Origin of the sequence: Paenibacillus sp. P22 (assembly GCF_000469945.2) — a bacterium.
Taxonomy (GTDB): domain Bacteria; phylum Bacillota; class Bacilli; order Paenibacillales; family Paenibacillaceae; genus Paenibacillus_O; species Paenibacillus_O humicus.
On record NZ_CBRA020000005.1, the window covers coordinates 1 to 89,833 of the forward strand.

General features: G+C 49.1%; 85 protein-coding genes, 1 tRNA gene, 2 pseudogenes and 1 riboswitch. Of the genes and pseudogenes, 73 read left to right on the forward strand and 15 right to left on the reverse strand.

Annotation, left to right across the window (positions count from 1 at the left end; genetic code table 11):
* The 4 genes from BN871_RS01380 to BN871_RS01395 form a co-directional block, all read right to left on the reverse strand.
* Positions 1 to 426: ATP-binding cassette domain-containing protein (locus BN871_RS01380; protein ID WP_232312743.1), on the reverse strand; the 426-nt coding region annotated here is incomplete at its 3' end.
* A gap of 13 nt (positions 427 to 439) precedes the next feature.
* Positions 440 to 1,222 carry an ABC transporter permease subunit gene (locus tag BN871_RS01385; RefSeq protein ID WP_048743925.1) on the reverse strand — a complete coding sequence of 261 codons (783 nt, stop codon included), beginning with the start codon at positions 1,220 to 1,222 and terminating at the stop codon, positions 440 to 442.
* Positions 1,223 to 1,238: 16 nt separating this feature from the next.
* Positions 1,239 to 2,300, reverse strand: a complete 1,062-nt coding sequence (locus tag BN871_RS01390; RefSeq protein ID WP_048743928.1) for an ABC transporter substrate-binding protein — start codon at positions 2,298 to 2,300, stop codon at positions 1,239 to 1,241.
* A 48-nt stretch (positions 2,301 to 2,348) separates the two neighbouring features.
* Positions 2,349 to 3,464 carry an iron-containing alcohol dehydrogenase family protein gene (locus tag BN871_RS01395; protein ID WP_048743930.1) on the reverse strand — a complete coding sequence of 372 codons (1,116 nt, stop codon included), beginning with the start codon at positions 3,462 to 3,464 and terminating at the stop codon, positions 2,349 to 2,351.
* A 468-nt stretch (positions 3,465 to 3,932) separates the two neighbouring features.
* Between BN871_RS01395 and BN871_RS01400 the strand changes: the two genes are divergently transcribed.
* Positions 3,933 to 4,019 (forward strand) — tRNA-Leu (locus tag BN871_RS01400).
* 2 nt (positions 4,020 to 4,021) lie between these two features.
* Here BN871_RS01400 and BN871_RS01405 read toward each other — a convergent pair.
* Both BN871_RS01405 and BN871_RS01410 read right to left on the reverse strand, forming a co-directional pair.
* The gene (locus BN871_RS01405) at positions 4,022 to 5,290 is read right to left on the reverse strand and encodes a site-specific integrase (RefSeq protein WP_083436177.1); all 1,269 of its coding nucleotides are present in this window, start codon (positions 5,288 to 5,290) and stop codon (positions 4,022 to 4,024) included.
* Between the two features lie 75 nt (positions 5,291 to 5,365).
* Positions 5,366 to 5,635: a helix-turn-helix domain-containing protein gene (locus BN871_RS01410; RefSeq protein ID WP_048743932.1), complete on the reverse strand. Its 270-nt coding sequence runs from the start codon at positions 5,633 to 5,635 to the stop codon at positions 5,366 to 5,368.
* A 902-nt stretch (positions 5,636 to 6,537) separates the two neighbouring features.
* Between BN871_RS01410 and BN871_RS01415 the strand changes: the two genes are divergently transcribed.
* The 32 genes and pseudogenes from BN871_RS01415 (at position 6,538) to BN871_RS01565 (ending at position 42,755) form a co-directional block, all read left to right on the forward strand.
* On the forward strand, positions 6,538 to 7,227 hold the full coding sequence (locus tag BN871_RS01415; protein WP_021877781.1) for a hypothetical protein: 690 nt from the start codon (positions 6,538 to 6,540) through the stop codon (positions 7,225 to 7,227).
* A gap of 18 nt (positions 7,228 to 7,245) precedes the next feature.
* Positions 7,246 to 8,043, forward strand: a complete 798-nt coding sequence (locus BN871_RS01420; protein ID WP_069202412.1) for a Shedu anti-phage system protein SduA domain-containing protein — start codon at positions 7,246 to 7,248, stop codon at positions 8,041 to 8,043.
* 245 nt (positions 8,044 to 8,288) lie between these two features.
* Positions 8,289 to 9,116: a ParA family protein gene (locus BN871_RS01425; RefSeq protein ID WP_021877783.1), complete on the forward strand. Its 828-nt coding sequence runs from the start codon at positions 8,289 to 8,291 to the stop codon at positions 9,114 to 9,116.
* Positions 9,064 to 10,008, forward strand: a complete 945-nt coding sequence (locus tag BN871_RS01430; protein ID WP_048743941.1) for a ParB/RepB/Spo0J family partition protein — start codon at positions 9,064 to 9,066, stop codon at positions 10,006 to 10,008. Before BN871_RS01425 ends, BN871_RS01430 begins: the two co-directional genes overlap by 53 nt.
* An 84-nt stretch (positions 10,009 to 10,092) precedes the next feature.
* Positions 10,093 to 10,263, forward strand: coding sequence for a hypothetical protein (locus BN871_RS27330; RefSeq protein WP_021877785.1), 171 nt, complete (start codon positions 10,093 to 10,095; stop codon positions 10,261 to 10,263).
* A gap of 2 nt (positions 10,264 to 10,265) precedes the next feature.
* Entirely contained in the window at positions 10,266 to 10,742 is a 477-nt protein-coding gene (locus BN871_RS01435) for a hypothetical protein (RefSeq protein ID WP_048743943.1), read from the forward strand.
* 183 nt (positions 10,743 to 10,925) lie between these two features.
* Positions 10,926 to 12,047: an SAF domain-containing protein gene (locus tag BN871_RS01440; RefSeq protein ID WP_021877787.1), complete on the forward strand. Its 1,122-nt coding sequence runs from the start codon at positions 10,926 to 10,928 to the stop codon at positions 12,045 to 12,047.
* 11 nt (positions 12,048 to 12,058) lie between these two features.
* Positions 12,059 to 12,766 carry a hypothetical protein gene (locus BN871_RS01445; protein WP_021877788.1) on the forward strand — a complete coding sequence of 236 codons (708 nt, stop codon included), beginning with the start codon at positions 12,059 to 12,061 and terminating at the stop codon, positions 12,764 to 12,766.
* 14 nt (positions 12,767 to 12,780) lie between these two features.
* A complete protein-coding gene (locus tag BN871_RS01450; RefSeq protein ID WP_048743945.1) occupies positions 12,781 to 13,620 on the forward strand; it encodes a hypothetical protein in 840 nt (279 codons plus the stop codon).
* The gene (locus BN871_RS01455; RefSeq protein WP_048743947.1) at positions 13,617 to 15,479 is read left to right on the forward strand and encodes a Flp pilus assembly complex ATPase component TadA; all 1,863 of its coding nucleotides are present in this window, start codon (positions 13,617 to 13,619) and stop codon (positions 15,477 to 15,479) included. The genes BN871_RS01450 and BN871_RS01455 overlap by 4 nt, the downstream gene beginning before the upstream one ends.
* Positions 15,476 to 17,545, forward strand: coding sequence for a hypothetical protein (locus tag BN871_RS01460; RefSeq protein ID WP_021877790.1), 2,070 nt, complete (start codon positions 15,476 to 15,478; stop codon positions 17,543 to 17,545). The genes BN871_RS01455 and BN871_RS01460 overlap by 4 nt, the downstream gene beginning before the upstream one ends.
* Before the next feature lie 73 nt (positions 17,546 to 17,618).
* Positions 17,619 to 18,098, forward strand: coding sequence for a hypothetical protein (locus BN871_RS01465; RefSeq protein ID WP_028598712.1), 480 nt, complete (start codon positions 17,619 to 17,621; stop codon positions 18,096 to 18,098).
* Positions 18,099 to 18,165: 67 nt separating this feature from the next.
* Positions 18,166 to 18,558, forward strand: a complete 393-nt coding sequence (locus BN871_RS01470) for a hypothetical protein (RefSeq protein ID WP_021877792.1) — start codon at positions 18,166 to 18,168, stop codon at positions 18,556 to 18,558.
* Positions 18,555 to 19,103 carry a hypothetical protein gene (locus BN871_RS01475; RefSeq protein WP_021877793.1) on the forward strand — a complete coding sequence of 183 codons (549 nt, stop codon included), beginning with the start codon at positions 18,555 to 18,557 and terminating at the stop codon, positions 19,101 to 19,103. The genes BN871_RS01470 and BN871_RS01475 overlap by 4 nt, the downstream gene beginning before the upstream one ends.
* Positions 19,090 to 20,073, forward strand: coding sequence for a hypothetical protein (locus tag BN871_RS01480; RefSeq protein ID WP_048743953.1), 984 nt, complete (start codon positions 19,090 to 19,092; stop codon positions 20,071 to 20,073). The genes BN871_RS01475 and BN871_RS01480 overlap by 14 nt, the downstream gene beginning before the upstream one ends.
* A 68-nt stretch (positions 20,074 to 20,141) precedes the next feature.
* Entirely contained in the window at positions 20,142 to 21,113 is a 972-nt protein-coding gene (locus BN871_RS01485) for a DUF916 domain-containing protein (RefSeq protein ID WP_021877796.1), read from the forward strand.
* A gap of 183 nt (positions 21,114 to 21,296) precedes the next feature.
* On the forward strand, positions 21,297 to 22,352 hold the full coding sequence (locus BN871_RS01490) for a copper amine oxidase N-terminal domain-containing protein (protein WP_232312745.1): 1,056 nt from the start codon (positions 21,297 to 21,299) through the stop codon (positions 22,350 to 22,352).
* Entirely contained in the window at positions 22,353 to 26,186 is a 3,834-nt protein-coding gene (locus BN871_RS01495; protein ID WP_232312747.1) for a DUF5704 domain-containing protein, read from the forward strand.
* Positions 26,187 to 26,216: 30 nt separating this feature from the next.
* Complete coding sequence (locus tag BN871_RS01500; protein WP_021877799.1) at positions 26,217 to 26,705, forward strand: hypothetical protein; 489 nt, start codon at positions 26,217 to 26,219, stop codon at positions 26,703 to 26,705.
* Between the two features lie 14 nt (positions 26,706 to 26,719).
* The gene (locus BN871_RS01505) at positions 26,720 to 26,986 is read left to right on the forward strand and encodes a helix-turn-helix domain-containing protein (protein WP_048743959.1); all 267 of its coding nucleotides are present in this window, start codon (positions 26,720 to 26,722) and stop codon (positions 26,984 to 26,986) included.
* 13 nt (positions 26,987 to 26,999) lie between these two features.
* The gene (locus BN871_RS01510; RefSeq protein WP_048743961.1) at positions 27,000 to 27,821 is read left to right on the forward strand and encodes a hypothetical protein; all 822 of its coding nucleotides are present in this window, start codon (positions 27,000 to 27,002) and stop codon (positions 27,819 to 27,821) included.
* Between the two features lie 29 nt (positions 27,822 to 27,850).
* Complete coding sequence (locus BN871_RS28750) at positions 27,851 to 28,189, forward strand: TnpV protein (protein WP_048743963.1); 339 nt, start codon at positions 27,851 to 27,853, stop codon at positions 28,187 to 28,189.
* A 1,232-nt stretch (positions 28,190 to 29,421) separates the two neighbouring features.
* Positions 29,422 to 34,239 (forward strand): annotated as a pseudogene (locus BN871_RS01520) (helicase-related protein); the annotation flags it as partial.
* 469 nt (positions 34,240 to 34,708) lie between these two features.
* Positions 34,709 to 35,656, forward strand: coding sequence for a DUF3991 and TOPRIM domain-containing protein (locus tag BN871_RS01525; RefSeq protein WP_048743965.1), 948 nt, complete (start codon positions 34,709 to 34,711; stop codon positions 35,654 to 35,656).
* A 246-nt stretch (positions 35,657 to 35,902) separates the two neighbouring features.
* Complete coding sequence (locus tag BN871_RS01530; protein ID WP_021877804.1) at positions 35,903 to 36,346, forward strand: plasmid mobilization protein; 444 nt, start codon at positions 35,903 to 35,905, stop codon at positions 36,344 to 36,346.
* Between the two features lie 14 nt (positions 36,347 to 36,360).
* A complete protein-coding gene (locus BN871_RS01535) occupies positions 36,361 to 37,752 on the forward strand; it encodes a relaxase/mobilization nuclease domain-containing protein (protein ID WP_021877805.1) in 1,392 nt (463 codons plus the stop codon).
* Positions 37,694 to 38,656 (forward strand): PcfB family protein, encoded by a 963-nt coding sequence (locus tag BN871_RS01540; protein WP_069202417.1) that lies wholly within the window; start codon positions 37,694 to 37,696, stop codon positions 38,654 to 38,656. Before BN871_RS01535 ends, BN871_RS01540 begins: the two co-directional genes overlap by 59 nt.
* Positions 38,653 to 39,555, forward strand: a complete 903-nt coding sequence (locus BN871_RS01545) for a hypothetical protein (protein WP_048743968.1) — start codon at positions 38,653 to 38,655, stop codon at positions 39,553 to 39,555. The genes BN871_RS01540 and BN871_RS01545 overlap by 4 nt, the downstream gene beginning before the upstream one ends.
* 40 nt (positions 39,556 to 39,595) lie before the next feature.
* Positions 39,596 to 39,787 (forward strand): hypothetical protein, encoded by a 192-nt coding sequence (locus tag BN871_RS01550; RefSeq protein ID WP_021877380.1) that lies wholly within the window; start codon positions 39,596 to 39,598, stop codon positions 39,785 to 39,787.
* A complete protein-coding gene (locus BN871_RS01555) occupies positions 39,774 to 41,543 on the forward strand; it encodes a VirD4-like conjugal transfer protein, CD1115 family (protein ID WP_048743973.1) in 1,770 nt (589 codons plus the stop codon). The genes BN871_RS01550 and BN871_RS01555 overlap by 14 nt, the downstream gene beginning before the upstream one ends.
* Entirely contained in the window at positions 41,543 to 41,848 is a 306-nt protein-coding gene (locus BN871_RS01560; RefSeq protein WP_043111276.1) for a hypothetical protein, read from the forward strand. The genes BN871_RS01555 and BN871_RS01560 overlap by 1 nt, the downstream gene beginning before the upstream one ends.
* A gap of 130 nt (positions 41,849 to 41,978) precedes the next feature.
* Complete coding sequence (locus tag BN871_RS01565; RefSeq protein WP_048744050.1) at positions 41,979 to 42,755, forward strand: hypothetical protein; 777 nt, start codon at positions 41,979 to 41,981, stop codon at positions 42,753 to 42,755.
* A gap of 21 nt (positions 42,756 to 42,776) precedes the next feature.
* Here BN871_RS01565 and BN871_RS01570 read toward each other — a convergent pair whose 3' ends face one another.
* Positions 42,777 to 43,112, reverse strand: a complete 336-nt coding sequence (locus tag BN871_RS01570) for a helix-turn-helix domain-containing protein (RefSeq protein WP_036684668.1) — start codon at positions 43,110 to 43,112, stop codon at positions 42,777 to 42,779.
* Positions 43,113 to 43,276: 164 nt separating this feature from the next.
* Between BN871_RS01570 and BN871_RS01575 the strand changes: the two genes are divergently transcribed.
* The 5 genes from BN871_RS01575 (at position 43,277) to BN871_RS01595 (ending at position 47,439) form a co-directional block, all read left to right on the forward strand.
* Entirely contained in the window at positions 43,277 to 43,462 is a 186-nt protein-coding gene (locus tag BN871_RS01575; protein ID WP_021877385.1) for a hypothetical protein, read from the forward strand.
* A 24-nt stretch (positions 43,463 to 43,486) separates the two neighbouring features.
* Positions 43,487 to 43,816: a hypothetical protein gene (locus BN871_RS26440; protein WP_021877386.1), complete on the forward strand. Its 330-nt coding sequence runs from the start codon at positions 43,487 to 43,489 to the stop codon at positions 43,814 to 43,816.
* A 148-nt stretch (positions 43,817 to 43,964) separates the two neighbouring features.
* A complete protein-coding gene (locus BN871_RS01585) occupies positions 43,965 to 44,207 on the forward strand; it encodes a PrgI family protein (protein ID WP_269745401.1) in 243 nt (80 codons plus the stop codon).
* On the forward strand, positions 44,200 to 46,530 hold the full coding sequence (locus BN871_RS01590) for a VirB4-like conjugal transfer ATPase, CD1110 family (RefSeq protein ID WP_021877388.1): 2,331 nt from the start codon (positions 44,200 to 44,202) through the stop codon (positions 46,528 to 46,530). The genes BN871_RS01585 and BN871_RS01590 overlap by 8 nt, the downstream gene beginning before the upstream one ends.
* Before the next feature lie 249 nt (positions 46,531 to 46,779).
* A complete protein-coding gene (locus BN871_RS01595; protein WP_374725868.1) occupies positions 46,780 to 47,439 on the forward strand; it encodes a recombinase family protein in 660 nt (219 codons plus the stop codon).
* Positions 47,440 to 47,455: 16 nt separating this feature from the next.
* On the opposite strand, the gene BN871_RS01600 is transcribed toward BN871_RS01595, so the two are convergent.
* Complete coding sequence (locus tag BN871_RS01600) at positions 47,456 to 49,132, reverse strand: multicopper oxidase family protein (protein ID WP_021877391.1); 1,677 nt, start codon at positions 49,130 to 49,132, stop codon at positions 47,456 to 47,458.
* Positions 49,133 to 49,387: 255 nt separating this feature from the next.
* Between BN871_RS01600 and BN871_RS30075 the strand changes: the two genes are divergently transcribed.
* The 16 genes from BN871_RS30075 to BN871_RS26450 all read left to right on the forward strand — a co-directional run bounded on the left by BN871_RS30075 (position 49,388) and on the right by BN871_RS26450 (position 63,211).
* Positions 49,388 to 49,561, forward strand: a complete 174-nt coding sequence (locus BN871_RS30075) for a DUF1259 domain-containing protein (RefSeq protein ID WP_083436178.1) — start codon at positions 49,388 to 49,390, stop codon at positions 49,559 to 49,561.
* A gap of 536 nt (positions 49,562 to 50,097) precedes the next feature.
* A complete protein-coding gene (locus BN871_RS01605; protein WP_232312751.1) occupies positions 50,098 to 51,267 on the forward strand; it encodes an MFS transporter in 1,170 nt (389 codons plus the stop codon).
* A 102-nt stretch (positions 51,268 to 51,369) separates the two neighbouring features.
* Positions 51,370 to 51,708 (forward strand): metal-sensitive transcriptional regulator, encoded by a 339-nt coding sequence (locus BN871_RS01610; RefSeq protein WP_048743981.1) that lies wholly within the window; start codon positions 51,370 to 51,372, stop codon positions 51,706 to 51,708.
* Between the two features lie 128 nt (positions 51,709 to 51,836).
* Complete coding sequence (locus tag BN871_RS01615) at positions 51,837 to 52,166, forward strand: metal-sensitive transcriptional regulator (RefSeq protein ID WP_048743983.1); 330 nt, start codon at positions 51,837 to 51,839, stop codon at positions 52,164 to 52,166.
* Between the two features lie 32 nt (positions 52,167 to 52,198).
* Positions 52,199 to 52,399: a cation transporter gene (locus BN871_RS01620; RefSeq protein ID WP_048743986.1), complete on the forward strand. Its 201-nt coding sequence runs from the start codon at positions 52,199 to 52,201 to the stop codon at positions 52,397 to 52,399.
* A 29-nt stretch (positions 52,400 to 52,428) separates the two neighbouring features.
* Positions 52,429 to 54,876, forward strand: a complete 2,448-nt coding sequence (locus BN871_RS01625) for a heavy metal translocating P-type ATPase (RefSeq protein ID WP_048743989.1) — start codon at positions 52,429 to 52,431, stop codon at positions 54,874 to 54,876.
* Positions 54,877 to 54,898: 22 nt separating this feature from the next.
* Positions 54,899 to 55,822 carry a hypothetical protein gene (locus BN871_RS01630; protein WP_021877399.1) on the forward strand — a complete coding sequence of 308 codons (924 nt, stop codon included), beginning with the start codon at positions 54,899 to 54,901 and terminating at the stop codon, positions 55,820 to 55,822.
* A 22-nt stretch (positions 55,823 to 55,844) separates the two neighbouring features.
* Positions 55,845 to 56,465 (forward strand): nitrite reductase, encoded by a 621-nt coding sequence (locus BN871_RS01635; RefSeq protein WP_153783394.1) that lies wholly within the window; start codon positions 55,845 to 55,847, stop codon positions 56,463 to 56,465.
* A gap of 14 nt (positions 56,466 to 56,479) precedes the next feature.
* Positions 56,480 to 56,737 (forward strand): glutaredoxin family protein, encoded by a 258-nt coding sequence (locus BN871_RS01640; RefSeq protein WP_021877401.1) that lies wholly within the window; start codon positions 56,480 to 56,482, stop codon positions 56,735 to 56,737.
* Between the two features lie 101 nt (positions 56,738 to 56,838).
* Positions 56,839 to 57,693 carry a class I SAM-dependent methyltransferase gene (locus tag BN871_RS01645; RefSeq protein ID WP_048743993.1) on the forward strand — a complete coding sequence of 285 codons (855 nt, stop codon included), beginning with the start codon at positions 56,839 to 56,841 and terminating at the stop codon, positions 57,691 to 57,693.
* Between the two features lie 41 nt (positions 57,694 to 57,734).
* A complete protein-coding gene (locus BN871_RS01650; protein WP_048743995.1) occupies positions 57,735 to 58,406 on the forward strand; it encodes a TVP38/TMEM64 family protein in 672 nt (223 codons plus the stop codon).
* 118 nt (positions 58,407 to 58,524) lie between these two features.
* The gene (locus BN871_RS01655) at positions 58,525 to 59,217 is read left to right on the forward strand and encodes a response regulator transcription factor (RefSeq protein WP_048743998.1); all 693 of its coding nucleotides are present in this window, start codon (positions 58,525 to 58,527) and stop codon (positions 59,215 to 59,217) included.
* On the forward strand, positions 59,214 to 60,284 hold the full coding sequence (locus tag BN871_RS01660) for a cell wall metabolism sensor histidine kinase WalK (RefSeq protein WP_048744001.1): 1,071 nt from the start codon (positions 59,214 to 59,216) through the stop codon (positions 60,282 to 60,284). Before BN871_RS01655 ends, BN871_RS01660 begins: the two co-directional genes overlap by 4 nt.
* 142 nt (positions 60,285 to 60,426) lie before the next feature.
* Positions 60,427 to 61,332, forward strand: a complete 906-nt coding sequence (locus tag BN871_RS01665) for a F510_1955 family glycosylhydrolase (RefSeq protein WP_374725869.1) — start codon at positions 60,427 to 60,429, stop codon at positions 61,330 to 61,332.
* A gap of 13 nt (positions 61,333 to 61,345) precedes the next feature.
* Positions 61,346 to 62,644 (forward strand): cell wall-binding repeat-containing protein, encoded by a 1,299-nt coding sequence (locus BN871_RS01670; RefSeq protein WP_048744006.1) that lies wholly within the window; start codon positions 61,346 to 61,348, stop codon positions 62,642 to 62,644.
* A gap of 237 nt (positions 62,645 to 62,881) precedes the next feature.
* The gene (locus BN871_RS26450; RefSeq protein WP_083436180.1) at positions 62,882 to 63,211 is read left to right on the forward strand and encodes a four-helix bundle copper-binding protein; all 330 of its coding nucleotides are present in this window, start codon (positions 62,882 to 62,884) and stop codon (positions 63,209 to 63,211) included.
* 1,011 nt (positions 63,212 to 64,222) lie between these two features.
* Here the strand turns inward: BN871_RS26450 and merA are convergent.
* The 7 genes from merA to BN871_RS01710 all read right to left on the reverse strand — a co-directional run bounded on the left by merA (position 64,223) and on the right by BN871_RS01710 (position 70,546).
* Positions 64,223 to 65,863, reverse strand: a complete 1,641-nt coding sequence (merA, locus tag BN871_RS01685; RefSeq protein WP_021877410.1) for a mercury(II) reductase — start codon at positions 65,861 to 65,863, stop codon at positions 64,223 to 64,225.
* 3 nt (positions 65,864 to 65,866) lie between these two features.
* A complete protein-coding gene (locus BN871_RS27335; RefSeq protein WP_021877411.1) occupies positions 65,867 to 66,127 on the reverse strand; it encodes a heavy-metal-associated domain-containing protein in 261 nt (86 codons plus the stop codon).
* A 170-nt stretch (positions 66,128 to 66,297) separates the two neighbouring features.
* Positions 66,298 to 66,558 carry an Uncharacterized mercuric resistance protein MerE gene (locus BN871_RS26455; RefSeq protein WP_021877412.1) on the reverse strand — a complete coding sequence of 87 codons (261 nt, stop codon included), beginning with the start codon at positions 66,556 to 66,558 and terminating at the stop codon, positions 66,298 to 66,300.
* Positions 66,555 to 66,968: an Hg(II)-responsive transcriptional regulator gene (gene merR, locus BN871_RS01690; protein WP_021877413.1), complete on the reverse strand. Its 414-nt coding sequence runs from the start codon at positions 66,966 to 66,968 to the stop codon at positions 66,555 to 66,557. The genes BN871_RS26455 and merR overlap by 4 nt, the downstream gene beginning before the upstream one ends.
* Positions 66,969 to 67,437: 469 nt before the next feature.
* The gene (locus BN871_RS01700; protein WP_021877415.1) at positions 67,438 to 68,061 is read right to left on the reverse strand and encodes a class I SAM-dependent methyltransferase; all 624 of its coding nucleotides are present in this window, start codon (positions 68,059 to 68,061) and stop codon (positions 67,438 to 67,440) included.
* Positions 68,062 to 68,067: 6 nt separating this feature from the next.
* Complete coding sequence (locus tag BN871_RS01705) at positions 68,068 to 70,185, reverse strand: heavy metal translocating P-type ATPase (RefSeq protein WP_021877416.1); 2,118 nt, start codon at positions 70,183 to 70,185, stop codon at positions 68,068 to 68,070.
* On the reverse strand, positions 70,175 to 70,546 hold the full coding sequence (locus BN871_RS01710) for a metalloregulator ArsR/SmtB family transcription factor (RefSeq protein ID WP_048744055.1): 372 nt from the start codon (positions 70,544 to 70,546) through the stop codon (positions 70,175 to 70,177). The genes BN871_RS01705 and BN871_RS01710 overlap by 11 nt, the downstream gene beginning before the upstream one ends.
* 217 nt (positions 70,547 to 70,763) lie before the next feature.
* Here BN871_RS01710 and BN871_RS26460 point away from each other — a divergent pair, with 217 nt between their 5' ends.
* The 19 genes and pseudogenes from BN871_RS26460 to BN871_RS01790 form a co-directional block, all read left to right on the forward strand.
* Complete coding sequence (locus tag BN871_RS26460) at positions 70,764 to 70,976, forward strand: hypothetical protein (protein ID WP_083436181.1); 213 nt, start codon at positions 70,764 to 70,766, stop codon at positions 70,974 to 70,976.
* A gap of 235 nt (positions 70,977 to 71,211) precedes the next feature.
* Positions 71,212 to 71,535 carry a metalloregulator ArsR/SmtB family transcription factor gene (locus BN871_RS01715; RefSeq protein ID WP_048744011.1) on the forward strand — a complete coding sequence of 108 codons (324 nt, stop codon included), beginning with the start codon at positions 71,212 to 71,214 and terminating at the stop codon, positions 71,533 to 71,535.
* Positions 71,536 to 71,550: 15 nt separating this feature from the next.
* The gene (locus BN871_RS01720) at positions 71,551 to 72,963 is read left to right on the forward strand and encodes an arsenic transporter (protein WP_021877420.1); all 1,413 of its coding nucleotides are present in this window, start codon (positions 71,551 to 71,553) and stop codon (positions 72,961 to 72,963) included.
* Positions 72,964 to 72,993: 30 nt separating this feature from the next.
* Positions 72,994 to 73,419, forward strand: a complete 426-nt coding sequence (gene arsC, locus BN871_RS01725; protein WP_048744013.1) for an arsenate reductase (thioredoxin) — start codon at positions 72,994 to 72,996, stop codon at positions 73,417 to 73,419.
* Positions 73,420 to 73,429: 10 nt separating this feature from the next.
* Positions 73,430 to 73,900 (forward strand): ArsI/CadI family heavy metal resistance metalloenzyme, encoded by a 471-nt coding sequence (locus BN871_RS01730; RefSeq protein WP_028598746.1) that lies wholly within the window; start codon positions 73,430 to 73,432, stop codon positions 73,898 to 73,900.
* Positions 73,901 to 73,903: 3 nt separating this feature from the next.
* Positions 73,904 to 74,347: a dual specificity protein phosphatase family protein gene (locus BN871_RS01735; protein ID WP_021877422.1), complete on the forward strand. Its 444-nt coding sequence runs from the start codon at positions 73,904 to 73,906 to the stop codon at positions 74,345 to 74,347.
* A 104-nt stretch (positions 74,348 to 74,451) separates the two neighbouring features.
* Positions 74,452 to 74,901, forward strand: a complete 450-nt coding sequence (locus BN871_RS01740) for a MarR family winged helix-turn-helix transcriptional regulator (protein WP_048744016.1) — start codon at positions 74,452 to 74,454, stop codon at positions 74,899 to 74,901.
* A 51-nt stretch (positions 74,902 to 74,952) separates the two neighbouring features.
* Positions 74,953 to 76,008, forward strand: coding sequence for an NAD(P)/FAD-dependent oxidoreductase (locus tag BN871_RS01745; protein WP_048744018.1), 1,056 nt, complete (start codon positions 74,953 to 74,955; stop codon positions 76,006 to 76,008).
* 247 nt (positions 76,009 to 76,255) lie between these two features.
* On the forward strand, positions 76,256 to 77,056 hold the full coding sequence (locus tag BN871_RS01750) for an arsenite methyltransferase (protein WP_021877425.1): 801 nt from the start codon (positions 76,256 to 76,258) through the stop codon (positions 77,054 to 77,056).
* A gap of 255 nt (positions 77,057 to 77,311) precedes the next feature.
* Positions 77,312 to 77,397, forward strand: a riboswitch (cyclic di-GMP riboswitch).
* Positions 77,398 to 77,481: 84 nt separating this feature from the next.
* Positions 77,482 to 78,186: a response regulator transcription factor gene (locus BN871_RS01755; protein ID WP_048744021.1), complete on the forward strand. Its 705-nt coding sequence runs from the start codon at positions 77,482 to 77,484 to the stop codon at positions 78,184 to 78,186.
* A gap of 444 nt (positions 78,187 to 78,630) precedes the next feature.
* Complete coding sequence (locus BN871_RS01760) at positions 78,631 to 79,092, forward strand: hypothetical protein (protein ID WP_021877427.1); 462 nt, start codon at positions 78,631 to 78,633, stop codon at positions 79,090 to 79,092.
* 872 nt (positions 79,093 to 79,964) lie between these two features.
* Positions 79,965 to 80,528 (forward strand): RNA polymerase sigma factor, encoded by a 564-nt coding sequence (locus tag BN871_RS01765; RefSeq protein ID WP_232312753.1) that lies wholly within the window; start codon positions 79,965 to 79,967, stop codon positions 80,526 to 80,528.
* Positions 80,529 to 80,647: 119 nt separating this feature from the next.
* Positions 80,648 to 81,055 (forward strand): DUF6075 family protein, encoded by a 408-nt coding sequence (locus tag BN871_RS26465; RefSeq protein WP_021877429.1) that lies wholly within the window; start codon positions 80,648 to 80,650, stop codon positions 81,053 to 81,055.
* 28 nt (positions 81,056 to 81,083) lie between these two features.
* Positions 81,084 to 83,093 (forward strand): C40 family peptidase, encoded by a 2,010-nt coding sequence (locus BN871_RS28145; protein ID WP_021877430.1) that lies wholly within the window; start codon positions 81,084 to 81,086, stop codon positions 83,091 to 83,093.
* A 592-nt stretch (positions 83,094 to 83,685) separates the two neighbouring features.
* Positions 83,686 to 84,599: pseudogene (locus BN871_RS28150) on the forward strand (ABC-three component system protein).
* Complete coding sequence (locus BN871_RS27340) at positions 84,596 to 85,099, forward strand: ABC-three component system middle component 2 (protein ID WP_069202419.1); 504 nt, start codon at positions 84,596 to 84,598, stop codon at positions 85,097 to 85,099. Before BN871_RS28150 ends, BN871_RS27340 begins: the two are co-directional and overlap by 4 nt.
* Positions 85,099 to 86,997 carry a hypothetical protein gene (locus BN871_RS01780; protein ID WP_048744030.1) on the forward strand — a complete coding sequence of 633 codons (1,899 nt, stop codon included), beginning with the start codon at positions 85,099 to 85,101 and terminating at the stop codon, positions 86,995 to 86,997. Before BN871_RS27340 ends, BN871_RS01780 begins: the two co-directional genes overlap by 1 nt.
* Positions 86,998 to 87,014: 17 nt before the next feature.
* Entirely contained in the window at positions 87,015 to 88,811 is a 1,797-nt protein-coding gene (locus BN871_RS28155) for a sacsin N-terminal ATP-binding-like domain-containing protein (RefSeq protein ID WP_198157990.1), read from the forward strand.
* The coding region (locus tag BN871_RS01790) for a hypothetical protein (protein ID WP_198157991.1) at positions 88,804 to 89,833 on the forward strand (1,030 nt) is incomplete at its 3' end. The genes BN871_RS28155 and BN871_RS01790, both read left to right, overlap by 8 nt.

Below are 89,833 nucleotides of genomic sequence, written 5' to 3' on the forward strand. Positions count from 1 at the left end.
GGCCAGAGCGACCCGCTGCCTCTGGCCGCCGGAGAGGACGGAGGGCCAATCGTTCTCGCGGGAAGCGAGCCCGACTTGGCGAAGGGCGTCCGCGGCCGTATCCCGGTCCGTGCCTGCCGCGAGCCTGACGTTGTCGAGCACGGACTTCCAGGGGAGCAGCCTTGCTTCCTGGAACAGGACGCGGGTATATTCCGGCGTGCCGGAGGCGTGCGCCTCTTCCCAGGCGATCTCTCCCCGCGAAGGCTGCTGAAGCCCCGCGACAAGCCGGAGCAGCGTGCTCTTGCCGCAGCCGCTCCTTCCGACGACCGCTACGAACTCGCCGGATCTCACCGACAGGTTCAGCTCCGACAGGACCGGCCTTCCGTCGAACGACATTCCGAGCCGGCGGAGCTCGAAGCCGATTCCTTTCTTTTCTGCATGGGCCAATCCGGCCGCCTCCTTAACGGGGAACATAGGTCGGGTTCCACTTCAGGAACCGTTTTTCAAGCCGCTTAGCGAGGCTGTCGGACAGCTTGCCGAGCAGGGCGTAGATGACGATGCTGAGCACAATGACGTCCAGCTGGAAAAATTCCCTGGCGTTCATGGCCATGTATCCGATGCCGGCATCCGCGGCGACCGTCTCCGCAACGATGAGGACGAGCCAGGTGATGCCCAGGGCGTATCTCACGCCGACGAGAATGGAGGGCAGCGCGCCCGGCAAGACGATGTGGGCGTACAAGGAGCGCCTGCTCATTCGGTAGACTTTGCCCATCTCGATCAGCCCGGGATCGACCGAGCGGATGCCGTGGAACGTATTGAGATAGACCGGGAAAAAGACGCCGAGCGATACGAGCGCAAGCTTGATCTCCTCGCCGATGCCGAACCAGATGATGAACAAGGGGAGGAGGGCGAACAGCGGGATGTTGCGGATCATCTGGATCGAGGAGTCCGTCGCCTTCTCCGCGGTCTTGGACAATCCGTTCATCAGTCCGAGGGCGAAGCCGATTCCGCCGCCGATGAGGAAGCCGAGCATGGCCCGCATCGCGCTGATGCCGAGATTGTGCAGAAGCACGCCGCTGCGGATCGTATCCGCCAGCGTTTCCGCCACGCGCAGAGGCTGAGGGAGGGTGCGCTCCGCAATCCAGCCCGCTGACGTGGACACCTGCCAGAGGGCAAGGATGAGGACGGGAAGCGTCCAGGGAAGGATGACGTCGCGCCGGCGCGGGGAGGCGGTACGGTTCATGGCTGCCAGGGCTCCTTTACTTGATTTCCGATGCGAACGCATCGCTGAAGAACGAGCTCACATCCACGTTGGCTTTCAAAAGGCCGACAGTCTGCAGCGCATCCGCCACATCCTGATTGGACGCGATCGCTTCCGGCGTGACCGGAAGCACCTTGGACGGACGCTGGGCCTCGCCTTCCTCCAGCGTCTTCAGCGCCGTCTCCGGATCCTGATGGGTGGCGGCGGCCGTAATTTCCGCCCATTTCTCCTTGTTCTGGCGCGTCCATTCCTGATAGCGGTTCAAGCGGTTCAAAAAGTCGGCGATCGCGGCATGCTTGCCCGGATCCGCGATCGCGGCCGGAGTCGCTTCGATCGGGAAATTGCCGGAGAGGATATCCTTCGCGCTGGCGAGAGTCGAAGCTCCGTTCTCATGAGCCGTAATGATGGAGTTCCCGTAGCTTGCCAGCGCGTCGACTTTGCCGCTGAGCAGGGCGCTGAGCCCGTCGGCGGTGGACAGCTCCACCGGCTGGATGTCGCTCCACGACAATCCGGCTTCCTGGAGAATCTTCAGCAGGAAATAATGAGCCGTCGTCGCTTTGACGAACGCGACTTTCTTTCCTTTGAGATCGGCCGGCTGCTTGAGCGGGGAGCCTTTGGGGACGACGACCTCCTGGTTCAGCGTATTGGAATTGCTGAGGGCGATGATCTTGAAGTTGCCGCCCCCGGCTGATTGGGAAGCGAAGATCGGCGGGATCTCGCTCGTCTGGGCGACATCGAGATGATCGGCCGCGATCGCTTCCAGCTGCAGGTTGCCTCCCTGGAACACGCTGAACTCGAGCTTGTACGGAGTGTCGTCGACACCTGCCGCCTTGAAGCCCTGCTCCAGGCTTGCCCAGCCCGTCTGTCCCACCCGCAGGGTGACCTTGCCCAGATCGGCCTGCGAGCCGGTTGAAGAAAGAGCGGCCGTTCCTGGAGAGGAGGTATTGCCGGCGGCAGCCGAGGAGCCGGAGCTGCTGCCCGAAGCAGCGCAGCCTGCCAAGGCTGCCGAGAGCAGGAGAATAGGGAGAAGCTTGATGGTGAGGTTGGACCGGTTGGCCATAAGGAATTCAATCCGCCTTTCGCGAAGAAGGAATGGGTGCCGCGCCGGTTACGAGCCGGTCATGAGATTGGCTGCGGCCGTTCTGCCGATGGCGTCCGCTCCGGCTATCGCCTGGGCGATACGGGCGGGCGAGGCGTCGAAAGCGAGCGCTGCCTTGGCTTCTTCCGGCAGCTGGATGCCGGAGGCGATGTCTTGATGCGCCTTGAGCCGGGAAGGCTTGAAGCCGAGATCCTCCAGCGTGACGGGAAGCCCGATCCGGCGGAACAGCGAGGCAAGCGACACCGCTTCGTCGGCTTTGCCCTCGAGAACGAGCTGCGACAGCAGGCCGAAGCCGACCTTTTCTCCATGCAGCGTGCCTTGCGTCTCGGGAAACCATGTCAGCCGGTCATGAATGGCATGCGCGATAGCCGCCCTGCGCCGGCCGCTGTGGATGCTTCCTGCCAGTCCCGCCAGCACGATGACGGCATCTATCGTTTGGCTGAAGGCTTCGTCGACCGGAGGAGACAGGACATCGGCTGCTTCATATACCTGAGCCGAGTGGGAGGTCAGCAGATCGAGGGCAAGGCGGGCAGCGTGAAGGCTCAGTTGAAGATCCAGGCCGGGCTGCTTGCCAGCCGGAGCATTCACGCCGTGCTCATGCCATTTCACGATCGTGTCGGCGATGCCGGATGCGAGATAACGGCGCGGGGCATGGGCGAGAACGCGGGCATCGGCCAGCACCAGCTCGGGAGAACGCGAGAGAGGCAGGTAGCCGGCGGCGCGTCCGGCATCGTCATAGAGCACGGTTAGAGCAGACCAGGCCGCGCATGTTGCGGCAACGGTCGGGATTGCCACGACCGGGAGGCCGAGCTTGTCTCCGACGGCCTTTGTCAGGTCAAGGACGGAGCCGCCGCCGATCCCGATCAGAAAGGAAGGATTGAGGCGCTCGGCCTCTAGAGAGCAGCGGTCGATCTTCTCCTGGGTGCAGTACCCTTTGAACGACAGCCTGGAGAAAGGGATATGGGCTTCGCCGAGGCGGGAGGCGAGCTGCGCGGATACGAGATCCCATGCGGTATTTCCGCTTATAATGACCGCAATTCGTCCCTCCCAGTCTTCCAGCAGCCCCTTCTGCTCCAGAAGGGCCGGTTCGTTTCGATACAATAAGGGAGCTTTGATAGCGATCATAGGCTAACCTCCGATTCTTTCTGCAAGGAATGTTTTGCTGCGGGTAACCGCAAAAAGAGGCTGAAGCGGCAGCGGTGCGTTGCTGCGAGCTTCAGCCTCCGGCGGTCCGGTCGGCTGGGGTATAAATCACAGTAAATAAGGTGGAATAGTGTTGATTAGAAGTATAGGAGCGGCAGGGCGCTGCTGTCAATTCATCCGGCGATAGAAAAGTCCGATTGAAAGCCAATAAAATTCAATCTAAAAATAGATGGGAAAGTATTGACATCAAATTGTTGCTCGTGTTATATTATTTCTTGTGATTCGCGGTCATGGCGGAATTGGCAGACGCGCTAGATTCAGGTACTTGTGCGAAAGCTGGTTGAGATTCCCCAAAACCCTTGTGGTTATGCGGTTTTACTGAAGTATTGGTTCCAAGTTCTCTCCTGTAGTTCTCTCCGTTTTCCGAGAGGCACATGAGGGTAAAAATGTGCGGTCATGGCGGAATTGGCAGACGCGCTGGCTTCAGGTGCCAGTGGTAGCAATACCGTGGAGGTTCGAGTCCTCTTGACCGCACCACCCTAACAATTAACGAGCTCTTGAATTTGTCCTTGTGACGATTCAGGAGCTTTTTGCATGATTGGGATTTGTAAAGTGTTGCTCATGACCTGTGCCGACGAAATCTTTGAACTGTAGTCAAGATGAGCATAAATGTTAGCCGTTGTGGAGTAATGGCTATGCCCAAGCCATTCTTGAATGTCCTTCATATTAACGCCATTTGCCAGCAATAAGCTGGCGCAGCTATGCCGAAGATCGTGAAAGCGAATCCTTCTCAAATTATGCTTCTCTAGCACAATCGGGAAGTGCTGCGTAATATACCCCGGTTTTATCAATTGCCCTAGCTTATCTACATAGATATAGTCTTTGTAGTCATTGGAGTACGAACTTTTGTAGAGCGCCTGATTTCGCTGCTGTTCCTCAAGTAATCGCAAAAGCAATTCCTGAAACGCCGGGACGAGGGGAAGGGTGCGACGACTGGATTTATTTTTGGCCCGGTCCTTTGCGATTGTGATTTGTTTGCCCTCATAGGAAACAGGAATGACGGTGTGCTGGATGGTAAGTGTCTGGTTCTGAAAGTTGATCGCCTGCCATTTGAGCCCTACAATCTCGCCGCGCCGTAAGCCATAGAAAGCGGCCAGTAGGACGGCAAGCTCGACTGGATCGCCTTTTACTGCCTCGAATAACTCCTGAAGCTCTTGATCGTTGTAGAAGCTTCCTACAAAATGGTTCTTTTTTGGGCGCTCAACTTTATCAGCCGGATTGGTTAAAATCATATCCATTTTAAGCGCGTGTTGCAGAGCTTGACGGATATAGGCATGAAAGTGTTGTACGGTACTTGTAGAAAGCTTGAACTCCTTTAACATGTGCTGGTAGAAATCATGCAAGTGTTTGGGTTGTATCTCCAGCAGTCGAAATCCTTTTTCACGAAAGTAAGGGACGATTCGGCCTTTGACCCCAAAGGTGTACGCGGCATGAGTAGTGACTTCGACTCGATGCTTCATCATTTCCAGCCATTCCAACATGAAATCGCTGAAAAGAACACCGGCTGGACTGTCCGCGTCTGGAGTGGCTTTCTTCTCAATCGGCGGCGTTATTTCCTCGACAATCGTTTCAGAAGGAATTTCAAAGCTCTTGCGTGCGTCTTGCAGCATGCTTTCTGCTTTCTTCTTGTTCCCCTTTGTCGGTAACCCTGTTGCAATCCATTTGGTTCTCCGCTTGCCCTCTTCGTCTTTGTAATTCAGAACGATATAATAATTCCCTTTCTTTTCTTGCAGATGGCCTGCTACCATCGTAATCCCTCCCAGGATAGCAGCCCGGCTTCCTACCATCGACACTTTAATGATAACAGGCATAGAAAGATTAGTTCAATGCTGTAAAGCGTCATAGTCGAGTGGAGTGCCGGGGGTCATGATTTCCCGTAAATAATGGATGATGCTCAGCTTCGGGATTCTGTAGAAGCGCCCGATGCGAAAGTGGGCGATGCGCCCTGATTGGAGTAATTTGCGGCCTGTCTTGGTACTAATGCCGCCTAACATGGTACACATTTGCTCGACATTTACGACATCAGGCATGGTCTGAAAAAGAAGTTGGTAAGGATCAGGTTCAAGAACTGGTTGATTTTGATTGTGTGGCATGGGCGAACTCCTTATTCAACATAATTCGATTGAGATGAGGTTCTGAAATATCCCTCTACTATCCGTTTCATTTTTTGGGGGAAATCGGACACTTCCGAGAAAAAATTTACTTTATTCGCTGAAAACAGAATGGGCGTGAGTATGGAGTTCATGTCTGTTGTGAAATTCTGGGGAATGTGCGGTGGTCAATAGAGGAAATGAAAACCTTTGTAAACCTGTGTTTGAAGGAGGACTCGCACCTGCGCGAATGCTATGAAATGATCAATGTCCTAAAACACTAGAACATATCTTATATTAAAGAGTTTTTCAAACATACGGAAAGGATGCAGTTACACACAATAATTTGCGGCAGCACCAAGCTCTATGAAGAGTTTGATGCTGCCGCTTTTATTTTCATAAATATTTTTTGAGAGAAGGGTCCGGTTTGGCTTCAAAAATGAAACGGATGGTAGAGGGGATACATCCCTCCACCGTTCTTTGACAATAACATAACCACTCATCCGGTACGTTCCCCGCATACCCGAAAGGGAAAGCCATTTTGCAGGTGCGCCACGACCATCCTTTATTTGGGGTGCGAGCGATCTTTACCTATGCAAAAATAAATGATGGTATCATTTTGGCGATAATCTATGCGGCGGGATAATGATACTTCCGTCTAGCCATAGTTATCGCAATGGGGGCGGCTTGCAGTGATCCTGGAAGGGGCGACAGCCTATGAGGACGGTTAACCGCCGTTCGCTGGATGAGTTTATTATCATTGAAAGTAACATATCTGTTATGTGTGATTTTAATTGATCGACGTGTTGAATAGGTTATTTTACGATGAAGGCTTTCCCGGATAAGCGTCAAAATATGATACAATATTATACATATCGTCCGTCCATATAACATGTTAAGGAGTCGTGTCGTTGAACAACTGGCTACCATTTATTATTGTCGTGTTAATTATTGTTATTGGTTTCGTCAAAACAGTTGCTACTCTTCGAACCACAGTAAAAAACGAAAACTTCGCTATCGAGTTTATGAATAATTATAGAGATTTTTGTTCGCCGTTGTTTCAAAACACATTCAACGGCGACAAATACCAATGGCTAAAAATGAAATCAACAAAGATGCAAACGTTAATGGGGTCATTCGGTATAGCATCGGTGTATAAACCACCCGGCGCGAATCATTATTTTAGGAACTATGAAATTATCGTAAACGGAATAAGTGGCATTAGAGAAAACTATTCAGAGATGGTTAATAGTTATAGTTTGGATTTGGAACGTCGAATATTGCAGGAAGTTATCAGTACGATAGACGATGTGTTGCTTACGTTTATAGGCGCCGCAGAAGGCTGGGTGAATGAAGCACAAAAGGAAGTGAAGAACCCGTTAATATGGCTTCGTGAAGGGGTCCGCTTTGTTGTTACAAGTCCAATATCTTTGATGTATTGGTCAGGATTAGTACGATATAGGATGTACAACACACTTTCAAATAACTATCCAGTCAAGCTGCTTTCCTTTCTTATTGGTGTGATAGGTCTAGTCAGTTCAATTGTTACGATTGTAACTGGATATACGCCATTTAGATCGATGATCGGTTTTTAATAGGGGTGAATCGTTAAAATGTCATTGTATTCGCGAGATTATACGAAACTTACCGAAGAAGAAAGAATTACATGGGAAGCGATGAAACAAGATGAAAAAATAGGCACAGGAAGATGGCGGAAAAGAAGTCGTTATAGAGAATATCCGAAGGCAGCGCGGCATTTCATGAGCTTATTTCCAAACAATTTTTTGGATGTCGAAGAACTGAGAGAAGAAGATAGATTGAACCATCTAACGGAAAAGTTCCTTGTTGAACTAGACAAGCCGGATGCCACCGAAGCTTCGATCATGAGGTTTATAAAACAGAACCAAGCGTATTTTATAATTGGTTCCATTCTCAAAGACCACAACTTCGGGCATCATGAAGCCTACGTTATACCGGAATTTTGGTTCGGCAATACATACCGCGTTGATTATCTGATAATTGGGAAGAGATCAGGCGGCTACGAATTTATTCTCGTTGAATTGGAACACCCCAAAAAAGACATTACCATTAAAGACGGCGAATTAGGTGCGGCGTTTCGTAAGGGGATTAAGCAAATTAACGAATGGAAACGATACCTTGAACCTAATTTTCCCACGCTTGAAGAATCGTTTAACAAATACAAACATCCGAACATGGAACTACCCCGCGAATTTCTTAAACTAGATAAAACGCGGATTCATTACACAGTTGTAGCGGGACGCCGCGAAGATTTTGATGAAAATACTTACTGGATTCAACGCAATATGAAGGATAACGATAAAATTAGTCTTCTTCACTTCGATAATTTATACGATAATGTTACCGAGATCATTGGACGATCAACGTATTAAGAAATATCCTTGTGGTCAAGTGACTTGGATTTGGGCGTGGGATGGGTAGATATGTTGAACGAAAGAGAATAGTTTCGCGATTTGTTTTTGATGCCAGATTGCTATATTCGATGAATGTCCAAGAGAATGCCTTCCACTTTCGGGGGCGTTCTCTTTTTATATAGATACTTTTCAAAAAAGCCGATTGTCTGAACTATTGAATGTTCAGTGCAGTCGGCTTTTTTGCGTGAAAGGAGAGTTGTTGGATGAGCAAAGTAATCGCTCTCGCCAATCAGAAAGGTGGCGTCGGCAAAACGACAACGGCGGTCAATCTCGGTATTGGCTTAGCGGCTGAAGGTAAGAAAGTTTTGCTGCTGGACGCGGATGCGCAGGGCAACCTGACGGATTCGTTAGGCTTCCATGAACCGGATAGTCTGTCCATTTCACTCGCCACAATGCTAGTGAAGGGCATGACGGAGGAGCCGTATGAACCGAGGGAAGGTATTTTGCACCATCACGAAGGTATCGACCTGATGCCGGGAAACATCGAATTATCGGCGGTCGAAGTGGCGCTCGTCAATACGATGAGCAGGGAAACGATTATGCGTTCGTACATCGATTCCGTAAAAGCAGATTACGATTATATCCTGATCGACTGTATGCCGAGCTTGGGCATGATGACGATCAACGCATTGGCAGCGGCGGATAGCGTCATCATCCCGGTACAGGCACACTATCTGCCCGCCAAAGGCATGACGCAGCTTTTGCAGACGGTTGCCCGCGTTCGGCGTCAAATTAATCCGAAGCTGGCTGTGGACGGTGTGCTGCTCACGATGGTAGACAGCCGAACCAATTTCGCCAAAGACATTTCTTTAGTTTTGCGTCGGGATTATGGGGATAAGCTGCGTGTATTCAATACAGAAATCCCCCTGTCCATCCGCGCGGCGGAAACAAGCGCCAAGGGTAAAAGCATTTACGCCCACGATCCGAACGGACAGGTTGCTAAAGCCTACGCTGCACTTACGAAGGAGGTGCAGGATATTGGCAGCGAAAGAAGATCGGCTCGCCAGCATAAAGCTGACCAAAGTCGATGATTTATTCTCGACAGAGGAAAGCCGCAACGATTCGCAACGGGAAAAGGTGATGGATATTCCATTGGCTGAAATTAGTGAATTTCCCGGTCATCCCTTTAAGGTAAGGGCGGATGAAGCGATGTTAGAAATGGCGGATAGTATCAAGCAGTATGGTGTCCTTGTTCCCGGCTTAGTTCGGCCAAAGGTAGGCGGTGGATACGAGATGGTATCCGGCCATCGTCGAAAGAAGGCAAGTGAATTGGCTGGTATGGAGACAATTCCATGTCTCGTTCGCGAGTTGGATGACGATCAGGCGACTATCATCATGGTGGATAGCAACCTGCAACGGGAGTATATTTCTCCGAGTGAAAAAGCTTTTGCCTACAAAATGAAATTGGAAGCAATGAACAGACAAGGACAACGAACAGATTTAACTCGTTCCCAAGTTGGGAACAAGTCTGCTGCAAAGAAATCAAGCGAGATATTAGCAGAACAGATGGGCGAAAGCAAAAACCAAATATTTAGATACGTTCGCCTAACCGAACTCACTCCTCACATTCTCGAAATGGTAGACGACAAACGGATTGCCTTTAATCCTGCCGTTGAGTTATCTTACTTGGCCGAGAAAGAACAGCAAGCCCTATTCGATACCATGCAGGCAGAGGACTGCACGCCTTCACTTGCACAGGCTCAGCGTATGAAAAAGATGAGTCAAGAAGGCAGGCTGAATACAGATGTCATTTACACCATACTAACGGAGGAAAAGCCGAATCAGAAAGAAAAAATGAGTATTCAGCGAGAACGAATCGACCGCTTTTTCCCACGAGACTTCTCGGAAAAACAAAAGGAAGACCTGATCGTGCAACTGCTGGAAAGCTGGTACAAAAGGCGGCAGAGGGAGCACGAACGGTAATTCCCCCGTTGCCGCCTTGTTCATGCACCCTCTCCCCTGACGGAGAGCTTTTTTTATGCCCATTTTCGGGGAGGAGATCATCCAATGGACTTTACGAAAGGAAAACGGCGTCAGTATGAACGTCTGATGAAAGAAAAGCCGGGTTTTGCGCGTAGTAGGCCATCTGAGGAGGAAGAAGCACAACTGCGCAAGCAGGCTCAGGAAGCCGAAGGCTGGCACAAGAAACGTGACCGCAAAAAGAACCGGGAGGGCTGACGATGGAGCAAGAGAAACGAATGGCCGGTGACTACGAAGTCTATCAAGCGCTACCCATTGGCAGGGTGGAGGTTGTTTTAGGCATCGACATCACGAATACCGAAAAGCCCTATTTGGTTTGCTACTGCTCGCAGAATAATTTGTTTGGTATCGATCAGTATTACGGTGCAGAAGGATATGAGGATTACCTAGTCGCAATGCAGGAATTTACCAAGCTATTGCAATGGGAAATCGAGAAACTCCAGACCGAGCGCGCTACGATCACGGAGCCGATGCCTCCCATTCAACCGGACCAATGCCTGCCCATCAAAAGTGACGATGATCTCGGCGGCAGAATTGTTGTGACCCGTTTGGATTGGTTGCGGCCGGAATTTCGCACGGCAGACCATCAGTTGATTTGGGTAACGGGAGGTTTCGGGGCTTCGGGGGAACTCACGTGGGCGGGCGGTCTATGCGGAAACCCTCTATTCCGGCGATGAATACCGCTATAACCGGGAAGACCTGATGGGGTTCCTGAAGCCGGAGCATACGCCCACATGGGCGGCCGAGAAGCTGGCACAACGACAAGCGGAGCAAGCCCCATCAAAGCCGCGTCCGCGAGGCGAAGCGCGTTAAGAGAAGCGCAAGGTATCTTCTATATAAATGAAAGGAGATCGTGAACGATGTCATGGACGTATCGACACCGCAAGACGCTCATCATGGGAGCCATTGCGATCAGCGTGGCGCTTCTGGTAGCAGCGGCCTTGTATATGCTGATGCAGCACACCGACCAGCAGCAAAAGCAGCAACAGATGAAAGAGGAGTATGAGCGGCAGATTCAGCAATTGAAAAAGGAGGAGCAGCAAAACAGCCGAAATGTCTGGACGACTGCAAAAACGATACCGGCAGGCGTCTCGCTCAAAGCGGATGACCTCAAGGCTGTTCCGATGCCCGTCAGTTTGGTTCCGCCGGGCGTAATCACCGACCGGGAAAGCATCATCGGCAAAAACGCCAAGATCGAGCTTGCATCAGGAATGCCGCTACTTTCCTCTTTATTGTACGAAGGACAGCCCATTCCGAAGGATTTGCGCATACAGGAGTTTCAGGTCATTCAGCTTCCCTCTAATCTCAAGCCTAACCAATATATAGACGTTCGCATCGGCTTTCCAACCGGCGAGGACTTTGTTCTTTTATCTAAAAAGAAGGTACAGGAGCTGTCCGGTACGGTTGTGTGGCTGGAACTGAATGAGATGGACATCCTCCAAACGTCCAGCGCAATTATTGATGCGTACTTGCAGGGAGCGCGGCTGTATGCCCTCCCGTACATCGAGCCGGGCTTACAGGAAGCGGCTGTGGTCAACTATCCGGCCAATCAGAAGGTATTGAACCTGATGGCGGTCGATCCCAATCTGCTCGAAACCGCAAAAATCGAACTTGCCCGCGCGCTGCGTCAAACGCTGGATGGCAATTTGAAGGCGGTCAGCGACTCGGACAAACTTCGCGTCACCAGCGGTAGTGTAACCGTGCAGCAGCAGTTGCAAAACGAACGGATGACGACGCGGCAGGGCAATGCCATGGGCGGAACACAGCCAGTAGGCACACCGCAGTCTGGAGAATCAGCAGTTTCGACGAATGGTCCGCAGCCTAGCGTGAGTGATGCTGCTGGTGCAGCAGCTACTCAATCTCCGAAAAATCAACAGACGCCCCCTCCTGCCGTTTCGCCGTCGCTGCCATCGGGTATGCCTCCTGCAACCGAAGCGCCTCCGGCAAGCGAAGATAAGTGGGAAAACATCTTCAATCAATGAGGAGTGCGGATATGAAAAAAATTGTTTTTATCGGCGTAGCGGACAAGACGCATGCTTTGTTGGTGCTTGGCCGCTTGCTTGTGGCCTTGGGGAATAAAGTGCTGTTGGTGGATTCCACCGTCACGCAGTCGATTCGGGGTTATCTGCCGCACGCCTATGCCAATAGCGCCGTTCAGGATTATGAAGGTATGGATGTGGCCTACGGCTATCTCACTCCCGAACAGCTTGAACGAGGCTTGGCACAGGCAGGGACGACACCGGCATACGACATCATGCTGGTGGACACTGACCATACGGAATTTGTTTTCCACCACAACCTGTCCCAGTTTGATAAGCGGGTGTGGTGCTGGGATGGAAGGCGGTTATCGCTGGAGAAAAACGAGGAGCTGATGCTTCGTCTCGGCTTACAGAACACGGAAGAGCCTATCTCGTTTTTCGAGTTGCTCTCCCCTGACATACCGGGAAAGTTGGCAGCGTGGCGAGCCGAAAAGCGGTTGCGGCATATCCAGTTGGAGGATACGGTGTTTCGCTTCCCTTTTGACGAACGCGATGCAGCCGTCGATTTGAACAATCAACACCACGGCCGCATCGACCTTCGCGGGCTGACCGGGGCGTTTCGCGAGATGCTGCTGACGATGCTGGAGCAGCTTGGCGATTGCGACCGCAAGACAGCGCGACGAGCCTGGGCAATCGCCCGTAAACGGGTGCGGGTGTGGTAGAAAGGAGAACGTTTATGGGAGCTACCGTTGTATTTTGGAGTCCTGTATCAGGTCAGGCCGGGACAACGACTAATCTGCTCGCCGCGGCGACGTGCATGGGTTTGGAATATTCGGCGCGATTGCTGTTGCTTGGGCATTTGCTAAGCAGTTACGCCGCTGTCGAACGAGCCTATTATCGACCTGCCGGAAGAGAGGACATGCATACCCCGGACACGGGAATTGATGCGCTCTTGCGTCTGCTGAAAAACCGCAAGCTGGAGCCTGTCATGCTGCGTGACTATGCCCATCCGTTACTGCGGGATCGCCTGGATATTTTGCCCGGCTCCATCAAGCAAGAGGATATCTTTATCGAAACGGCAAAGGAATGGCTCACACCGCTGCTTGCGGTTGCCCGCCGCGCTTACGATGTAGTGCTGTTGGATGGGGGGAGCGGCAGCGGGTCGGCTTGGGACGAAATGCTGCGGCAGCAGGCCGACGTATGGGTCGTCTGCCTGCCGCAAAACCGTCTCCTTCTAGAGCGATTTTTTCAATCGGCAGAAGCAGCGATGCTGCAAGGCCGAAGAACGCTGCTCGTGTTCGGACAGTACGACCCTTATTCGACGCTCACTTCTAAAAATCTCATGCGTCAATTCCGTATAGGACCGACCGTGTACCCTGTTGCACATAATACAGGCTGGATGGATGCGGCACAGCATGGCGAAGCGAATCCTTTCTGGTTTCGCAACAGAAAGATAGCAAGCGGTCATGAGAACCACCTGTTCGTGCAGCAGGTGCGACGATTGGCGCAGGCTGTGATAGAAAGCGCAGGCGCAAGGCAGCACCTTTTCGAAGGGAAGGAGGGCGACACGCCATGACGGCTTTGCTCAATGCCTTCATCCTGATCGCGCTCTTGTTGCTTTCAATCTTCTTCCTTTATTTGCGCCTGAGCCGACGATTGCCGGAACGGACGGACGACACATCGGTATATACGCTGGAAGCGATGACCACTTTCGTAAAAGCAACGCTACACGAGTTAACCAGCAGCAACCTAGCCGACTTCGGTTTGTCGGAGGAAGAATACCGCCGCCGAAAAAGCAAACGGGCGGAGCTGAAAAAGGCGCTGCGGGGCTGCACCTCCGGTGATCTGCGGGACAAGGAATACGTCAAGGAGATCATTGCCGACCTGCTCGTGCAGCGCTATGAGTTGGACGATGCGAATTTGAACCTCCTGCTGCCATTTCATCAGCCGGAGTCCCTCTCCGCGCAAGACCAGTTTGATATTCTGCTTTACACATATAAAAAGGAAGCCGGGCTTCATGCGCTCGACCGGCTCGTTCAAACCTATGAATGGGATCGGCAAAGACGAAACGAGGAAGGCCAGCTTGAAACGTACCGGATTACGGCGGAGGATATTCGTAGCGTCTTCGCCCGTGAAGCGCCGCGTTTGACGACGGACGATAAGCTCCAACTTGTCGTCCAGCGGATTTATCAGCATTACAAGGGATTCAGCGTCGTGGACGAGTTGCGCGACATGCGTGTGGACGGCGTATCCGGGGGCGTATCCGGTCTGCCGCCGCTCATGTGGGAGGGCGAATGGTCGCTGGAGGAGGACGCACAGCTTCAGTCGCTGCCCCGTTCGCATGACAGCATATGGCTGTTTTACAAGGGGAAGTCCATCCACCTGAGCTTCTTGTCCTTCGGCTCCGAGCAGGAACTGCGACGCGTTTGCCAGATCATCTACAAGCACAATTTTCCCGGCCAGTTGTCCGAGGCGAACGGATTTAAGGTCAATGAAATGGCAGACGGCTCCCGCGTCGTCGTGCTACGCCCCCGATTCAGTGAATCGTGGGCTTTTTTTGTGCGCAAATTCGACGTGCAAAGCGCGACACTAGAGCAGTTGATTCAGGACGAAGGCGCGGAATTGCCGATTGGCCTCATTCGTTACTTGGTATCGGGTGCGCGGATCACCGCGATTACCGGCGCGCAGGGCAGCGGCAAAACAACGCTGCTTATGGCGATGGTTCGTCATATTCCAGAAGTGCTGCCGATCCGGGTACAGGAAATGAGCTTTGAGCTTCAATTGCGCAAAATTTATCCAGAACGCAACATCGTCAGCCTGCGCGAAACCGAGACGATTTCCGGTCAACAGGGGCTGGACATCCAGAAGAAGACGGACGGCTCCGTCAATATTTTGGGAGAGGTAGCGACCGATCCGGTCGCCGCTTGGATGGTTCAGATGGCACAGGTGGCGTCATTATTCACCTTGTTCACGCATCACGCCAAAACCTTCCGTGACCTTGTGCTATCTCTCCGCAATTCCTTGTTGAAAACAAAGGTGTTTACGAACGAGCGTGTGGCAGAGCAGCAGGTCGTCAGCGTCGTCAACTTCGATATTCACCTTCGCCGCGACATGGACGGACGACGCTATATTGAGCGCATTACGGAATGCGTCCCAGTGCCGCAGGAGACGGCGTACCCGGAAGCCTTTCGCGGGAAAATGACAAAGGACGAACGGATGGCAGCCTTTATGGAAACGACGCTCGAATACTTCCGCCGCTCGACGGATCGCCCGCTGTACACCGCCCAAAATCTCGTCGAATACCGCGACGGTCGTTACGTTGCCGTTCATCCCCTGTCCGAGCAAAGTCGCTGCGAGATTGCGGAATACCTGAGCGGCCCCGATCAGGCCGTATTTGATGCGTTTCTGGCATCCCATTGGGGGGATGAGACATGATTCGGGAATGGCTCTCCCCTCTGCTTGGCATCGCAACCGTGCTCTTTTTTGCCGCTGTCGCGGCCTTCCTGTGGCTGTCCCGGCGTGATTCGGAGGTGGCGGCAGTCCGGCGCTACGAAGCGCTGCGTAAGCCGGGGCAAGCGCCTCGCAAGCAGGCGGTTTACAGTTTCATGCAGCGGCTATACAGCATTTGCGAGCAGATGCCGGTTTTAAGGATGTACTTGCAACACCTTCGCAGGCGATTGGTCATCCTGCGGCTCGGGGACGAATGGAAGCTGCGGCTTGAGGTGATGAAATCGGCGCTCTTGATGTGGCTTGTCCTGCTTTTGGCCGCGATTCCGCTTGTTTTGGCGGTGCGCGACCCTTACACGCTGGCGATGCTCGGCATTGGTCTTTGGGTCGGCCACGGCATCCTCTCGGATATGGGTGTTTATCGGCTCGAAATGAGGCTGCTGCGACAACTTCGTCTGTTTCTTGGGGATGTGAGACATCATTACCATCGTCACGGGATGGTGGATGAAGCCGTCTATGAATCGGCGGACAGCGCGCCGTATGAAATGGCGCTGCACGGGCAAGAGCTGTACGACATGCTGACGGACAGCGACACCGAAGATAAACTAGCGCAATATGTGGAGCATGCCCCAAATCGCTATTTGCAGGGCTTTGCGGGATTGTCGTATCTCATCAAGGAGCATGGCGATCAGCAAACGGAAAGCGGTTCGGTCTACCTCAAGGGACTGGAAAAGCTGTCCATCGAACTGAATCTGGAATTGCTGCGACGCGAGCGTCTCAGCTTCTTATTACAGGGGCTGACCGTTATCGCGCTGCTGCCGCTGCTATTTACCCGTCCGATTGAAGCCTGGGCCAGCCACTTTTTTCCGGCAATGGACACGTTCTACGCCAGCGCTTTCGGTTGGGCCGTCAAACTCTGTCTGCTTGTCGTCGTGTGGCTATGCTACGTGCTGCTGCGCAACCTGTCGGAGCTGGGTGCGACCGCAAGGCCCACCATCCGAAAAAGATGGGAACAACGGGTCTATGGCTGGCCGTGGATGCGCTGGCTAGCCCACAGGCTGGGGCCGGTTCCCGGCTCGCGAGAAGCGGAACGGATAACCCAACTGCTCAAGGATACAGCCTCTCCCTTACGTCTCGAATGGTTTTACGTGCAGCGGATCGTGGCCGGGTTCGCAGCCTTTTTGGCGATGCTGGGCTTGTTCGTGTCCTTGCATGCAGCGGAGCGGCATCAGGTGCTGTATGCACCAGTGAAGCTGGGAACACTTTTCGGGCAGTTGTCTCCGGAGGAGGAAACGAAGGCGCGGGAAGCCGCCGCGCAGGATCGCAGGATGCTCGATAAATTAAAGGAGGTGAGGCCGCGAAGCGAAAATAGCGTCATCAGCCTGCTGCGCAAGGACCCGGCTGCACAGGTCAAGGAGGATCAGCTTCGAGAGGCGGCGCGGCGCATCCTTGGCAAGCTGGAGAAGCTGAATCAGCCTTTTCTGGCGTGGTGGGAAGCGTTTTTGGCGTTCGCCGCAGGATGGGGCGGGTACACGCTGCCAGTTGGTATTCGACTGTTCCAGCGGCGTATGCGGCAGATGGAGATGAAACACGAGGTGGATCAGTTGCAGGCCGTGATTGCCATGCTGGCCGGGATGGAACGGATGTCGGTTGAACAGCTTCTGCTATGGATGGAGCAGTTCGCGCAGGTCTTCAAGGAGCCACTGCAATCCTGCCTTCTTCATTTTGAACAGGGTGAGGAGCAGGCGCTTGCGCAGCTCAAAGAAGATGCACCGTTTCTGCCTTTTGTTCGGATCGTGGAAAAGCTGGAAATGGCTTCGCAGCATTTGACGATCCGGCAGGCATTCGACGATCTCGAAGCAGAGCAGGGGTTTGCGCGAGAGCAGCGCAAGCAGGAGTATGAACAGTTAATTGAACAAAAGGCAGGCTGGGGCCGCTGGATCGGGTTTGCCCCCTTGATGACGCTGATATTCGGGTATTTGGTCATTCCGCTTGTCGTCGTCAGCCTGCATCAGATGACCGTGTACTACGATCAGCTTCAACGCATCCAGTAACCCATACAGACGCTTTCCTTCATCAGCGGGAAGGCGTTTTTTTTATCCCCCCAATCAAAGGAGAGAATTGTACATGTCCAATGCGCAGAAGGCACTTGTCATGGCAGCAGGAATTTTCCTTGCCATCGCACTCATTACACTGGCTGTCGTGCTGTTTATTTCCGCCCAGGATTCGACCAAGGCGGCTCAAAGCAATTTCAGCAATATCCAGACGGAACTTTCACAAACGGCGTTTACGGTGTATGACAATACGACGCTTTCAGGCAGTCAGGTTGTCAACGCGCTTCGCAAGTTCCGCGATCAGGACCAATTTGGCATCCAGATCGTTACCGGCAAAAACCCGACCGGTCAGTGGTACGGCAAGGTTGTCAATACCGGTGTGCCTCTGGATAGCGTCACCTACGGCGCAATCGTTGGAGCCGCACCCGGCCAGATTAGCCAGACCGTAGACGAAGCGGACATCAACTACGTTAATCCAAGCGGCAAGTTCCGCAGCACGCTGGTGCTGGACAGCAGCAATGTCATTCGCGGCATCATCTTCCGGCAGCAATAAGGTCGGATGAAGTTACGAAAGCGTCCGGCCCAGGCTGGACGCTTTCGTCATGAAGGAGGTGTAACGCATGAACTATGCGCCTAGAACGATGCTGGAGATGAGCGCAGCATTGCTCGTTTTCCTCATGGCCGCAGGAAGCGGTCTGATTTTGTTTCAGACCGGTGCCTCACTCAATTCGCTCGCCTATGTAACCGGCCAATCGCAGGATCGCAACTTGCAGCAAATCGCTGTACCGCTCTCGGGCGACGGTTCGGTATCCGGTGCGGAAGTGCTGCAAGCTATCGCTCGCCTAGATGAAGGAGATGCGGAAATGGTGGTAGACGGCATTCGATTCGCGCCGCCGCTGGAACGGGAGCAGCTTTCGTCCGCAGGCATACGTCTGAAGGGGCGATATCAGCCCGCCTATGAGCGGGACGCTTCCGGTCACTTGCAGCGCCTGACACTAAGGAGCCTGCCATGAACAGTTTGATCAAAATTTTCGCCGTATTGATCGCTATTCTGCTGCTCTACCTCTACCCGCTCTCTGCCGCCTTTGACCAGCAGGACGATATTTCGGAACTGGTTGCCTTGCGCGCGACGACAGCCTTCGTTGATGCGGTTCGGGACAAAGGCGGCATCACGCCAACGATGTATAACGAATTCATGACCGCGCTTGCGGCGACCGGCAATAGCTTTGACGTTCAGATGGAACATGACAGCAAGAAGTATGTACCGGTTTACGACGATCCGACACGGCCCGAAACCTTTAAGGGCAACTACGAGGTACAGTACGATGCGTTTTTCAATGAGCAGATCCTACCGGTGCTGTTTCCCAACAATCGGGAAGCAAAGGATGACCCAAACCGTCGTTATCGGATGCGCGCGGGTGACAGCTTCTCGGTGATTGTGCGCAATACGAACCGAACGGCAGGCACGCTGCTCTTCGATTTTCTGAATAATACCATCAGCCCAAATGAAAAAATCGTGATTCCGTATGGCGGGGTGGTGCGCAATGAAATGGATTGAATGGGCAATCGTCGGTGCGCTGTTGTTTCTCCCCCTCGCGATAGTCAACCGGAATGAGACAGATATCCTGCGACGGACGGTGCTGACAGAGATGAGATACGACGCTGCGCTGGATGCCGCGGTGGATGACGCCGCGAGGTTGCTCGTCGTTAACGCAAGCCAGCAGCAGGAAGCGCAATATGCCTCGGCCAAACATGTCGCGCTGAACAAGGAAGAAGCACTAGCGGCGTTCTACCGGACGCTGGACGCAGGCTTCGGCGCTGGGGATGATCCGGTGTCGCAAGGTGTCCTGCATCGCTACATTCCGGCTATCGTGATCATCGGGTACGACGGCTTTTACGTCTATTCCGAGCAAGAATGGACGGGGACTGACGGAAAAACCGTCATGAAACCGGCTTGGGGAACGAAGAAGCCTTATGCGTATTCCGATTCGGCGGGTAACAGCCTTTCCTTTACGCTCGACCAGCAGGTACTCGCTTACGATGCGGTCAGCCGAAGCTGGCATGAGGGCTTGCGTCAGGACATTCGGCAGCAAGCGACGATTCCGCTTTTGCAGGATGCTGCGCTCTTCGAGCAGGTACGACGAAGCACGATTGTCCGGGCGATCCAGGACGAGTTGGCCTACCGGATCAATCGATATAACGAAACGGTCTCTCGAAATGGCCTGTCCTACACGTTCACCCTGCCTCTGATCTCTGATGAGGACTGGCACAATACGGTGGATGATGTGGGCGTTTTGGCTTTTGTACAAGGTATCCCGATGGGAGCAAAGGTGTACAACAACTATGCGCTTGGCGGGAGCCGCATCGTGAAACGTCCAACGATCATCGGGGCCAGGAAAGGCAGTATGAAGGTGTACTACCGCAGTTCCTGCGGTTACACCTACCCTGCCGAAGAAACGTTTGCCAGCGGGCAAGCAGCCGCGCGCAAGGGATATATGCCCCTGCCTTGCCTCGGTTCGGCCTTCTAGCAGGAACGTAGCCTATTCGCTCATGTGAGCGATGGCAAGCGGAATAGAAGTAAAGGAGTTCATCAATCATGTGGATTCGACTGTTGCTGGCGGCAATCGTTTTTTGTATAGCCGCCGGATTTACAAACCCTATGGATGGGCAGCAACTGGTCATCAGCGGGGATTCCGACCGGATCAATCCGGAGTTGGGCGCTTATGTCGAGGATATAGTACCCGGCGATAAGCGCGAGTACACGGTTCACGTCACGAATCCCACAGATGAGGAAATAACAGCGCTGCTCTATGCGGCCGATGCCATGCCCGCATTGGGCGGCGGTAAGGATTTTACTTTACCGAGCGATCCCGATACCGGTTCGGCTGCATGGTACAGGGCGCCGGATCGCAGTATAACCCTCAAGGCTGGCGAGACGCAAAGCTTTACAATGGAAATGCAGATACCTGATAGTGTGGAGCCGGGCCAGTACGTGTCCGTCATCGGCGTCTACGATCAAAGTATGAGGGAATCGGCGGCACGTAAAATCGGGTTGCAGGTCGTCCTCAACTACAAGTTGGACGAAGCGAAGCCTCCTGAGGCTGTCCCGCACGCAGCCGTATACACGCTGGAGAACGGAAAAGCGAGCCTGACGATTTTGCTGGTCAATGAAGGCGAAAGCTTGTCCGAACCGGAGATCGAGGTGCAGCTCAAACAGCAGGACGATGTCAGCGAGCTTTTGTTTGAAAGGAAATCAACGGTTGATTCCATTTATGCAGGCACGGTCGCACAGTACATGGCGGAGTTAAACAGGCCGCTTTCTCCCGGTTCTTACATGGTGGAAGTGAAGACTACGCTGGGTAACCGTACAGAACAGAAGGAATTCCCTTTTGAAGTAACGGACGGTCGGACTATGCCATCAGGAACCGTGATTCAGGCTACTGGGGACGGTTCTCCGCTTCATGAAGGTTCATTTGGACTGCGCCCATCCTGCGTCTACGGGAGCTTGCTGCTGATTCTTGTCATCGTCGTTGTTGTTATAAGAAGAAGGGCTTCACGCACGGAATAACGAGTGGCTCCCGGTTCCTGCTGAGGAGAGGCTACCGGACAGTGGACAGGCAACAGAATCGGCACTATGATGTAGGCAACAGAAAGTTTTTCCAGTTTCGCACATTTTCTTTAGGGAGTGAGGCATTTGAAAAGAAGGTTAGTATCCCTCCTCATTGTGACACTTTTCGGAAGTATATTCAGTTTGACGGCAAGCGCAGCCAGTAAACCGCCAACCTTTGTCAGCGTCGTCATGGACGGCCAAAAAATCTGGTTTCCAGACGCGCAGGCGTTTATTGATGAGAACGGGCGAACGCTCGTCCCGGTACGCTTTGTCGCCGAATCGCTCGGAGCGAAAGTCGGCTGGGAATCGAAAACACAAACGGTTCCGATTACGAGTGACGATCAATCTATCGTTCTGACGATTGACCAAAATGTTGTGCAGGTAGATGGCAAAGCGGTCACTTTGGATACGAAAGCCATCCTGAGCGGCGGTCGAACGTTTGTGCCGCTCCGTTTCGTCAGCGAGGTATTGGGTGCGAAGGTGGATTGGGACAATCCGACAGACACCGTGTTTATCAAGACCAGCGAAGATAGCACGGCGCAGACCGACCAATGGGGGCGCTTGATACGCACGACCGACTTACCGAAGAATGCGAGCGATTATCCATACATTCTTGCGGACGTTCCGAACGAAATGTACGAGATGGGCTATCCATTTTCGCATCCAACAGACAGCAAAGTTTCATCCGTCCTCTATTCGACGAAGCCGGAATTCAACAAGAAGAACGTGGATATTTGGATGGGAAGACTGAAAGCATTCGGTGCGCTTTGGCTGAATGTAAATTACAACACGATTGATGACGCGTGGGCGCAGGCGGTTTTTGCTACCAAAATGCAAAACTCTGATGCCGAACTGAAGCATATTCGCCGCTACGCAGAATGGGTCAAAGAGAACCAAATCCAGATGGAAGGCTATCTTGATCCCGAGCCATCCATGATTTATAAAGATGGGTTTGGCAACAACTTTGTGCGATCCAAGTTCAGGATTAAATTCGTCTCGTACAAGGCAAGCAATGACTTGCTTTACGATGAGTGGTTCCCGAAAAAACAAACGTTTGAGAAAGGTGTTTGGTACGAAGGCTACGCCGATATTTCTCTATCCACTAATGTAGGCGGCGATTGGGGAAATACGTTGAAGGTCGATCCGAATGCAAGTTTGTTCCGCAATCATATCATTAGAAAGGCGGACTCGAACTAGATGCGCAAACCTAAATTCATACGAATCACGTTGAGCATGCTGCTGGCATGCTCTTTTTTATTGTCGTGCTTTCCGTTTCTTACGAATGCCGCGACACCGGCTGTCCGGGTAGATGAGGGTAAGATCAAATTTGAAATCACTAGCACAGCAGCAACCTCGTCCATCCGCTACAGAACGGTAGGTTGGACGGTGCGTCGTGACCAACTCTGCACGAATACATCATCCAAACAGTGCAGTGATCCGCGTAACGGCAGTCACGCATCATTTGTCAATCAACAGGTGCGTCAAGTCGCGCAAAATCCGAACCCCCCAATTCCCGGAGAGCCGGTCACGACCTACTACGAAGTCAGTGAAGATTTAGTAACGGACGGCATGTGGCAAGCAGGCATGGGAGACATCAAGGACAACGACGACCTGTACTTGTACGCAATCATGGTATCCGTCGATGGCAATGGAAACGTGCGCAAAGGCCCATTTTACACGTTAGAAGGAATCAAGAACGCTGAACCTTGGGCGCACCCGGATGATCTCGATGATTACTTTGGGATTCACGTCCCCTATCGCAGCGCGAATTTTCCTGTCGATGTCGTTGCGAAAACCGTGGGAGGAACGATCCTCAAGCAGCCTGAGGTCACGTTCCATAAGGGTGACTACAAAGTCGGCGAGACGATCAACCACGAGTTTCCTGCGACGATTGAGGATAACGGGAAAACGTACAGTATTGTCCGCTCCTACCTATCGCCGAAGAAGGACCTAACGCAGAAAAGCTGGTTACAGGAAAATCCGGATACAAATCCGAAGGTGCGAACGCGAAGCTTCACGGTGGCGCTTGGCGGAACGGACGCGATTGCCGAATACGCTGAAAATAACCCGGTAAAGGCGATCTATCAAAAGGAAGATGGTACGAAGCTCAAGGAAGTCGACAAAGGCGTCTTCGAGACTGGAGAGGAAGTGAACTATACGTTTGATCCGCAGCTCACATCTGGCGGCCAGACCTATGAAATTGTTCGCACATATATCACAAACAACAAGAAGCCGGATGAGAAGCTATTCATACAAGAAAAAGGCGACGCGAAGCTGCTCGAACGCTCCATCTTGGTTGGCTCTGGCGGCTCCAATTTCATCGGCATCTATAAAATTCCTTCCCCGATTACCGTGACCTCCCGTATCGACGCCCCAGATAACGTCGAGGCTTCAGTTACCACGGTTGATGGGAATTTTGTATTTGAAGCGAAGTCACCCGTGCCGCTCAAAACGTATGAGATCACAAAAATAGAGAACGCAACATTCGTTACGCCTAACGATAAGTCCGGCTCACTCAGCGGGCTGACGGCAAGTAAATCGCTGCCGATCAAAATTCCATTCACATCCGGCTCCAGCATTACCGTCAAAATCACGGTCGTCGTGAAAGATGCTAATGGTAACAGCGGAGATTCCACCTCGGATCACACCGTACGCAAAGGCGACAGTGACGGCGGCGATACCTCGTTACCTGGCACGAGCCAACAAGTCGAGGCGATGGATGCCACGGCATCGGCGATCATAAAGGCGGATTCTCGCGGCGCTGAACGATTTGACGTTTTAAAGGGAATACCGACCTCAGAAAGCCTTTATGTTAACGCGAGCGCAAAAGCGTATTTGTATCGCAACACGTTCACAGAAGTGAAAGGCTCGAAATCGTATCCGATTACAGTCAGTCGCACCTATACGCTGAGATGGACGGAATATGTTCCCGGCCCGCCGGATAGCGAAGGTCATTCGACCACGGTTCCGGTATCCCGATCCGACACGCAAACGGTCACCCAAAGCTACAGTGTGGAACGAAAGTACAGCTATTGGCTGGTAGACCGTTTGGAAGTGTACGGCTTACAGAAGGCGACAGTCGCCAACTATGCCCTGCCCTCCGGTTCGGTGACGCTGCAAGCAAACGGGTATACCGCACCGTCTGTTTCCGCCACCCATGATGCAGCGGTCTCGTCCCATATTACGGACCCGGTGTATCGCAACGTTGTGCTTTCCGGTCAAACGGTTTACGGCGGCTCCAGTAGACCTTCGGTTCCAAGCGAGAACTGGAAGTCAGAGGCTGAAAATGCGGTCGGGAAAATCAAGGTCAAGAACGACACGGTCGTCTTTAATGGACAAACGATCATGGACAATCGGACGGTTGAGGAAACGGCTCCCGCTCCGGGGGCGATTCCCGCATCTCCCATGATCGGGCAGGACGTTTTATATGGTTCGGGCTTTGTCATTGATCCGACTAAAACGAACAAGGCGAGCCAGCCAAGCACGGGCACGATTTATTATACGCTGGTCAAGGGCATCGGCGGCGGATCGAACCAAAGCTTCCCGATCAATGACATCAATCCGGTGACGGTGCATACCCCCGTCGTCAATCTGGCATCAGTAGCCGACGATCAGGCACACAACCAGAAAACGGTGCCGACAGCCGATCGTTCGGCGCTTATTCTGGATCGTCCCTTTACCGTGACGATTCCTACCAGCGGGCCGCACCGGGACATTACCGGCTACGGCAATCGGGACTATGCCAAATATGTGCGAGACAAGCAGGTAAGGTTCCCATTCGATGTATACAAGGCTGACCACGCAACGTTGATTCCGAAGGACACCTGGACTTCGATTCCTGTCGGCCAGCTTACAACCACTTTTTACATGCCCGTTTGGGTAGATGAGGGAAATTATGATGTACTATTCCGCACGTTTGCCGAAAACAGTCCGGCTTCATTCACATCACAAAGAAATGCCAATTTGGACTTAACTAATCATGTGGCGACGCAAGTTGTGGCGGTTGAGGTTATTGGCCGTCTGTTCGACTTCCGAATTACCGATGTTGCCGACTACCAGTGGGAAAAGGTGTTCAGAACGGCGGCAGGCAGTGCGACGCCGACCGGAAATAGCTATTGGGTTGGTACAAAAGGGATCGACGGCGCGGCGCGCGGCAATACGGCCCCTTACGTGCTGCCGATTCGGCCCGGCAGTCACCCGGAGAGCGGAAAGAAAAATGTTGTCGTAAAAACAGGCTATCACTTCAAATTTGAGGTCAAAACGCTCGGCAACATGTTCAGCGCGGGCGACGGGATTAAAATCACGCCTACCTTTTATTTCGTTGACAAGCAGGGCAAAAACCGACAACAGGTGGACTTGTACTATCATTCGGGAACCAAGCGGTTTATTCGGATCGGCTCCACGGAAGACACCGAGCAGCGTCTGGTGACGCTTGATACCCGTATGCGCAATGTGTCGCAGCAGGAGTTATCCAATACTGCCAGTTCACTTTGGAGGGTGAATGGTTCTTCTGGCAGTCAGACAACGTATGTACAGCAGTATTTGAAGGAAGCGGCGCAAAAGCGGATTTACGTCGGCGGCTACGACGGAATGTTACTTCCTTCGCAGCTTCGGACGTTTATCGGCAGTATGCAGGTGCCGTCCGGCATTGATACTGCACGAGCTAATGCCTCGGTGCAGCGCTGGTTTGGCGAGTATAGCCTTCCCGCTGCTCCCTATGCAGTGCCAGTAGGCATGAATCTGGCCGAGTACGGACGTACCCACCGGCTGGACGACAATGCGCCGATCTTCCTGCGTGACGGCTATTTTGTAGTCAATTTTAACATCGAAATCATTCGCAATAAGGACATCGCTCACCCGCATTTGCAGTATAAAAATGCGCCGCTGGACAACCAGTGGCAGATGGAAGGTTTTCAGCGCAGTTTTGTCGATCCTTACGGGGGGATGTTCTCATTGCTAGACGGGGACGTTGTGTTTTATCACGCCGACTTGTCCAGCTACGACGATTTTGGTACGGGCGGCACCCATTAAAAACAGCATACCGTTTGGGAGGAAAAGAGCATGATTGAGAAGCTGAAGATTGCCACATCTGAGGATGAGGCTTATTTTTATTCCGCCTCCATCGAGAAGGATACGGAGCGCGGTTGTATTGGGCATGTGCGCGGTGATTTCGGCAAAGATGGGGAGGCATTCTGGGCGACTTGGTTCGAACATATCTCTTCGTTGAAAACTCCTGATTTTCGGGAGGAGCTTGGAGCGGTCATTCAAGCGTTGGCGGAACAGGGGCTGCTTCAAAACCGCAGTGGCATGCACGATTTTTGTATAAAACATCCAGAGGCCCGTCTACCAAGCGCGCGGCACAGCGATGTCTATGGCTTTTGTTTACAGACGGCAAAGCATCGTTACTATCTGCGATGCTTTCCGCGTGCCGGCGACTATAACTTTTATTTATATTGTTTCACTCGGCCGGAGCGAATAAATGAATTGTCGTCGCCCCTCCATTCCCCTTCTTCGGTACCACTAAAGCAGAAGTCTGAACTGGAACGATAGGAGGATGCACTTCTATGAATGATCTTGCCCGTTACCGGTTGCTGACCGGAGCATCTATTCCCCCTGCAGCGAAGCTGCTGTACAGCTATTTGCTGGATCGTGCAGGCGGGCGAAACGGCGCGGTACTGCTTTCGTCCAGGCGACTTGCATCAGAGGTGGGTCTTTCCATTTCTGCTGTGCGTCGCAACCTGCATCGGCTTCAGCAAAATGGACTTATTCGGCTCACGCCAAGATATTCCGAGGAAGGCATTCGTCTGACGAACCAAATTACCTTCGTATGAGGAGGTGCGACCTTTGACAGCCAAGTTGCAGCGAATGGCTGAGCTTGCCGCCAGTACGGCCCATGCGGTTTCGGATCACCCCGAGCGCTGGGCCGATTTTCTGCGAACGGCAGCCTGGAACTACAAGTATCCGTTTCAAGATCAACTTTTGATTTACGCGCAGCGCCCCGATGCTACGGCCTGTGCTTCAATTGAAATCTGGAACAAGCGGTTGAACCGTTTGGTAAAGCGCGGCGCAAAAGGCATCGCGCTGATCGAGGATCGGGGCAGTCATCTGGGGCTGCGTCATGTCTTCGATGTGTCGGACACGCAGAGCCGCAGCCGACAACCCATCTCCCTATGGCGCATGGAGGAGCCGGATACGGAAGCCGTCATCGAAACGCTGGAAAATGCGTTTGGCAGTGAACGAGAGCCTGGTATGGAACTGGTCGACACGCTGTGGTCTGCTGCCCGAAACGCGGTGGAGGATCACAGCGCCGATTACGTGCGGATGCTGCTTGCCGAACGCGACAACAGCCTGCTGGAAGAACTGGATGAGCCGCATGTGGAACTGTTGTTCAAGGAAGCCGCTCAACACGCGGTCACCTTTATGGCGCTGACACGCTGCGGTCTGGAACCCTCCCATTACATCAGCGTTGACGATTTGTCCGGTGTCGGCTATTTCAATACGCTCCCTGCGCTGTCACATTTGGGCGCGGCGATCAGCGATGTAGCTGAAACGATGCTGCGCGAGATTGAATCCACCGTTCGGGCGATGCGCCGCGATGAGCAGCGAAAAAAAAGAGCGACAGGCGAGTCGTACCGTTGCAAGGCCAGAATCCTTGCCGCAAAATGAAGCTAAATTACGCGAAAGGATGATTGAGCATGGAACTGACCTACACGCCGAGCGGGGATTACCTGCTGCCCGACTTGACGCTGACCGAACCGATGAGCATCGGGAAATATGGGATGTTGCGCAAGACGTTTCTCAAGGAGCAGCGGAAGGGAACCTACGCGCACCTGATGCTGTCGGAGCAACTGACCCGGCATCTGGCAGACATCGACCGGTCAGCACGGGAGCAGATCGACCTGACGATGCAGGAACTGACTCGGCAGCACCCGGCCCCGGACAAGGCGACCGACCCGATGGGCTGGACAAGTCACATGAACAGCTTGAAGCAGCAAGCGGAGGAACTGATTCTCACGGAGCTGATTTATCACTAAAATGGTACGACCGGGAAACGGAGGACAGAAGTCTTCCGTTTTTTCATGACCAAGCGATCATCAACGATATGCTTCGCACCGCGCCGCTTTCCGAGAGCAAGGCGGCTATCGAAGCCTTTTTTGACGTGAATAAGGAAGATCGGGAACGGACGCTGTATATACGCAGTCTGTTCCCTCCGGGAATTACGGAGTTAACGCTAGATGATGACATAAAGGCCGGTTTTGAGCCGTACCGCAACGTACTGCATCTTTGGACGGGATCGGCGGAGCAGCGGACGGCGCAGAGCTTTTACGATTGGTCGGTGATTGCCGGGCATTTCGCCAGCATGATGATCCTTAACGAGTTTGATCCTGCTCGTACATCGGTGCCTTCTATTCAGCAGCAGACATTATGGATGAAGCAAGCGGAGGACGAAAAAGCCTCCGCTTTTTCACTTCCTCAAGCGGCCATCGACGCTGTTCTGCAAGGTGGAAGTGGTTTTGAGAGCGGAAAGCTTCGCATCGCGCTATTTTTCCAACAGTCGTTATCGGCGCAGGAAAACGCTGATTTTCTGAAACGGGAATATGGCACTGGCGGGCGCCTCCCTGCTCTGCTCGGCACCGATATTCATGAAAATCACGATAGTAAGGGAATTACGGTGACACGAGGTTCTATTATGAACCCGGACGTTAAAGTAGTGTTGCCGTGGATCAAGGTGCAAAAGCGAATCGGCGAGCTGCTGGCAGCGGGCCGTTATCTAAACCGCCAGGAAGAAGAGCGATTGCCTGCCTATGCCGAGCAGCAGGAGGAGCAGCGCAGGCAGCGCGCGGCGGAAAAGACGGAACACAATCTGCCGCTATCGGAATTGCAGCCGGTTGAATCACAGCAAATGCCCAACCGGGCTCGGGCGCGCTATGGGTATACGGAGGGCAGCAAAGTCTTTATCGGTGCGGACGAGTACGAAATTGCACAGCTGGAGTCGCGAAAGGTTGTGCTGCAGGACATTCAATTTCCGTTATTCATGCAGGAAATGAATCGCCGGGATTTCGAGCGCATACTGCGCGAGAATCCACTGAACGATCATCTGATTTCCGGCCAGCAGGAATCGGATTCGGAACAAACGGAATGGGATACGGAACTGGTGGACGAACCGGAGCAAGCGGCACAATTGGCACATGATAAGGGGGGCAGGATATCTCCCGTTGCTCCTTCCGCTGACACGCCCGAGATCGAGATCCGGCATGAATCGACTCCGGTAAGCAACTACCGGATCATGGACAACGAATTGGGACATGGCGGCGCAAAAACCAAGTACAAATGGAATGTGGAAGCGATTCGGCTGCTCGGGCAACTGGAGAAGGATAACCGTCAGGCGATTGTGGACGAGCAGGCCGTGCTTGCCCGTTATGTGGGCTGGGGCGGGATTCCGCAAGCGTTTGATGATGGGAATCCGCAATGGGGAGCGGAATATGCGGAGCTTCGGGATTTACTGGACTCGGAGGAATATGCGTCCGCCCGCGCCTCCACGCTGAATGCGCATTATACATCTCCGACCGTCATCAAGGCGATGTACGAATGCCTGGAGAGGATGGGCTTCCGTAGCGGTAATATTTTGGAGCCGTCTTGCGGCATCGGCAATTTTTTCGGTCTATTGCCGGAGTCATTTCAGGACGCTCGGCTGTTTGGCGTGGAGTTGGACAGCATCACCGGGCGCATCGCGCGGCAGCTTTACCCACAAGTATCGATTGCTGTCAGCGGCTACGAGCAGACCAGCTTGCCGGACAGTTTTTTTGACCTCGCGGTTGGCAACGTGCCGTTCGGCAGCTACGGCGTGGCCGACAAAAAATACGATAAGCACAAGTTTCTGATTCACGACTACTTTTTTGCGAAGACGCTGGATAAGGTTCGTCCAGGCGGGATTGTCGCCTTCATTACGTCGAAAGGGACGATGGACAAACAAAACCCAACCGTCCGAAAATACATCGCGGAACGGGCCGCGCTGCTCGGCGCGGTGCGTCTGCCTAACAATGCGTTCCTGGCGAATGCCGGAACCGAAGTGACCGCCGACATTTTGTTTTTGCAAAAACGGGACCGGATGGTGGCTGTCAGCGAGCAAACCGAGGAATGGCTTTCGCTCGGCGTTACGACAGAGGATGTGCCGGTGAATAGCTACTTTGCAGCCCGCCCCGAAATGGTGCTTGGTACGATGGCCTACGATGATCGGATGTACGGCAATCAACAGGAAACGACCTGTCGTCCCTACCCGGACGCTCCTTTGGACGAGCTGCTGCGTGAGGCGCTAGCGAACATCCATGCGGAGTGGTTCGACTTGGAACGGGAGGAACAGCCGGAGGAGGAGGAAGTCTCCCTGCCTGCCGACCCGTCCGTTCGTAATTTCAGCTTTGCGCTGGTCGAAGGACGCATCTATTTTCGGGAAAACAGCCGGATGCGACCGGTTGAAACATCAGCAACTGCGGCGGGCCGTATCAAGGGCATGATTCAGCTTCGGGACACGGTGCGCGAACTGATCGAATACCAAACCGAGGATTACAGCGACGAAGCGATAAGGGAGCAACAGCGCAAGCTGGATACGCAATACGAACGGTTCACAACGCAATACGGCCTGATTAACAGTCGCGCCAATAGCCTTGCCTTTTCGGATGACAGCTCGTACTTCCTTCTCTGTTCGTTGGAAGTCATAGATGAGGAAGGACGGTTGCTACGTAAGGCGGATATGTTCACGAAGCGTACCATTCGGCAACGCACCAACATAAAACAGGTGGATACGGCTTCGGAGGCGCTGGCGGTTTCCATCGGTACGAAAGCTCGCGTCGATTTGCCGTATATGGCAGAGTTGACCGGACTCGCGCAGGAACTGCTTGTGCAGGAGCTTCGCGGCGTGATCTTCCCGAATCCTGAAAATCTGGACGAAGAAGGACAACCGATATACGAAACAGCGGATGCGTATTTATCGGGCAATGTTCGTGAAAAGCTGCGCACTGCCAAACAGTTTGCGGCCTTTGACGCCGAGCGGTACGCTGAAAATGTTAAAGCGCTGGAAGCCGTGCAGCCGATGGACTTGGACGCTTCCGAGATTGATGTACGACTGGGCGCAACCTGGCTGCCGCCGGAAGTCATTCGGGCATTCATTTTCGAACTGGTGGATACGCCGTATATGTACCAAACCTCCATCAACGTGATGTATTCCGGCTACACAGCAGCCTGGAACGTTAAAGGCAAAAGCGATGATCGTAGTAACAATATTAAGGCCAATGTCACCTACGGTACGAATCGCATCAATGCGTACAAAATTCTCGAAGACACGCTGAATCTGCGGGATGTACGGATATTCGATACGGCCGTTGAAAACGGTGTGGAAAAGCGGGTGCTGAACAAGCAGGAAACGGCTATCGCGCAGCAAAAGCAGGAAGCCATGAAGGAAGCGTTTCGAGACTGGATATGGCAAGATCCGCAGCGCCGGGAGCAGCTCACGCGACTGTACAATGATCGATTTAATTCCATCCGTCCGCGCGAATATGATGGAAGTCATATCCGCTTCACCGGGATGAACCCGGAAATCCGGTTGCGGCAGCATCAGGTCAATGCGGTTGCCCGAACGCTCTACGGCGGCAATTCCCTTTTCGCCCATTGCGTCGGCGCGGGCAAAACCTTTGCGATGACCGCCGCGGCAATGGAAAGCAAGCATTTGGGCCTGTGCAACAAAAGCATGTTGGTTGTTCCTAATCATCTGACCGAGCAATGGGCTGCGGAATTTTTGATGCTCTATCCGTCCGCGAACGTACTTGTCGCCACCAAGAAGGATTTTGAAACGAAGAACCGGAAGACGTTCTGCGCACGGATTGCCACCGGCGATTACGACGCGATTATTATCGGCCACTCGCAATTTGAAAAAATTCCGATCTCGGCGGAGCGCCAGCGGCAACAGCTTTACGAGCAAATATCCGAAATCACCAGCGGCATCCGCGAGCTAAAGGAAGCCAAGGGCGAGCGGTACGCCATCAAGCAGCTTGAGAGGACAAAGAAGACGCTGCAGGTCAAGCTGGAGAAGCTGAACGACACGAGCCGTAAGGATGATGTGGTTACCTTTGAGGAACTCGGCATCGATCGATTGTTCGTCGACGAAGCAGACTCGTACAAAAATCTATTCCTTTATACGAAAATGCGCAATGTCGCCGGGCTATCGCAAACCGAAGCGCAAAAGTCATCGGACATGTTTGCCAAGTGCCGCTATTTGGATGAATTGACCGAGGGACGGGGCATTATTTTTGCCACGGGTACGCCGATCTCCAACTCCATCACCGAGATGTACACGATGCAGCGCTACTTGCAATACGAGCGGCTCCGCGGGCAAGGCTTGCAGCACTTTGATTCGTGGGCTTCAACATTTGGCGAAACAGTTACTGCCATCGAATTGGCACCGGAAGGAACGGGCTATCGCGCGAAAACGCGGTTTGCCCGTTTTTATAATTTGCCGGAGCTGATGAACGTCTTTAAGGAAGTGGCGGACATTCAGACAGCGGATATGCTCCAGCTTCCGGTTCCCAAAGCCCACTTCCACAACGTCGCTGTTCCGCCGAGCGATTTTCAGCGTGAGATGGTCGCGGATCTCGCCAGCCGCGCCGAACTGGTGCGAGCGAAGCGAGTAGAGCCGCATGAAGACAACATGCTCAAGATCACCAACGACGGACGCAAGCTGGCCCTCGATCAGCGGCTGGCAAACGCCATGCTACCCGATGACGAAGGCAGTAAAGTAAGCGCCTGCGCGGATAACGTCTTTCGGCAATGGGCCGACAGTCGGGATCAGCGGCTCGCGCAGCTGGTCTTTTGCGACCTTTCCATTCCTAAGCAGGACGGAACCTTTAATGTGTACGACGAGCTGCGGCGAAAACTGACGGAGAAAGGCGTTCCGGTTGAGGAGATCGCCTTCATTCACGACGCCAATACAGAAGTGAAGAAGAAGGAACTGTTTGCCAAGGTGCGAACGGGACAGATTCGCATATTGCTCGGATCGACGTTTAAGATGGGTGCGGGAACGAACGTTCAGACCAAGTTGATCGCGCTTCATGACCTCGATTGTCCGTGGCGACCACGCGACCTGGAGCAGCGCAGCGGGCGGATTATTCGGCAAGGCAACCAGAACAGCGAGGTTCACATCTTCCGTTATGTCACAGAGAACACGTTTGACGCTTACCTCTATCAAACGCTGGAGAACAAGCAGCGGTTTATCTCGCAGATCATGACCAGCAAATCGCCGGTTCGTTCTGCCGAGGACATTGATGAGACGGCTTTGTCCTATGCTGAAGTTAAAGCGCTGGCGACCGGAAATCCGTACATCAAGGAGAAGATGGACCTCGACATCCAGGTATCCAAGCTCAAGCTGCTCAAGGCGAATCATTTAAGCCAGCGTTATGCGCTGGAGGATCGGCTGCTCAAAATGCTGCCGCAACAGTTCAAGTCAACGGAGGAACGCATTGCTGGGTATGAGCAGGACGTGGCCTTGTTCATGCGCGCCCAAGCGTCGGAAAAGGCTAGCAGCGACGATTCCCGTTTTCCCGGTATGACCATCAAAGATTACACGTACTCGGAACGTGCTACGGCGGGCGTTGCCCTGCTGGAAGCCTGCAAGGGCATGACCTCTCCCGATCCGCAGGATGCAGGCAGTTACATGGGCTTTTCCTTATGGCTATCGTTTGATAGCTTTGCAAAGGAATACAAGGTGACGCTGCGCGGCGCTTTGGGCCATACGATTACGTTAGGACCGGATGCAGGCGGCAATATGAGTCGAATAAACAACACCTTGTCGGATTTGCCGAATAAGCTCGCCTATTGCCGTGACCAGCTCGCAACACTCAAGCAACAGATGGTAACGGCGAAGGAGCAGATCGAGGCACCGTTCAAGCAGGAGCAGGAATTGCAAACGAAGTCCGCGCGGCTCGCGGAGTTAAATGTGCTGCTGAACATGGACAAAAGGGAAAACGAAGCCGTGGACAGCGTGTCGGATGAAGAACCGGAAGCACCCGAACGGCGGGTTGCGGATCGAGAGCGATAACAGCAATGGAAAGGTATAAATCACAGGACGAAACGGACTCCGGCTTTTGGGGTCCTTTTCGCATTTCTGGAGGTACGCACATGTTGTATGCCATCCCAAGCGGCGGCGGATGCTTTTGCCCGATTCTACCGCCTATTTGTTATGGAACCGATCCGACCGAGGAGGGAGAAACCATGCCGGAATTGGAATTGATATCCAAAGGGAAGAACTGATTTGGAGACACGTATTATTACATCCGTGATTCGAACGGGGTGACCAGTCAAGTCTATGAAAGCGAGTTAGACGCATTCATGAAAAAGAAAGGCGCTTCAGAGTTGAGGGAAAGAAGAGCTTATCTGTATCCCAAAAAGAAGGGTAAGGCACGATGAACAAATGAAGCAGGATGAAAGAAAATCAGCCTTACAATTAAGAGACACGATTTTTAAAGCCCGTTGTGTCTAATTTACTTTTTTCGAGAGGAACTACGGCAATGAGCTATGTAAGCAAGGAACAAATCGAACGTGCAAAGCAATTGGACCTGCTCACCTATTTGCAATGTTTCGAGCCATACGAACTGGTGCGGTGCTCGCGCAACGCCTATTCGACCCGCTCCCACGACAGCCTTAAAATCTCCAACGGTAAATGGTTCTGGTGGTCTAGGGGGATCGGCGGTCGTTCTGCGCTGGACTACCTCATTAAAGTAAGAGGCATGTCGTTTCCCGATGCGGTGCTGCAAATTGACGGTAATCCACCCGTTCACATGGCTCCAGCTACCCCTGCCATTCAGCAGGATGGTTCAAATGCGCGGCTGGAGCTTCCCGAACCGTATGAGAATTCGAATCGCGTCATCGCTTATCTTCGCAAACGCGGCATTTCTCGCGACGTAATCGAATTCTGTCTCGACTCGGGACGTCTTTACGAAAGCCGAATGTACCATAACGCAGTATTTGTGGGATTTGATTTGAAAGGTTCCCCACGGTACGCAGCGATTCGAGGAACAACCAAAACCCGATACAGGAGCGAAGCGTCAGGTAGTGACAAACGGTATTCGTTCTCCATCCCCGCCATTGGGAACAGCTCTGAACTGCATGTATTTGAGAGTTCGATTGATCTGTTATCGTATTGTACTCTTGCCTCAATCTTTGAAAAGGACTGGCGTTTATCTCATCAATTATCACTTGGAGGGATATATGGTCCAAAAGAAAATACGTATGAAGATACGACACCGGCTGCACTCACTCATTATTTGCAAAGCTATCCAAAGGTTAATCGTCTGGTGCTTCATTTAGATAACAACGATCCGGGCCGTTCAGCGGCAAATATGATTATTCGTTTGCTTGGCACCGCTTATGCCATTTCCGACGAGCTACCTAAAGGTGAAGATGTTAACGATGAACTGGTAGCTTATCGAAAACATCGCTCTGAGCTAACGCGTTAGCGATGGGTACGGGGATCGGCTGTAAGTGAATCATGTCTTTTCGATGATGCTGAGCGATCAGCGTCTTTTTGTCGTTTCGATGCCCCTCCCCTTTTTCCCGGCAGGTGCCTTCAGGGCGACGCGAGACGAATGTCTCGTGTTGCAGCAAGCACTGAATTTGGTCTCCCAAATTCGCTTGTTAGGGGCAAGCCCCTAATACCCCTGCCTCAGCTACACGCTCTTTTAATAAGAATATAGGTTTCAACAATGATCGGTATCTTTCAGAAACAGCAGAAACCATTCAGCTATTTCGTGCGAGCCATGTCCTTTGAAGAAGGAGTGAACATGATGAGAAGACGAGCGATTCGCATTCAGGTATGGGTGAACCATGATGAAAACGCAAAGCTCCAAGCGAGTGCGAAGACATCGGGACTTTCACAGGAAGGTTATATTCGATCCCTGATTAATAGATATGTCCCGAAGGCGATGCCGCCAACGGACTATTTCGCTATGATGCGCGAGCTTCACGCCATCGGCAATAACCTTAACCAACTCGCAGCGAAGGCCCATGCGACAGGTCATCTGGATCGAGCGGCTTTTCAGCAGGAAGCAGACCACTTGCGCCGCGCCGTCCAGCAGATTCAACAAGCCGTGACCGCACCGGAACCGAGAAACGAGCTACAAGGAAATTCTAACGTACATCCACCGTAAAGGGGACAGCGCACATGGCGACAACCGCAATATGGGACGTTACCGACCGCCTCAAGCGTGTGCTGGATTACGCCACCAATCCTGATAAGACCGATCAAGCGCGTGTAGCGCATGATGATTTACAGCAGGTGCTCGCTTATACCAGCGCGGATGCCAAAACGGAAAAACAGCTTTACGTGAGCGGGATCAATTGCGATCCGCTTACCGCTTACGAGCAAATGCAGCGAACCAAACGACAATTTCAAAAGACTGATGGCATTGTGGCTTTTCACGGGTATCAGGCGTTTGCACCGGGCGAAACGACGCCGGAGGTGGCACATGCCATTGGCATCAAACTGGCGCAGGAGCTATGGGGGGAGCGCTTTGAAGTCGTTGTATCAACCCATTTGGACAAGGAGCACTTGCACAATCATTTCGTACTTAATGCGGTGTCGTTCCTGGACGGTAAACGCTACTACGATAACAAAGCCTCTTACGCGCTGATGCGGCAAACATCCGATCGACTTTGCCGGGAGCATGCCTTATCGGTCATCGAGCAGCCGGAACCGGGTAAGGCCAAGCATTACGGTGAGTGGCGAGCGGAACAGGAAAGCAAGCCGACTTGGCGCGGCTTGATACGCGAGGACATCGACGCCGCTATCGCCGCTGCCATGACGATGACGCAATTTTTCGCGATCCTTCAGAAGCAGGGTTATGAAATGAAGTCGAACGTCAAGCATTTGGCGGTACGCCCGCCGGGCAAAGAGCGGTTTGTTCGATTGCGCAGTCTTGGCGACGATTACACGGAGCATGCGATAAAAGAGCGTATTCTGCAAAACCAGTTACCGCAGCGTCAGCCACCGATGCCGTTGCCGCGGCGCAGACGAGCCGTCATCGTTCGCAGTACCCTGCATATCGGACGTAGATTTAGCGGTCTGCAAGCCTTGTATCTGCGGTACTTATTCAAGATGGGGATTCTGCCTCATTCCCGCGCGTCCCTCAAACGGACGTCTTTTTTATTGCGCGAAGACTTACGATATCTGACGGCCATCACGGAGCAAACCAAGCTGTTATGCCGTCATCGAATTTTCAATACGGATCAATTGACGGGTTATCTTGACGGGCTGCAAACGGAATTGCGACAAGGATACGGCTCCCGCAAAATGCTGTACAACCGGCTTCGCCGCTGTCAGCTTCCCGAGCAAATCGAGTCGTATAAATCGCAAATTGCCGAACTTTCCCGTCAGCTTGCGAAGCTCCGAAAGGAGGTGAGGCTTTGTACGGGCGTTCTTGCCCGATCCGACGAACTGGCAAACAAGCTGCAACGTAACGAGGAAGACCAATCGACACGAAGGGAGGCCAATGTCCATGAGCAGCGGAACCGAGGCGGCCGATCAGGTCGTCAGCATGAGTCTTCGTGGCATTGAAGTCATGGCGAAAATTTCCGGCGAAGGCGCGAAGCATCTGGCTGTTTATTTGTTCGCCGCCCTGCAAGGGCAAAAACGAACAAGAGGCCGCATTCGTTTGGAAAGCTTGCTGCGCAGCGGTAAGGAACTGAAGGTATTTGCAGTACGAAATGAAGACTTGCCGACGTTTTGCAAAGAAGCGAAGCGGTATGGTGTCCTCTATTGCGCGCTGCGTGACAAGAAAAATGTGGACGGGCTTTGCGACGTCATGGTACGGGCCGAGGATGCGTCCAAGATCAACCGAATCGTTGAACGCTTCAAGCTGGCGACCGTAGATACGGCCAGCATCAAGCAGGAGATTGTGAAATCCCGCAGCGAGAAGCAGTCGGTCGAGCGTGAAGGGGCGGCGCAACCACCGGAGCAACATGCCGGGACACCCGAAGAAGGAGCCAACGAGTCGCCAGCTTCAAATGAGGGAGCGGTAGTGAGCGAAGATTTTTTGGACGATCTGTTGGGAAAGCCCGAGCCGGCGGCGGAGGTGCAGCCGGTAAACGAGCAGCAGGGAACCGATCAACCGGCGGCCGAGGCGTGGGAGGTCGAGCGAACGGAACCGGAGCGTCCGCTTCCCCTCCCGCCGACACAGGAGGAGAGGACAACGGAACCATCCTCTCCGTCCGCGCCTACCTCCGAGCGCAGCGCGGCATACGAAAGGGTTACGATTGACCCTGAAAAGCCGAAGGAAAAAGTGTCCGTCCGCCAATTGCTGCGTGAAATTCGGGAGGAAAACCGGGCGGCAGAGAGCAGACGGCGGCAGCAGGTGCAGGAACCGTCGTTGCCTAAGCGCAGAGATCGCGGGAATTCGGCGTCCGGCAGTAAAGCATCCGTTCCGATGGCCGGGAGTCGAAAGCGAGGGAAATCGAAATGAGCGAACTGGACGAGTTATTCCAGCCCCAAGTCACGACGGCCTCCGGTCAGCGTGAGCAGCCGTTCGACAAAGAAGCGTGGGCGCAAAAAAAGCAAGAACTGCGGCAGTGGACGTATGAGACGATTGATACTGCCACAGCCGCCATTACGCAAAACGGCGAACAATTTCAGCATTATCTGGACGTACAAAGCCGTTTTGATCTCTACAGCGTCGCGAATGCGCTGCTTATTTTCGCGCAGCGCCCGGATGCCACTCGCATTGCTGATTTTGATAGCTGGAAAGAACAAGGCGTCTATATCCGTCGCAAGGAATCCGGATTTTACATCTTGGAGCCAGGCGAGGAATACAAGCGAGAAGATGGGAGTACCGCAATCAGCTACAACCCCAAGAAGATGTTCGATGTTGCGCAAACAACCGCACCGAAAAAGGAATCGCCGATCTACCCGGATGACCGCACGCGCATCAAGGCATTGATGGACCGCTCACCTGTTACGATTACGATTGGAGATGCCTTGCCTGCGGAGGTTCATGCGCTCTATCAGCCGGATACGCGAAACATCGTGATACGTCACGGGCTTGGGGCCAGTGACATTTTTCGGGCGCTCGCACAGGAGTTGGCGCATGCGGAGATTGATCGCGGCCATAACGACTACAGCCGCTCCCATTACAATTTCCAAGCTTATTGCGCTGCGTATATGCTTTGCAAAAAGTTCGGCGTCGAGACGGCTTCTTTCCGCTTCGGCCAGGTTCACGAACGGCTCAAGGAGTTGGAGCCGCAGCATATTCGCGCCGAGCTGACGGTGATGAAGGATGCGGCACACGACATTTCCCGTCGTATACACCGTATGCTGGCCCAGCAGCGACAGCAGCAACCGAATCGCAGCGATTCCATCCGCTAGTCGTGGCATGCTTTTCATTTTTCTGTTGGGAGGAGTGGCGATGAAAGAGGAAGAACGCATCCTGAGAATGGATCATTACGAGCATGGCATTGTCATCAACGCCTTGAATGCGCTCCGCAACGACTTGATCGGCCAGCAGCGGCCGACCGATCCTGTTGACGATTTACTGCTCAAAGCGATTGACGCTCCCTATCAAAAAATAAAGCGCCGGAGTCATCATGCGGCGCGCTGAAACCGCAAGGAGTAATCTTTTACTCTTTGCGGTTTTTTTTATTCCGGTCGTGTGGGCGGCGCTGCTTGCCGCCCCCGCTTTGTCAAAGGGATTACCGGCACTTCTGCTGTATCTCAGCGAGGCGATTAACAATCCCTTCCAGATTCAATGGGTCGAGGATACGCCGCGAAGCTTGTTGCTGTTCACGTTGATTTATGGGATTTCGGTCGGCATCTACTTGGCGTCCCCGCGCAACTATCGGCGGCGCGAAGAGCATGGCAGCGCACGATGGGGCAAGGCCGGACGGATAAATGCCAAGTATCGCGACAAGCAACCGGAACAAAATAAGATTCTGACGCAGCAGGTACGCATCGGCTTGGATGGCCGCAAGCATCGCCGGAACCTGAATGTTCTTGTCGTCGGCGGTTCCGGGTCCGGCAAAACGCGGTTTTACGCCAAGCCGAACGTTATGCAGGCGCATACGTCCTTTGTCGTGCTCGATCCCAAGGGCGAAATTTTGCGCGATACCGGGCATCTACTCAAGTCCGAAGGCTATGACATCAAGGTGCTGGATCTCATCAATCAACACCGTTCGCATGGCTACAATCCATTCGCCTATTTGCAAGACGACAAGGATGTTCTCAAGCTGGTCACCAATCTGATCCGCAATACGACACCGAAGGGCAGCAATACCAACGATCCCTTTTGGGAGCGATCCGAGACCGCCTTGCTGGAAGCGCTCGTGCTATACCTCCTATATGAAGCACCGCCCGAGGAGCAAAACTTCCCAATGGTCATGGAAATGATCGCGGCTGCGGAGGTGCGGGAGGAGGACGAAACGTACCAAAGCCCGCTCGATGAACTATTCGAGCGGCTGGCCATGCGCGATCCGGAACACCTTGCCGTCAAGCAGTACAACATTTTCAAGCTGGCGGCGGGCAAGACGGCCAAGTCCATTTTAATTGGCCTCGGCGTTCGATTGGAGAAGTTCAATTTGCATACGATTGCGGGGATGAGCATGGTCGACGAAATGGAATTGCCCGTTATGGGGGAGAAGAAGACGGCGATGTTTGCCGTCATTCCCGATAACGACAGCAGCTTCAACTTCATTGTCGGCATGCTCTACACGCAGCTTTTTCAATGCTTGATGTACGAGGCGGACTATCGGCATGGCGGACGCCTGCCGGTTCATGTTCACTTTGTCATGGACGAGTTCGCCAATGTAGCGCTTCCCGACGAATTTGACAAGCTGCTCTCCACGATGCGCAGCCGGGAAATTTCCGTTTCTATCATTTTGCAAAATTTAGCGCAACTCAAGGCGCTGTACAAGGATGCGTGGGAATCGATTGTGGGCAACTGCGACGAATTTTTGTACTTGGGCGGCAACGAACAGTCTACCCACAAATACGTCTCGGAGCTGCTTGGCAAGGAAACGATTGATACCAATACCTACGGCCAGAGTAAGGGGAGAAACGGCAGCTACTCGATCAACTACCAGCAATCAGGCCGCGAATTGCTCACACCAGACGAGGTGAGGTTGCTGGATAACCGCTTTTGCCTGCTCTTTATCCGTGGCGAACATCCAGTCCAGGACGACAAATATGATTTGCTCAGGCATCCTCATGTCTCGCTCACGACGGATGGTAACGGTCTTCCCTATCAGCATGGCGGCACGGAACACGCTTTGGACTGGCAATCCGTGTTCCTTCATGCAGACGGGGATTATGAACTTCTTTCGGAAGAAGAAGTAGAGTCGCTATTTTTACGAAGGGAATGATGAACTTGAAAATGAAAACGAAACGGCTGCTGGCCCTGTACATCGTGCTGATCTTAACGGGAACTGTATTCGTCTCCACTGCTTATGCAGAGGGCGATCCGATGACGACAGTCAACAACCTGTCTACTTTTATCTTCGGTTTAATCCGTGCGATTGGCATGATTATTCTCGGTTTCGGCATTGTTCAAATTGGATTGTCGCTAAAATCCCATGACCCTTCTCAGCGCGCAAACGGGTTTCTGACGCTCGCCGGAGGGGTCATTATTACGTTTACGAAGGAAATTCTTACCCTGATTGCCGGATGAGCCTGAAGCTTTGCATGAAGGGGGGCGGACGTTTCGTCTGTTCCCCGTTTACGGAAGGGGTGAGCATGTGTCAAAAAACAGTTGGGTGATCGACAACCTCGAAAATGCCTTGGATACCTGGAACGATAAGATGAATGAAATCTGGAGCCTCGTTACGCAATCGCCAGCGGATTTTAAGGGTGGGGGCGTTTGGCGTGTCATCACAGATATTCACGGTGCGTTGCAGGCGACGGGACTGGCGCTTCTGGTCTTGTTTTTTGTGATTGGCGTGGTGAAGTCGACCGGCAGTTTTGCGGAAGTGAAAAGGCCGGAGATGGCCGTCAAGCTGTTTATCCGCTTTGTGCTCGCCAAGGCGGTCGTAACCTATGGTCTGGAGTTGATGATGGCTCTCTTTACGATTGTACAGGGGATCATCTCAACGATGATGGGACGCTCCGGGTTTGGAACGACAGAGGCTATGGCCTTGCCGGATACGGTAGCGCAAGCGATTGAAGACGTTGGCTTCTGGCAAAGCATTCCGCTGTGGATCGTCACCATTCTCGGCAGTTTGTTCATTACGGTGCTATCCTTTGTGATGATCCTTTCGGTGTACGGGCGCTTTTTCCGTATCTATTTGTATACGGCAATAGCCCCCGTTCCGCTGTCCGCATTTGCGGGGGAGCCAAGCCAAAATATCGGCAAGTCGTTCCTGAAAGGATACGCGGCAGCGTGTCTGGAAGGCGCGATTATTGTACTGGCGTGTATCATTTATTCCGCCTTTGCTACCGCTCCTCCAGCCGTCGATTCTAGTGCGGGCGCGGTTACGATGGTGTGGACGTATATCGGGGAACTCATTTTCAACATGCTCGTTCTTGTCGGTACGGTGAAGATGGCAGATCGTATCGTGCGCGAAATGATGGGACTGTAATCACCTTGTGAATGATGGGAGTTATCGGATTGCGGTCAAAAATAGCTTCAATAGCGCCAGAGCATCCTTGCGCTGCTTCTCTGTGCATTGATTGAGCGCAGCCATAATCAATGCCGTTTCATCGTAAGGTGTGGCGCTCTCCTCTTGACCCAGGAGCAATTCATTAGGAGAAAGCTTGAGCAAATTGCAAATACTGAACATCGTTTCAATGGACATCCCGGCTTTACCTCGTTCAATATCGGCGCAAAATCTTGGGACCCGTCCAACTCGTTCAGCCAGTTGTTCACGAGAAATTTCCAATGCCTCTCGTTGCTTCCGAATGCGTTGCCCCACCTTCTTTTTATCGTAACCAATCATCAAGCGTCACCTCTTTACAGGGGTTGAGTTTATAACTCCCATTATGGAGGAGTACACAATTGACATAAATGAGATTAAAACTTACCATCGAAGTAGTCTTCTAACATACACCGTGTTTCATTCAAAAATGTCGGCTCTCACAATAAAAACGGGAGGATGGATAAATGAACGAATTGTTAAGAGAGCTGGAAGAGGAGCGGCGAAAGCTGAATTCGCTTGGTGAACAGTTAATAAAGCAATCCATTTCTTTATCCGGCCATCAAGCATTTCAAGAGCAAAGTCAGAAGGTCGATCAGCTAGTAGCCTGCTATCATCACATGAAAGCCAAGCAGAAGCAGCGGGTAAGGTAAAAGAGTTGTGGGGGGAAGCAGGTAATGGAAATTCCACCGTGGTTTCGAACAGCTATTCAAGGTCGATTGGACTACGTTTCTGCACGATTCGAGCATCATCCTGATCTCAAGCGTGTTCGTGCTGAAGAAAAGAAGGCTTTTCAAGTCTTGTTTGTTGGTATGGATATTGGTCGTATGCCTGAATTTGAAGCTTGGGAGGACAGACATCATTTTAAACAATCGATTATCAATGAGTGGTTATATTTGCAAGGGATGAAGGATGGCTTTCAGCTTGCTGTGGAACTATTGAGCAATCCTGTGCCATTTGATGACGACACACTGTTCAAACCTGAAAGCAACGAGCCTGAGGCGTAGACTGCTCATCCGGGAGGGATAAAAGTGGAAGTGAAAATCAACCGGGAAATCCGGGATTATACGGAAAGCTTGTTCTTCGGACTGTCCTTGCGGCAGTTCTTTTTTTTCTGTTCTGGCGGTCGCAGCGGCAATTGGACTGTATTTCGGGCTGCGCAGTCATTTCGGACTGGAAACGCTCAGTTGGATGTGCATATTGGGGGCAGCTCCCTGCGCCGCGCTCGGATTTATCTGCTATCACGGTATGACGGCGGAGCAACTATTGTGGGCGTATGTGAAGTCGGAGTTTCTGATGCCAAGACGGCTTGTCTTCCGCTCGACCAACATATACTACGAAGCGCTGAAAGGAAGCCTGCACAAGTGTGAGCAAGAAAGGATGAAGCGCAATGATTAAGACGCTCAGGCGCACCATGAAGCAGGACAAGGAACGGTCTGTTATTCCCAAAAGCGTACAACAAGCGATCCCGATCCGCGCCATCTGGCCGGACGGGATTTTTGCTGTCGGCAACAAATTCTCGAAGTCGTTCCGTTTCGCGGACATCAACTACGCTGTCGCATCGAGAGAGGACAAGGAGACGATGTTCCTTTCCTACTCCGAATTGCTTAATTCTTTTGACAGCGGCGCGACGACGAAGATTACGATTCACAATCGGCGGCTGAATCAGGCAGATGTGGAACGTTCCATTCTTATTCCGCTCCAGCACGACGGGCTGGATGTGTATCGGCAGGAGTACAACGACATGTTGCTTGGCAAAGCGACGGATGGCAACACCAATGGGACGATTCAAGAGAAATACATCACCATCTCCGTGGTTAAAAAGAACGTGGATGAAGCTCGCCATTACTTCGCGCGGGTCGGCACGGAGTTGACGGCGCATTTCTCTCGTCTCGGCTCGAAATGTACCGAGCTTGATGCGACTGACCGCCTGCGCATTCTGCATGACTTCTTCCGGATTGGCGAGGAAGCCGATTTTCGCTTCGACATGCAGGAGATGATGCGCAAGGGACACGATTTCAAAGATTACATTTGCCCGGACACCTTCGAGTTTGCCAAAGATCATTTTCGGATGGGCGAATACTACGGTCGGGTCATCTTTCTGCGTGATTACGCCAGCTACATCAAGGACAGCATGGTAGCCGAACTGTGCGACTTGAACCGCAACTTGCTGCTGTCGCTCGATGTGATCCCGATTCCGACCGACGAAGCTGTCCGTGAAGTGGAGAATCGACTGCTCGGCGTGGAAACGAACATTACGAATTGGCAGCGACGGCAAAATCGCAACAACAACTTTTCTGCTGTCATCCCTTACGACATGGAGCAGCAGCGCAAAGAGAGCAAGGAATTTCTTAGCGACCTGACCACACGCGACCAGCGGATGATGTTTGGACTACTTACGATGGTGCATGTCGCGGACAGCAAAGAACAACTCGATAGCGATACGGAGACATTGCTCACTACGGCCCGCAAGCATTTGTGCCAGTTTTCCACGCTCTCCTATCAGCAAATGGACGGTTTGAACACGGTGCTGCCGTATGGGCTGCGAAAGGTTCATGCTTTGCGGACGCTCACGACTGAAAGTACGGCTGTCTTTATCCCGTTTCGAGCGCAGGAGATCATGCATCCAGACGGCATTTATTACGGCCAAAACGTCATCAGCAAAAATATGATCGTCGCCAATCGAAAGCAACTGCTTAATGGAAACAGTTTTATCCTTGGCGTATCCGGTTCCGGTAAAAGCTTCGCCGCGAAACGGGAAATCGTCAACCAGATATTGGCGAGCGATGACGACATTATTCTGATTGACCCGGAGCGGGAGTATTCCGCTCTGGTAAATGCGCTGGGTGGCGAGACGATTCATATATCTGCTACTTCGTCGAACCATATCAATGCAATGGATATGAACCGGGATTATGGCGACGGAGCCAATCCGATCATTCTTAAATCGGAATTCGTCCAGTCGTTGTGCGAGCAGTTGATCGGAGGACATCAACTTGGAGCCAAGGAGAAGTCGCTCATCGATCGCTGTACCGCCGCTGTGTACCGCAAGTATTTGCGGAGCAACTATAAGGGACAGCCGCCGACATTGCAGGATTTTCGCGCGGAGCTGCTCAAGCAAGCAGAACCGGAGGCGCAGGACATCGCGCTGGCCATTGAATTATTTACTTCCGGTAGTCTGAATACGTTCGCCCAATCGACCAACGTCAACGTCCACAATCGGCTGATTTGCTACGATATTCTCGACTTGGGCAAGCAGCTTCTTCCCATCGGCATGCTGGTCGTACTCGACAACATCTTGAATCGGATTACGCAAAATCGCGCCAGAGGCAAGAATACGTTTATCTTTATTGATGAAATCTACCTTCTGTTCCAGCACGAATATAGCGCCAACTTTCTTTTCACGCTCTGGAAGCGTGTCCGAAAGTATGGCGCTTTTTGCACAGGGATTACGCAAAATGTGGACGATCTGCTGCAAAGCCATACAGCCCGCACCATGCTCGCAAACAGTGAATTCATCGTCATGCTGAATCAGGCAAGCACCGACCGGATGGAGCTTGCCGAGTTGCTCAACATTTCGGATCTGCAACTGTCTTACATTACGAATGTTGACGCCGGGAATGGTCTGATGAAGGTCGGCAGCTCCCTCGTACCGTTTACCGACAAGTTCCCGCGGCACACGAAACTGTATGGCCTAATGACAACGAAGCCCGGAGAGTAATGGATAAACAGCAGTAGGCGGCTGATCGCAAACAGGATCAGCCGCTTAAGCACTAATATACATCTCTCATGGACTCTTCACCAGTAAATCTTGGCTGTTAGGAAACTTACAATGTTCTGCCGAGCATTCGCATTCCATAGTTTCTGTCACTTCTTTACAAAACATTAATGGGTAGTTTATCCAATTCATCATTTCAAATTGCATGCTTTTTGATTACATATTTTTTTTGCTCTGTTTATACGTATCAAAATGTATCGGGTATCGGCAAAAGACCAAAATCCGGAACGGCAGCTCGTCAAGTTCCGGGAGCTGGGCGTTGATGAAAGATACATATTTGTTGACAAGCAGAGCGGCAAGGATTTTGAGCGGCCGCGCTATCAGGCAATGCGTCTGATGATTAGAGAGGGCGACCTGGTTTACCTGGATGCGCTGGATCGGCTGGGCCGAGATTACGACGGCATAATTGCCGAATGGAAAGCCATTACACGAGAGATCGGCGCAGACATCGTATGTCTGGATAACGAAACGCTGTTCGATTCCAAAAAGTTCAAACAAATGGGTGATTTCGGCAAAGTCATGGAGGACCAGTTTTTAAGCCTGCTGGCATATGTGGCCGAGCAGGAACGGAAAAAGAATCGGCAGCGGCAGGCGGAAGGGATCGAAGTTGCCCGAGCGGATGGCGTAACGTTCGGGAGGCCAAGGCAGGAAATTGACGATAAGTTTATCCGGACATACCGGGAATGGAGAGCAGGGCAAATCACGGCAACCGAGGCTATGCGAAGAATTGGTATGAAAAAACCGACGTTTTACCGGCGGGTGAGGGAGTATGAGGGAGCAAATGGACAGAACAAGCAATCGCCCGTTGCTTCAAAGGACGATGCAGAGAATGGGAATCAGGGGATGGCTTGAAGCCATCCCCTGGTCATTATTCCGGTTTATTCCCTGCATTCGGGTCTGCAACAAAATTTGTCTTATAGTCTGTATATTTCAGCTCCGTTACCATGCCGGCAGAAGCATGATGCAGATCATGACAATGGAACATCCAGTTCCCTTCATTATTTGCTTCGAATGCGACAACGTATTCTTCGCCCGGCTTCAAATTCAACGTATCCTTTATGATTGGAGATCCTTCAAGCGGTTTCCCGTTCTTGCTTAGCACTTGAAAGAAGTGACCGTGCAAGTGCATCGGATGGTCGTCAGTTTTCGAGTTATTGACAAGGCGAACCTTGACGGTATCTCCTTTTTTGACGTTTATCGGTTCGGTTTCCGGAAACGTTTTTCTGTTTATGGTGTAGACCATTTCGCCGTTTTTCATTTCGGTGTTCAAATTCATCGTGTATTCCAAATTATACTTCTGATCTAACTTAAAGTTGGCTTTGCCCACTTGGCCGTAACGGCTCATATCGACAGCCGTCAGCTTCTCTGCTTCATTCGCTTTGTCGGAACCGGCGGGAGCTCCTTCATAAGCAATCGTGGCTTTCATCCCTTTAACAGCAGCTTTGTCGCCGTGGTCCTCGATCAACCATTGGCCCGGATTGCTGGCGACAAATTCAATATCGTAACGCTCTCCTGGAGCAATACTTACGACATTATCATTCAGGATACCTGGATTGTTTATAGGTTGTCCGTCGGTAGCAATAACTTTGAATTCATGTCCGTGCAAATGAATTTGATGAGACAGAAAGCCCGCATTAATCAAACGGATTCGAACTTTATCTCCTTCCTTAACAGGGAGCTGATCTACCAGCGAACCGGATTTTCCATTTATGGTATACAGATCGTACATGCTCATATCGTGTCCCATATTCATGGAACTATTATCGGTATTGGTCGACGCTTTGTTTTCGTTCCCCATATTCATCGTACTGTGATCCATGCCCGACAAATTGCCAGACATGTTCATGCTGGATTTATTGTCTTTGCCATCCGAACTGCCCATATTCATTTTGCTATGATCCATTTCCGACATGTTGCCTCCGGACATATTCATGCCGGACATTTCTCCGGAGCTCATCCATTCATCGAGGACAAGTGTATAATCACGGTCAACGTCGGTACCTTCTTTCGGTTCAACGATGAATGCCCCATATAATCCGCGATCCAATTGATTCACACTATCCTGATGGGAGTGGTACCAATAGGTGCCAGGGACATCTGCTTTAAACTCGTACGTAAACGACTGACCTGGTTGAACGGCATTTTGCGTTACGCCCGGAATGCCGTCCATAGCGTTGGGTACAGGAACGCCGTGCCAGTGAATGGTGACTGGCTCGGGCAACTGATTTTTCAGATTGACTTTTATCGTATCTCCTTGCTTAACCCGAATTTGTGGACCAGGAACGGAATTGTTGAATGTCCAAACCGGCAACGTTTTTCCAGGAGCAATTTCCTGATTGCTTTGGGAGGCAGTCAAATTAAATTCTTTTCCTGTTAATACAACGGACTTTTCTGTTTGAGTATTTGTCGTCTTCGCAGTCTCCTTTGTTCCCTCCATATTCATTTTCGAGTGATCCATTCCGCTCATCGAACCGGAACAACCAGCCAATACAACAGATAAAGCTCCGACTGCAATTATACTTTTGAGCTTCCAGCTAAGCTTCATTCATATTCATTCCTTTCTGTATCTGAACTTCCTATAGATCAATCATAGCCGAAGCCTATGTAGAACTTTTGAAGAAGCGAGAAGGAGTTCGCAGAGACAGGTTTATTTCTTTATACTTCAGTACACCGATTTGTGAAGGTAGGCATAAGCTGATAAAAAGATACGCGAGGCTTGCTCCTCATTCCATGTGGTCCTTTGAATCAATGGATTTACAAGGAAGGACCTTAAACTTGGGGGAAACGGCACTTCTTCAGGATGAAGTTTATCCGTTTACCTGGAATTTGCAAAAAAAACGGAATCATGTTATCCACCTTGCATAATCACTGGTTAATGAACAATCCAAATCTAGTTTATGCGCATTATACTTCTGTTGAAGAGACGCTTTCTTTTGCAAGGAAGGTGGCAGAAGGCTACAAGGTGTTGCAGTAATTTGATAATTAATGTTCGGAATTAGGAAGATAACGTTTTCCCGGGCGCGTGAAGGAGTAGTCAGTCTTAAAAACATAGTGTTCGGAATTTTGAAGGCCGGCGAAGATATATAATTGCGAAGAGGCAACTCCTACGTTAGGGGCTGTCTTTTTTCAATTTGCGTGAACAAAAATCGCTTACAAAATCTTCTTGACAAATAGGGTAGGGGGCTATACTATTTTATCGAAGGTGGTCAGTGCACTGACCAAACCAATTCAAAATTTCAGCAAGGAGGAAATTAAAATGTCAACGCAAGCAAATGTAATTGCAGCGCCGGATGCACGAAGATGGAGAGCCTTATTTTTGCTTTGTCTCGCACAATTCATGGTGATTATGGATACATCCATTATCGGGGTGGCGCTTCCGGCTATAAAGGAAGCGCTCGGCTATTCTCAAGATAACCTGCAGTGGATATTCAACGCATATGTTATATTCCTGGGGGGCCTTATGCTCCTTGGCGGACGCTATCTGATCTGTTTGGCCAGCGAAGAATGTTTATGCTGGGCTTTCTCATTCTTTCCATGGCGTCTTTGCTGGCCGGTCTTGCCTGGTCGGAGGCAGCGATGAATACCGGTAGAGCCCTGCAGGGGCTAGGATCGGCGTTCATTTTGCCAGCCGCGCTGACGATTGTGATGATTTTATTCAGTCATAACCCGAAAGAACTGAATAAGGCGCTCGGTTTTTGGGGAGCCTCAGCGGCAGCTGGTGGTACGGCGGGAGTGTTTCTTGGCGGTGTCATTACCGAGTGGCTCAGCTGGAACTGGACATTCCTCATCAATATCCCGGTAGGGATATTCGCATTGATTTATAGCATGAGGGTTCTTCCAGCCGGAGTTCGTCAGAAGGGGAGCGTTGATGTTATCGGCGCGCTGGCGATCACAGCGGCGCTTGTGCTCGCTGTTTATGCTATTGTTACGGCGGAGCAAGTTGGCTGGGGATCCGTTCAGACGATTACCTTGCTTCTTATTGCCGCATTGCTGTTATTCGTATTCTTTGTGATTCAAAAAGTAAAGAGAGAGCCCCTTATACCGCTTGGCATATTTGCCGCGCCGAACTTACTTGTCGGCAACATTGCTTTTGGCCTGCTGGCGGGTGCGTGGATTCCGTTATGGTTTTTCTTGAATTTGTATTTGCAGCAAGTATTGCGGTTCTCAGCATTTGCTGGCGGCGTAGCTCTTGTCCCGATGACGGTTCTAGTCATGGTTGTCATGATCGGATTAACGGGGCGTTTAGTCGGACGATTTGGTTTTAAAAGCATTCTGGTTATCGGGCTTCTTGTTCTGGCAGGCTCTCTGTTCCTGTTAGCTGGCTATACGCCGATCAACGGGAACTTTGTGGCCAATGTGCTTCCGGCATCTTTGCTGGGCGCACTGGGAATGGCGCTTGCCTTCATCCCCGGCACTATTGCTTCGATGTCAGGGGCGAAGCCAGAAGAAACGGGCCTCGCATCAGGGATCGCCAATACAAGCTATCAGATCGGTTCTGCGATTGGTCTTGCCATCATGTCTGCGGTGGCAGCCTCCTGGACAGGCGGGCAGCTTGAGCAAGGGGCAGAGCAAATTGCCGCACTGAATACCGGCTTCCATGCGGCGTTTATCGGCGCGGCAATAGCCGCAGTCGCAGGCGCGTTCATTGCGCTACTTTTCTTACGGAAACCGAAGCAATAAGAATTTGACGATGACGATTCAGCTTCGGCTGGGTCGTTTTTTGTTTTCTTTGTATAGGGTAGGGGGACTATGGTACAATAGTGAGAGAAAGGAGTGATTTGGATGGAGCAACTTACGCAAGATGATGCCCAGACGCCTACCCACGATTCATGCTGCACGAACGGACGGCAAAGTCACCATTCTGAAAAGACGAAAAACAATTTGATAAGCCGCCTCAACAGAATCGAAGGTCAGGTTCGGGGGCTTAAAGGTTTGATTGAGAAGGATACTTACTGCGACGATGTGCTAAATCAAATTTCATCGGTCCAGTCCGCATTGAACGGTGTAGGAAAACTTCTTTTGGAGCACCATATGAAGAGTTGTGTGATCGAACGTATTCAAGATGGAGAGAACGAAGTGATCGACGAGCTCCTAGTCACCATTAATAAGCTTATGAAATAAGGAATGGCCTGGGATTCGTGAGAATCCCTTTTGTTTGGATTCAAAAATAGGGTTGGGGGGTAATGTAAAATAAGTGTTGACACATATAGTATAGGGGGGGTATACTATAAATCAAGGAGGTGCTGACGATGGACGTTATGGAAGTGAAGGCTGAAGAAGCATGCTGTTCGTCCGAAGATGGCCGAAGAAGTCACCATTCACTTGCCGTAAAGTCGGACCTGACCGTTCGCCTAAATCGTATTGAAGGGCAAATTCGCGGTGTGAAAGGCCTCATTGATAAAGACACTTATTGCGATCAGGTGTTAAATCAGATCGCCGCCATCCAAGCTGCACTAAACGGCGTGCGAAAAGTTCTTTTAACAGGACACCTTAAAGAGTGTGTGGTGGAGCGCATCCAACAAGGCGATGCCGAAGTCGTAGATGAGCTGCTGCAGACCATTCAAAAGCTGATGAAATAAAAACCAATAAACAGTCAAAGGAGAATGAATCCATGAAAAATGTAACGTTGAAAGTTGAAGGTATGTCTTGCGGACACTGTGTCAATTCGATTGAAGGGGCTTTGAAAACAATTGGGGCAAGCGGCAAAGTCGATCTCTCGGGAGGAACGGTAGCTGTAGCGTACGATGAAAGCCAACTGACGATAACTGCCATTAAGGAAGCTATTGAAGAACAAGGATACGACGTAGTGTAACGAATCGGAAAAGAAACGAGGTGTTCGTGATGGAAGCAGTCAGGCTGGAAACGGAGCAAACGTCCCTGCAATTAACCGGTATGACATGCGCCGCTTGCGCAAACCGGATTGAGAAGGGACTCAATAATCTCGAAGGCGTGACGGAAGCGAACGTGAACTTTGCCCTGGAACGGGCGACGGTTACGTACGATCCGAAAAAAGTAAATGTCGCGCAAATGGAACAAAGCATTCAAAAACTCGGCTACGGTACGGCAAAAGAAGTCGTTGATTTCAAACTGGAAGGCATGACCTGCGCGGCTTGCGCGAATAAGATTGAGAAAGGCCTTGGAAAATTGCCCGGCGTCACGAACGCTTCCGTTAACTTCGCGATGGAAACCGCTCGGGTCGAGTACAACGCGGCCGATGTATCTATCTCCGATATGCAGCAACGCGTGGAAAAGCTGGGCTATAAAGCGATACCGAAGCAAGACGAAGCCAATCCTTCGGAGCATCGCGAGAAAGCCATTTCACAACAAAAGCGCAAACTGCTCATCTCCGCCGTTCTTTCGCTGCCGCTGCTCTGGTCCATGGTCAGCCACTTTTCGTTCTTATCCTGGATCTGGATGCCGGAGCTCTTCATGAATCCGTGGTTTCAATTGGCGTTGGCTACACCAGTTCAATTTTACATTGGCAAACAGTTCTATGTGGGCGCGTTCAAAGCGCTCCGGAATAAGAGCGCCAATATGGACGTACTCGTCTCGCTCGGAACGTCAGCTGCATACTTTTACAGCTTATACTTAACAATTGAATGGGCCTCAATGGGCAGCATGGCGCATCACGGTCCATCGATGTACTACGAAACGAGCGCGGTCCTCATCACTCTCGTTATTCTCGGGAAGCTGTTCGAGTCGCTGGCTAAAGGCCGTACATCTGAAGCGATCAAGACGTTGATGGGCCTTCAGGCGAAAACGGCTCTCGTTGTTCGGGACGGGCAGGAAATGACGATTCCGGTCGAAGACGTACTCGTCGGCAATATCGTGGTGGTGAAACCGGGGGAGAAGATCCCGGTGGATGGGGAAGTGCTGGAAGGAAGTTCGTCGGTCGATGAATCGATGCTGACCGGCGAAAGTATCCCGGTCGAGAAAAAAGCCGGAGACAGCGTGATCGGTGCTACCGTCAACAAAAACGGCAGATTGAGATTGAAAGCGACCAAAGTCGGCAAGGAAACCGCGCTTGCCCAAATCATTAAGGTCGTGGAAGAAGCGCAAGGCTCGAAAGCGCCGATTCAACGGGTAGCGGATGTCATTTCCGGAATCTTCGTGCCGATCGTCGTAGGGATTGCGGTTGCCGCATTTCTGGTTTGGTACTTCTGGGTGACACCCGGCGATTTCGCAAATGCGCTGGAGAAAGGGATTGCGATCCTGGTCATCGCCTGCCCTTGCGCACTGGGGCTCGCTACACCGACATCGATTATGGCGGGCTCCGGCCGCGCCGCGGAGCTTGGCGTGCTGTTCAAAGGCGGCGAGCATCTGGAATCCACGCACAAAATCGATGCGATCATTCTCGACAAAACCGGCACCGTAACGAAGGGGAAACCGGAACTTACGGATGTTGCCGCCGCAAATATAGACGAACATGCTTTTCTCCGCTTAGTTGGCGCTGCCGAGAAGGATTCCGAGCATCCGCTTGCGGAAGCGATCGTTGCCGGAATCCGGGCTAAAGGCATCGAGCTTCCGGCAACGGAACAGTTTGAGGCGATTCCAGGGTTTGGTATTCGTGCCGTCGTTGAAGGCAAAGAGGTTCTGGCCGGTACGCGCAAGCTGATGGCGAAATATGACGTTTCGGTTGAACAGGCGCTTGATCGGATGACGCAGCTTGAAGAAGATGGAAAAACGGCGATGTTGATCGCGGTTGACGGAGCGTATGCGGGTCTCGTCGCGGTGGCCGATACGATTAAAGAAACATCGAAAGAGGCTGTAACGCGGCTGAAAGAAATGGGCATAGAGGTGATCATGATCACGGGAGACAACGAACGCACCGCACGGGCGATTGCGGGGCAAGTCGGCATCGATCATGTTCGCGCCGAAGTGCTTCCAGAAGGCAAAGCGGAAGAAGTGAAGAAGCTGCAAGCGCAGGGTAAGAAAGTGGCGATGGTCGGCGACGGCATCAATGACGCCCCCGCGCTGGCGATGGCAGATATCGGCATGGCGATCGGTACCGGTACGGACGTGGCCATGGAGGCCGCCGACGTCACCTTGATGCGCGGCGATCTGACGAGCATTCCGGATGCGATCTACATGAGCCGCAAGACGATGAGTAACATCCGCCAAAACCTCTTCTGGGCGCTCGGCTACAACACCCTCGGCATTCCGATTGCCGTGATTGGACTGCTGGCCCCTTGGGTTGCGGGCGCGGCGATGGCGCTCAGTTCCGTGTCCGTCGTCCTTAACGCCTTGCGTCTGCAGCGTGTCAAAGTACGCTCTGCATCGAACTTGTAATGAAGTGGAGTTGATATAAACCATGAAGAAGAAAATCATCCTCGTCGCTGCGGCGGTACTTGTGTTAAGCATATTGGCCGCATGCGGCAAAGCAGGGGATAAGAAACCCGCAGGCGGAAATAATCATGCCGGTCATGGAGCCATCAGCGGGCAAGAGAACGCCGAGAAGCCTGCAGGAAACGAGAAAAAGGAGGCGGGAGAGATGGATCATGGAGGCGGCCACGGCGGCCATGGCGCAGATGCGAAGCCTGCTGCGGAGAATCTTCAAGCATCATTTGCCTTCCCCGCAGGCGCCGCAAAAGCAAATGAAGAAACGGAATTGACCATTCAAGTGAAGGATAAGGACGGGAAACCGGTCAATAAATATGATGTCAATCACGAGAAATTGCTTCATCTCATTATCGTCAATCACGATTTATCGTTCTTTAACCACATTCACCCCGAGTTTAAGGGTGACGGCACATTTACGGTGAATACGTCGTTCCCGGCTGGCGGTGAGTACAAAGTGTTTGCGGATTTTATTCCGACTGGCGGGGCCAATACAACGCTCAGCGAGTGGGTGAAGGTGGAAGGCAAAGAAGGCAAGCATGCCGCGATTGCAGCTGACGCAAATCTTGTGAAAGAAGTCGATGGCAAGGAAATTGAGCTCTCTATGAGTGCCGCCAAACCGAAAGAAGACGTGACATTGACCTTCAACATTCGCGACGCGAAGACGAAGAAGGGGATCAATAATCTGCAGCCTTATTTGGGTGCGGTTGGCCATGTCGTAATTCTTTCGGAAGATGCGAATCAGTATCTTCATGTTCATCCGATCGACGAGAAAGCGACCGGGCCGGATGCGAAATTCGCGACTTCTTTTCCGCAAAGCGGCACGTTCAAAATTTGGGGACAATTTCAGCACAATGGCGAGGTGTTCACCGTCCCCTTCGTCGTCAATGTGAGATAACGGATCGAAGAGGAGAATGATCATGGGAGATAAGACGAAACTGGCGGTATCGCCTGCGATTCAAGTCGGGGGAAGCCTATTTACGCCGGATCAACTTGCCAAGATCGGTACGGTTGTCGGTTCAGACGCCAAAATTGAAATGACCTCGTTCAAGCAGCTTTACGTGGAAGTGCCTCTTGATGAGCGAGAAGCCATCCAGGAAGAACTGGAGCGTGCCGGTCTGGAAGTATATCCGGCCGGATTTGCGACCAAGAGCCTGATCGCCTGCAACTTCTGCAAAGGTGCGGAAGAAGCCGGTCTGGAGACGGCTCGCATCTTGAATCGGGCGATCGCTGGCATCGCGACGCCCACGCCGCTGAAGATTGGCTACGCAGGCTGTGCGCTGGGCACAAGTGAACCGCTGCTGAAAGATATCGCTGTCGTCAAAATGCGGGATACGTTCGATATTTACGTTGGAGGAGAACCTAAAGGCATCAAAGCTGCGACGGGGCGGTTGCTTGTCTCCGGCATAACAGAGGAACGACTTGTTCCTGTTGTATCCACGCTTATTGATTTTTATAAGCAACAAGCAAAAGGAAAAGAGAAGTTCAGCAAATTCGTGGATCGGATCACGATGGAGCAGTTGAAACAAATCGTCGCGTAAAGGAGAGAAATTCCATGTCGCAAATCGATCCGAAAGATCCGATCAAAATTTACACGATCCCGACCTGCAGCGACTGCCACTTTGCCAAGCGCTATTTCAATGAGCATCAAGTTCCCTATGTTGACTACAATTGTGAAGAAAATATCGAATATGCGAAAGAAGTTCTGGAGCTGACAGGAAAGCAGGTCGTACCGACCATCGTCATTAAAGACAAGGTATTTGTCGGTTTTGCCGAGAACTTGAATGAAATAAGCAAACTCCTTGTAGGCTAAGAACTTATAGGTGTCTCGCGCAGGCTGCTATTTGTGTCCGTGACTAAAGAGTGGTTGCCTTAATCCGAATGTTAGGAGCATTCATAAGGGGAGGTACTATCGTGGCGTCCGAGCAAAATGAAGAAAGATCAAAATCATGGGAAACCGCAGGGCAAGTAGCGGCTTGGAATCGAAGCAGTGACGATCGAGAAAGGCTTCTAGGGGAAGCGACGGAGCTTATGCTGCGGGAAGCTGGCGTTAGGGAAGGAACGCAGCTTCTGGACATAGCGGCGGGGATGGGGGACCAGACGTTCATGGCCGCCCGGATGATCGGTCCGGCAGGAAATGTTGTTGCTACCGATATCTCAGCGACCATGCTGCAGGTCCTTGCCGAGATCGCGAAACAAGAGACGCTCACTAATATTCAAACGCATGTCATGGATGCCCAGCATGTAGATTTGCGGACAGACACCTTTGATGCGGCTATATCCCGTCACGGTTTGATGTTTGTTCCAGAGCTGGGGCAAGCCTTGACGGGTATCCGAGAGGTGTTGAAAACGGGCGGTAAATTCGCGGCACTCGTATGGTCGAGTCCGGATAAGAACCCGACCTTGTCCCTGCCGATTTCTATCATTTCACGATATGCAGGCATCCCGATTATGGAAGGCGGCAAAAAACCAGGCGTGTTCTCACTTGGTAACCCCGACTTACTGGCAGAAGCCTTTCAGACAGTGGGCTTCCGGGATGTAACGGTGCAGGCTGTCCCGCATATTCACCGCTATGCTTCGGCTGTGGAGTTTAGCCGTCGTGGGCGAGAAGACGTATCCGCCGGTCCGCTGGGTGAAATCATTAAACGGCTCAGTGAGGAAGAACGCAAAAAGATGCATATGGAAATTGTTCGTGCGCTGCAGACATTCGAAGGGCCAGAAGGATTTGAAGGGCCATCGGAATCACTCCTGGTTGTGGGGATCAAATAAATGGGCTTACGCAGCTTTCCTTTGGAGAACGGAATGGAAACATGATGAAAAAAGGATTGGTTGTTCTTCTTTATGGGGTCGTGATTGCCGCCGTCATAATCTTCAAGGAATCTCTGCTTTCATGGCTCTCTCTTGGAGGCGTGGAGCGTCTTCCATGGATGATCGGGGCTGCGATCCTTCTTGCGATGATTCCGCTCGTTCCTTTTGGGATTGTAGCCGGAATCATCGGGGCCGCGTATGGGCCGGTCTGGGGCAGTTTGATCAATGTGGTCAGTTCAACCACCGCGGCAGCCTTGACCTTTTGGGCGGTTCGGTTGATTTTTCAGGAACGAGGCCGTCAGCTCATGGCTTCGGTGAAAGGAGCAGAACGGTTTATCTTCCTTCTGGAGCGTAATGCATTCTTTGCGGTCATACTGGCTCGCCTGCTACCATTCGTCCCCGCGGTAATCGTCAATATCGGTGCGGCTCTCTTCCGAATGTCCTTTGGAAGTTTTATTATGGCCACTGCGGTCGGGAAAGTACCGGTCATGGTTGTGTTTGCCTTCATGGGGAGTCAGTTGGATTCAAACTGGCCCGTTATGCTACGGACGCTGTTCATTTACATGTTCTTTCTGGTGGTTGTATACGCAGGCTATCGAGTATGGCTTCGCTGGATGGAATCCCTTTATAAAAAGGAACCGACTGATGAATACTATAGAGGAAAAGGGGACTGATTCGGGCTGATTAGGGTCGCCCTTTTGTTGTTTCTGCACGGCATCTCTGCATCTACATCAGTTCTACATAAGTCATGGGTAAAGTGATACATAGAGGCGTTATTCGCGGAGGATGGTCATGAAAACGATATTGGTCGTCGATGATGAATCGAAAATTCGGGATGTGGTTGTATCCTATTTGAAAAAAGACGGTTTTCAGACCGTTGAAGCCGAAACGGGCAGCGAGGCCATTCGGCGCGTGCAAAACGAATCGATTGATTTTGTCATCCTGGACCTTATGCTTCCGGATATGGAGGGCGAGCAGGTTTGCCAAGCGATTCGTCAAATCCATTCTGTTCCGATTTTGATGCTTACCGCCAAGGTTTCCGAGAACAATCGGATTAAGGGGTTATCCATGGGGGCCGACGATTACTTGATCAAGCCCTTTGACCCACGCGAAGTAGTGGCTCGGGTTCGGGCGATTATGCGGCGTACGGACGAATATCATTTGCTTGCGGATCGCCTGGCCTTTAATCAAGGGGAACTTATCATTGATTCGTTAAAGCAGCAAGTATTCCGCGACGGCCAACCGGTGAACCTGACCCCGAATGAATATAAGCTGCTGCTTGTCCTGGCCAAGCATCCGCAGCGTCACTTTTCACGAGAGGAGCTTGTAGAACGCGTGCTTGGCTATGATTTTGACGGTGATATCCGAACGATCGATCAGCATGTAAAAAATATCCGGCAAAAAATAGAGGGCGACCCCAAGTCCCCAAAATATATTGTGACGGTGTATGGAACCGGCTATCGGTTTGCAGGAGGAACAACATGAATAAGCGTCTGCATACCCGTTTGGCTCTGATTATTATCGGGATTGCTGCTGGCATTGTCCTGATTACAACCATTAGCGTCATTTTGACGACACACTATCATTTCTCCTTGTATCAAGCTCAAGCCGGTATGACGCACGAATTACCCGAACTGAATTATCATTTGGAACAAGCGTTGATGCAAACGATCATCTGGACGTGTTTAGTTGCGATTGTACTTGCCGTATTTCTCGGTTTTTATGTAGCCAAACGAATTTCGGCTCCTCTCATTCATATGAAGCGAGTCGCGGAACGCATGACGGACGGGGAATGGAGTACGAGAGTGGACATTCAAGGGAAAGATGAGCTTGCAGACTTGGGCGCATCGCTAAATACGCTGGCAGAGCAGTTGCAGCAGCATGAGCAACTGCGCGTCACGATGACCGAAGACATCGCGCATGAGCTACGAACCCCTTTGGCTACGCTCAAAAGTCATATGCGCGCCCTAGAAGACGGGATTTGGGAGCCTACGCCGGAGCGTATCCATTCCTGCTACGAAGAAATCGAACGATTGACGCAGCTAGTAGCCGAGTTGGAAGACTTGACGCATGTGGAGTCCCCCGGTTTTCAATTGGTGCGAAAAGAAGAATCATTGACGGCCATCATCGAGAGAGGCGAAGAACTGGTTGCTGCTGCCTATCGTGAAAAAAACGTTCATCTACGGTGTTCCGTAAGTCCTCATATTGATGTTTTTGTCGATCATGATCGCATGATTCAGGTGCTTGTGAATCTGCTTAGCAACGCATTGAAATTTACTCCTGAACACGGAGAAGTGCGAATTGAGGGTAGTGAAGACAGCGGACATGTTTGGATCCGAGTTCAAGACACGGGAACGGGAATCCCACAGGAGGACTTGCCCTATGTGTTCGAGCGATTTTACCGGGCGGATAAGTCCCGCAATCGGAAGACCGGCGGCAGCGGCCTGGGGTTAACCATCGTCAAGGAGTTGGTTGCAGCCCACGGCGGGGAAATTTCGGCCGAGAACCGGGAAGGTGCCGCTTTTACAATTCGGATTCCCAAAAGACAATAGAGCAAGCATTCTACATCGAATCTTCAAAAGTATCGATTACACTGTATATGACTTGCATTTTTATCGAATGGTTTGGAAATACATGGGGGACACTGAATTCAGGTCTCTTTTTTAGATATGGGGGTAATTTTTTTTGAAAAAGATGACGATGCTTGCACTAGCGGCAGTACTCTTGATCGGGACCACGGCATGCTCGAAAAAGGCAGAGCAAGGGCCGAATTCCAATGCGAGTACCACTTTTATGCACCTACATGGCCTTGGTTACTCCGCAGACGGAAAACGGCTTTTCATTCCCGTTCACAACGGACTACAGTTATATGCAGATGGTTTATGGAGTGAAGGTCCGGGGGTGAAGCACGATTATATGGGGTTCACCGCTGTCGATGACGGATTTTACAGCAGCGGCCATCCAGCACCGGGTTCGAAGTTTAAAAATCCATTAGGCCTTGTGAAAAGTACGAATGACGGGAAAACCATCACGGTCCTGGCACTTGAGGGAGAAGTCGATCTACACGGTATGACAGCCGGGTATCGTTCGCATGTGCTATACGTGGTGAACCCGGAACCTAACACCAAAATGAAACAGGCAGGGCTGTTTTATAGCAAGGATGAGGGGAAAACCTGGACAAGCAGTCCTGCAACCGGGCTCCAAGGGCAGATGATGGCAATCGCAGCTCACCCTTCTGATGCAGCAATTGCTGCCGTCGGCACGACAACAGGTGCCTTTCTGTCGAAGGATTACGGCCAGAGGTTTACCGCATTGGTTCCGGAACAACCGGTTTCGGCCCTGGCTTTCACGGATTCCGGTAACGTACTAGTAGCTACCTCCGGCCCCAATGCTTCGCTGATTGAAATTAATATAGAGAGCAAGCAATCGTTGGTGATTCAGACGCCAAGCAAGGATACGATCACCTATGTTGTCCAGAATCCAGCGAATCCGAAAGAGCTGGCCATCGCAACGGAGCCAAAAGATGTCTTTCTTTCTACCGATCGCGGCGCTACATGGATACAAATTGCAGATAAAGGCAAAACTATCAACCGAAAATAGGAGGTTTTTAAGCATGAAAAAAAGCTTGAAAGTCGGTATTATTTCGGCGGCTACAGCACTGGCCCTGACCGGATGCTTTAACAAATCCAATTCTTCCACTCCACACGATATGAACAACATGGGCCAGCAAACTGGTTCGGCACAAAGCCCAGCCAGTGCGGTATCTTTGCCGTGGATTGCCTCAAAAAACACGACGCGCATCAATACAAGTGAGCCGGTGGAAGCTGCGGTGCTGGTTTCAAAAACGCTGTGGATGGCAACCAGTGATGCGAACCGTCCCGGAGGCGTCATTCTGGCGAACCCGAAAGATTGGCAAACGACCCTCGTTAGTGCAGATTTGATTCATCACCCGAATAACGGTCCAGTTCTGTTTGTGAATAAAGACAGTGTACCGGATGTAACGCTGGACGAATTGAAAAGACTAAAACCAATGGGGACGGACATGAATAAAGGAACCCAGGTTATATTGGTCGGGGATCTTGACCCCAAGGTAGAGGAGCAGGTAAAGGCGCTTGGATATAAGACGGACAAGATTGCAGGGGGCAACCCGGCGGCCGTAGCCAAAGCCGTAGATGCTTATTATACCGCTGTCGCGATGGAAAATCCGCCTTCGGTCATCATTGGTTCTATGGACAGCGAAGAATATTCAATGCCAGCAGTGAATTGGATTTCTCATATGCCTGAGCCGCTACTTTATGTTAAAAAGGATGAGGTTCCGCAAGAAACCGTGGATGCTTTAAAGAAACGGGGCGGAAAAGCCAATATTTATTTGCTCGGGCCAGAATCGATTATTTCGGCCAAAGTCCAAGAACAATTGGGTCAGTACGGGAAAGTGGTTCGTATTGCGGGCAACGATCCATATGCGAATGCCGTTGCCTTCGCGAAGTATAAAGATTCCACAACCGGTTTTGGTTGGGGGATTACAACCCCGGGTCATAACTTTTCGTTCGTCAATAAAGATTCCGCAGCCTTGGCACTCGCGGCAGCTCCATTCTCGCATTTAGGCAAACATGCACCGCTTCTCTGGACGGACAAAGACAAACTGCCGGATACGGTGATGTCCTATGTCATGTCGATTCAACCGAAATATAAAAAGGAGCCAACGGAAGGGCCTTACAATCATGCTTGGTTAACGGGGAGCGAGGATTCGTTATCCGCCGTGGCGCAAGGGGAGATCGATTCCATGCTGGAGATCGTATCGGAGACCGGAGAAGGCCATGGCGGGCATGGCGGCGGAAATACAAAGACAGAACCGTCCCCTAAACCAAGTGAGGGCACAACCGGCGGCTATATGCCGGGCATGAAGCATTGATTATCAGGTCGAACACAAATTTCCAAAAGAAAGCAGGTGTCTGATTATGATGGGGATGATGTACGGATGGTCATGGGTCATGATGCTGTTTTGTGCATTGTTCATGGCCGCGATCATAGGTGTCGCCGTTTATATAGCGGTAAGGCTTGCTTTAAGAAAAACTCGTTTGTAGTATATCGCAGCTCGTTTGGGTAAAACATAAAAGGTACAAATTTCAAATTGGAGGTAAAACAACCCATGTCACATGAGCAATTTCAACATTGCATTGATGAATGCATAAAGTGTATGCTGGCATGCAATCACTGTTATGACGCCTGCTTGAATGAAGATCACCTTGAGGGGATGAAAGAGTGCATCCGGTTGGATCGGGAGTGCGCCGACATTTGTGCCTTTGCTGCGCAAGCGATGTCCCATCACAGTTCCTATGTGAAGGAGCTTTGCCGGATTTGTGCCGATGTTTGCGAAGCATGCGGGAATGAGTGCAAAAAGCACGAGCATGAACACTGTCAGCGCTGTGCCGATGCTTGTTTCTCCTGTGCAAAAGCTTGCCGAGCTATGGCAAGCTGAAACAAGGCGAAAACAGCCTATCCCACTCTGGGGATAGGCTGTTTCGGTGTTCTATCTTTTCAATTGCTTAAAGTAGCAATTCTTGGTTAAACTGACGCAGTAGAAAAAATTCTGTACTCACTCATGTAGGAACTTTATTTAAAGTATATAAATTTAAAGAAGCAGAGAATGGGGAAGAAGCCGTCCAACTGTTACAGGAATATTCGGCCGGATGTCGTCACCATTGATATTACGATGCTCGAAATGGGCACTATGGCAAATTCGGTTGTATCAGTACCGTAAATCTGGTTACTCTAGGCCAATGCCGTGCTCGTTATAGGTATCCCTCCATAGACTAATGTGGAAATACGAAGACGTTCAAACACACGAGGAGGGAATTTCCTTTGAATCATTTCGTCCACTATGCGATGCCGATGTACACGCAAGACAATGCCACTTATTATAGACAAATGTACGAATGGCATATGAAACCTGCATCATTATCAAGAACAGTTGCGCGGGTTTCATTTGGAACGGGCCAAGTATTTTCAAGGCTTGGTTGAAGAAAGAGAGAAAGCTGCTACAAAATCCAACGACGGCCCTGCTGCTTGATACGGAATTTCTATGGGGCGATGTGCTGAACTGGAAAAATTCCGAGTGAAGCTATGGGACCAGTACTTAACGGTTCGTGATTTTTACGGCGGAATTGCCGTTTCCTTCGATAATCTTTGGTTTGATTTCCTATCCAGATATTTTATATCGGAACAGCCATTGACATTGATTTTTGACCAAGTTTGCAGAGATATGGAAAGACACGTAATTAGAAAAACGGAACCCGAGAGTCCATAAGAAGCTAAGAAAGTCGCTTTTTGGAGGACTCCAAAGCGCTTGAAACGAAGAGGTAATATAATTGCAGTCGGTTGAATGCAAAAACCAGTCAACACGAAAATTAGTGTTTGACTGGTTTTCATTATCGATAAACGATCAGTTGAGAACAGTTGTCTTTACGATCAAGGTTGCTTGGCCAATATCTTATCCAGCACAACAGGATAATTTAGATACATCTTTATTGATCGTAAGAGCTGCTAGTTTTAATCCCTCAGCCATCGTTAAATACGGTGCTAGGCTATCGCGTAGATCCTCGACCGTTAAACCGAACTTGACTGCAAGTGTCGCAGCGTAAATTACATCTCCGGCATTTTCAGCGACAATATGAACACCAAGCACCGTTAACGACTTGGAATCAGCCACTAATTTAAAAACGCCGGTTGTTTCGCGATTAACAAGTGCTCTAGGCACCGAATCCAAAGGAAGAATGGACGTTTTAACCTCATACCCTTTTGCCTTGGCTTTCTCTTCCGTGAGTCCTACAGTAGCAACGGAAGGAGAAGTGAACGTAACACCTGGAACAGCTTCAAGATTTACCTTTTTCTCTAAGCCGCCTATTGCATTATCGGCCGCGATGCGACCTTCATAAGCAGCCACATATACAAACTGCGGCCCCATCGTCACATCGCCTGCAGCATAAATTCTAGGATTCGAAGTGTTTAAAAAATCATCGACGACGATTTCGCTTTTGGAACCTATATTTACGTTCGCAGCATTAAGGTTTAGTGCTTCAATATTTGGTTTTCTACCGGTTGCAATAAGCAGCTGCTCGACTTCGATGACTTTCTTTTCGCCATCTACGGAAATATGCACTTGTTTTAGATCGCCACTTGCTTCTATGCGATCATACGTTACACCGGTAATCAAGTGAATCCCTTGCTCCGTTAAAGCCTTTGTCACCGCTTCGGAAATTTCAGGGTCATACTCTTTCAAAATGCGAGGACTTCTTTGCATCAGCGTAACATCTGACCCTAGATTGTGAAAGAGTTGACCCAATTCCATTGCAATATAGCCTGAGCCAATGACGGCAACCGTTTTAGGCAATTGTTTGAGCTCAAGTAGTGATGTGCTTGTTAAATAATCCACGTCCCTTAATCCTTGAATATCCGGAATGGACGGAGAAGCTCCTGTGGCAATTAAAAATCGTTTCGCTGTAACCAGTCGTCCACTTACCTCAATGGTTTTTTCATCTACGAATGTTGCCTCTCCTCGAATGAGTTCAAATCCGTACTCACCAATCAAATGTTCATACTTCTGTTCTCGCATACTGGCTACCAGTTCATTTTTATGTTCGACCAACTTTTCCAAATCTACTTTTCCTGTTGATGTGGCTAGTCCCAAGAATGGGTTGCTTTTGGCTAAATGATTGATTTCACCGGCACGAAGCAGCGTTTTTGATGGAACACAGCCAACATTTACGCAGGTTCCGCCAACAATTCCCCGCTCAATGATCGCGACCTTTGCGCCATATTCCACCGCTTGAATCGCTGCGGAAAAAGCTGCTCCACCGGAACCGATGATCAGAAAATCATAGTCGCCTTCATCGCCGAGAACCGGAGCATCATGAGTTTCTATCACTTCCGCATCTCCGGATTGATATTTTGCCTCGTTAATGGCTTTTTGGGCGGTTTCGATCATAACGTCATCGGGCAATTCAAACGTGGCTTCATTACGGTGAAAACTCGTCTCGATATTGGCGGCTCCAATGTTTTTAAGTGCGGTTGCTACGTGTTCTTCGCAGCCGCTGCATGTCATGCCTTGAACGTTGATTCGGTATTTTTTCATTTTTTATCCTCCCATTACATCAAACCCATATTTTGTAACCGATGATTGGATTAGCTTTACATCGGTTTTCAGATCATCAAAGGAAACCGTCACTTTTCCAGTGCTTCCCTTAGGTTCAATTTCTACTTTGCTGACTCCGTTTACCTTGAAATTAAATCTTGAATCACAGAAGGTGGGCAACATTCTAATCCCGTGACCGTGAACGTCGCCGATTGATTTGCAACAGTTGTACTTGCAGTTTGCACTGCTGCCGATGATTTTCATTGCTGCCGCCTGCCGTACCCGTGATCATTAAAAACATCTGGTACTTGATTGAAATAATCGCGAGTGTACCTGCCAAACCGGATAATCCGAGTGGAATGAGAATTAAGGGTCCGAGGCAGCAAGAAAGGCAGATAATACCGCCCCCCAGCTCGTTAGTTTTTCTCTCAAAATCATTCACCTCGTTTTTGCCCTGGTACTGAGCAGCAATCGTGTGTCACATCGGTTTTTTCTTGTATATTCGTCCTTTTGAATACCATACAAAGGGAAATCACAAATAGAATAGCCAAAATAGCACTAGCGGCGCCTTGATGGGCTGCAAAATACGCACCCAGTGTTGTGCCAGCAAGCAGAGGAAGAATCAAAACGAGATGGCAAGGGCAGGAAAGCAGAGCTAAAAAGCCCCATCCCATTTTCTTTGTATTGTCTTTCACAGGATTTCCTCCTCATTGTCAATTAACGCCTCGATGATTGGGCATTCATGAATTGCCTTTTCATCTGGACAGCGGTCTTTTAAATCTTTTAGCATACATTCGATTCGCTCAAGGTCTCTTATTTTCAACCGAACATCTTCAAGTTTTTGAACAACAAAATCGTGCATATCCGCACATCTCACATCGTCTTTATCAACGACACCAAGCAATTTATCAATTTCAGATAACGTAAAACCAAGCTCTTGTATACGTTTAATGAACATGATTCGTTTTACCGCATCTTCCGGATAAAGCCGGTAACCTGCATCCGACCTTACAGGTTCAGCAATCAGACCTTTTCGTTCATAATATCTAAGCGTTTCTTTATTCACATTACATAATTTGGATATATCTCCTGAATGATACCTCATGGTTCACCTCCCTCATAAGTGTAAACCCTGTACCATGATACATAGTCAAGACATCTTTATTTATTTCCTTAAAGTTCCGAAATAATTTTATTTTGGTTGTATTAGCTATGTGGCCGAGCAAGAGCGGAAGAAGAACCGGCAGCGGCAGGCGGAAGGAATCGAGGTTCCCCGAGAGGAGGGCTGTTGTATTCGGCCGACCCAAGCAGGAGATCGATGGAAAATGTGGAGGCGTACCGGGAATGGAAAGCAGGCCAGATTACCGCGACGGACGCTATACGTCGGATCGGTATGAAAAAGCCTACATTTTACCGGCGAGTGAAGGAATACGAGGAAATCAATGAGCCGTTCTAAGCTATCGTCAGTTCCGCGGCGGCCAATGATGGGGTAGTACCAGCAAACAAAGCTGACACCACCCGTAAAGTACATGGGGACATTTCCCCCTCAATACCTTGGCCTAGGAGATACCTAGTTAAGTTTGATGTTTACGAACTATGATTTTTCGATACATACCGTTAAATAGGGCTGATGCATCTTCTTCCACTCGAATTTGTTTCTCGTACGGCATAATGATTTGCTCAAAATGACGACCGATGTCTGTACCCATCAATGCTACGACGGGGCGAAGAATTTTCTTCATTACAGGCAACTCCCGAGATGGAGGGGCAAACTTATCGAAAATGAGAATACGTCCCCCAGTTCGCGTAACCCGAATCATTTCTTGAAAACATTGGTTCGGATCAGGGACCACAGATAAGATCAGATTCGCAATGACCATATCAAATGATTCCGGTGAAAAGGTCAAATTTTGTGCATCCATTTCCATGAAAGTAACGTTAGGAGAGTCATATTGATTCTTAGCTCGGCCAAGCATTTCGGGTGACAAGTCGATTGCAGTTACAGAAATATCTTTCCCCATAATGAACCGCAAGTCTGCACCTGTCCCGACGCCCACAAAAAGAATTTGGCTGTTAGCTTTAATGTCGACGTCCTCAAAAATCTTTTTCCGAGCCTTTAGAAAAGGCCCGGAATTAAAGAAATAATCATAAAAGGGTGCCCATACCCGATAAATCACTTTATTCCAAGGGTTATTCATAGGCGATCATTTCCCTTTCACTTTTAACAAACGTAAGCTGTTCAAAGTAACAATTAGGGTAGCTCCCATATCTGCAAAAATAGCCATCCATAGCGTAAGCCATCCAGGAACAATCAAAGCCAAAGCGACAAGTTTAATCCCGAGCGAGAACGTAATGTTTTGCTTTATTATCGCAAGGGTTTTACGGCTTAACCGAATCGTATACGGGAGTTTACCTAAGTCGTCAGCCATAAGTGCAATGTCCGCCGTTTCAAGCGCCGTATCCGTACCCGCGCCTCCCATAGCGATACCAACCGTTGAAGCCGCAAGCGCGGGCGCGTCGTTGACGCCATCGCCAATCATTGCGACATTGCCATAGTCTTTACGAAGCTGCTTAATGTAATCTAATTTATCTTGCGGCATGAGGTCGGCTTTAACGTCTGTAACATTCAACCGGCTCCCGATAGCTTCGGCGGTTGCTTGATTATCACCCGTAAGCATAATCGTTTTCTTGATGCCAATTTCGTGCAATTGCTTAATAACGTCTTTACTGGAATCGCGCACTTCATCGGCCACGGCTATTAAGGCAAGAACTTGTTGTTCCGTTCCCAAGACCATAACCGTTTTCCCTTGTTTTTGTAGAGCTTCGATACGTTGATTCGTTTCAACATTCATATCGGAGCGAAGTTCTGCAAAGAGTTTTGGACTACCGACGTAATACAATTCCTCGTTTACTTTTGCTTTAACGCCTTTTCCAGTTATCGATTGGAAATCCTCAACGGTGAGGGATAAGTCGGCTCCGAGATTTTCAGCTTTACGAACAATCGCGGAAGCGAGCGGGTGTTGCGAACCTTTTTCGATAACTGCCGCGATGGCAAGCAATTCTTTTTCGTCTTTCGTTCCGAAAGTATGGACATTTGTTACTTCCGGGAATCCTTTCGTCAGCGTACCCGTTTTATCGAATGCGATTGCGGCAAGGCGACCAGCTTCTTCAAGGTGTATGCCGCCTTTGATAAGGACGCCATTTTTCGCCGCGTTTCCGATAGCTGTAACAATCGAAACAGGTGTCGAAATGACCAATGCGCAAGGACAGCCGACGACGAGTAACGCTAATCCCCGATATACCCAATCGCCCCAATCAGCGCCGACGAACAGAGGGGGAACAACGGCAATACCTAATGCCAAAATCATAATCGCGGGCGTATAGTATTTCGCAAATCGGTCAACGAACGCTTGTGAAGGTGCACGTTCGGCTTGTGCTTCTTCAACAAGGTGAATAATTTTCGAGATTGTAGTATCCTCGACATGCTTCGTTACTTTGACCTCAAGCAATCCTTCTTCGTTTAATGTGCCTGCGAAAACTTCATCATCAATTGTTTTCGTTACGGGAACCGATTCGCCGGTTATCGCAGCTTGGTTAATGGTTGATGTCCCTTTAATAACCACGCCATCCATTGCGAGTTTTTGACCAGGCTTTACAATCATGACGTCGCCAACCTGTATATCATCGACACTTACCGTAATTTCTTCGGAACCGCGTCGAATCAGAGCTTCCTTCGGTGCAATATCCATCAGGGAACGAATGGATTGACGCGCTTTCTCCATAGAGTAACGTTCCAAAACTTCACTAATTGCAAACAAGATCACAACCGTCGCGCCTTCGCCCCATTTGCCGATCGCCGCGGCACCGATGATGGCCACCGTCATAAGGGTGTTCATATCGAACTGAAGCCGGAAGAGATTTTTAAGCCCTTTTTTGAATAGATCGTAACCGCCAATGAGAATAGAAGCCGCAAAAATGACTGCGGATAAGATACTTCCCTCACCTAGAAAATAACCTGCCGCAAGCAATACGGCAGAAACCAACACGTTCCAATGCTCTTGCCAAAATGGCTTTTTCTTTTCAATCGTCCGTTGTTTTTCAGGTGTGACTTTCAGGCTTTCAAAAGCTCCAGCCTTTTCTAAATCCTCCATTGTGGTACTTCCATAAACGGTAATCTTGGATGCTCCAAAATTGACTTGAGCATCTTTAACGCCAGGCAAACCTTTTACATTTTTCTCGAAAATGCCTGCGCAATTCGTACAGGTAAAGCCTTGAACTCTGTAGACGTTTTTATCTTCTGTGTTTTCAATTTTATTTTCCATTGGTGATCAACTCCCGCGAATGAGTAGAAGCTAGCTGTACCAATTGACGAACATGGTCGTCTTCTAGCGAATAAAAAACTAATTTGCCATCCTTGCGGTATTTGGCTAGGCCAAGCTGCTTTAAGGTGCGAAGATGGTGTGAAGCTGTTGCCAACGAAGAACCGATAATGTTAGCCACATCACAAACACATAATTCATCTTCTTCGCAAAGGGCAAAAGCGATTTTCATTCTGGTTTCGTCAGCTAAAACCTTAAACATCTTTATCATGCCTTGAATATTTTGTCCTTCAAGTGCATGTTGTACCTTTCGGACTTTAGGTTCGTCATAACAATAAATTTCACATGAGTCCTTTTCTTTCATACCGCTCATATTCTCACCTCTATAATCAAACGAGTATTTGATTGTTATCATACAACAAACTTTTCGATTATTCAAATGTATATTTGATTATCTATCAAACATATCTAAAATATTCTTTTCAACGTTGATACTGCGTTAACAATTGGCGTATATGATCATAATAGAAATAAGCAAATAATTATATGGCTATTTACAGCGGGTAGGGGAGTGTGGGAGAATGAAACGGGAAGTCAAACGAATTTATTTCCTTTGCGGGCAAAATCGGTGCCGAAGTCAGATGGCCGAAGCTTTTGCCAAGTTTTATGGCGGGGATCATGTAGTGGTGGAGAGTGCTGGATTAAATCCATCCGAAGAAGTGCATCCTTACACCATTGAAGCTATGCGTGAGGTAGGCATCGATCTTTCCCAGCATGTTTGCAAAAAAAATTGATATGAAATTTTTTTCTAGCGTCGAATGCGATCGTCAAGCTGTGCGAACAAATTGTGGAGCGCTGTCCTATCGTACCGTTTAAGATCATGAACGTCGAGTGGAACATCCCTGACCCGTTGGCCGTAGACGGCGGCAGCCTGGAAGACGTGAAGAGAGCGCGTGACGAGATTCGGGAGAAAGTGATTGGGTTGTTAAAAGGGATGGACATTCCCGTCGCTTAAAAGGAGTGAAGCAGTTGAGCAAACTAGAAGAAGTAGCGGATGCCTTGAAGCTATTAGGGGACCGGAACAGGCTCACTATCGTAGCCATGTTGCAGGTGAAGGAACTGTGCGTGTGCGAGATCGTGGACATTTTGAAAACAAGCCAGCCCAATATCAGTCAGCATATGCGCAAGCTGAGGGACGGGGGCTTGGTCAAAGAGTCCCGCAGGGGGCAATGGGTTTATTATTCGCTCTGCCTGGAAGACAAGCCTTATATTTTGGATATTCTAAAGGAAATTCCTTCGCAAGCGGCGATGATTGAGCCTGTCGTTTGCGAAACCAATGATTGCTGTACGTAGTTCAGGAGGACGCATATGGTTTATGTAGCGATTTTCATTTTCTTGGTAACGTTGCTTTTTGTCATCTGGCAACCGAAAGGATTAAACATCGGCTGGTCGGCAAGTGTCGGAGCGATCCTTGCTTTAATATTTGGCGTGGTCAGCTTCGCTGACGTCGGCACCGTAACCGGCATCGTGTGGAATGCCACCTTGGCGTTTGTGGCCATTATTTTAATCTCACTGGTGCTGGATGAAATCGGATTTTTTGAGTGGGCTGCCTTGCATATGGCGCGGCTGGCACGCGGAAACGGTCTACTCATGTTTGTATTTATCATCCTGCTTGGATCGGCGGTTGCCGCGCTGTTTGCCAATGACGGCGGGGCCTTGATTATTACGCCGATTGTGCTCGCCATGGTCCGGGCGCTTAAGTTTGATGAAAAGATGATCCTACCGTTTATTATGGCGAGTGGGTTCATTGCCGATACGGCATCTTTACCGCTTGTCGTCAGCAACTTGGTGAATATTGTATCCGCCGATTATTTCAACATCGGTTTTGCGGAATACGCGAGCCGCATGATTGTTCCGAATTTCTTTTCCGTCATAGCGAGCCTCATTGTGCTGTATCTGTATTTCCGGAAAAGCATCCCGAACAATTACAATCTCACGCAACTGAAAAGGCCGAAGGAAGCCATCAAGGATATGCGGCTGTTTAAGTTATCTTGGGTCATTTTAACCGCGCTGCTTGTTGCGTATTTTATTAGCGAATTTTTCTCGATCCCTGTATCCATTATTGCCGGGGTTGCAGCGATTGCCTTTTTGTTCGCGGCGAGAAAGAGCCCTGCGATTCATACTTGGAAACTGGTAAAAGGCGCTCCCTGGGCTGTCGTGATCTTCTCTATCGGCATGTATGTGGTCGTTTATGGCTTGCGCAATGCCGGACTTACGGATGCACTGGGCAGCGTCATTCAAGCGGTCGCAGACAAAGGGTTATTTGTGGCTACCGTAGGGATGGGCTTTATTGCAGCCATCCTGTCGTCCATTATGAACAACATGCCAACGGTCATGATTGATGCGTTGGCCATCCAAGGTACACAAACCGATGGATTCATTCGTGAGGCGCTGATCTATGCGAATGTGATCGGTTCGGACTTAGGGCCGAAAATTACGCCAATCGGCTCCCTGGCCACGCTGCTTTGGCTGCATGTACTATCCACAAAAAACGTGAAAATCAGATGGGGCTATTATTTTAAAGTCGGCATCTTGTTAACCATTCCCACGTTGTTCATAACGCTCACCGGTCTTTATGTATGGCTTTATGTTCTCCAGACGCTACAGGTGAATGTATGGCTATGTATTGCGGTGATTGTGGTCGTCCTGGTGGTGGTTGCAATGATCATGAAGTCTTTTATGGGAAGTAAACAAGCGAAAAGAGTTCATCAAGGCGATTAATGAATTGAAATCAAAAGGAGATTGTTCACCATGGAGAAAAAACCGTTAATTTATTTTTTGTGCACCGGAAATTCTTGCAGAAGCCAAATCGCGGACGGGTTTTTAAACGCGCTAGGCAGCGACAAATATGAAGTCAAAAGCGCAGGTCTTGAAGCACACGGACTGAATCCGCGTGCGGTGCAAGTCATGCAAGAAGCTGGGGTAGATATTAGCAAAAACACCTCCGATGTGATCGATCCGGACATTTTGAATCGCGCCGATTATGTCATTACCTTATGCGGCCACGCCGACGAGCATTGCCCTGTGATCTCCAACAAGAACGTAACGAAATGGCATTGGGGTTTTGATGATCCGGCAAAAGCAACCGGAACCGAAGAAGAAATCATGAACCAGTTCCGCACCGTTCGCGATTCGATTAAGAGCCGGATTGAACAATTCGTCAAAGAAGGGAAATGAGGTGGCGACGATGATCAAACGAATGCATGTTGCTTTAAACTGTACGGAGCTGAACAAGTCTCTGGAGTTCTATCGCGCTTTTTTTGGGGCCGAACCGAGTAAGATTAAAGATAATTACGCCAAATTCGAGTTAGAAGAACCGGCGCTGCATTTTTCGCTCAATGTGCGCCCCTTCGAACAAAAGGGTGTACTGAATCACTTGGGCTTCCAAGTCAATAATACGGAAGAAGTGCTGGCCATAGGGGAGAGGCTTCGTCAAAGCGGACTGCTGCTGATTGACGAGATGAATACCACATGTTGCTATGCGGTGCAGGATAAAGTTTGGGTGTATGATCCGGACGGCAACGCTTGGGAGATTTTCTACACAAAAGAAGATTCCGAATTCGAATCCGCCGGAGAAGCCAGGGATTTGTCCCTTTGCTGCGCGCCGCCAGCGGCCCCGGTTCCGATTGAGTTTGGATCGTTTAAAAAAGGAGTATAGTCTATGGCGTCTGAAAAAACCTACCATGCTTTGATTCCGGATAAAATTTTCATGGGCGCGGCAACTGATGTGGAATCGATGGTAAAAAATGAAGGTATCGACGTGATCGTGGATCTTCGCGGCGAAGCGACGGAATGCACCTATCCAGCGGCGAGTGCGAAATGGATTCAAATTCCGTTAGCAGATCATGCCGCTATGCCGCAAGAAAAAGCCTTCGGTCAAGCGATCCAGGCCGTCACCGAAGCTTATCACCAAAACAAGAAAGTTGCTTTTCATTGTGGCGGAGGAAAGGGACGGACCGGTACGGTAGCCGCTGGCACCTTGCTTGCCTTGGGATTAAGCGATACGCTTGACGAAGCCGAGGCCAAGGCAAAGAGCATTCGCAACATCATTGATATTAAGCCATCACAGAGAGAATGTTTGCACCAACTATATCCCGGTAAATAAGCAAGCAAGAGACCACTCAGCCGAGTGGTTTTCTTTTTGTGCGATTAAAAATATTTGCAATTTGCAAATATATATTGTATAACTGAAACATGAGGTGAATCACAGTGGAAAATGTTCGCGAACTATTTCAGATCATGACACGCCGTTTTGGGTTTCTCAATAAAAATTGCTGCACCGCCGGTGGCTGCGATATTTCCTTAGTGCAAAGCCATATTCTTTACGAGATCGATCGTCAGCATCAACCGTCCATTCAGCAGGTAGCCGAGGCGTTAGGAACCGATATAACGACCTTTAGCCGACAAATCCAATCGTTAATCAAAATGAACTTAGTGAAAAAATCGCCCGATCCCAACGACCGAAGGGTATTTGTGCTTTCTCTCACGACAGAAGGCAAATATGTAGCCACAACGATTGACCAGCAATGTAACGCTTATTTAGCAGAGATTTTCTCTCACATGAACGATTTTGAAAAAGAAACGGTCATTCGCTCCATTAAGCTTTTGAATGAAGCTATGTCAAAATCCAGCCTTTGCTGTTCCACCCCCATCGGGTGATTTCTTTTCTCTAATACTTGCATTTTGCAAATAAATCGGAGGGTGTTGGGTATGAATGAGGTATTGGATACGATTGTCATTGGAGGGGGGCAGGCGGGTCTGGCTTCCGGCTATCATCTACAGAAGAAAGGACTTCGATATCTGATTTTGGACGCGGGCGACGAGGCGGGGGGCTCGTGGCCGCGTTATTACGATAGTCTCAAACTGTTCTCTCCGGCACGTTTCTCGTCGATGCCAGGCATGACATTCCCCGGCGATCCGAATGGCTATCCCAAGCGTGATGAAGTCATTCGTTATTTACAGGATTACCGGGCAAAATTTCAATTGCCGGTCCGAACCAATCAACGCGTAGCATCGGTCGAAAGGGATGGAGAAGGGTTTACGGTCCGTACGATGGTAGGGGATACGTTTCGGGCACGCACCATCATTAATGCGGCCGGCTCATTTCACAATCCCTATACGCCAGTTTTACCGGGGCAGGAGGCGTTTCAAGGCCGCACACTTCATTCCTCCGAATACCGGAATCCGGAGCCATTTCGCAATCAACGCGTAGTGGTGGTCGGGCGTGGCAATTCTGCCGTACAGATCGGAGTTGAGCTGGCCGAGGTGAGCAAGACGTCTTTAGCGGTACTCCGGCCGATCCAATTCATGAAATCGAGGCTGTTGGATCAGGATGTGCATTTTTGGATCAAACTGATTGGGTTTGACACCTTTCCTTTTTGGCGGTTCGGGAAAACCGCGCCGAGTTCAAGTGCGGTGAACGATTCGGGCGGGTACAAAGAAAAAGTAGCGGCAGGAAAACCAGATCAACAACCGATGTTCACATCCTTTTATGAGGATGGCGTGATTTGGCCGAACGGGACAAAAGAGCCGGTAGATACGGTGATCTTTGCGACAGGCTACCGGCCGTATCTTCCCTACCTTCAAGCGATTGGCGCGCTGGATTCGGAAGGAAGGCCGTTACATCAAGCAGGCATAAGCGACGTTCCGGGACTTTATTATGTGGGGCTGGAAGGGCAGCGTTCCTTTGCTTCTGCTACCATAAGGGGGGGGGGGCCGGACGCGCAGTTTGTTGTTAAAAAGCTTTTGCATCACCTTAAACACTGAATGCTTACATTTTTTGATAAAAGGATGGGACCGACTTGAACCTCAATTGGTTTGCTGCGGAAATGCTTATGAAACAACGCCAAAGGGAAATCGAACGATCTGCTAGAGAAGCGTGGAAATGGTCAGACGCTATGCAAAAGCAATCGGTCCGATTCTTTAACCGACGGCCAATCATTCGTGCAACACCAACGGCTTGCTGCGTTACGAGCTGCTGTTGATGTATAAAAAAACTAAGGAGTGAACTTTCATGAATCAAGTAAGTAATGATCAAATTCGTCAAAACGTTCGGAATCGGTATAAAGAAATCGCCTTACAGGACGTAGGGGCGGGGTCCTGTTGTAAGCCAGCGCCAGCCAATGATTGCTGTGGTTCGGCCGCGGATGTTTCCGCTAAAATGGGCTACTCGTCAGAAGAATTAACAGCCGTTCCAGATGGGGCGAATCTGGGCCTCGGCTGTGGCAATCCGCAAGCCATTGCTGCTTTGCAACCGGGAGAAGTCGTGCTGGACCTGGGCAGCGGCGGCGGGTTTGATTGCTTTCTTGCCTCCCGTCAGGTGGGCGCTTCCGGCCGCGTCATTGGTGTAGATATGACACCGGAAATGGTCAGCCGCGCCCGCGAAAATTCCAGTAAAAGCGGATTTACCAATACGGAATTTCGGTTGGGCGAGATAGAGCATCTGCCGGTTCAGGACCACTCGGTTGACGTGATTATTTCAAACTGTGTCATTAATCTGTCCCCATCGAAGCAGCAGGTGTTTGACGAGGCGTTCCGTGTGCTGCGTGACGGCGGCAGACTGGCCATATCGGATGTCGTGGCAACAGCCGATTTTCCGGAAGAAATCAAGCAGGATATCGACCGTATCTATTCAGGGTGTATTTCAGGAGCTTCCTCTATCGGGGAGTTGGAAGCCATGCTTGCGCAAAGCGGGTTTACCCAAATTGAGATCGAACCTAAAGACGAATCCCAGACGTTCATCAAGGATTGGATTCCCGGCGCAAATGTCGAACAATACCTGGTGTCTGCCGCGATACGTGCCATCAAGGCTTGAGCCGTGAAGGGCCGAACTGTTGCAGCTCGAGTTGAGTTGAACATGTTCGGCATAAACAATAAGGCGCTGCCGGTAAGTTGGCAGCGCCTTCGCCTTTGCTTAGCGTATATTTTCGTTAAAATGTTGGCGAGACCCCCGAAAGAAGAAGTGGGTTGCGCTATGTTCGAACATACGTTACTAAGGTTGACACCAAGCAAACTTTTTGGCATCTATTGAAATATGGTAAAATAAATTAATTCAATATGTCGAATAGACTAGGAAAAAAGGCAAACCTGATCGAAAGACAGGGACGCAAAGCCACGGGTCTTCTGCACTAGTGCAATGATCGCCGGGTTACCCTCTCAAACCACACCAAGATGACAAGCAGGCACGCCAGTGAGAGGGCGTGTCTTTTTGTCATTTGAAAATAAAAGAGGTGATCGATTATGAACAAACAAACAAGCTTTTCTGTAGAGATAAAAGATATGATCCGTAGGAACGGGAGTATCAAAGTATTACTGGCGGATGGTGACCTAGCTTGGCAACAGCGACTCGCTATGTTGCTTGAATCCGAGCCAGATATTTATTTATCTAACATCGTTTCGACAAAAGAGGAAGCGATTCGAGCGAGTGTACAATTAGACGTAGACGTAATGATCTTGGAAATGATTTTGAATTCGCCCAAACGAGACGGGCTGGACGCCGCAGCGGAGATTCTCAGAAATAAAGAGTTACCGATTATTGTCCTTTCTTCGATACATGATCCGGAAGTCATGGTCGATGCAGTTGTTGCCGGAGCGGTCAATTATATTACAAAGTCCAACTATATGGACATACCGGTTGCGATCAGAGAAGCTCACCGACGTCAGTCCTCTCTCCATGCGGATGTCGCGACGATAATCCGTAGTGAGATCGAGCTTATAAAGCGAAAAGAATTGCATTGCATGCTCACACCTACGGAAAAAGAAATTTTGCAACTCATAGGCTTGGGCTATCGACAGACAATTATCAGAGAATTACTTGGCATTACTTCGAACACCCTAAAATCGCACGTTCGGCATATCACTCGTAAATTCGACACCCGATCCATTCGAGAAGCTGCTGAGAAGGCGAAACGAAGAGGTCTGTATGATCAGCACTATGCTACGTGAGTTAATGGGACTGAAATTGAAACAAGCTTTGGGAAAATTCGGGGATTTTCGACAAAATTATCATGACAGAGGGTGACAAAAAGATCACCCTCCCCATTCGAACTAATAATAGGTAAAATGAAGGGGTAATCTAAGGGAAAATAGGAATATTATCCCGTACCAAAGGAGGTGGAGAGAAAAAAGATGAATGCTGGAGATTGTTGTCGTGAATCGGAGTCTGAAGTAAATCAAAATGGGACAGGCTCTCGTAAAATGAAGAGGATGGTGCCTTTAACTTACGTAATTATGCGGCTGTCCCCAATATAACAATGAAGGGATGATCGTCATGGATCAATTAGAAACGGAGCGTGAATTATGTTTATTAACATGGATTGATTTGCACTTCATTCAGCAGTTTTGCGGAAGGAGAGTTGTAGTATTTCTTGGAATTGGGGAGGGTGTTTGATGAATCTTACTCAACAGTCCATCCCCTATGAAAAAGTTGAAGCATGGCTTATGTCCTATAGTGATTGGAAAGCAAGGTTGGAATATGCGCAGGCAGAGCTTAAGCATATTCCGGGATTAACGAGGGCTTTGCATGAGTGGGTGAATCATGGCAATGGAAGAAAACAAGAACCATTGTTGCGTACGGTCATTCATCGGATAGAGATCACTGAACATGAAATCCCGTTGCTATTATCGAGAATCGGATTGATCGATTACGCTTTCTCGGCTCTCACCACAGAGGAAATTTTGTTCGTTCGTCTACGATATTTGGATAAACTGGCGCTTTCGGTCATTATAGATCGCATTGCACTTTCCCGCCGCGCGTTCTTTTATCATCGGAAGCGAATTCTGCATAAAGTATATCGAAAAATCAAAGATCGGGCGGTCCTGTTGGAACTGGATTCCTTTGGAGAAGACTGATCATATCATTACTTCAGAAGATGCACATACGCATCTTCTATTTTTATGGTTCGTGAATTGAAGAATATCACCTCAATCCCCCATCTTTTCAAACAGGCTCTAGGGTCTACCCCCATTTTTAGCAGTCAGTTCAATCTCTCCGAGTACGATTAACTCCTCACCAAGAGATGAGATGCCGTGAATCTTTCTTGCACCGAACATGCACCGAACGCTGCACTAGATTTGCTCTTGTTTTGCACGAATTGTGCACCCGATATGCACGATTTTCCTGATACGATGATAGTATAGCAAGCTTAAGGGCAGCCTACAAGATCATCGGCTGTCCTTTATGTTTGTGAAGCAAGGATTGACGAAACGGGCATAACTTGTTCCATGGTTTCGTCATGTTTCCGCATTAAGTCGTACAATCATACCGATGAAAGGAGGGCGATGATGCGGTTCCTATTAATCTGTTTTTTTAGAAATAGGTAGAAATGCATCCTGAACTGGATACATCTGTATTTATGCTATGCGCATTACTTTGCATTCCAGCCATTGAGCGCCGCTTCATTTTTTGCTGTGATGATCAGCAAAAGAAGCGAAGCGCTCTTTTTTTATTTTCTGATTGAAACCCAAAAGAAGGTAGCTATTACAGTGACGAGTGCTGAAGGCATGTGATACGGGACAGTCAAAAAGGAGCGTTTGAACTAAAACGTAGGACAACACCATCATAAAACAGACTGGCTATTCCTCTCGCAATGGTGTTGCCATGTGAGGAGGGAAATTGATATTATGTGCCCCACGTTGCATGCAATGTCAAACCACGATCCTTTTATGTGTTTTTACTATTCGTATGGCTCATAACGCCTCAACGATGGATATTACTATCAGACTTGGCTGCAAATCAGCATTGGATTGCTGAGCGGCAAGGTCTTTTTTATTTATGTAACAAAATCAACAATCGTTTTAAAGGGAGCGTTGGCTGTCGCTCTCCCCCTCCATTTTGGTTTGCCCACAAACCAAATGGAGGGACGAATATGAAAAGGATTAATTTGCGGGACATGTATCCCTTTATCAAAACGGATGTATGGATCGACTTAGATGATGAAGTGGCACAAGAAATCCGCCGTTTCGACTTAAACGAAAGTGCATATAAATTGCGCACCTATCGTCATCGCGCTTATTACTCGCTTGATCGGAACGACGGTATAGAACAAGATGTTCTTTTCCTTTCGATTTCCCCGGAGGAATATTACGAGCGTAAGCTTTCCAATGAGCAGCTTTATGCGGCTATGTGTCGATTGCCGGAAAAATCGTTCAGACGAATTTATGCTCACTTCTTCTTAGACATGAGCAAAGTAGCGATTGCCCAAGCTGAGCAAGTTGATGAACGGGCAGTACGAAAATCTATTGAACGCGGCTTAAAACAAATGGCGCAGTTTCTCAAAAAAATGTGATTGCGGTAGGTCAAAGGGTCCGATTTTCTTGCCAAAATGAACAGATAGGTAAAGAGCTTTATGTAGGCGGCGGCTGGTTATAACCAGCCGCTCATTTTCCATGAGGGGGGCAGGTAACAATGAATCCGATTCGATTTCGAGATGCTGAACACGAAAGTTTCTACTATCGGATGCTTGATGAAAGGAAATGCAGCGACGGCTATCATCGGGCACTTTTCTACACATTAGGTATTTCCCGCGATACTCGGAGTCATATCCGCGATTTGTTTGATTTTTCTAATGGGGGCATTAAGCCCGGAGGTCTCGCAGCCTCGTGGCAAACCGGTAGTTCTATCCGCGTGTGCAGGCTTGCTTTTAATCTGTGGAATGGCTGGACGGAAAAAGGTGGGGAACGCTACTCTACTCCCCACGAATTATTCGATTGCAGCTACGCTCCCTATTTTTTTGAAGCGATTCAACTTCGTTATCCGGATTATTGCCGAAGCCAGGAGAAGAATTTCAAGCGGCTGAACGAACAAGTTCGCTGAATGTCAACTAGTTAAGGGAGTGGAATAGATGAAGGATATTAAAACGAGGACTGTTGTGAAAGACATTAAACGTTTGGACAAACTGCCAAACTTGATGGATCGTGTAAAACATTCGAGCGCACGCACAAAACAGCATAAAGACAATGACAAGACGATTTCACAATCTCCAAATGAATATGCGCAGCACCATTCTGCATCGGCCATAGATAAAACGGTACGTTTTCAAATTGGTATGGGCGTGGTTGCTAGCAAAAGATTGATAAGGCTCATTCAAAAAAGGCGGGCAAAGTCAGAAGGGGATACGGTATCGATACAGAACCCCGCTGCTATAATTACTAAGCCTTCAGGTACACGTCAATTGCGACTTGCCCGTAGGTTGCATCTCCGCAAGCCGGTAGATGGGAAATATCTCTTGTCAGCTAACCATCAATCAAGAAAACAACGCTTTATACGGAGCCGGGTCAATGCCCGGCTTTTGCATCCTCTTCGCAAAAATAGCTTTACTAACCGAATTCTAAATCGGGAAGGTAGAGATCAAGAACCGGCCGGGAAAAAAGGAGCATTAGCCGCCGCGGCATCTCATTCAGCAAATGTACGCGTGAATCGTCCAAAAGCGCTAACGTCCGTAAGCATGAGGAAGCGGCATTTCAGGCCACCGTCATCCCGAATCCCCTTCGCTATATCAAAGCAAGCAAGCCATACGATCAAACGTAAAGAAAGGAAATTTAAGACATTATCGCCATTTATAAAAACGGGACAACGGCTAGGACAGGCTAAAAGCCACTCTGATTATCAAGCGGAAGGAAAAATGAATAGCGCCAGGACAGCGCAGCGGACTGCACAGATGGCGATGACTGCCCGCCGCTCCATTCAAAGGGCACAAGCTGCAGCGCGATTAAATCTTCGGATCATTAAAATGGTAGTAAAAGCAGCCGCTTTGCTTGTCAAAGGAGTAGCCGCGCTTTTGGGAATCAGTAGTTCCGTTATTGTATTATTGTGCATTGTTATGGCAATAGCTGCTGTCATTTCCTCGCCTTTCAGTATCTTTGTATCCGGCGAAAATACGGATGCCGATGTAAAGCCGCTTTCCCGAATCGTTCAAGAGCTGGACATTGAGTATGCCGACCGACTGGCAGAAATACAGCAGTCCTCTGGCCGTGTAGACCGGGTGGAGTTTCATTATCCCGGCAGCGCGGATAACACGCGAATAGATAATTGGATGGATATTATAGCCGTTTTTGCCGTGAAGACTGTCATGGATTCAGAAAACGGAATGGATGTAGCAACACTTGATGCAACAAGGATCGGGATCATCCAATCGGTGTTTTGGGACATGAATCAACTGGAATCCCGTATTGAAACGATCGAACATACGGAAACCGTTCCGGTAGAGCATGAAGATGGGAGTACCAGCGAAGAGACGACTACCAGTTATGAACACATTTTGCATATTACCGTTTCGAGCAAAACTGCGGAGCAACAAGCTGACTCCTACCACTTTACTAATGAACAGATGGACATCATGAGAGAAATGATGTCTGGGGAGTTTCGGCCACTCATGTTTGAGATGCTCGGTAAAGAAACGGATGTCGGCTTGACGCCGGGACAGCTTGCGGATATAGGGCAGCATTTGCCCGAGGGAGAAATAGGCAGTGAAGTCGTCAAATTGGCGCTAACTCGTTTAGGTGATCCGTACAGTCAACCGAAGGCCGGACAGGATGACTTTACAGATTGTAGCTATCTCGTTCAGTGGGTTTATCGACAGCTACGCATTAACCTGCCGCGAACCGCAGCGGAACAAGCAAGATTTTGCGTAGAAAATGGCCTGACAGTAAGCGCGGCAGACCTGGTTCCTGGCGATCTTGTATTTTGGAGCTATGAGCGAAATGGTAGGTTTATGGATATTACCCACGTTGGAATTTATGCGGGGGATGGCAAAGTTGTAGATGCTTCCTCAAGCCGGGGACAAGTAGTGTACCGCAATCTGTTTGATTCGGACAAGCAAGTGTTGTTTGGCAGACCTCATATTCAGGGGTAGAACTTTCGTATTTCAGTGGAGCAAAAGGAATCCTATTTTTGGTGGAATAACGTTCTGGTTCAATTGTATCCTGTATCCCAGTGGAGTAATAGGGCTTTCCCGAACAAGCTAGCCTCCGCTGAAAACAATCATCTGGTAAAACATTCAGGTTGCTCGGTTATCAAGATGGAAGACACCTTTCGGTCAGGCAGTGGTAGCTCGATACTCTCACATTGCCATACAAAGCGGTGTTTTTCTATTTTGCAATTGGACTATCTAACCGCCAATAACCTACCAACAAAAAGGATCAAAGTCGATTTTCGCCCTGCGGAAGTTGAGTTAATGACCAGCATTTTTGCGGAAAAGGGAGGAAATGCTTGGAAAATGTAGAATATCCTAATGAAGTAGCATTTCTTGTTGAAAGGTGATTATATGGAAACTACTCTAAGTGAATTAAAACCATTCAAATTACCGCAAAAGCCGGATAATTACGATATTCTTTTTGGGTTGCCTATCCCCCCTATAGATAGATTGCGAACATTTTCAGCAGATCAATTTGAGGATATGATTTGTGAATGGGTCGATGGATATTTGAAAAAAGAAGTATACATCTGTGTATCGCTCAGGCTCGGCAGGTGATAAGGGAAGGGATATAGTTGCATTTGTAAATAATGATTCCCCGAATCATGTCTGGGATAATTATCAATGTAAGCATTATGACCATCCGCTTTATCCAAGTGATGTATGGTTAGAATTGGGGAAACTATGCTACTACACGTTTATTAAAGAATATACAATTCCAAGAAAGTACTATTTGATTTCTTCTTGTGGTTTGGGAACTTCTTTATCAGAATTAATCGAGTATCCGACTCGTCTGAATGCTGGATTAATCTCAGCTTGGGAAGATAAATGCAAGAGAAAGATTACGAATGTAAGTGAAGTTTCTTTAACTAATGAGTTGCTGGAATATATCCAAAAGTTTGACTTTTCAATAATAAATCACTGTCCTCCTCAGAAATTGATAGAACAGTACAGCAGCACACCTTTTTATAAATATCGTTTTGGTGGTGGGTTAAATAAGCCTAGACCTCAGTCGGAGGCCCCAGGGCCTTCAATAAAACCGGAAGAAGTAAGATATGTTTCACAACTATTTGAAGCATATTCAGATCACCTTGGAAAAAAGATTGCTGGTGTTGAGGAGTTGAAAAGCTACAGCTCGCTGCATCGACATTTTAATAGACAGCGGGAAGACTATTATAAAGCAGAATCACTTAGAAGATTTGCTAGAGATGAGTTGCCTTATGACGAGCCCTTTGAAAAGTTGCAGGAAGAATTTATAGAGGAGTAATAGACACTGCAGAGGATACTCATGCTGACGGCTTTGTATGTGTTAAGGAAACAATAAAAGAAGCTAGAAAATTGGAGATTACAAGCAATGTACTAATTAGCTACATTGATGGAAGTGATAGAAGTGGAATTTGCCATCAACTGGCGAACAATGACATTCTGAACTGGGTGAGAAAATGAACGAGGTAAAATTAAGTAGAGAAACCTACCTATTCAATACTCCATTAGAAACTGGACTTCGATGCTTAGTGATTTTAGCAGGATTAGAAAATAAAGCTATAGATATTCAAAGGTTGATTTATTTGGATTATCTATTAACACATTATGGTGATGTTGAGCCAGAATTTGAGAGTCTGCATCCTTCAACACCATCTCGATCTGGTGAAATACTGATAAAGCGAGATTTAGTAAGCCAAGGGCTTCACTTAATGATTAGCAAAAAGCTTATTAACATCGAATATGGAAAAAGCGGAATTTTGTATGGAGCAACACCTTACTCTAAAGCGTTTCTTCAACATTTTGAGTCTAACTATATGCTACGGCTTCTGGATGTGAATAAATTACTGATCGACAAATTCTCTAATTATACTGATGTGGAACTCAAAAATTTTATAATGAAAAATATTGATCGCTGGGGTGGAGAATTTGTAAAAGAAGCTTTCGTAAGGGGGGACAACTAATGAATACAGAGGGTTTTTTTATTTCGGAAATCCGACTTACAGGAAAAAATAAGAGAAATGCTAGTATCGTACTCAAAAAAGGGCTTAATGTTATCTCAGGTGCTTCTGATACTGGGAAGACTTACATATTTCAATTAATAAACTATATGTTTGGTGGTAAAGATGAACCAAAAGAAATAGATGAAAGTATTGGGTATTCAACTATTTTTATTGAACTTGAGAAATACGAAGGAGAAAGCTATACATTAAAGCGTGAAATTGGTGATTCATCAATTTTTGTCTATGAGTCAAAAATTGATGATATTTCATTTCTGCAGAATTGTGTGAAACTGAAAGCTAAGCATGATAAGGATGACAAGGACAATATATCAACATTTCTCTTATCCTTAACGGGAATCAAAGATATGCTTTTAAGGAAAAATGCAAGAGGAACCAAAGTATCTTTTTCTTTTAGAAATCTTGTTGCTCTAATGATGCTTAATGAGGAAAAAATTATATCAGAGGAAGTGCCTATTTTTTCAGGTATACCCTCTAATAAAACGACTGAACAGTCTGCATTTAAGACTATTCTAACAGGCGTAGACGATAATCATGGAGAAGAGATAGAAGACCCTAAGATATACAGAACCCGACTCGAAGGAAAGTTGGAGTTTGTAAGCTCTTTGTTGCAGAAATTGAAAATGGAATTGAAAGAAAAAGGCGCACAAATTCAGGACTATGATGCCAATGAACTAACAAAAGAGATTGAGAAATTAATGAGTACATTATCAAATAATAGCAAAGAAATTAATCTTAGGATGGGACAAAAGAAAGAAATATGGATTCAAGAACAAGAAATAAAATCAAGAATTTTAATGCTTGAAGAACTATTAGAAAGATTCAGATTGCTTGAAAAAAGCTATCTTTCTGATTTAGATCGACTTCAATTTCTTATTGAAGGGGATCACTATATCTCACAATTATTTGATTCAAATTGCCCTGTTTGCAATAATCCTTTCAACTCAAAAACTACTGAGCATAATCATGATTTTTACTTAGAGGATTTACAAATTGCGTGTTCTGAGGAAAGTAATAAAATTAACGCTCAGCTAATTGATCTTAGAGAAACATTAACAAATCTACAAAATGAGAATAAAGAAAACAATGAAAAAGTTAAACTTTTAAGTCAACGAATTAAGGAAATTGAGGTCATTATTCAGCGTGAATTAAAGCCAGTTGCAGTATTAACGAAAGAAAGAATGGATACTTTGTTGAACATAAAAAAGATTTTTCAAGAAATTGAACTTAATGAACGTCGTATTGCTGAGTATCAAACTAGCCAGTTAGATATTATGAGGGAGTTGTCTAAAAAGAATCAGAAGATGAAATTCGTTAATGAAATAACAACAGAAATTTATGATGATTTTGCTACAGAAGTGAAAGAGTTACTTGCTGGATGGAACTACCCTGATTTAACAAGTGTAAGCATAGATTATGATGATCAGGAGTTAATTGTTTCAGGTAAGAAAAGAAAAAATCATGGAAAAGGTTATCGGGCAATATTAAATGCTGCTTTTGTTATTGCTATTATGAAATATACAAGAAGTATTGGACTCAAGCATCCTGGGCTGATTATTTTAGATTCTCCGTTAACTACTTACAAAGAAAGACTCAATCAAACAACACTAAGCAGTAGTGAAGAAGATATATCGTTAGACATGAAGCAAGCCTTTTTCAAAAATTTATCTAAACTTCGAAATGATGTTCAGGTAATCATTTTTGAAAATATAGACCCTATTAAAGAAGTACAGGATAACATGAACTATATTCACTTTAGCAAAGTAATTGGTGTGGGGAGATATGGTTTTATTCCGGTTGACAATATTTCTGAATCAGTGAGCAATAATCCAATTGAATAGTTGAAGGTGATAGTGAAATGATGGAGTTTTCGCAGAAAATACGTAATTTACGAAATAAAGCCCAAGAGACACAAGCTGCAAATAAAATAATTGATATGCTGACTGAGTTAAAATTGAAGAATGATGAGACAACCTCTTATAGATGGATCTGGGAACTTATACAAAATGCGAAAGACGTTGTTAACACAAGTGGGATGGTTGACATAATTATAAACTTTGACGAAGGCAATAAGACTGTTGAATTCAAACATAATGGTAAACTGTTCTCGACAGAAAATATTGTTTTTCTTATAGAACAAGTGTCAACAAAAGATCGCACAATAACTAATGAAAAAAATAAGAAGACTACTGGGAAATTTGGAACAGGCTTTTTAACTACTCACTTGCTTTCAGAAAAAGTTAGGGTTTCTGGATATCTGCAGGATGCTGGTGAATCACCATGTTCTTTTAATGTTATTTTAGACCGATCTGGTATGGATCAGCAATCAATAATTAGTGCCATACAAGAAAGTTGTTCGCAGTTAGATAAGAATACTACCATAACTACTGACAAAACAATAAATGACGAAGATTTCAATACTTGCTTCACCTATGTTTTGGACGAATCTGGAGTGTCAACAGCAAAGAAAGGTCTGAAGAATCTGCTTATTGCTGCACCTTACGTATTTGCATTTGTTCCAGAGATAGGTTCAATCACAGTAACAAGCGGTCAATATATACAAAAAATTAGCCGCGGCAGAATGATTGAAACTGAGCTTGAAGATGCGAGTGTGACAAATGTTGTAATTGCAACAAAGGGGATGACAAAAGATAGATATATTTTTGTTTTGGGAACGAATGACTTATCTGTTGCAGTAGAAGTCGAACAGCAAGCAGGTAACAATTTTACAACAAAGTACGATACTCAATTACCCAAAATATTTTGCGACTTTCCTCTCTTAGGAACAAATGATTTTTCATTTCCTGTTGTAGTAAACAGTCCTAAGTTTAATCCAACAGAACCACGAAACGGAATACATTTAACGGATAAAGTACATAAACAAATAGCTGAAAATAAGCAAATATTAATGGAAGCTTCACTATTTTATGTTAAGATAGTGGACTACTTTTTAGAAAAAGAATATGAGGGAATCTACAACATTACTAAAATCCCTGAACAGCCTGCAAAGGATTGGCTATCTAAAGAGTGGTTTGAGCAAGAAATAATTAATAAACTAAAGTCTCATATCATAGAAATTCCTCTCATTTCTACACATAATGCTGGCAAAATGCCTCTTATAGATGAATGGGGCGGTACAGGTGTATTCATTCCAAAAGATTTAGATGAAACTCTCAGGGCAAAAGTATGGACACTATCAAGCAAACTCATTCCCCATATGATTACAAAGCGTGAAGAATTAGAGTGTTGGTACAATTCTTTATGGGAAGAATGCCGAAATTACGGTTTATTAGATTTAATTAACCGAGTAGAAGCATTTGAAAATATTAGTGAGTTATCAAAACATCTTAATGGTAATGTAACTGACTGGCTAAATGAATTATTAGCATTATTCTATTCTAATGAATATTTGTATACCAACAACCTTGGCAGAAGCCCACGTATTTTGCCAAATCAATACGGTGAATTTCGTACTTTAGATGAGGTATCACTTGATTGCGGTATTGATGAAATTTATAAAGACATATCTACTGTATTAAATTTCGATTTTAAAATTGAATTATTGGATAGAGAAATTAATAGTGAGTTCCTTGCTAATTTAAAAAAACTCACGTTAGATGATGTTTTCTCAGAGATTCTAAAAAAAATTGCATAGATCACATCCTTCAGCAGAAGACTTTTATAAGAGCATTATTTCTCTTCAAGCTAAACAGAATAGCGAACAAAATGACTTTTTAGATCTTGTTTATGAATTACAAGGTAAAGATGCCTGGATAAGGAATAGTGTATCGAAACATTCACAAGAGCTATTAAAATTGGCATTGAAATTCTGGAGGGAAAAAATAACCAAGGACATAAGCTCCTATGAAAGTATAAGAATCTTTGCCTCTAGTTTTAATTTTGCCAGTGAGCATGAGGCGATGATGTGGGTGTCAAATTTCGTTCGAATTTTGGTGAAATATGAGCAAGATGGTTTATTGGATCGGATTGCTATATTGCCTGATCAATATGGAAATTTCAAAATGAGAGCAGAATTATCACTGGATTCAGGTGAAATTGATGAAATCCTTAAAGATGCATCTAAATATGCTGGATATGATGTACGTAAAACATTGTTATCAAAAGACATTATTTTAGATCTGCCTGAAAATAGAACTGTCTACCTAGAGAATATTTCCGAGAAAATCACACAGTATGTGAAAGAAAATAAAAACAGCATTGGGCACAACGATATTGATGTAAAAGAAGTATTTAATAAAACGTATCTTTGGCTTAGAGAAAATTTGGCTAATGAAAAGGTAAAAAAGTGCTTCAAAGAATTATCAACTAATTTACATTGGTTTTATAATGATAATGATATTGCTGAAAATATGTCGAAAATTGAAGAATACAACGACATATTAGAGAAATATGGTGTTTCTGGAGTGCAAGAATTAGAGCAGATATTATCTCGCTCAAATGTTGAAAGTAGTTCTAGTAAAACGGTGGAGATTTCAATGGAAATTCTTGCACAATGGGGTATTTCAACTGAAGAAGATTTAAATCGTGCTCTGGCAAATAATGTGTTTGGCCCAGAATTTATTCATGATTCTAAACGCAATTCAGAATTATTCAGCTATGTCCAAGATATTCTTGAGCGCTCCAAGAATAAAATCCTTGAATTTTTAGATAAGAAAA

Excerpts from the sequence above, each read along its gene's own strand:
- BN871_RS01485 (WP_021877796.1), top strand. The coding sequence starts at position 20,142 with ATGTGGATTCGACTGTTGCTGGCGGCAATCGTTTTTTGTATAGCCGCC.
- merA (WP_021877410.1), bottom strand. The coding sequence starts at position 65,863 with ATGAAAAAATACCGAATCAACGTTCAAGGCATGACATGCAGCGGCTGC.
- BN871_RS01590 (WP_021877388.1), top strand. The coding sequence starts at position 44,200 with ATGATTAAGACGCTCAGGCGCACCATGAAGCAGGACAAGGAACGGTCT.
- BN871_RS01525 (WP_048743965.1), top strand. The coding sequence starts at position 34,709 with ATGAGCTATGTAAGCAAGGAACAAATCGAACGTGCAAAGCAATTGGAC.
- BN871_RS01640 (WP_021877401.1), top strand. The coding sequence starts at position 56,480 with ATGTCGCAAATCGATCCGAAAGATCCGATCAAAATTTACACGATCCCG.
- BN871_RS01705 (WP_021877416.1), bottom strand. The coding sequence starts at position 70,185 with ATGGAAAATAAAATTGAAAACACAGAAGATAAAAACGTCTACAGAGTT.
- BN871_RS01730 (WP_028598746.1), top strand. The coding sequence starts at position 73,430 with ATGATCAAACGAATGCATGTTGCTTTAAACTGTACGGAGCTGAACAAG.
- BN871_RS01570 (WP_036684668.1), bottom strand. The coding sequence starts at position 43,112 with ATGATTGGTTACGATAAAAAGAAGGTGGGGCAACGCATTCGGAAGCAA.
- BN871_RS01780 (WP_048744030.1), top strand. The coding sequence starts at position 85,099 with ATGAATACAGAGGGTTTTTTTATTTCGGAAATCCGACTTACAGGAAAA.
- BN871_RS01540 (WP_069202417.1), top strand. The coding sequence starts at position 37,694 with ATGAGCAGCGGAACCGAGGCGGCCGATCAGGTCGTCAGCATGAGTCTT.
- BN871_RS01495 (WP_232312747.1), top strand. The coding sequence starts at position 22,353 with ATGCGCAAACCTAAATTCATACGAATCACGTTGAGCATGCTGCTGGCA.
- BN871_RS01665 (WP_374725869.1), top strand. The coding sequence starts at position 60,427 with ATGACGATGCTTGCACTAGCGGCAGTACTCTTGATCGGGACCACGGCA.
- BN871_RS01555 (WP_048743973.1), top strand. The coding sequence starts at position 39,774 with ATGCGGCGCGCTGAAACCGCAAGGAGTAATCTTTTACTCTTTGCGGTT.
- BN871_RS01545 (WP_048743968.1), top strand. The coding sequence starts at position 38,653 with ATGAGCGAACTGGACGAGTTATTCCAGCCCCAAGTCACGACGGCCTCC.
- BN871_RS01410 (WP_048743932.1), bottom strand. The coding sequence starts at position 5,635 with ATGCCACACAATCAAAATCAACCAGTTCTTGAACCTGATCCTTACCAA.
- BN871_RS01655 (WP_048743998.1), top strand. The coding sequence starts at position 58,525 with ATGAAAACGATATTGGTCGTCGATGATGAATCGAAAATTCGGGATGTG.
- arsC (WP_048744013.1), top strand. The coding sequence starts at position 72,994 with ATGGAGAAAAAACCGTTAATTTATTTTTTGTGCACCGGAAATTCTTGC.
- BN871_RS01660 (WP_048744001.1), top strand. The coding sequence starts at position 59,214 with ATGAATAAGCGTCTGCATACCCGTTTGGCTCTGATTATTATCGGGATT.
- BN871_RS01650 (WP_048743995.1), top strand. The coding sequence starts at position 57,735 with ATGATGAAAAAAGGATTGGTTGTTCTTCTTTATGGGGTCGTGATTGCC.
- BN871_RS01635 (WP_153783394.1), top strand. The coding sequence starts at position 55,845 with ATGGGAGATAAGACGAAACTGGCGGTATCGCCTGCGATTCAAGTCGGG.
- BN871_RS01390 (WP_048743928.1), bottom strand. The coding sequence starts at position 2,300 with ATGGCCAACCGGTCCAACCTCACCATCAAGCTTCTCCCTATTCTCCTG.
- BN871_RS01615 (WP_048743983.1), top strand. The coding sequence starts at position 51,837 with ATGGACGTTATGGAAGTGAAGGCTGAAGAAGCATGCTGTTCGTCCGAA.
- BN871_RS01610 (WP_048743981.1), top strand. The coding sequence starts at position 51,370 with ATGGAGCAACTTACGCAAGATGATGCCCAGACGCCTACCCACGATTCA.
- BN871_RS01750 (WP_021877425.1), top strand. The coding sequence starts at position 76,256 with ATGAATCAAGTAAGTAATGATCAAATTCGTCAAAACGTTCGGAATCGG.
- BN871_RS01465 (WP_028598712.1), top strand. The coding sequence starts at position 17,619 with ATGTCCAATGCGCAGAAGGCACTTGTCATGGCAGCAGGAATTTTCCTT.
- BN871_RS01550 (WP_021877380.1), top strand. The coding sequence starts at position 39,596 with ATGAAAGAGGAAGAACGCATCCTGAGAATGGATCATTACGAGCATGGC.
- BN871_RS01535 (WP_021877805.1), top strand. The coding sequence starts at position 36,361 with ATGGCGACAACCGCAATATGGGACGTTACCGACCGCCTCAAGCGTGTG.
- BN871_RS26440 (WP_021877386.1), top strand. The coding sequence starts at position 43,487 with ATGGAAATTCCACCGTGGTTTCGAACAGCTATTCAAGGTCGATTGGAC.
- BN871_RS01630 (WP_021877399.1), top strand. The coding sequence starts at position 54,899 with ATGAAGAAGAAAATCATCCTCGTCGCTGCGGCGGTACTTGTGTTAAGC.
- BN871_RS26450 (WP_083436180.1), top strand. The coding sequence starts at position 62,882 with ATGTCACATGAGCAATTTCAACATTGCATTGATGAATGCATAAAGTGT.
- BN871_RS27340 (WP_069202419.1), top strand. The coding sequence starts at position 84,596 with ATGAACGAGGTAAAATTAAGTAGAGAAACCTACCTATTCAATACTCCA.
- BN871_RS01720 (WP_021877420.1), top strand. The coding sequence starts at position 71,551 with ATGGTTTATGTAGCGATTTTCATTTTCTTGGTAACGTTGCTTTTTGTC.
- BN871_RS01560 (WP_043111276.1), top strand. The coding sequence starts at position 41,543 with ATGAACTTGAAAATGAAAACGAAACGGCTGCTGGCCCTGTACATCGTG.
- BN871_RS01565 (WP_048744050.1), top strand. The coding sequence starts at position 41,979 with ATGAATGAAATCTGGAGCCTCGTTACGCAATCGCCAGCGGATTTTAAG.
- BN871_RS01440 (WP_021877787.1), top strand. The coding sequence starts at position 10,926 with ATGTCATGGACGTATCGACACCGCAAGACGCTCATCATGGGAGCCATT.
- BN871_RS01505 (WP_048743959.1), top strand. The coding sequence starts at position 26,720 with ATGAATGATCTTGCCCGTTACCGGTTGCTGACCGGAGCATCTATTCCC.
- BN871_RS26460 (WP_083436181.1), top strand. The coding sequence starts at position 70,764 with ATGAAACGGGAAGTCAAACGAATTTATTTCCTTTGCGGGCAAAATCGG.
- BN871_RS27335 (WP_021877411.1), bottom strand. The coding sequence starts at position 66,127 with ATGAAAATCATCGGCAGCAGTGCAAACTGCAAGTACAACTGTTGCAAA.
- BN871_RS01755 (WP_048744021.1), top strand. The coding sequence starts at position 77,482 with ATGAACAAACAAACAAGCTTTTCTGTAGAGATAAAAGATATGATCCGT.
- BN871_RS01735 (WP_021877422.1), top strand. The coding sequence starts at position 73,904 with ATGGCGTCTGAAAAAACCTACCATGCTTTGATTCCGGATAAAATTTTC.
- merR (WP_021877413.1), bottom strand. The coding sequence starts at position 66,968 with ATGAGGTATCATTCAGGAGATATATCCAAATTATGTAATGTGAATAAA.
- BN871_RS01405 (WP_083436177.1), bottom strand. The coding sequence starts at position 5,290 with ATGGTAGCAGGCCATCTGCAAGAAAAGAAAGGGAATTATTATATCGTT.
- BN871_RS01670 (WP_048744006.1), top strand. The coding sequence starts at position 61,346 with ATGAAAAAAAGCTTGAAAGTCGGTATTATTTCGGCGGCTACAGCACTG.
- BN871_RS30075 (WP_083436178.1), top strand. The coding sequence starts at position 49,388 with ATGAAGTTTATCCGTTTACCTGGAATTTGCAAAAAAAACGGAATCATG.
- BN871_RS01470 (WP_021877792.1), top strand. The coding sequence starts at position 18,166 with ATGAACTATGCGCCTAGAACGATGCTGGAGATGAGCGCAGCATTGCTC.
- BN871_RS01605 (WP_232312751.1), top strand. The coding sequence starts at position 50,098 with ATGCTGGGCTTTCTCATTCTTTCCATGGCGTCTTTGCTGGCCGGTCTT.
- BN871_RS01700 (WP_021877415.1), bottom strand. The coding sequence starts at position 68,061 with ATGAATAACCCTTGGAATAAAGTGATTTATCGGGTATGGGCACCCTTT.
- BN871_RS01460 (WP_021877790.1), top strand. The coding sequence starts at position 15,476 with ATGATTCGGGAATGGCTCTCCCCTCTGCTTGGCATCGCAACCGTGCTC.
- BN871_RS01575 (WP_021877385.1), top strand. The coding sequence starts at position 43,277 with ATGAACGAATTGTTAAGAGAGCTGGAAGAGGAGCGGCGAAAGCTGAAT.
- BN871_RS01710 (WP_048744055.1), bottom strand. The coding sequence starts at position 70,546 with ATGAAAGAAAAGGACTCATGTGAAATTTATTGTTATGACGAACCTAAA.
- BN871_RS01455 (WP_048743947.1), top strand. The coding sequence starts at position 13,617 with ATGACGGCTTTGCTCAATGCCTTCATCCTGATCGCGCTCTTGTTGCTT.
- BN871_RS28145 (WP_021877430.1), top strand. The coding sequence starts at position 81,084 with ATGAAGGATATTAAAACGAGGACTGTTGTGAAAGACATTAAACGTTTG.
- BN871_RS01480 (WP_048743953.1), top strand. The coding sequence starts at position 19,090 with ATGAAATGGATTGAATGGGCAATCGTCGGTGCGCTGTTGTTTCTCCCC.
- BN871_RS01500 (WP_021877799.1), top strand. The coding sequence starts at position 26,217 with ATGATTGAGAAGCTGAAGATTGCCACATCTGAGGATGAGGCTTATTTT.
- BN871_RS01625 (WP_048743989.1), top strand. The coding sequence starts at position 52,429 with ATGGAAGCAGTCAGGCTGGAAACGGAGCAAACGTCCCTGCAATTAACC.
- BN871_RS01530 (WP_021877804.1), top strand. The coding sequence starts at position 35,903 with ATGATCGGTATCTTTCAGAAACAGCAGAAACCATTCAGCTATTTCGTG.
- BN871_RS01420 (WP_069202412.1), top strand. The coding sequence starts at position 7,246 with ATGTCATTGTATTCGCGAGATTATACGAAACTTACCGAAGAAGAAAGA.
- BN871_RS28155 (WP_198157990.1), top strand. The coding sequence starts at position 87,015 with ATGATGGAGTTTTCGCAGAAAATACGTAATTTACGAAATAAAGCCCAA.
- BN871_RS01445 (WP_021877788.1), top strand. The coding sequence starts at position 12,059 with ATGAAAAAAATTGTTTTTATCGGCGTAGCGGACAAGACGCATGCTTTG.
- BN871_RS01745 (WP_048744018.1), top strand. The coding sequence starts at position 74,953 with ATGAATGAGGTATTGGATACGATTGTCATTGGAGGGGGGCAGGCGGGT.
- BN871_RS01620 (WP_048743986.1), top strand. The coding sequence starts at position 52,199 with ATGAAAAATGTAACGTTGAAAGTTGAAGGTATGTCTTGCGGACACTGT.
- BN871_RS01475 (WP_021877793.1), top strand. The coding sequence starts at position 18,555 with ATGAACAGTTTGATCAAAATTTTCGCCGTATTGATCGCTATTCTGCTG.
- BN871_RS01595 (WP_374725868.1), top strand. The coding sequence starts at position 46,780 with ATGTATCGGGTATCGGCAAAAGACCAAAATCCGGAACGGCAGCTCGTC.
- BN871_RS01385 (WP_048743925.1), bottom strand. The coding sequence starts at position 1,222 with ATGAACCGTACCGCCTCCCCGCGCCGGCGCGACGTCATCCTTCCCTGG.
- BN871_RS01425 (WP_021877783.1), top strand. The coding sequence starts at position 8,289 with ATGAGCAAAGTAATCGCTCTCGCCAATCAGAAAGGTGGCGTCGGCAAA.
- BN871_RS28750 (WP_048743963.1), top strand. The coding sequence starts at position 27,851 with ATGGAACTGACCTACACGCCGAGCGGGGATTACCTGCTGCCCGACTTG.
- BN871_RS01435 (WP_048743943.1), top strand. The coding sequence starts at position 10,266 with ATGGAGCAAGAGAAACGAATGGCCGGTGACTACGAAGTCTATCAAGCG.
- BN871_RS01760 (WP_021877427.1), top strand. The coding sequence starts at position 78,631 with ATGAATCTTACTCAACAGTCCATCCCCTATGAAAAAGTTGAAGCATGG.
- BN871_RS27330 (WP_021877785.1), top strand. The coding sequence starts at position 10,093 with ATGGACTTTACGAAAGGAAAACGGCGTCAGTATGAACGTCTGATGAAA.
- BN871_RS01450 (WP_048743945.1), top strand. The coding sequence starts at position 12,781 with ATGGGAGCTACCGTTGTATTTTGGAGTCCTGTATCAGGTCAGGCCGGG.
- BN871_RS26465 (WP_021877429.1), top strand. The coding sequence starts at position 80,648 with ATGAATCCGATTCGATTTCGAGATGCTGAACACGAAAGTTTCTACTAT.
- BN871_RS01395 (WP_048743930.1), bottom strand. The coding sequence starts at position 3,464 with ATGATCGCTATCAAAGCTCCCTTATTGTATCGAAACGAACCGGCCCTT.
- BN871_RS01600 (WP_021877391.1), bottom strand. The coding sequence starts at position 49,132 with ATGAAGCTTAGCTGGAAGCTCAAAAGTATAATTGCAGTCGGAGCTTTA.